This window comes from Mesorhizobium sp. M0678, from assembly GCF_040320505.1.
Taxonomy (GTDB): Bacteria; Pseudomonadota; Alphaproteobacteria; order Rhizobiales; family Rhizobiaceae; genus Mesorhizobium.
Genome location: NZ_JAMYPT010000005.1, coordinates 55,789 through 167,791 on the forward strand (window position 1 = coordinate 55,789; position 112,003 = coordinate 167,791).

Annotated in this window: 108 protein-coding genes, 1 tRNA gene and 1 pseudogene (1 of these 110 cut by a window edge); 44 read left to right on the forward strand and 66 right to left on the reverse strand. The window is 62.9% G+C overall.

Features of this window, described 5'->3' with window-relative positions:
• Window positions 1-84 precede the first annotated feature (84 nt).
• Window positions 85-318: a hypothetical protein gene (locus tag NKI29_RS11385; protein WP_352796289.1), complete on the forward strand. Its 234-nt coding sequence runs from the start codon at window positions 85-87 to the stop codon at window positions 316-318.
• Between the two features lie 147 nt (window positions 319-465).
• Complete coding sequence (locus NKI29_RS11390; RefSeq protein ID WP_023674517.1) at window positions 466-660, forward strand: hypothetical protein; 195 nt, start codon at window positions 466-468, stop codon at window positions 658-660.
• Window positions 661-698: 38 nt separating this feature from the next.
• On the opposite strand, the gene NKI29_RS11395 is transcribed toward NKI29_RS11390, so the two are convergent.
• The gene (locus NKI29_RS11395; RefSeq protein WP_352456594.1) at window positions 699-1,157 is read right to left on the reverse strand and encodes a YbaK/EbsC family protein; all 459 of its coding nucleotides are present in this window, start codon (window positions 1,155-1,157) and stop codon (window positions 699-701) included.
• 119 nt (window positions 1,158-1,276) lie between these two features.
• Window positions 1,277-1,555: a helix-turn-helix domain-containing protein gene (locus NKI29_RS11400; RefSeq protein ID WP_352456593.1), complete on the reverse strand. Its 279-nt coding sequence runs from the start codon at window positions 1,553-1,555 to the stop codon at window positions 1,277-1,279.
• A gap of 317 nt (window positions 1,556-1,872) precedes the next feature.
• Between NKI29_RS11400 and NKI29_RS11405 the strand changes: the two genes are divergently transcribed.
• Complete coding sequence (locus NKI29_RS11405) at window positions 1,873-2,064, forward strand: hypothetical protein (RefSeq protein ID WP_352700272.1); 192 nt, start codon at window positions 1,873-1,875, stop codon at window positions 2,062-2,064.
• Between the two features lie 126 nt (window positions 2,065-2,190).
• Here the strand turns inward: NKI29_RS11405 and NKI29_RS11410 are convergent, their stop codons facing one another.
• From NKI29_RS11410 to NKI29_RS11440, 7 genes are all read right to left on the reverse strand, one after another.
• Window positions 2,191-2,532, reverse strand: a complete 342-nt coding sequence (locus NKI29_RS11410; RefSeq protein WP_023674512.1) for a hypothetical protein — start codon at window positions 2,530-2,532, stop codon at window positions 2,191-2,193.
• 74 nt (window positions 2,533-2,606) lie between these two features.
• Entirely contained in the window at window positions 2,607-3,149 is a 543-nt protein-coding gene (locus NKI29_RS11415) for a MerR family transcriptional regulator (RefSeq protein ID WP_023674511.1), read from the reverse strand.
• A gap of 245 nt (window positions 3,150-3,394) precedes the next feature.
• On the reverse strand, window positions 3,395-3,718 hold the full coding sequence (locus NKI29_RS11420; RefSeq protein WP_023674510.1) for an integration host factor subunit alpha: 324 nt from the start codon (window positions 3,716-3,718) through the stop codon (window positions 3,395-3,397).
• Between the two features lie 103 nt (window positions 3,719-3,821).
• Window positions 3,822-4,793, reverse strand: a complete 972-nt coding sequence (locus NKI29_RS11425) for a beta-ketoacyl-ACP synthase III (RefSeq protein WP_023674509.1) — start codon at window positions 4,791-4,793, stop codon at window positions 3,822-3,824.
• A gap of 9 nt (window positions 4,794-4,802) precedes the next feature.
• Window positions 4,803-5,873 carry a phosphate acyltransferase PlsX gene (gene plsX / locus NKI29_RS11430; RefSeq protein ID WP_352449317.1) on the reverse strand — a complete coding sequence of 357 codons (1,071 nt, stop codon included), beginning with the start codon at window positions 5,871-5,873 and terminating at the stop codon, window positions 4,803-4,805.
• A 123-nt stretch (window positions 5,874-5,996) separates the two neighbouring features.
• Entirely contained in the window at window positions 5,997-6,545 is a 549-nt protein-coding gene (locus tag NKI29_RS11435; protein WP_352571459.1) for a YceD family protein, read from the reverse strand.
• Between the two features lie 40 nt (window positions 6,546-6,585).
• Window positions 6,586-7,125: a ubiquinol-cytochrome C chaperone family protein gene (locus NKI29_RS11440; RefSeq protein ID WP_352456591.1), complete on the reverse strand. Its 540-nt coding sequence runs from the start codon at window positions 7,123-7,125 to the stop codon at window positions 6,586-6,588.
• A 114-nt stretch (window positions 7,126-7,239) separates the two neighbouring features.
• Here NKI29_RS11440 and NKI29_RS11445 point away from each other — a divergent pair, with 114 nt between their 5' ends.
• The gene (locus NKI29_RS11445; RefSeq protein WP_352449315.1) at window positions 7,240-7,773 is read left to right on the forward strand and encodes an outer membrane protein assembly factor BamE; all 534 of its coding nucleotides are present in this window, start codon (window positions 7,240-7,242) and stop codon (window positions 7,771-7,773) included.
• A gap of 124 nt (window positions 7,774-7,897) precedes the next feature.
• Here the strand turns inward: NKI29_RS11445 and NKI29_RS11450 are convergent, their stop codons facing one another.
• On the reverse strand, window positions 7,898-10,039 hold the full coding sequence (locus tag NKI29_RS11450; protein WP_352456590.1) for a sodium-translocating pyrophosphatase: 2,142 nt from the start codon (window positions 10,037-10,039) through the stop codon (window positions 7,898-7,900).
• Between the two features lie 255 nt (window positions 10,040-10,294).
• The gene (locus NKI29_RS11455; RefSeq protein WP_352571460.1) at window positions 10,295-10,795 is read right to left on the reverse strand and encodes a DUF2165 family protein; all 501 of its coding nucleotides are present in this window, start codon (window positions 10,793-10,795) and stop codon (window positions 10,295-10,297) included.
• 79 nt (window positions 10,796-10,874) lie between these two features.
• Here NKI29_RS11455 and NKI29_RS11460 point away from each other — a divergent pair, with 79 nt between their 5' ends.
• A complete protein-coding gene (locus tag NKI29_RS11460; RefSeq protein ID WP_023674502.1) occupies window positions 10,875-11,108 on the forward strand; it encodes a hypothetical protein in 234 nt (77 codons plus the stop codon).
• Between the two features lie 27 nt (window positions 11,109-11,135).
• On the opposite strand, the gene NKI29_RS11465 is transcribed toward NKI29_RS11460, so the two are convergent.
• The 13 genes from NKI29_RS11465 to NKI29_RS11525 form a co-directional block, all read right to left on the reverse strand.
• Window positions 11,136-11,885 carry an ABC transporter permease gene (locus tag NKI29_RS11465; protein ID WP_352456588.1) on the reverse strand — a complete coding sequence of 250 codons (750 nt, stop codon included), beginning with the start codon at window positions 11,883-11,885 and terminating at the stop codon, window positions 11,136-11,138.
• Window positions 11,882-12,820 (reverse strand): ABC transporter ATP-binding protein, encoded by a 939-nt coding sequence (locus NKI29_RS11470; protein WP_352571461.1) that lies wholly within the window; start codon window positions 12,818-12,820, stop codon window positions 11,882-11,884. The genes NKI29_RS11465 and NKI29_RS11470 overlap by 4 nt, the downstream gene beginning before the upstream one ends.
• Window positions 12,817-13,992: an ABC transporter permease gene (locus tag NKI29_RS11475; protein ID WP_352571462.1), complete on the reverse strand. Its 1,176-nt coding sequence runs from the start codon at window positions 13,990-13,992 to the stop codon at window positions 12,817-12,819. The genes NKI29_RS11470 and NKI29_RS11475 overlap by 4 nt, the downstream gene beginning before the upstream one ends.
• Before the next feature lie 43 nt (window positions 13,993-14,035).
• Window positions 14,036-14,947 carry a glycine betaine ABC transporter substrate-binding protein OsmF gene (gene osmF, locus NKI29_RS11480; RefSeq protein WP_352571463.1) on the reverse strand — a complete coding sequence of 304 codons (912 nt, stop codon included), beginning with the start codon at window positions 14,945-14,947 and terminating at the stop codon, window positions 14,036-14,038.
• Between the two features lie 159 nt (window positions 14,948-15,106).
• On the reverse strand, window positions 15,107-16,324 hold the full coding sequence (locus NKI29_RS11485) for an MFS transporter (protein ID WP_352525292.1): 1,218 nt from the start codon (window positions 16,322-16,324) through the stop codon (window positions 15,107-15,109).
• On the reverse strand, window positions 16,321-16,821 hold the full coding sequence (nusB, locus tag NKI29_RS11490) for a transcription antitermination factor NusB (protein WP_352796291.1): 501 nt from the start codon (window positions 16,819-16,821) through the stop codon (window positions 16,321-16,323). Before nusB ends, NKI29_RS11485 begins: the two co-directional genes overlap by 4 nt.
• Window positions 16,818-17,312, reverse strand: coding sequence for a 6,7-dimethyl-8-ribityllumazine synthase (gene ribH, locus NKI29_RS11495; RefSeq protein WP_352449305.1), 495 nt, complete (start codon window positions 17,310-17,312; stop codon window positions 16,818-16,820). Before ribH ends, nusB begins: the two co-directional genes overlap by 4 nt.
• Window positions 17,313-17,442: 130 nt before the next feature.
• Window positions 17,443-18,060, reverse strand: a complete 618-nt coding sequence (locus NKI29_RS11500; protein ID WP_352449304.1) for a riboflavin synthase — start codon at window positions 18,058-18,060, stop codon at window positions 17,443-17,445.
• Between the two features lie 30 nt (window positions 18,061-18,090).
• Window positions 18,091-19,221, reverse strand: a complete 1,131-nt coding sequence (gene ribD / locus NKI29_RS11505) for a bifunctional diaminohydroxyphosphoribosylaminopyrimidine deaminase/5-amino-6-(5-phosphoribosylamino)uracil reductase RibD (RefSeq protein WP_352571466.1) — start codon at window positions 19,219-19,221, stop codon at window positions 18,091-18,093.
• A 2-nt stretch (window positions 19,222-19,223) separates the two neighbouring features.
• Window positions 19,224-19,733, reverse strand: coding sequence for a transcriptional regulator NrdR (gene nrdR / locus NKI29_RS11510; RefSeq protein ID WP_352571467.1), 510 nt, complete (start codon window positions 19,731-19,733; stop codon window positions 19,224-19,226).
• A 153-nt stretch (window positions 19,734-19,886) separates the two neighbouring features.
• On the reverse strand, window positions 19,887-20,465 hold the full coding sequence (locus tag NKI29_RS11515; RefSeq protein ID WP_502896681.1) for an invasion associated locus B family protein: 579 nt from the start codon (window positions 20,463-20,465) through the stop codon (window positions 19,887-19,889).
• Window positions 20,466-20,541: 76 nt separating this feature from the next.
• Entirely contained in the window at window positions 20,542-21,855 is a 1,314-nt protein-coding gene (gene glyA, locus NKI29_RS11520; RefSeq protein ID WP_352571468.1) for a serine hydroxymethyltransferase, read from the reverse strand.
• Between the two features lie 116 nt (window positions 21,856-21,971).
• Window positions 21,972-23,618 (reverse strand): Na+/H+ antiporter, encoded by a 1,647-nt coding sequence (locus tag NKI29_RS11525; RefSeq protein ID WP_352571469.1) that lies wholly within the window; start codon window positions 23,616-23,618, stop codon window positions 21,972-21,974.
• On the opposite strand from NKI29_RS11525, the gene NKI29_RS11530 reads away from it, so the two are divergent.
• Window positions 23,613-23,750: a hypothetical protein gene (locus NKI29_RS11530; RefSeq protein ID WP_156937265.1), complete on the forward strand. Its 138-nt coding sequence runs from the start codon at window positions 23,613-23,615 to the stop codon at window positions 23,748-23,750. The genes NKI29_RS11525 and NKI29_RS11530 overlap by 6 nt on opposite strands.
• Here NKI29_RS11530 and NKI29_RS11535 read toward each other — a convergent pair.
• The 4 genes from NKI29_RS11535 to NKI29_RS11550 form a co-directional block, all read right to left on the reverse strand.
• Window positions 23,747-25,000 (reverse strand): L,D-transpeptidase family protein, encoded by a 1,254-nt coding sequence (locus NKI29_RS11535; protein ID WP_023674488.1) that lies wholly within the window; start codon window positions 24,998-25,000, stop codon window positions 23,747-23,749. The genes NKI29_RS11530 and NKI29_RS11535 overlap by 4 nt on opposite strands.
• 338 nt (window positions 25,001-25,338) lie before the next feature.
• Window positions 25,339-25,854: a transcriptional regulator LdtR gene (gene ldtR, locus NKI29_RS11540; RefSeq protein ID WP_023674486.1), complete on the reverse strand. Its 516-nt coding sequence runs from the start codon at window positions 25,852-25,854 to the stop codon at window positions 25,339-25,341.
• A gap of 202 nt (window positions 25,855-26,056) precedes the next feature.
• The gene (locus NKI29_RS11545) at window positions 26,057-26,479 is read right to left on the reverse strand and encodes a DUF6163 family protein (protein WP_023674485.1); all 423 of its coding nucleotides are present in this window, start codon (window positions 26,477-26,479) and stop codon (window positions 26,057-26,059) included.
• Window positions 26,476-27,519 carry an enoyl-CoA hydratase/isomerase family protein gene (locus NKI29_RS11550; RefSeq protein WP_023674484.1) on the reverse strand — a complete coding sequence of 348 codons (1,044 nt, stop codon included), beginning with the start codon at window positions 27,517-27,519 and terminating at the stop codon, window positions 26,476-26,478. The genes NKI29_RS11545 and NKI29_RS11550 overlap by 4 nt, the downstream gene beginning before the upstream one ends.
• Before the next feature lie 145 nt (window positions 27,520-27,664).
• On the opposite strand from NKI29_RS11550, the gene NKI29_RS11555 reads away from it, so the two are divergent.
• The 3 genes from NKI29_RS11555 (at window position 27,665) to NKI29_RS11565 (ending at window position 30,656) form a co-directional block, all read left to right on the forward strand.
• On the forward strand, window positions 27,665-28,489 hold the full coding sequence (locus NKI29_RS11555) for a DUF8605 domain-containing protein (RefSeq protein ID WP_352571470.1): 825 nt from the start codon (window positions 27,665-27,667) through the stop codon (window positions 28,487-28,489).
• An 87-nt stretch (window positions 28,490-28,576) separates the two neighbouring features.
• On the forward strand, window positions 28,577-29,608 hold the full coding sequence (hemB, locus tag NKI29_RS11560) for a porphobilinogen synthase (RefSeq protein WP_352571471.1): 1,032 nt from the start codon (window positions 28,577-28,579) through the stop codon (window positions 29,606-29,608).
• Window positions 29,609-30,008: 400 nt separating this feature from the next.
• Entirely contained in the window at window positions 30,009-30,656 is a 648-nt protein-coding gene (locus tag NKI29_RS11565; protein WP_352571472.1) for a dihydrofolate reductase family protein, read from the forward strand.
• A 49-nt stretch (window positions 30,657-30,705) separates the two neighbouring features.
• Here NKI29_RS11565 and ppk2 read toward each other — a convergent pair whose 3' ends face one another.
• Window positions 30,706-31,626, reverse strand: a complete 921-nt coding sequence (ppk2, locus tag NKI29_RS11570) for a polyphosphate kinase 2 (RefSeq protein WP_352571473.1) — start codon at window positions 31,624-31,626, stop codon at window positions 30,706-30,708.
• A 280-nt stretch (window positions 31,627-31,906) separates the two neighbouring features.
• On the opposite strand from ppk2, the gene NKI29_RS11575 reads away from it, so the two are divergent.
• Together NKI29_RS11575 and NKI29_RS11580 are read left to right on the forward strand one after the other, a co-directional pair.
• Window positions 31,907-32,950, forward strand: coding sequence for an aldo/keto reductase (locus tag NKI29_RS11575; protein WP_352796294.1), 1,044 nt, complete (start codon window positions 31,907-31,909; stop codon window positions 32,948-32,950).
• A gap of 113 nt (window positions 32,951-33,063) precedes the next feature.
• Entirely contained in the window at window positions 33,064-33,222 is a 159-nt protein-coding gene (locus NKI29_RS11580; RefSeq protein ID WP_352449291.1) for a hypothetical protein, read from the forward strand.
• A 51-nt stretch (window positions 33,223-33,273) separates the two neighbouring features.
• Here the strand turns inward: NKI29_RS11580 and NKI29_RS11585 are convergent, their stop codons facing one another.
• Window positions 33,274-33,531 (reverse strand): DUF982 domain-containing protein, encoded by a 258-nt coding sequence (locus NKI29_RS11585; protein WP_352755191.1) that lies wholly within the window; start codon window positions 33,529-33,531, stop codon window positions 33,274-33,276.
• A 96-nt stretch (window positions 33,532-33,627) separates the two neighbouring features.
• On the reverse strand, window positions 33,628-34,290 hold the full coding sequence (locus NKI29_RS11590; protein WP_352571474.1) for a GntR family transcriptional regulator: 663 nt from the start codon (window positions 34,288-34,290) through the stop codon (window positions 33,628-33,630).
• Window positions 34,291-34,487: 197 nt separating this feature from the next.
• On the opposite strand from NKI29_RS11590, the gene NKI29_RS11595 reads away from it, so the two are divergent.
• Both NKI29_RS11595 and NKI29_RS11600 read left to right on the forward strand, forming a co-directional pair.
• A complete protein-coding gene (locus NKI29_RS11595; protein ID WP_023674475.1) occupies window positions 34,488-35,747 on the forward strand; it encodes a multidrug efflux MFS transporter in 1,260 nt (419 codons plus the stop codon).
• A 53-nt stretch (window positions 35,748-35,800) separates the two neighbouring features.
• Window positions 35,801-36,172: a DUF423 domain-containing protein gene (locus NKI29_RS11600; RefSeq protein WP_023674474.1), complete on the forward strand. Its 372-nt coding sequence runs from the start codon at window positions 35,801-35,803 to the stop codon at window positions 36,170-36,172.
• A 69-nt stretch (window positions 36,173-36,241) separates the two neighbouring features.
• On the opposite strand, the gene NKI29_RS11605 is transcribed toward NKI29_RS11600, so the two are convergent.
• A complete protein-coding gene (locus NKI29_RS11605) occupies window positions 36,242-36,385 on the reverse strand; it encodes a hypothetical protein (RefSeq protein WP_023674473.1) in 144 nt (47 codons plus the stop codon).
• A gap of 371 nt (window positions 36,386-36,756) precedes the next feature.
• On the opposite strand from NKI29_RS11605, the gene NKI29_RS11610 reads away from it, so the two are divergent.
• Window positions 36,757-37,836, forward strand: a complete 1,080-nt coding sequence (locus NKI29_RS11610) for a LacI family DNA-binding transcriptional regulator (protein WP_352786393.1) — start codon at window positions 36,757-36,759, stop codon at window positions 37,834-37,836.
• A 22-nt stretch (window positions 37,837-37,858) separates the two neighbouring features.
• On the opposite strand, the gene NKI29_RS11615 is transcribed toward NKI29_RS11610, so the two are convergent.
• Complete coding sequence (locus tag NKI29_RS11615; protein ID WP_352590513.1) at window positions 37,859-39,034, reverse strand: OpgC family protein; 1,176 nt, start codon at window positions 39,032-39,034, stop codon at window positions 37,859-37,861.
• 215 nt (window positions 39,035-39,249) lie between these two features.
• Between NKI29_RS11615 and NKI29_RS11620 the strand changes: the two genes are divergently transcribed.
• Entirely contained in the window at window positions 39,250-39,906 is a 657-nt protein-coding gene (locus NKI29_RS11620) for an alpha/beta hydrolase (RefSeq protein WP_352783435.1), read from the forward strand.
• 46 nt (window positions 39,907-39,952) lie between these two features.
• On the opposite strand, the gene NKI29_RS11625 is transcribed toward NKI29_RS11620, so the two are convergent.
• From NKI29_RS11625 to sthA, 3 genes are all read right to left on the reverse strand, one after another.
• A complete protein-coding gene (locus NKI29_RS11625) occupies window positions 39,953-40,330 on the reverse strand; it encodes a VOC family protein (protein ID WP_352621051.1) in 378 nt (125 codons plus the stop codon).
• Between the two features lie 72 nt (window positions 40,331-40,402).
• Window positions 40,403-41,611, reverse strand: coding sequence for an MFS transporter (locus NKI29_RS11630; RefSeq protein ID WP_352796296.1), 1,209 nt, complete (start codon window positions 41,609-41,611; stop codon window positions 40,403-40,405).
• Between the two features lie 148 nt (window positions 41,612-41,759).
• The gene (gene sthA, locus NKI29_RS11635) at window positions 41,760-43,148 is read right to left on the reverse strand and encodes a Si-specific NAD(P)(+) transhydrogenase (protein WP_352796298.1); all 1,389 of its coding nucleotides are present in this window, start codon (window positions 43,146-43,148) and stop codon (window positions 41,760-41,762) included.
• A gap of 211 nt (window positions 43,149-43,359) precedes the next feature.
• Here sthA and NKI29_RS11640 point away from each other — a divergent pair, with 211 nt between their 5' ends.
• The 3 genes and pseudogenes from NKI29_RS11640 to NKI29_RS11650 all read left to right on the forward strand — a co-directional run bounded on the left by NKI29_RS11640 (window position 43,360) and on the right by NKI29_RS11650 (window position 45,749).
• Window positions 43,360-43,830 (forward strand): RDD family protein, encoded by a 471-nt coding sequence (locus tag NKI29_RS11640; RefSeq protein WP_352786384.1) that lies wholly within the window; start codon window positions 43,360-43,362, stop codon window positions 43,828-43,830.
• A gap of 138 nt (window positions 43,831-43,968) precedes the next feature.
• Window positions 43,969-44,733, forward strand: coding sequence for an arginyltransferase (locus NKI29_RS11645; RefSeq protein ID WP_352456566.1), 765 nt, complete (start codon window positions 43,969-43,971; stop codon window positions 44,731-44,733).
• Between the two features lie 121 nt (window positions 44,734-44,854).
• A pseudogene (locus NKI29_RS11650) lies at window positions 44,855-45,749 on the forward strand (DMT family transporter).
• On the opposite strand, the gene NKI29_RS11655 reads toward NKI29_RS11650, so the two are convergent.
• Both NKI29_RS11655 and parC read right to left on the reverse strand, forming a co-directional pair.
• Window positions 45,737-46,957: an AI-2E family transporter gene (locus NKI29_RS11655; RefSeq protein ID WP_352621043.1), complete on the reverse strand. Its 1,221-nt coding sequence runs from the start codon at window positions 46,955-46,957 to the stop codon at window positions 45,737-45,739. The pseudogene NKI29_RS11650 and the gene NKI29_RS11655 overlap by 13 nt on opposite strands.
• Before the next feature lie 249 nt (window positions 46,958-47,206).
• Complete coding sequence (gene parC, locus NKI29_RS11660) at window positions 47,207-49,459, reverse strand: DNA topoisomerase IV subunit A (protein WP_352700278.1); 2,253 nt, start codon at window positions 49,457-49,459, stop codon at window positions 47,207-47,209.
• Between the two features lie 371 nt (window positions 49,460-49,830).
• Here parC and NKI29_RS11665 point away from each other — a divergent pair, with 371 nt between their 5' ends.
• A complete protein-coding gene (locus NKI29_RS11665) occupies window positions 49,831-51,024 on the forward strand; it encodes an aq_1923 C-terminal domain (protein ID WP_352571484.1) in 1,194 nt (397 codons plus the stop codon).
• Between the two features lie 80 nt (window positions 51,025-51,104).
• Here NKI29_RS11665 and aspS read toward each other — a convergent pair whose 3' ends face one another.
• The 4 genes from aspS to NKI29_RS11685 all read right to left on the reverse strand — a co-directional run bounded on the left by aspS (window position 51,105) and on the right by NKI29_RS11685 (window position 56,163).
• Entirely contained in the window at window positions 51,105-52,895 is a 1,791-nt protein-coding gene (aspS, locus tag NKI29_RS11670) for an aspartate--tRNA ligase (RefSeq protein ID WP_352571505.1), read from the reverse strand.
• A gap of 214 nt (window positions 52,896-53,109) precedes the next feature.
• The gene (locus NKI29_RS11675; RefSeq protein ID WP_352571485.1) at window positions 53,110-53,934 is read right to left on the reverse strand and encodes a carbohydrate ABC transporter permease; all 825 of its coding nucleotides are present in this window, start codon (window positions 53,932-53,934) and stop codon (window positions 53,110-53,112) included.
• Window positions 53,935-53,953: 19 nt separating this feature from the next.
• Complete coding sequence (locus NKI29_RS11680; RefSeq protein WP_352571506.1) at window positions 53,954-54,826, reverse strand: carbohydrate ABC transporter permease; 873 nt, start codon at window positions 54,824-54,826, stop codon at window positions 53,954-53,956.
• 68 nt (window positions 54,827-54,894) lie between these two features.
• Window positions 54,895-56,163: an ABC transporter substrate-binding protein gene (locus tag NKI29_RS11685; protein ID WP_352796301.1), complete on the reverse strand. Its 1,269-nt coding sequence runs from the start codon at window positions 56,161-56,163 to the stop codon at window positions 54,895-54,897.
• A 256-nt stretch (window positions 56,164-56,419) separates the two neighbouring features.
• Between NKI29_RS11685 and NKI29_RS11690 the strand changes: the two genes are divergently transcribed.
• Both NKI29_RS11690 and rnd read left to right on the forward strand, forming a co-directional pair.
• Entirely contained in the window at window positions 56,420-57,667 is a 1,248-nt protein-coding gene (locus tag NKI29_RS11690) for an MFS transporter (protein WP_023674455.1), read from the forward strand.
• A 73-nt stretch (window positions 57,668-57,740) separates the two neighbouring features.
• Window positions 57,741-58,892, forward strand: a complete 1,152-nt coding sequence (gene rnd, locus NKI29_RS11695) for a ribonuclease D (RefSeq protein ID WP_023674454.1) — start codon at window positions 57,741-57,743, stop codon at window positions 58,890-58,892.
• 12 nt (window positions 58,893-58,904) lie between these two features.
• On the opposite strand, the gene NKI29_RS11700 is transcribed toward rnd, so the two are convergent.
• From NKI29_RS11700 to guaB, 3 genes are read right to left on the reverse strand one after another with little or no spacing between them, the layout of a single operon-like run.
• Window positions 58,905-59,324 carry an MAPEG family protein gene (locus NKI29_RS11700; protein WP_352571486.1) on the reverse strand — a complete coding sequence of 140 codons (420 nt, stop codon included), beginning with the start codon at window positions 59,322-59,324 and terminating at the stop codon, window positions 58,905-58,907.
• 28 nt (window positions 59,325-59,352) lie between these two features.
• Window positions 59,353-59,892 carry a hypothetical protein gene (locus NKI29_RS11705; protein ID WP_352571507.1) on the reverse strand — a complete coding sequence of 180 codons (540 nt, stop codon included), beginning with the start codon at window positions 59,890-59,892 and terminating at the stop codon, window positions 59,353-59,355.
• 31 nt (window positions 59,893-59,923) lie between these two features.
• The gene (gene guaB, locus NKI29_RS11710; RefSeq protein ID WP_352458563.1) at window positions 59,924-61,426 is read right to left on the reverse strand and encodes an IMP dehydrogenase; all 1,503 of its coding nucleotides are present in this window, start codon (window positions 61,424-61,426) and stop codon (window positions 59,924-59,926) included.
• Between the two features lie 292 nt (window positions 61,427-61,718).
• Here guaB and NKI29_RS11715 point away from each other — a divergent pair, with 292 nt between their 5' ends.
• Complete coding sequence (locus tag NKI29_RS11715; protein WP_352796302.1) at window positions 61,719-63,140, forward strand: MFS transporter; 1,422 nt, start codon at window positions 61,719-61,721, stop codon at window positions 63,138-63,140.
• A 181-nt stretch (window positions 63,141-63,321) separates the two neighbouring features.
• On the opposite strand, the gene NKI29_RS11720 is transcribed toward NKI29_RS11715, so the two are convergent.
• Both NKI29_RS11720 and NKI29_RS11725 read right to left on the reverse strand, forming a co-directional pair.
• Entirely contained in the window at window positions 63,322-64,017 is a 696-nt protein-coding gene (locus NKI29_RS11720; protein ID WP_023674449.1) for an RlmE family RNA methyltransferase, read from the reverse strand.
• The gene (locus NKI29_RS11725) at window positions 64,014-65,426 is read right to left on the reverse strand and encodes a Ppx/GppA phosphatase family protein (RefSeq protein ID WP_352571487.1); all 1,413 of its coding nucleotides are present in this window, start codon (window positions 65,424-65,426) and stop codon (window positions 64,014-64,016) included. Before NKI29_RS11725 ends, NKI29_RS11720 begins: the two co-directional genes overlap by 4 nt.
• A gap of 485 nt (window positions 65,427-65,911) precedes the next feature.
• On the opposite strand from NKI29_RS11725, the gene NKI29_RS11730 reads away from it, so the two are divergent.
• The 3 genes from NKI29_RS11730 (at window position 65,912) to NKI29_RS11740 (ending at window position 67,369) form a co-directional block, all read left to right on the forward strand.
• Window positions 65,912-66,844: a putative bifunctional lysylphosphatidylglycerol flippase/synthetase gene (locus tag NKI29_RS11730; protein ID WP_352571488.1), complete on the forward strand. Its 933-nt coding sequence runs from the start codon at window positions 65,912-65,914 to the stop codon at window positions 66,842-66,844.
• Between the two features lie 119 nt (window positions 66,845-66,963).
• Window positions 66,964-67,037, forward strand: a tRNA-Gln gene (locus tag NKI29_RS11735).
• A gap of 116 nt (window positions 67,038-67,153) precedes the next feature.
• Window positions 67,154-67,369: a hypothetical protein gene (locus NKI29_RS11740; RefSeq protein ID WP_352571489.1), complete on the forward strand. Its 216-nt coding sequence runs from the start codon at window positions 67,154-67,156 to the stop codon at window positions 67,367-67,369.
• 211 nt (window positions 67,370-67,580) lie between these two features.
• Here NKI29_RS11740 and NKI29_RS11745 read toward each other — a convergent pair whose 3' ends face one another.
• Entirely contained in the window at window positions 67,581-67,880 is a 300-nt protein-coding gene (locus tag NKI29_RS11745) for a hypothetical protein (RefSeq protein WP_352571491.1), read from the reverse strand.
• A 252-nt stretch (window positions 67,881-68,132) separates the two neighbouring features.
• Here NKI29_RS11745 and NKI29_RS11750 point away from each other — a divergent pair, with 252 nt between their 5' ends.
• Window positions 68,133-68,555, forward strand: a complete 423-nt coding sequence (locus NKI29_RS11750) for a CBS domain-containing protein (RefSeq protein WP_023674444.1) — start codon at window positions 68,133-68,135, stop codon at window positions 68,553-68,555.
• A gap of 155 nt (window positions 68,556-68,710) precedes the next feature.
• Here NKI29_RS11750 and NKI29_RS11755 read toward each other — a convergent pair whose 3' ends face one another.
• A complete protein-coding gene (locus NKI29_RS11755; protein ID WP_352571492.1) occupies window positions 68,711-69,136 on the reverse strand; it encodes a hypothetical protein in 426 nt (141 codons plus the stop codon).
• Between the two features lie 548 nt (window positions 69,137-69,684).
• Between NKI29_RS11755 and NKI29_RS11760 the strand changes: the two genes are divergently transcribed.
• On the forward strand, window positions 69,685-69,837 hold the full coding sequence (locus tag NKI29_RS11760) for a hypothetical protein (RefSeq protein ID WP_352571493.1): 153 nt from the start codon (window positions 69,685-69,687) through the stop codon (window positions 69,835-69,837).
• A 25-nt stretch (window positions 69,838-69,862) separates the two neighbouring features.
• Here the strand turns inward: NKI29_RS11760 and NKI29_RS11765 are convergent, their stop codons facing one another.
• The 3 genes from NKI29_RS11765 to NKI29_RS11775 form a co-directional block, all read right to left on the reverse strand.
• Window positions 69,863-70,294 (reverse strand): YybH family protein, encoded by a 432-nt coding sequence (locus tag NKI29_RS11765; protein WP_023674442.1) that lies wholly within the window; start codon window positions 70,292-70,294, stop codon window positions 69,863-69,865.
• Window positions 70,295-71,031: 737 nt separating this feature from the next.
• Window positions 71,032-71,694 carry an acyl-homoserine-lactone synthase gene (locus NKI29_RS11770; RefSeq protein WP_352571494.1) on the reverse strand — a complete coding sequence of 221 codons (663 nt, stop codon included), beginning with the start codon at window positions 71,692-71,694 and terminating at the stop codon, window positions 71,032-71,034.
• A gap of 83 nt (window positions 71,695-71,777) precedes the next feature.
• A complete protein-coding gene (locus NKI29_RS11775; protein WP_352571495.1) occupies window positions 71,778-72,500 on the reverse strand; it encodes a LuxR family transcriptional regulator in 723 nt (240 codons plus the stop codon).
• A 150-nt stretch (window positions 72,501-72,650) separates the two neighbouring features.
• On the opposite strand from NKI29_RS11775, the gene NKI29_RS11780 reads away from it, so the two are divergent.
• Genes NKI29_RS11780 through NKI29_RS11790 form a run of 3 tightly spaced genes read left to right on the forward strand, consistent with a single transcriptional unit; the run spans window position 72,651 to window position 75,384 of the window.
• Window positions 72,651-73,298, forward strand: a complete 648-nt coding sequence (locus NKI29_RS11780; RefSeq protein WP_352571496.1) for a cysteine hydrolase family protein — start codon at window positions 72,651-72,653, stop codon at window positions 73,296-73,298.
• A complete protein-coding gene (locus NKI29_RS11785; RefSeq protein ID WP_352796303.1) occupies window positions 73,295-74,608 on the forward strand; it encodes a type I glutamate--ammonia ligase in 1,314 nt (437 codons plus the stop codon). Before NKI29_RS11780 ends, NKI29_RS11785 begins: the two co-directional genes overlap by 4 nt.
• On the forward strand, window positions 74,608-75,384 hold the full coding sequence (locus NKI29_RS11790; RefSeq protein WP_031211164.1) for an N-formylglutamate amidohydrolase: 777 nt from the start codon (window positions 74,608-74,610) through the stop codon (window positions 75,382-75,384). Before NKI29_RS11785 ends, NKI29_RS11790 begins: the two co-directional genes overlap by 1 nt.
• A gap of 65 nt (window positions 75,385-75,449) precedes the next feature.
• Here NKI29_RS11790 and NKI29_RS11795 read toward each other — a convergent pair whose 3' ends face one another.
• Together NKI29_RS11795 and NKI29_RS11800 are read right to left on the reverse strand one after the other, a co-directional pair.
• Window positions 75,450-76,079: a hypothetical protein gene (locus tag NKI29_RS11795; RefSeq protein ID WP_156937262.1), complete on the reverse strand. Its 630-nt coding sequence runs from the start codon at window positions 76,077-76,079 to the stop codon at window positions 75,450-75,452.
• A gap of 195 nt (window positions 76,080-76,274) precedes the next feature.
• Window positions 76,275-76,931: a hypothetical protein gene (locus NKI29_RS11800; RefSeq protein WP_245274617.1), complete on the reverse strand. Its 657-nt coding sequence runs from the start codon at window positions 76,929-76,931 to the stop codon at window positions 76,275-76,277.
• 257 nt (window positions 76,932-77,188) lie between these two features.
• Between NKI29_RS11800 and NKI29_RS11805 the strand changes: the two genes are divergently transcribed.
• The 6 genes from NKI29_RS11805 (at window position 77,189) to NKI29_RS11830 (ending at window position 83,136) form a co-directional block, all read left to right on the forward strand.
• Window positions 77,189-77,815 carry a DUF4129 domain-containing protein gene (locus NKI29_RS11805; protein WP_352590445.1) on the forward strand — a complete coding sequence of 209 codons (627 nt, stop codon included), beginning with the start codon at window positions 77,189-77,191 and terminating at the stop codon, window positions 77,813-77,815.
• Entirely contained in the window at window positions 77,812-79,011 is a 1,200-nt protein-coding gene (locus NKI29_RS11810; RefSeq protein ID WP_023674433.1) for a DUF4350 domain-containing protein, read from the forward strand. The genes NKI29_RS11805 and NKI29_RS11810 overlap by 4 nt, the downstream gene beginning before the upstream one ends.
• Window positions 78,998-79,954 (forward strand): AAA family ATPase, encoded by a 957-nt coding sequence (locus NKI29_RS11815; protein ID WP_352755170.1) that lies wholly within the window; start codon window positions 78,998-79,000, stop codon window positions 79,952-79,954. Before NKI29_RS11810 ends, NKI29_RS11815 begins: the two co-directional genes overlap by 14 nt.
• Entirely contained in the window at window positions 79,951-81,255 is a 1,305-nt protein-coding gene (locus NKI29_RS11820) for a DUF58 domain-containing protein (protein WP_352755168.1), read from the forward strand. The genes NKI29_RS11815 and NKI29_RS11820 overlap by 4 nt, the downstream gene beginning before the upstream one ends.
• Entirely contained in the window at window positions 81,252-82,283 is a 1,032-nt protein-coding gene (locus tag NKI29_RS11825; RefSeq protein ID WP_352724518.1) for a stage II sporulation protein M, read from the forward strand. The genes NKI29_RS11820 and NKI29_RS11825 overlap by 4 nt, the downstream gene beginning before the upstream one ends.
• A 64-nt stretch (window positions 82,284-82,347) precedes the next feature.
• Window positions 82,348-83,136 carry an RDD family protein gene (locus NKI29_RS11830; protein WP_352724516.1) on the forward strand — a complete coding sequence of 263 codons (789 nt, stop codon included), beginning with the start codon at window positions 82,348-82,350 and terminating at the stop codon, window positions 83,134-83,136.
• Window positions 83,137-83,405: 269 nt separating this feature from the next.
• On the opposite strand, the gene NKI29_RS11835 is transcribed toward NKI29_RS11830, so the two are convergent.
• Window positions 83,406-84,092, reverse strand: a complete 687-nt coding sequence (locus NKI29_RS11835; protein ID WP_352457149.1) for a D-lyxose/D-mannose family sugar isomerase — start codon at window positions 84,090-84,092, stop codon at window positions 83,406-83,408.
• A gap of 145 nt (window positions 84,093-84,237) precedes the next feature.
• Between NKI29_RS11835 and NKI29_RS11840 the strand changes: the two genes are divergently transcribed.
• Window positions 84,238-85,296 carry a D-TA family PLP-dependent enzyme gene (locus NKI29_RS11840; RefSeq protein WP_352724515.1) on the forward strand — a complete coding sequence of 353 codons (1,059 nt, stop codon included), beginning with the start codon at window positions 84,238-84,240 and terminating at the stop codon, window positions 85,294-85,296.
• Between the two features lie 235 nt (window positions 85,297-85,531).
• Here NKI29_RS11840 and NKI29_RS11845 read toward each other — a convergent pair whose 3' ends face one another.
• From NKI29_RS11845 to hutI, 8 genes are all read right to left on the reverse strand, one after another.
• A complete protein-coding gene (locus NKI29_RS11845) occupies window positions 85,532-86,284 on the reverse strand; it encodes a heme ABC transporter permease (protein ID WP_352571512.1) in 753 nt (250 codons plus the stop codon).
• Between the two features lie 259 nt (window positions 86,285-86,543).
• Complete coding sequence (locus NKI29_RS11850) at window positions 86,544-88,313, reverse strand: glucan ABC transporter ATP-binding protein/ permease (RefSeq protein ID WP_352571513.1); 1,770 nt, start codon at window positions 88,311-88,313, stop codon at window positions 86,544-86,546.
• 364 nt (window positions 88,314-88,677) lie between these two features.
• Window positions 88,678-97,248: a glycoside hydrolase family 94 protein gene (locus NKI29_RS11855; RefSeq protein ID WP_352796304.1), complete on the reverse strand. Its 8,571-nt coding sequence runs from the start codon at window positions 97,246-97,248 to the stop codon at window positions 88,678-88,680.
• Window positions 97,249-97,516: 268 nt separating this feature from the next.
• Window positions 97,517-98,104: a HutD/Ves family protein gene (locus tag NKI29_RS11860; protein ID WP_352682115.1), complete on the reverse strand. Its 588-nt coding sequence runs from the start codon at window positions 98,102-98,104 to the stop codon at window positions 97,517-97,519.
• Window positions 98,105-98,112: 8 nt separating this feature from the next.
• A complete protein-coding gene (hutU, locus tag NKI29_RS11865) occupies window positions 98,113-99,783 on the reverse strand; it encodes a urocanate hydratase (RefSeq protein WP_352457143.1) in 1,671 nt (556 codons plus the stop codon).
• Between the two features lie 32 nt (window positions 99,784-99,815).
• The gene (hutG, locus tag NKI29_RS11870; RefSeq protein ID WP_023674420.1) at window positions 99,816-100,634 is read right to left on the reverse strand and encodes an N-formylglutamate deformylase; all 819 of its coding nucleotides are present in this window, start codon (window positions 100,632-100,634) and stop codon (window positions 99,816-99,818) included.
• A gap of 499 nt (window positions 100,635-101,133) precedes the next feature.
• Entirely contained in the window at window positions 101,134-102,669 is a 1,536-nt protein-coding gene (gene hutH / locus NKI29_RS11875) for a histidine ammonia-lyase (RefSeq protein WP_352796306.1), read from the reverse strand.
• Complete coding sequence (hutI, locus tag NKI29_RS11880; protein ID WP_023674418.1) at window positions 102,666-103,901, reverse strand: imidazolonepropionase; 1,236 nt, start codon at window positions 103,899-103,901, stop codon at window positions 102,666-102,668. Before hutI ends, hutH begins: the two co-directional genes overlap by 4 nt.
• Window positions 103,902-103,999: 98 nt before the next feature.
• Here hutI and NKI29_RS11885 point away from each other — a divergent pair, with 98 nt between their 5' ends.
• Together NKI29_RS11885 and hutC are read left to right on the forward strand one after the other, a co-directional pair.
• Window positions 104,000-105,352, forward strand: coding sequence for a formimidoylglutamate deiminase (locus tag NKI29_RS11885; protein ID WP_352699050.1), 1,353 nt, complete (start codon window positions 104,000-104,002; stop codon window positions 105,350-105,352).
• Entirely contained in the window at window positions 105,349-106,110 is a 762-nt protein-coding gene (hutC, locus tag NKI29_RS11890; protein WP_352699052.1) for a histidine utilization transcriptional repressor HutC, read from the forward strand. Before NKI29_RS11885 ends, hutC begins: the two co-directional genes overlap by 4 nt.
• Before the next feature lie 162 nt (window positions 106,111-106,272).
• Here hutC and NKI29_RS11895 read toward each other — a convergent pair whose 3' ends face one another.
• On the reverse strand, window positions 106,273-106,617 hold the full coding sequence (locus tag NKI29_RS11895) for a RidA family protein (RefSeq protein ID WP_023674415.1): 345 nt from the start codon (window positions 106,615-106,617) through the stop codon (window positions 106,273-106,275).
• Window positions 106,618-106,829: 212 nt separating this feature from the next.
• On the opposite strand from NKI29_RS11895, the gene aztA reads away from it, so the two are divergent.
• The 4 genes from aztA (at window position 106,830) to NKI29_RS11915 (ending at window position 109,943) form a co-directional block, all read left to right on the forward strand.
• Window positions 106,830-107,642 carry a zinc ABC transporter ATP-binding protein AztA gene (gene aztA / locus NKI29_RS11900; protein ID WP_352699054.1) on the forward strand — a complete coding sequence of 271 codons (813 nt, stop codon included), beginning with the start codon at window positions 106,830-106,832 and terminating at the stop codon, window positions 107,640-107,642.
• On the forward strand, window positions 107,642-108,517 hold the full coding sequence (gene aztB, locus NKI29_RS11905; protein ID WP_352699205.1) for a zinc ABC transporter permease AztB: 876 nt from the start codon (window positions 107,642-107,644) through the stop codon (window positions 108,515-108,517). The genes aztA and aztB overlap by 1 nt, the downstream gene beginning before the upstream one ends.
• 22 nt (window positions 108,518-108,539) lie before the next feature.
• On the forward strand, window positions 108,540-109,481 hold the full coding sequence (gene aztC / locus NKI29_RS11910) for a zinc ABC transporter substrate-binding protein AztC (protein WP_352699056.1): 942 nt from the start codon (window positions 108,540-108,542) through the stop codon (window positions 109,479-109,481).
• 123 nt (window positions 109,482-109,604) lie between these two features.
• Entirely contained in the window at window positions 109,605-109,943 is a 339-nt protein-coding gene (locus NKI29_RS11915) for a protein tyrosine phosphatase family protein (protein WP_352699058.1), read from the forward strand.
• A 15-nt stretch (window positions 109,944-109,958) separates the two neighbouring features.
• Here NKI29_RS11915 and NKI29_RS11920 read toward each other — a convergent pair whose 3' ends face one another.
• Together NKI29_RS11920 and NKI29_RS11925 are read right to left on the reverse strand one after the other, a co-directional pair.
• Window positions 109,959-110,285: a hypothetical protein gene (locus NKI29_RS11920; RefSeq protein ID WP_352699060.1), complete on the reverse strand. Its 327-nt coding sequence runs from the start codon at window positions 110,283-110,285 to the stop codon at window positions 109,959-109,961.
• A gap of 9 nt (window positions 110,286-110,294) precedes the next feature.
• Window positions 110,295-110,762 carry an Lrp/AsnC family transcriptional regulator gene (locus NKI29_RS11925; RefSeq protein ID WP_023674409.1) on the reverse strand — a complete coding sequence of 156 codons (468 nt, stop codon included), beginning with the start codon at window positions 110,760-110,762 and terminating at the stop codon, window positions 110,295-110,297.
• Between the two features lie 139 nt (window positions 110,763-110,901).
• Between NKI29_RS11925 and hppD the strand changes: the two genes are divergently transcribed.
• Window positions 110,902-112,003: the 5' portion of a 4-hydroxyphenylpyruvate dioxygenase gene (gene hppD / locus NKI29_RS11930; protein WP_352699062.1), read on the forward strand. Its footprint extends 14 nt past the window's final position; the window shows 1,102 of its 1,116 coding nt (coding positions 1-1,102); its start codon is at window positions 110,902-110,904; its stop codon lies beyond the right edge, outside the window.

The following is a 112,003-nucleotide window of genomic DNA, read 5'->3' on the forward strand; positions in this document are numbered from 1 at the left end:
TTGAATTGCCGTCGTCCGCAGTTGCAAGGGCGAGCGGACGCTTCGAAGATGCCACGCGCTTTCGCCCTTTCCGGGAGAGATGCAATGTCGCTTCAAGGGGTTGCCTGTCGTGCCGAGCTGACCATGTTGACCAAGGCACTTGATGCCCGATGCCGTGAACTAGGCCTCGCTGATGGAGATCCAGGCAGAGAACTGCTCGGCCGCAGGGTGATGGATTTATTTGAAAGTGGTCAGCTCAGCGCCGAAGATTTGAGACTGGCTCTGAGCGGCGAGATCTTTAACGCCAAAAATCCTCCGGCCGGAGCCAGTGGGCTTTGATACGGCAAGCGGCTATCCGCGTGACCATTTGAATTACTGGCCCAGCGTCGGCTTCCGTGTGCGCAGGAGCGCGTGTGAACAAATGTGATTTTGCGGTCGGTGCCGGACGGGCTAACTTTACCCATCGAACGAAAGAGGAGAATGATCATGAAGACATTCCTCGCAATAGCCGCGGCACTGACCATGTCCATATCAGCTGCCTCTGCGGATTGCCCCGCGCATTCCAAGGTCCAGGCATCGGTCGACACGCAGACGAAGACAGCAAGCGTCGAGAAGGCCGATATGTCGACTGTCACGGACGCTCAGACGATCAAAAAAGAAGAGCCACAGAAGACCGAGTAGCGGTAACACTCAGCGGATCCCACGACCCGGATAAATGGCTACTGGCACACATCCACCCACTCGGCGTCGACGAGTTCGGCTAGGCGTTGCGGGCTGAGCCGTACGGCGGCATTCGTCGCGCCTGCCGCCGGGACGACCTCGTCAAAGGCGCGCAGCGAGATGTCGCAGTAGACCGGGAGCGGCGCCGGTAGGCCGAACGGGCACACCCCACCGACGGGATGATCGGTCGCGGCGAGCACCTGCTCGGCGTCCAGCATTCGCGCCTTGCCACCAAACCGGTCCTTGAATTTGCGATTGTCCAGCCTGGAGATCCCGCTGGCCACGATCAGCATCGTCTGGTCGCCGGCGCGCAAGCAGATCGTCTTGGCAATCTGCGCCGGCGCTACGCCATGCGCTTCGGCGGCCAAAGGCACCGTCGCCGAGCTTGCCTCCGTGACGATGACATCAATTTCGGGCGCGTGTGCGGCGAAGAAGGCGCGAACGGATTCGAGGCTCATCTCCGGCAATTTCCGTCTGGCGTCGCCGTGGCGGCCGGCAAGTCCACTACGTGGCCGAAAAAACGAAGCCCGCCAGGGCGACCCATGGCGAGCTCGTGGAATAAAAGCATGACACGCCGCTACGACACGGATCGCCTTTTGGCAGGCAACACGACTTCGTCAAACAGAGCGCTTTCCGGAAGTTGAAGCGCGGAGGCAATACGCCGACGTTTCGAGGGATCGGCATCCTTGCCGCTTTCAATGTCGGCAATCTCATAGGCTGCCAGCCCGCACGCCAGGGACAGCTCTTCGATGCTGTATCCACGGGCTTCCCGGGCGGTTCGGACGGCACTGCGTTCAGGCGTAACCGCGCTCGCCGCCAGTTCGGAGTAAGGTTCGCGTTTTGCTATTTGGGGCATTGGCAACTCCGTGGGATGAAAGAGTTAGATCAAATCATGTTGTTGCCTGAGACGATCGGGAGAATGCCCGCTCGCCGGTGATTTGCCAAGCATCAAAGATAGCGTCACGGCATCGTGAACCGACGCCGGAATGGATGGCGGATGCCGGCGCGCCGACATCTGGCCGGATCGTCAGCAGACACAGTTCGGAAACGAAATTCTACAGGCCGGAAAAACTGCCGAAAAACTCCAAGGCGATAGTCCCAACCGCAGCGCTCGAGTCACCGACCTGAATCAGTGACGCTCAAATTCCGCCTGCGCAAAAAGGAAACGATGTCATGAACAAGCCTCTTCTCTCCGCCCTTGGACTTGCAATCGCACTTGCCCTCTCGATGCCGATCATCGGCGCAAGCAGCGCGAATGCAACGACGATGCACACCACCGTCAAGAAGCATCACCGCCATCACTACCATCACCGCGTCCACCACTACCGCCACCATCACAAGAAGGTTGTCGCGAAGAAGTACTGAAAACACCCTCGGGCGAACAACCCGCAATCAGGCGTTCTGGTGCTTGATCAAGGGCGGCGCGCTTGCCGGGCTTTCCGTGTCGGCGAAAAATGGCGGCGGTCCGCTGACCACCGCCATTTGCTTATCTCAACGTGCCGATCTTGAACGCGCTCGCGGTGCTTGTTGCTGCCGGCCGCCGAGGAACAGACTGGCGACGAGCCCGACCAGAACCAGCCCGACAGCGGCCGCCGTCGCCGGGTGATCTCGGGCGGTCTTCTCGATCGCCCGGCCTTGCCTTCTGATTGCCGGCAAGGCGTCGCCGAGGCGCTCAGTGATATCCGAATAATAATCCGACGCGGTATCGCGCCCGTCTTCGTAAAAGGCGCCGCCCCGCTTTAACACGGCTTTCTTCAAGGTGGCCAGTTCCCTGGTCAGGGCCGCGACCTGTTTGTCCAGATCGGTGTCGGAGATGCTCGAAAGCGATGCCATGACGTGCTTCCTTCATCTGTAGAAGGAAGCCTAACGCATGACCCTGAAGACCGTTCCGGTCAGCCCGGCGGGCTCTAGCGAACCTGATCGAGCAGGCGCTTGCATTCCAGGAGGTCGAACAGCGCCTCCTGCAGCAATGCGCGATTGTCACGGGAAAGTTTTGACGTGTCCGGCGGAACCGGACCTTCCTCGTCGGTCTTGCCTATACCGAAAAAACGACGGCTGGGTTTCACCCTCGGCTGGCCAACCAGCATTTCGTCGTCCGGGCCGCGCGGCTGCGCCGCTTGCGTCAGCGGTACCGTGTCGGCCTGTCGGCGCTGCGAGATCGCCTCGACCGCCGCCATGTCGCCACTGCCGACGGCGATCAGAAACTGGTTGCCGTTCTCGCGCAACAGCTTCTGCACGCCCTTGATCGTATAGCCCTGGTCGTAGAGCATATGACGAATACCCTTGATCAGTTCTACGTCCTGCGGACGGTAGTAACGGCGGCCGCCGCCGCGCTTCATCGGCTTGATCTGGTTGAAACGCGTCTCCCAGAAGCGCAGCACGTGCTGCGGCAAATCCAGATCCTCCGCGACCTCGCTGATGGTGCGGAAAGCATCAGGGCTCTTGTCCATGGGCGAATCCTCACGCTAGAGCATGATCGCGAAAGGCGGGAACCGGGTTCGGGCGACATCACGCTTAACAAGGAGAGCAGCTTTCCGTCCCGCCGGAACGGATCACACCCAAATACCGATCCGGCGTACCGAATCGCATCTTATTTCAGCGGTTTATGAAACAATATTCAAGCCCGGCGCAAAAGCAGGGTTCGCTTTTCAACCGAAGCCTGGGGCATGATTCTTGGCAAAGGGGGATTGGGCGGCTACTTGCTGCCCTTGACTTTGCTGTTTTGATGGGAGCGCAGGATACGGTTCTTCAGCACGTTCGACGACTTGAAGGTCATCACCCGGCGCGGCAGGATCGGCACTTCCTCGCCGGTCTTGGGATTGCGCCCGATGCGCTCGTTTTTGGAGCGCACGTGGAAGGTCGCGAAGGACGACAGCTTCACCGTCTCGCCGCGAACGATCGCCTCGCAGATCTCATTCAGCACCGCCTCGACAAGCTCAGCCGATTCAGTACGCGACAGCCCAACCTTGCGGTAAACGGCTTCAGCGAGGTCGGCGCGCGTAAGTGTCTTTCCCCCCATACGAACCGTCCCATCAGCTCAAAAACATAAATCATACAAGCAACGGCAGAACCTAAGTAATTGATCCGTCAAGGTCAAGGACCCGAACCCGATACTTCGGCACTTACCAGCGGAGCAGGACGGCACCCCAGGTGAAGCCGCCGCCCATCGCCTCGAGCAGTACCAGGTCACCCTTTTTGATGCGACCGTCGGCGACGGCTGCGGACAGTGCCAGCGGCACGGAAGCCGCCGAGGTATTACCGTGCAAATCGACGGTCACCACCACCTTCCGCTCCTCTATCCCGAGCTTTTTGGCCGAAGCGTCAATAATTCGTTTATTGGCTTGATGCGGCACGAACCAGTCGAGATCGGCGGCGCCGATGCCGGCCTGTGCGAACGTCGCCTCGATGACGTCGGTGATCATGCCGACCGCATGCTTGAACACTTCGCGGCCTTCCATCCTGAGGTGCCCGACGGTTCCGGTGGTCGACGGCCCACCGTCGACAAAAAGCTTGTCCTTATGGATGCCGTCGGAGCGCAGGCTGGCCGCCAGAACGCCTCGGTCGGCGATGCCGCCTGCCCCCGTGCCTGCTTCCAGCACCATCGCGCCGGCGCCGTCGCCGAACAAAACGCAGGTCGAGCGGTCGTTCCAGTCGAGAATACGCGAAAATGTTTCCGAGCCGATCACCAGTACCCGTCTGGCCAAGCCGCCGCGGATATAGAGGTCGGCGGTCGTCACTGCATAGACGAAGCCGGAGCAGACCGCCTGCAGGTCGAAGGCAAAACCGTGGTGCATGCCGAGCCGGTTCTGGATCTCGACCGCGGTCGCGGGAAAGGTGTTGTTGGGCGTCGAGGTCGCCAGCACGATCAGGTCGATGTCGTCAGCCGTCAGGCCGGCGCTGTCGAGGGCTGCGCGCGCTGCCGCCTCGCCCAGCGAGGCCGTCGTCTCGTCGTCGGCCGCAATGTGGCGCTGCCGAATGCCGGTGCGCTGGACGATCCACTCGTCCGACGTCTCGACCATGCCTTCGAAATCGGCATTCTTCATAATGCGGCGGGGCAGCGCGGCGCCCGTGCCGCGCACGACTGATCTGATCAATGCTCTTTCCTATTCCTTTGCGTCGATGACGACGTCGGATTTCCGGATTGTCTGGGCATTCGGATTGCGGGCATGGAACAGGTCGAGATCGGCTTCGATGCGGTCAAGCAGATTGTTGCGCACCATGTCGTAGCCAAGCTCGATCGCCGCCGCAAAGCCATCCGAATCAGCCCCGCCATGGCTTTTCACCACGATGCCGTTCAATCCGAGGAAGACGCCGCCATTGGAGCGGCCGACATCCATCTTCTCGCGCAGGCGATCGAAGGCGGTCTTGGCGAAGATATAGCCGATCCTGGCCATCAGCGTCCGGTTCATCGCCGCGCGCAGATAGCCGGCGATCTGCCTGACGGTGCCTTCCGCCGTCTTCAGCGCGATGTTGCCGGCAAATCCTTCGGTAACGACGACGTCGACACTGCCCTTGCCGATGTCGTCACCCTCGACAAAGCCATGGTAGTTCATCGAGGCCATGTTGGCCTCGCGCAACATACGACCCGCCTCCTTGACCTCTTCCTGGCCCTTGATCTCCTCGACGCCGACATTGAGCAGGCCGACGCTCGGCCGTTCGATGCCGAAAACCGAGCGCGCCATGCCGGTGCCCAAAATGGCAAAATCAACCAGTTGATGCGCATCCGCGCCAATGGTGGCGCCGACGTCCAGCACCACGCTCTCGCCGCGCAATGTCGGCCAGAGCGCCGCGATTGCCGGGCGATCGATGGTCGCCATGGTGCGAAGGCAGAATCTGGACATTGCCATCAGCGCGCCGGTATTGCCGGCCGAGATGCAGGCGTCGGCAGTGCCTGCCTTGACCGCCTCGACGGCCTTCCACATCGATGACTTCCAGCGGCCATGGCGCAGCGCCTGGCTCGGCTTGTCGTCCATCCGCACTGCGATCTCGCAGTGGATGAACTCGCTCACTTCCGCCAGCTTGGGGAATTTGGCGAGTTCGGGCCGTACCACTTCTTCGCGCCCATAAATGACGAAGCGTATATCCGGACGGCGGGTGGCGACAGTCATGAGCGCCGGGATGACCACGCTTGGCCCGTGATCGCCGCCCATGGCATCGATGGAAATCCTGATCACGCGGTGTTCATCTCACGGTTGCTTGGCCAGCGGGCTTGCCAAGGTGCGGGGCTCGCGAAGGTTCGGCGAAAATAACGGTTTTGGGCTGCCGCACAACCAACTTTTCTCAAATTGGGTCAGCTATCAGGATTTTCCCAACAGTGATCTGAGCTTTTGCTGGAATTCATTCTCCACAGGCTCGGCATCGCCGGCGGCCTCCAGCGATACACCCGGCTTGCGCGGATATGGATCGATCGCCAAGCCAAAGAACTGCTCGGCAAGCGCCCCGACGTCGATCGCATCGCCGGAAAAGGTTTCCGGGCTGTCCGGGCCTTCGGCGTCGAGCAGGATCTCACCGCCGCCGTCGAAACCTTGCCGCCCGAGCTTGGATTGCTCCGGCAGGAACAGCGCTTCGACCGGCTCATCGATATGCGCCTTGACCGGGTCGAGGGTGACGATGCAGGCCTGCGTTATATCGGCCTCGACATGGCCGCTGACTTTCACCCCGTTGCGCTTCCAGGGCTCGACCAGGAGTTCGGCGCGATAGTTCTCGACCGAAAGCAGCTCGTGCTCGACGGCCAGCAGGGCGCGCTGCCCAGCGTCGGCATCGATGACCACCGGCAGCCCCTTTTGCGGCAGCCGGGCGACATTTGCCAGGAATGACACTGGGCTGTGGGTATCAGGGTGTTTCATCTTCGCCTCCACTTCGCCACCTTCATCGGCCTGCCGTCGCTCAAGCGTTGGCCACGGGAAATGCCACCGTTCCGGAAACGATCGATTCGGTCGGCTGTTCCGCGAGTTGCCTTGATGCATCGGCGGCATAGAGTGCCAGTTGCGACGCTTGCGGCCAGGCGCCGGCATCCGGCCTGACATTGCGGGCAAGGGCGGCGGCGAGTGCATCATGGTCATTTCGTTGCAGCGCATCATCATAGGCGGCGGTACGGCCATAGAACATCTTCGCCAGTTTCCGCATTCGCTTCGGCACGCCGACGTCGCCAATGCCCAATTCACGCAACGAATGTTCGACATCCATGAAGAACTCGTCGATCAGCACCTGCGCAACCTCTGCCGCAGCACCGCCCTCGCCGCGCAACCGGTGCTGGAACAGGAACATGTGCAACGACAGCATCTCGAAGCGGCCGAGCGGCGTGTCCGGCACGTTCCAGGCGGAATAAAACACCGTTTGCCGCGCCGCCGCCACGATTTGTGCGTAAAGCGCCTCGGTGATGGCGCGGTTGGCATGTCGTTCGTGGCCAAAGAGGCGCTGGAACATTTGAGGGTGGTCTCCCGGGACCGTTTGTTGAAGTGGCCTTGTTGCATCGGCAAGCAAGCTGGTTTACCGGTTTTGCGGCCCAGCGCAAGTTGCGGCCAGCTTATGGAGTTGTAGTTGCGCGCGCTGAAATTCAAGTCGACTTTCCTGCCCAGGCCCGGCGGTGCGGTTTCGCTGCTGGTGATCGCTGCGGCGCTTTCCGCCTGCAATTCGTCCAAGATGATCGGCGATCTCAATCCGAGCGAGACGCTGACGCAAGGCTACGTCATCGACCAGCAGGCGATCGACCTGGTGCCGGTCGGCTCAAGCCGCGAACAGGTGCTGCTGGCGCTCGGCACTCCCTCGACCAAGGCGACCTTCGATAACGAGGCCTTTTATTACATTTCTCAGACGCGCAAGCGCTATGTCGCCTTCGACAAGCCGCGGCTGGTCGACCAGCATGTGCTGGCGGTCTATTTTGGCGATGACGGGCGCGTCACCCAGATCGCCAATTACGGCTTGAAGGACGGCAAGGTGTTCGACTTCATCTCGCGCACCACGCCGACCGGCGGCAAGGACCAGAACTTCCTCAGCCAGATCATCAGTGGCGCCAGCAAGCTGGCGCCTGGTGTTCCCGGCGCCAGCGGCGGCAGCACGCTCGGCGGCTCCTGATCCGCCCGAGGGTGTCGGCTTCCTTCCGTTCCTTTCGCTTCCCTGTAAGCGGCATATCTCATGCAATGAAAAACCCGCGGGAGCGATCCCGCGGGTTTTTGTCTTAAGGCCATAGCGACCGAGCTTAGCCGTGCGCGAGAACGGCCAGCAACAGCAGCGCGACGATGTTGGTGATCTTGATCGCCGGATTGACCGCTGGGCCGGCAGTATCCTTGTAGGGATCGCCGACCGTGTCGCCGGTCACCGAAGCCTTGTGCGCTTCGGAGCCCTTGATGTGCTTGAGGCCGTCCTTGTCGACGAAACCATCTTCGAACGACTTCTTGGCGTTGTCCCAGGCGCCGCCGCCGGAGGTCATCGAGATGGCAACGAACAGGCCGTTGACAATGACGCCGAGCAGCGAGGCGCCGAGCGCGGCAAAGGCGGATGCCTTCGAACCGGAGATCAGGAGGACGCCGAAATAGACCACCAGCGGTGCCAGCACCGGCAGCAATGACGGAACGATCATCTCCCGGATCGCTGCCTTGGTCAGAAGGTCGACGGCGCGCGCATAGTTCGGCTTCGAGGTGCCGGCCATGATGCCCGGATCCTCGCGGAACTGCTTGCGCACCTCCTGGACGATAGCACCCGCGGCGCGGCCGACGGCGGTCATGGCGATGCCGCCGAACAGATACGGGATCAGGCCGCCGAAGATCAGGCCGGCGACGACGTAAGGGTTGGAGAGGTCGAAGGAGACGTCGCCCATGCCCTGGAAGTACGGGTATTTGTCGCCATTGGCGGCAAAGAACTTCAGGTCGTTAGAGTAGGCCGCGAACAGCACCAGCGCGCCGAGGCCGGCCGAGCCGATGGCGTAGCCCTTGGTTACCGCTTTGGTGGTGTTGCCGACAGCGTCAAGCGCGTCGGTTGACTGGCGCACTTCCTTGGGAAGGCCGGCCATTTCGGCAATGCCGCCGGCATTGTCGGTGACCGGGCCGAAGGCATCGAGCGCGACGATCATGCCGGCGAGGCCAAGCATCGTCGTCACCGCGATCGCCGTGCCATAGAGGCCGGCAAGCTGGTATGTCGAGATGATGCCGCCGACGATGACGATCGCCGGCAACGCCGTCGCTTCCAGCGAGACCGCGAGGCCCTGGATGACGTTGGTGCCGTGACCGGTGACCGAGGCCTGGGCGATGGAGTTCACCGGACGCTTGCTGGTGCCGGTATAGTATTCGGTGATCACCACGATGAGGCCGGTCACCACAAGGCCGACCAGGCCGCAGATGAACAGGTTGGTGCCGGTGATGGCCATGCCGGCGACGGTGCCGATCTCACCCCAGCCGATGCATGCCGAGGTGGCCACGGCAAGGCCGACAATTGACAGCAGGCCGGTGACGATCAGGCCCTTGTAGAGCGCGCCCATGATCGAGCCGCTGGAACCGAGCTTGACGAAGAAAGTGCCGACGATCGAGGTGAGAATGCAGGCGCCGCAGATGGCCAGCGGATAGAGCATGGCCGCGCCGAGAACGGCGGTGCCACCGAAGAAGATGGCGGCGAGGACCATGGTGGCGACCACCGTCACCGCATAGGTCTCGAACAGGTCGGCGGCCATGCCGGCGCAATCGCCGACATTGTCGCCGACATTGTCGGCAATGGTGGCCGGATTGCGTGGATCGTCCTCGGGAATGCCGGCTTCAACCTTGCCGACGAGATCGCCGCCGACGTCGGCGCCTTTTGTGAAGATGCCGCCGCCGAGACGGGCGAAGATCGAGATCAGCGAGGCGCCGAAGCCGAGCGAAACAAGCGAGTCGATGACGACGCGATCGTCGGGCTGCAGACCCATGAACTGGGTCAGGATCAGGTAGTAGATCGAGACGCCGAGCAGGGCCAGGCCAGCAACCAGCATGCCAGTGATGGCGCCCGACTTGAAGGCGATCTCGAGGCCGGCAGCGAGGCTGTTGGAAGCCGCCTGCGCGGTGCGCACATTGGCGCGCACCGAGACGTGCATACCGATGAAGCCAGCGGCGCCCGATAGAACGGCGCCGATCAGGAAGCCGATGGCGGCGGTGATCGAAAGCAGCCACCAGGCGAGCAGCAGGACCACGACGCCGACGATGGCGATAGTGGTGTACTGGCGCGCCAAATAGGCCTGCGCGCCTTCGCGGATGGCCGCGGAAATTTCCTGCATGCGTGCATTGCCCTGATCGGCCGCGAGGACCGAACGTGTCGCCCAGATGGCGTAAAGGACTGAAAGCAGACCGCAGGCGATGACAGCTGAAAGTATGGTCATTGCCGAATTTTCCTCGATTGGTGGCCCAAAAGAACCCCTCCCCGGGCCGTTGAGACAGGGGACGAATTTTCCGCAACCGGAATCCGTCCCTTCGCAGCGGCTTATGCGAAACAGGGCTCGGAACGTCAAGATATTGTTCCGTTCCTGTCCGGCTTTCGCCCAAAAGATCCCGGGTTTCGTCCAAAAGGCTGGACGGCAGTGTGCGCCTGTCGACACTGCCATCCGGTTAGATCGGTTGAAATCGGCGAACGGCGGTCAGGCTTTACGTGGGTCGCCGTCCGGCTGGACGACGAAGACCAGCACCACCAGCATGGTCATGTAGAATTTGAACGCTGCCTCCTGACCATTCCAAATCGAAGACTGCCACATGGCGAACCACTCGCCGCCAACGACCATGAAGCCGAAATACCAAATGAGGAAGCCCATTGTGGCGGCAATGATGGCGAACTTCTTGGCATCGTTGAAAGCCTGTCCGCTCGCGTTGCGCGCCTGCCAGAGTTGCCAGGCGGCGATTAGGTAAAGCAGGCAGGTCAGCGCCTCGCCAATGATGATCAGCCAGTAGCCAGCCGTCCACAAGGCCGGGTTGGTGATCGAGCGGTACATCAGTGCATTGCCGGGAAAGGTCGTGTCCATGCTCAGCACATGCTGGACAAAGGCGAAGTTTGAACCGTAATCGGTGATGTTGCCGAAGGCGACGAGGAAGGCGAAAGCCGCCAGACACAAACACATGACGATCTTGGAGAAACGCGCGGTCATGGCAAGAACTCCTGCTGAAAGATCGGGGCATCGCACTCATCAATCGCCGAGTCCCGAAGATCGCGCAACGGGTGGGCCAGTGATCATCGTGCTCACAGCCATTGCGAGACATTATGCCGGCAAGCAAGACATTGCCGAGACTGTCGAAGCCCTCGATCTCGACAGTGATTGCGCGGTGGGCGACTTGGTCTCTGTGGTTAGAGCCGACACACAGCACGATTTCGCCATCATCCGCCGCCGCTGGATCACCGGCGAGACGGGCACAACGCTGGAACTGACGCTCGATCATCCGACGCGGTCGACCGGCCACTGAAAAAAGACCGAACTTCGCCCCGAGACGCTACTCGGGCTCGCGTCCCATGCGCCGGGCGGTATAGCGCTCGACCGCCGACAGCCCGTCATAGATCAGCACGGCAAGGGCGGCGACGATCAGGCCACCCTGCAGGATGAAGGCGAGGTTGTTCGACAGCAGGCCTGCGATGATCACCTCGCCCAGTGTCCTCGCCGCTACCGTCGAGCCGATGGTCGCGGTGGCGAGGCTGATCACCACCGACAGCCGGATACCACCGAGAATGATCGGCGCGCTGAGCGGCAGCTCGACCTTGACCAGTCTTTGCCAGCCGGTCATGCCGGCGCCACGCGCCGCCTCGACTACGTTGGCCGGCAGCGTCGTCAGGCCGGTCAGCGCATTCTCGAAGATCGGCAGCAGTCCGTAGAGAAACAGCGCAATCAGCGTCGGCTTTTCGCCGAAGCCGACGGCCGGCACGGCAAGCGCCAGCACCGCCACCGGCGGAAAGGTTTGGCCGATATTGACCAGGCTGCGCGACAGCGGCAGGAATTCGGCGCCGGCTGGCCTGGTGACCAGAATGGCGAGCGCGACCGCAACGATCGTCGCGGCAACCGTCGCGATCAGCACGGTCCGCAGATGCAGCAGCGTCAACGTCAACAGGCTGCCCTGATTATAGATTACCGGCGCGTTGTTCTCTGTCAGCGGCCTCAGCAGCGGTTCGAACCAGCCGGGATTGGCGACGAAGGCAATAAGCACCACCACCAAAGCAAGCCTGAGCAGCGACGGAAGCCAGGCTTTCATGCCGGCCTCGCCGCGCGCTTAACCAGCCCGTCCACAGTGACGCGGCCAAGCGATTTGCCGTCAGTATCTTTCACCGGAAGTGCCGGGCGGCCCGACCACAGGAGTTCGGCCAACGCGTCGCGTTGGCTGGCATCACCGGGGATCGCCTCGCCTTCGGCCGTGCCTTTTTCCACCGCGTCGCGCACCCGGCCAAGCGACAACAGCCGGAACGGTTTTTCGCTGGCGCCAACCAGGGTCTCGACAAACGCGCTGGCCGGTTTCGCCAGTATCTCGGCCGGCGCGGCATATTGCACTACTTTGCCGCCATCCATCACCGCGATCTTGTCGCCCATGTGAACGGCCTCTTCCATGTCATGGGTGACGAGGATGATGGTGGTGCCGAAGCGTTTCTGGATCGCCAGCAGATCCTCCTGCGCCTTGTTGCGGATGATCGGGTCGAGCGCGCCGAACGGCTCATCCATCAACAGCACGTTGGGTTCCGCGGCAAGCGCCCGGGCGACGCCGACGCGTTGCTGCTGGCCGCCGGAAAGCTCATGCGGATAGCGTGGCCCGTAGGCTTGCGGGTCGAGCTGGTATAGCGTCATCAGCTCGTCGACGCGGGCCTTGATGCGGTTGGCGCCCCAGCCGAGCAATACCGGCACAGTGGCGATGTTCTGCGCCACCGTGCGATGCGGAAACAGGCCGTGGCCCTGGATGGCATAGCCGATGCTGCGACGCAGCTCATAATCCGGGACCGAGCGGTTATCGACGCCGTCGAGCTTGATCACGCCCGATGTCGGCTCGACCAGCCGGTTGATCATGCGAAGCAGCGTCGTCTTGCCGGAGCCGGAGGTGCCGACGATGACGGCGATGCTGCGCGGCTCGATTACCATCGACACGTCGTCGACGACTGTCGTCTCGCCGTAGCGCTTGGTGATGCCTTCGATCTCGATCATGCCGTTTCAACCCTGCGCTTGCTGGCGCTCATTTCGATCACTGCATCGAGGATGATGGCAGCGGCGAAGGCCAGCACCACCGTGGGAACAGCACCGAGCAGCACCAGGTCCATCGCCGTCTGGCCGACCCCCTGGAATACGAACACGCCAAAGCCGCCGCCGCCGATCAACGCGGCAATTGTGGCGAGGCCGATATTCTGCACCAGCACGATGCGGATGCCGGTGAGGATCACCGGGAAAGCCAGCGGAAACTCGACGCCGAACAGCCGCTGGCGGTCGGTCATGCCCATGCCGCGCGCTGCGTCGTTGGCGGCACGCGGCACACCGGCGAGGCCGACCACGGTGTTGGCCACTACCGGCAGCAGTGAATAGAGGAACAAAGCGACGAAAGCCGGCGCCGTGCCGATGCCGCGAATGCCGAGCGCGGCAGCTCCCGGCACATGCGAAGCGACCCAGCCGAGCGGTGCAATCAAGAGGCCGAACAGCGCAATCGAAGGAATGGTCTGGATGATGTTCAGCACGTTGAGCACACCGGCCCGCAATTTCTCGACGCGGTGGCAGAGGATGCCGAGCGGCAGGCCGATAATCACCGCTGCCGCCAGCGAACCCAGCGCCAGCGTCACGTGCTTGGAGCCTTCCGCCCAAAAACTATCGGCGCGATTGAAATATTCCTTGAGGATCGACAGGCTATTCCAGCTTCCCGAGACGAGCAGCAGCCCGATCGCCGCGGCGGCGACAACAAGCACGCCGATCCGTGCCTGCGGCGACAGGTTCAGCCGCGTAAGCACGTCGGCGAGCAGAAGGGTGAAGGCGAAGATAAGCAGCCAAAAGCCCGAAGCCGGCGAGATACGGGCGAAGGTGTTGCCGGCAGGTGTCAGGAAACTGCCGGCGACGCCGATCAGCAGCGCCAGCGCTGCAAGCGCAACCACACTGGCGGCGAGGCGCAGAGCAAGCGGCGTTTTCAGCAGCGCAATGAGCGCCGCTGCGACAACAATCGCCATCAACAGCGGACCGACCGTCGCAGACAAAGATTCGAGGATCGAGCGCGCCTCGCCGGGTACGATGCGATTGGCGCGGAACGTGGCGAATGGTGCCGCAAAAGCCGCATAGGCTGATATCGCCGCGATGACCACGCCGAGCTTGTCGAACCGGATGCGCACGCCCTCCCCCATCGGCCGATCCGGCGCACCTCGAAAGCGGAGCGCCGGAATCGCCTTACTTCAGGAAGCCGTTCTTTTTCAAAAAGTCCTCGGCGACGCCCTTGACCGGCTCGCCGCCGACCTGCACGCGGCCATTCAACTCCTGCAGCGTGACAAGGTCGAGCTTGGCGAACACCGGCTTCAGCAGTGTCTCGATCTCGGGATGCTCCTTCAGCACCGCCTCGCGGATGATCGGCGCCGGCTGGTAGACCGGCTGCACACCCTTGTCGTCTTCAAGCACGACGAGGCCGGAGGGCGCGATGCCGCCGTCGGTGCCATAGACCATGGCGGCGTTGGCGCCGTTGGTCTGGTTGGCTGCGGCGGCAATGGTGGCCGCCGTGTCGCCGCCGGACAGCGTGATCAACTGGTCCGGCTTCAGCGTGAAGCCATACGTCTTCTGGAAAGCGGGCAGCGCGGCCGCCGAATTGACGAACTCGGCGGAGGCCGCCAGCACCACCTTGCCGCCGCCCGAGACATATTTGCCGAAGTCGGAAAGGGTGACGAGCTTATTGGTATCGGCGACCTCCTTGCGCAGGGCGATCGCCCAGGTGTTGTTGGCCGGTGACGGTGACAGCCAGACGATCTTGTTGGCGTCGTAGTCGAGCTTCTTGGCAGTCTCGTAGGCCTTGGCGGCGTCTTTCCACACCGGATCGTCGGCCTTCTCGAAGAAGAAGGCGGCGTTGCCGGTGTATTCCGGATAGATGTCGATCTCGCCGGCTGTAATCGCCTTGCGCACCACAGGTGTGCCGCCGAGCTGGATACGGTCGGTAGTCTGGATATTATTGGCGTTCAGCACCAGCTGGATGATATTGCCGAGCACACCGCCCTCGGTGTCGATCTTCGACGACACCACCACCTGGGCACTCGCCGAGGCCAACGCAATTCCGAGCGCCAGTACAGCGCCGGCCAGAATCTTGATTGAAAACATCTCACAAATCCCTTGCTGTGAACCGGAATACGGCTGCCGCATATGAGCATGGCTTCGATGCCCCGTCGGGGTACACGGTTTCATAAGAGGGGGGATGGGCGCAATAATTTTGTTCGGATGTGAGTGAATCCGCTGCCGCGACGTCCCGACAGGGTGACGTCAGTTGGCCGCGCGCAAGCCCGTCATCTTCAACACGCCCAGTGCCACGAAGCACAGCACGACGACCGGGAAAATCATCCAGTTCAACATCTCCCAGCCCCAGGCATTGTAGACCGCCCCCGACATCAGCGAGGCGAAGGCGACGGAGCCGAACAGGACGAAATCGTGAAAACCCTGGACCTTGCCTTTTTCGGATGACTGGTAGCTGTCGGCCACCATGGCGGTGGCACCGATGAAGCTGAAGTTCCAGCCAAGGCCGAGCAGGATCAGCGCCGTCCAGAACTGCCACAGTGCCAACCCTGACAGCGCCACTATGGCGCAGCCAATCAGCAGCACCAGGCCGATGGCCACGATCCGCTCAGCGCCGAAGCGATAGATCAGCGACCCCGTGAAGAAGCTCGGCGCGAACATCGCCATCACATGCCAGGAAATGCCGAGCGTGGCGTCGTCGGTCGAAAGGCCGCAGCCGACCATGGCCAGCGGCGCGCCCGTCATGACGAAGCTCATCAGCGCGTAGCTGCCGACGGCGCAAAACAGCGCTGCGACGAAGCGCGGCCTGGTGACGATTTCCGAGAGCGGCCGGGCGTCGCTGTCGGCGATTTCCACCTTGTCGGTTGCCTTGGCCGGGATGCGCAACAAAGAGAGAATGGCGGCGCCGACCGCCGCCAGCACCAGGATGGACGCAAACGAGCCGGCAAACTTCACCGGCGAGAACAGGTCGCCGGTGAAGATGACGATCTGCGGCCCGAGTATGGCGGTGACGATGCCGCCGGCCAGCACGAAGGAGATGGCGCGCGCCTTGAATTCAGGCGGCGCATTGTCGGCGGCGGCAAAGCGGAACTGCTGGACGAAGGCGCCTCCGATGCCGATCACGGCCAAGCCGAAAGCGAATAGCCAGAAGCTGGCATGAAACAGCGCCAGCGTGGCGACCAGCCCGCCAAGCGCCGTGACCGCTGTGCCGGTCATGAAGCCGTCGCGCTGGCCGAGCCGGCGGATGATCGCCGCGGCCGGCAGGGAACCGAGCGCCACGCCGACATTGAAGCCGGTGATCGGCGCGGTTGCCAGCGACTTGTCAGCGTCGAGCAGGTACTGCCCGGCCAATCCGCCCATGGAAATGGCGATGGGTGCGGCCGAGCCGATGATCGCCTGCGAGGCTGCGAGGATGAAGGCGGTGCGACGCGCTTCCTTGCCCGCCTCAACGGCGACGACAGCAGTCATGAGGGGTCCTTGCCCCGGCCCTCGCCACGCACCCGGCGCGACACGCGATCAAGCACCGCATTGACCAGTTTCGGCTCGTCTTCTTCGTAAAATGCCTTGGCGATGTCGACATATTCGGAGACGATGACCGCCACCGGCACGTCCTCGCGCTGCATCAGCTCGTAGACGCCGGCGCGCAATATGGCGCGCAACGTCGAATCGAGCCTCGACAGAGGCCAGTCCTCGGTCAGCGCCTGTCGGATGACTGGATCGATGGTCTTCTGGTGCTCGACAACGCCGGCAAGAATGGCGCGAAACCACTGCGCATCGGCTTCGCGATAGAGCGCGCCATCGACTTCCTTGCCGAGCCTGAACGCCTCGTATTCGGCGGTGATCTCAAACACACCGCTGCCGGCGACGTCCATCTGGTAGAGCGCCTGCACGGCGGCCAGACGGGCAGCACCGCGCTTGTTGGCATGGCGAACCGCAGGCTGGCCGGGCGAAGTGGGTTCGCTCACGTTCGCTCTCCCAGCTGTTCCTTTAGAGCGATCATGGTCAGCGCCGCACGCGCCGCAAAGCCGCCCTTGTCGCCTTCCGAACGTCTTGCTCGCGTCCATGCCTGTTCGTCGTTTTCGGTGGTCAGGATGCCGTTGCCGATGCAGACCGCATCCTGCACGGACAGGTCCATCAGGGCACGGCTGGATTCATTGGCGACGATATCGAAATGATAGGTGTCGCCGCGGACCACCGTGCCGAGGGCGACGAAGCCGTCATAGTTCGTCCCGCCTTCGGAGGCACCGTCGAGCGCGAAGGAAATCACCGCCGGGATTTCGAGCGAGCCCGGAACAGTGACGACATCGTATGTCGCGCCCGCTTCCTCGAGGGCCTTTGTCGCGCCTTCGAGCAACGCGTCGGCAAGGTCGTCGTGAAAGCGCGCCTCGATGACAAGAAGGTGGGCCTTCTTCTTCGGACGGATGAACGCTTTGCCGTGTTGGGATGTGCCTGCCATAGATGTCTCCGGGGATCGCCGGTGACTTAGGCCGAAGCCGGTTTGATCGCAAGCGGAAGATTGCCGAAGGAACTTTCAAGGCCAACTCGGCGGCGGTCGCATCAGGGAATGGGCTTTATGGACGAGCGCCTCAAAGTCCCTCCTTCGCCGCCTCCACCAGTCGCGCCGCGTAGCGGGCCATGGTGTCGATCTCGAGGTTGACGCGGTCGCCGACCTGTCGCTCGCCCCAGGTGGTGACGGTCAGCGAATGGTGGATCAACAGCACGTCGAAGCGGGTGCCCTCGACCTTGTTGACGGTGAGCGAAGTGCCGTCGAGCGCGACGGAACCCTTGGGGGCGATGAATTTGGCAAGCTCGCGCGGTGCTTCCAGGGTGAAGCGAACGGCGTCGCCCTCTTCCTTACGCGCCACGATCTCGGCCATGCCGTCGACATGGCCGGACACTATATGGCCGCCAAGCTCGTCGCCGATCTTCAGAGCCCGCTCCAGGTTGATGCGCGTGCCGGATTTCCAGCCCATCGCGGTCGTCAGCCTGAGTGCTTCTTCCCAGGCCTCGACCTCGAACCAGCGTGCGTTGGCGCCGTCTTCCGGCAATCCCGTCACCGTCAGGCAGACGCCGCCGCAGGAAATCGAGGCGCCGATGGCAATGGTCTGCGGATCGTAAGCGGTGTCGATACGCAAACCGACGCCTTCCCTGAGCGGCTTCACGGCGGCAACGGTGCCGACGTCGGTGACAATTCCTGTAAACATTACTTTGGCCCAGTGAACATCAGTTCGGTCCTAGATGTCTCTTGTCCATTCGGCATACGTGTCTTCGCCGAAACGCATGTCGCGCAATTTACGAAACCCCGGCGAGATATGGTTGGCATCGACCGGCGATGCAATGCCGTCCCCGCCGATCGCATCCGGCCCCTGAAACAGCACGATGCGGTCGACTAGGCCTTCCTCAAGGAACGCCTTGGCCACCTCGGCGCCGCCCTCGACCAGCACGCTGGCCATGCCGAGCGCCGCCAGATCCTCGAGCAGTTCCGGCAACGCAATATCGCCTTCATACGTCTCAGTGCCGATGAAGCGCACGCCGGTGCGTTCGAGCGCGGCCCGCCGACGTGGATCGGCCTCGGCACAAGCGGCGACATAGAGCGGGACCCGGTCGACGCCGGAAACCAGTTTCGAGGTCTCCGGCAGCCTGATCTGGCGGTCGAGCACGATGCGCGCCGGCGAACGGTTCTCAAGTCCCGGCAGCCGCACCGTCAGTGCCGGATCGTCCTCCAGCGCGGTGCCGATGCCGATCAATATGCCGTCCGCTTCGGCGCGCATCAGATAGACTTCGCGTCGGGCGATATCGCCGGTGATGGAGACCTGTCCCTCGCCTTTCACGCCGATCTTGTTGTCGCTCGAAAGCGCAAGTTTCAGGATCACTTCCGGGCGTTTTTTCAGAGATCGAATTAAATAGCCGGCCATCTGCTCCGCGGCCTCGGCCGCCAACACTTTTTCCACCACTTCGACGCCGGCGGCACGCAAGATTGCATAGCCCTTGCCGGAAACACGCGGGTCCGGATCGCTGGCAGCGCCGACCACACGCGCCACGCCGGCACTGACCAGCGCATTGGCGCAAGGCGGCGTGCGGCCGTGATGAGCGCAGGGCTCCAGCGTCACATAGGCGGTGGCGCCGCGCGCCAGTTCGCCGGCCTCTGCCAAAGCCCCGGTTTCGGCATGCGGCCGGCCACCGACGGCAGTGACACCGCTGCCGACGATCATCGGCCCGTCGCCGTCATCGCGCACGATCAGCGTGCCGACGGAAGGGTTGGTCGAGGTCCGCCCGGCATTCTTGCGCGACAGCCTGAGGGCTGCCGCCATATAGCGGCGATCGAGGACCTCTTGCTCAGCCGTGCTGCGTTCGGACCCTGCCATGCTCAGCTGGCGTCCTCTTCGCTCTTCAGCTCTTCGCCCTTGGGCTCGTCGGTTTTGAGCTCGTCGCCTTTGAGTTCGCCCAACACGTCGTGGAAATCCTTGGCCTCGCGGAAATTGCGGTAGACGGAGGCAAAGCGCACATAGGCGACATCATCGAGCGACTTAAGCGCCTCCATGACCAGCCGGCCGACTTCCCCCGAGGCCACCTCGGTCTCGCCCGAGCTTTCGAGCTGGCGCACGATGCCGGTCACCGCCCGGTCGATACGTTCCGGGTCGACATTGCGCTTGCGTACCGCGATCTCGACAGAGCGCAGCAACTTGTCGCGGTCGAACGGCACCTTGCGTCCAGACTTCTTCACCACGACGAGATCGCGCAATTGGACGCGCTCGAAAGTGGTGAAGCGGCCGCCGCAATCCGGGCAGACGCGCCGCCTGCGGATCGCTGCACCGTCTTCGGCAGGGCGCGAATCCTTCACCTGCGTATCTTCGGACTGACAGTAGGGACAGCGCATGGAGAGCCTTCGGTTCGCGATTCTCGTAGTGCGAACGGCTTAGAGGTTTTTGCCACGATGGCAAAGTATGGCCGATGACCGATCGCGCCTCAGAGATAGCGAGGCACGAGGAAAATTGCGAGAGCGGCAATCAGTTGGACGGCAATACGCCAATCAGGGAGCGACGTCGCCGGTCGGGAAGCCGCAGGACGTGCCGAGATAGCGATAGGCCTTGGTGAAGCCGTCCATCGATATGGTCGCGACCGGCTTGTCGGCGAAGCTGACATCGAGGGCGCTGGTACGGCGCATGGCACGCAGTATGGCAAGCGTGGTCTCGGGTTTGTTGTCCATCATCCACTGTCCGTCGGCGATAATATGAAAACCAGCCTTGATCTTGTCGTTGACGTCGCGGAACACCGCCGGGATGTTATCCCCCTTGGGCAAGTCACTGTTTCTCACGGCGATGATGAGGCTCGGATAGCCCTCGGGTGGCAGTACGTCGCCATTCGAGATGGCCAGCGTGAGGGTGCCACTGGTGCCGTTAGCGTCGAAAAAGACCGTCGAGGCGGCGCAGGTCTTGCGCACATCCTCACCGGTGTTGACCTCGTCCACCGTGGTGGACCACCTGCCGAAGGTCTCTGTCTTGGGTGCTGCCGGCGTCGGCTCGGTCTGCGCCAACGCCGCGCCGAGTAGCTGAGAGGTCGCTAAGGTGAGCAAGGCAGCGCCAACACTGGTGAAACGGAAAATTCGCATCATCATCAAGCGTCTCCGAGATGCAACCGTGGCCAGTTGATCGGCGCCGTCACAGTTGGGGGAACGACGCCCTGCGTCAACCAAGATACGGGTAAAGCGGAAAACGATCCGTCAATGCCGCCACCTTGGCCTTCGCGGTTGCCTCGACGGCCGCATTGCCTTCGTCGGAATTGGCGACCTTCAGTCCATCCAGCACTTCGGCGATCAGCTTGCCGATCTCGCGGAACTCGGCCTGACCGAAGCCGCGCGTGGTGCCGGCCGGCGTGCCGAGCCGAACGCCCGATGTCACGAAAGGCTTTTCCGGATCGAAGGGGATGCCGTTCTTGTTGCAGGTGATGTTGGCGCGGCCAAGGGCAGCCTCGGCGCGCTTGCCGGTGGCGTTCTTGGGACGCAGGTCGACCAACATCAGATGGTTGTCGGTGCCGCCGGAGACGATGTCGAGACCGGTTTCCTGCAGACTGGAGGCCAGCGCCTTGGCATTGGCGACGACGCTCTCCGCATAGATCTTGAAGCTCGGCTTCAGCGCCTCGCCCAGAGCCACCGCCTTGGCGGCGATCACATGCATCAGCGGTCCGCCCTGCAGGCCGGGGAAGACGGCCGAATTCATCTTCTTGGCAATATCCTCGTCATTGCAAAGGATCATGCCGCCGCGCGGCCCGCGCAGCGATTTGTGCGTCGTGGTGGTGACCACATGGGCATGCGGCAGCGGCGACGGATGCATGCCGCCGGCGACCAGGCCGGCGATGTGGGCCATGTCGACCATCAGATAGGCACCGATCGAATCGGCGATCTCGCGAAAACGCTTCCAGTCCCAGACACGTGAATAGGCTGTGCCGCCGGCCAGGATCAATTTCGGCCTGGTCTCATGGGCGGTCTTCTCGATCGCATCCATGTCGAGCAGATGATCGTCCCGGCGCACGCCATAGGAGACGACCTTGAACCATTTGCCGCTCATATTGACCGGCGAGCCATGTGTCAGGTGTCCGCCGGAATTGAGGTCGAGGCCCATGAAGGTGTCGCCGGGCTGCAGCAACGCCAGGAACACCGCCTGGTTCATCTGGCTACCGGAATTCGGCTGGACGTTGGCGAAGTTGCAGCCGAACAGCTTTTTCGCGCGTTCGATGGCCAGTTCCTCGGCGACATCGACGAATTGGCAGCCGCCATAGTAGCGCTTGCCCGGATAGCCCTCGGCATATTTGTTGGTCATGATCGACCCCTGTGCCTCGAGCACGGCACGCGAGACGATATTTTCCGAGGCAATCAGCTCGATCTCGTGGCGCTGGCGGCCGAGTTCGTTGCGGATTGCGCCGAAAATCTCGGGGTCGGCATCGGCAAGCGTGGTTTCGAAAAAGGATTCGAATTTGTTCGACACTGCCGCTGCTGTTGCCATGGGCTGAAATCCTCAAGGTTCGGAGTCTGTCGCGCCATTAACACAGTTGCTTTCGGCCCGCCACGTTTGCAGCGCGAAATTTGCTGGCCGGATTGCGCCAGAGAGACTGGCAGCCTCTATTTCCTTGCCTGCCGGCCCTTCAGCAGGGCCTCGGTGAGCGTGATCTCGGTGAACAGCGCCTGCATCGTATGGTCGTTAATCTGGCCGCTGCGAAACATTGCGCGAACCGCTGCGCGTTCGGCCTCAATGCCCGCCAGCCTCAATTCGAGCTCCAGCCGTCCGGCCTCGCGGGCCTCGGCGCGCGCCTCGTCGGCCTCGTCGGAGGCAGCGATGCGGCGACGGTAGCCAGCGACGATGCTGTCGGCGGCGGCAAGCCGGGCGCCGGGTATATCCCCTTCATCGCCGTCGGTCGCGCCGGCCATGCTCTCGATGCGGGCGATGGCGGCCTTGGCCGCGCCCACGCGCGCAAGACGCTCCTCGGCAGCGCCAGGATCCTCGCCCGGCTCGACCAGCCCCCGTGCCACCTTGGGCAAGGCAAGGCTGGCAATGAGCAATGAGCAGATGATGACGCCTGCGGCGAGGAAGATCACCACGTCGCGCGCCGGAAAGGGCGAACCATTCGGCATGGTGAGCGGCAGCGACAGGATGCCGGCCAGCGTGATGGCGCCGCGCACGCCTGCAACAGAGCCGGCGATCCGAACGCGCAGCCCGAACGGCTCGGCCTTCTGCTCGCGTAATCGCGCTGAGACGCGCGTCGCAATGTCGCCGACCCAGATCCACAGGAAGCGCAGCCCGATCAGGCATAGTGTCAGCGCGACCACCGTGGCGATTGGCTGGATGACCGGATAGCGGCTGCCGAGCTCAGGCGGCACGTTGCCGATGATTTCGGGAAGCTGCAACCCGAGCAGGATGAACAGCGCGCCGTTGAAGACGAAGGATAGCGTCGTCCACAGCGATACGGTCTGTATGCGTGCCGAGACGCCGAGAAAGCGGAAAATCCCGGAGCCGCCGGTGAGCACTCCGGCCGTGACCGCCGCCAGAATGCCCGAGGCGCCGACATTCTCGGCGCCGAGATAGGCGATGAACGGCAGCAGGACCATGACCAGCACCTGCACCTCGGCCGGCACGCCGCCGATACGGTTCAGCAATTGCAGCGCCTTGGCGGCGACGAACAAGGCAGCCATGCCGGCCAGGATGCCGGCAGCGACGGCATAGAGGAAAGTCACGGACGCCGCGACGAAGGAGAAGCTGCCGGTCAAGGCAGCTGCCACCGCAAAGCGGAACATCACGAGGCCCGACGCATCGTTGAGCAGCGCCTCGCCCTCCAGGATGTGCATCAGCCGAGCCGGGACCAGGCTCTTGTCGACGATCGAGGAGACGGCCACCGCATCCGTCGGGGACAGCACCGCAGCAAGTGCGAAAGCGACGACGAGCGGGATGCTCGGGACAAGCCAGTGCAAAGCGTAGCCGAAGCCGACAATGGTGAAGAAGACCAGCCCGATGGCGAGGTCGAGGATCGGCCCGCGCAGCGCGATCAGTTCGCGCTTGGGCGCACCATAGGCGTCGCTGAACAGCAGCGGTGGGATGAACACCAGCAGAAACAGCTCGGGATCGATCTCGACATGCATTCCGCGCACCGGCCAAGCCAGTGCCGCGCCGATGGCGATCTGCAGCACAGGTAGCGGAACCCGCACCGGCCGGACCAGCGCGCCCGAAACGGCGACGAAGATAAGCACGACCAGAATGAACATTGCGACATGCATGATGCGATTTCCGAATACGGCGCCGCGCGTTCTTTTGCCGGCGATCAGTCCAGCAAAGCTTGCCGCGAAAGACTCGGCAACGAAAAAGGCCGCCCTTCCGGCGGCCTTTTGCAAATGAACTCAGCTGCTTAGAGCGCGGATGTGATCTGCAGCTCGTTGGCTCCGTCGAGGCCGTAAATGTCGTCACGGAACTGGACCACGCCCGGCCCTGTCGACCAGGCCGAGACGTAGAGAAAATAAACCGGCACCGGATTGGTGACCTGCACCGGCGTGTTCTCCCCGGTCTTGATCGCCGCCTCGAAATGCTGGCGATCCCAGCCCGGTGTGTCGCGCAGAATCCAGGTGACGAGGTCGCGCACGTTCTGGACCCGCACGCAGCCAGAGGAATCGAAGCGCATCAGCTTGCCGAACAGGCTCTGCTGCGGCGTGTCGTGCATGTAGACGCCGTCCGGGCTGGGGAAATTGATCTTGACCGAGGCCATCGCGTTGCCGGAACCGGGATCCTGGCGGAAGCGGTATTTGGCGGCATCGTCGGTCGACCAGTCGACCGTCATTGGGTCGACCTCGCTGCCGTCCGGCGCAAACAGGCGGATATGGCTATCCTTGAGATAGTTGGGGTCCTTCCGCATCAGCGGAATGATGTCCTTGCGCACGATCGAGACCGGCGCGTTCCAGTACGGATTGACGATGATTTCGTTGATCTTGGAATTGACGATCGGCGTCTGGCGATCGATCTTGCCGACGATTGCGGTGTGGCGCAGCACAACGCGGTCGTTCTCGACTGCCTCGATCTGCGCCGCCGGGATGTCGACCAGAACATAGCGGTTGCCAAGCGTGCCGGCCCGCTCACGCAGCCGTTGCAGATTGGTCTGCAGCTGACCAAGCCGAACCGGCGCCGACACGTTCATTGCCGCGAAAGTATATTTGCCCGTGGTTCCGTCGGCCGGCAAGCCGTGACGCAACTGGAAGCGCTTGAGCGCCGAGTCGACGTAAGAATCGAACGCTTCCGAGAGCCCGGCGCTCTGCGCCAGATCGCCCGATATCATCAAGCGCCTGCGCAGCGGCACCACATCGGGATCCTCGACGCCAAGCTGCAGCTTCTTGGTGTCTGGAACCTGCTCCCAGCCGCCTTGCGCGACGATATTCTGATACTGCATGATCGCCTGCTCGGTGAAGGACACCGTCTGCAGGCTGAAGATCGGCAGCGTCGAGGCAACCTTGCCGCCTTCGCTGGCACGCGCATCGAATTGGTCGTCCCAATTGCCGCGCGCCGAGGATTTCAGGATATCCCCGATCACATCCTGCGCACTGGCGCGGCCGGCGACCATTGCGGCTGCGAGCGCGGAGGCTCCTGAAAGGAAGAAACGGCGGCTGGTTCTCATGGACGTTCCAGACATTCTTGCTACAATTCAACCCACCGGGCGGTCTCGCCCGCACTCTAGAGTTGGCTTCTTAACAATTAGCCAACCATTGCCCGCATCACTTCGGTGTAAAACCACATGGGAAGTGACTTGAGCACAGGACAAATGCACGGCTTTGGCCCCAGCATCACCCGCATCTTCGGTTCCATTGGAATATGGCGGCAACGTGGCTGTTGCTCGAATTTGGATCGGCCGGCCTGACGAAACGGCAAGACCGGTGCTTTTCGGCACCGGCCTTTGGTCCACTCCGCGGCAGCATTTCCGTAGTCCAGCTTCAGATCTTGATGCGGCGGATGCGATTACATCCGGTAGGCGATGGTATCGTTCCAGAACCGATCCAGGCGCTGCAGGGCGCGGTTCATCTGCTTGAACTCTTCCGTGTTGATGCCGCCAACCTGCTCGATCGAACCGACATGGCGCTCGTAGAGGCCGGCGACGACTTCCGCCACCTCATTGCCCTTCGGCGTCAGCGAAACCCGCACCGAACGGCGGTCGATGCGCGAGCGCTGGTGGTTGATGAAGCCGAGATCGACCAGCTTCTTCAGATTGTAGGAGACATTCGAGCCGAGATAATAGCCGCGCGAGCGCAGTTCGCCGGCGGTCAGCTCCGAATTGCCGATGTTGAACAGGAGCAGCGCCTGGATGGCGTTGATGTCGGAGCGACCGTTGCGGTCGAATTCGTCCTTGATCACGTCAAGCAGACGGCGATGCAGCCGCTCGACCAGCTGCAGCGATTCCATGTACAGCGAACGGATCGCCTCGCGGCGGTCATCGGATACGTTGGCGGTCTTCGCCGCCGGACGCGAATTGATCATTGTCTTTGCCTCTCGTTTGTCGCCCGGTGATTTTTTGTTCTTCACCTTGATCGCGACACTATCGAATACTCATAAAATTCGACTTAAACGCCAAGGCTAACAAGAGCTTACCGGTAAGGGGTTTCGAAAGAGGCTTAACGGACGGTCACCCGAGCAAGGATAATTAACCTAAAGATTTAGCCAACGATCCTGGCCGGAATTGCTATCGCCGGGGTTGCCGCTTCTGGATCCAGATCACCACGCGGAACACTATGTAGAGCAGCGCCACCGCAAGGTGCGAGGCGACGATCAGCGGCCGGTGGCCGAACAGCTCGGGGAAGCCGGCATACATGACGCACTCGGTCACCGCGCAGATGAACCAGATCACCGGCCCCCAGGACGCCAGCATCCAGAGGCCGGCGGCAGCGAACGGAAAAAACACCGCCAGCACCACCGCCGCCACCTGCCAGTGCACCGGCATCAGGTCGAAGCGCCACAACGGGCCGGGGTAAAAGCCGATCAGCCGGATCCAGTACAAGATGCCGAACAGCAGACAGTAGCCGGCGATGACGCGCTGGAACCAGGCGAAGATGACCTCGATCGTCGAGGGCTGCAGCACCACGCGTCTCGAGGCGACCTCGCTCACAGCTTCAGTTCCCGTTCGCCGAGCGGTGCGAAATAGGCGTCGACGTTGGCGGCGCTGACGTCATCGATGCCTGCCGGCCGCCATTGCGGCGTCGAGCCTTTATCGATGATGGCGGCGCGGATACCTTCATAGAAGTCGTGCCCGGCAAGCATGCGGTTGAGGATACGGAACTCCATTTTCATGCACTCGTCCATCGACAACGTCTGCCCGGCGCTGATCTGGCGCCATGCAACATGCAAGCTGGTCGGTGAACGTGTGCGGATGGTGGCCAGCGTCTTTGCCGCGAACTCGTCGGCAGCGGCTGCCCGCTCCAGGCTAGCGACGATATCGGCCAGCGACGGCTGCGCGAAATGCCGGGCGATGGCTTCCAGCGTCGGCCTGTCGGTCTCGCGCCTGGCCGGGACGAAGCAGCCGCGCAGCACCGATTCCGGGTCGCCGCTTTCCGCCAGACGGTCGAGGAAGCCGGCCTGGCCCTCCGCCTTGATCGTATGGGTGGCGAGGCCCGACCACAAAGCATCGCCATAGCGGATGCGGTTGCCGGTCAGCGCCAGATACATGCCGAAGCTGCCGCCGAGATCCGGCAACAGATGGCTGGCGCCGACATCCGGGAAAAAGCCGATGCCGACCTCGGGCATGGCAAACTGGGCGTTCTCGGTCAGCACTCGCTGCGAGCCATGGAAGGAGATACCTACGCCGCCGCCCATGACGATGCCGTCGATCACCGCGACATAGGGTTTCTTGAAGCGGGCGATGCGGGCATTCAGCCGGTATTCATCGGCGAAGAAATCGACCGGAGGCCTTCCTGCGCGGCCGGCTTCGTAGATGTGGAGGATGTCGCCGCCCGCCGAAAATGCCCTGCCCTCGGCCTTGACGACGACAACGTCGACGCCGTCGTCGCGCTCCCAACTGCGCAGCGCCTTGTCCAGCGCCTTGACCATGCGGTGGGTTACGGCATTGAGCGCCTGCGGCCGCGTCAGCGTGACGACGCCGGCCCTGCCCAATCTTTCGAAGCGAATCTCGTCGCCTCCGCCAAAATCCATCGCCAGAGAATCCCTCCCCGCGCCCGCCGGGAGTGAAGTGCTAAAGCGTGGCGCATGGCCGCGTCAATGGCGGCGCCCAATCCGCTGCATGGTCGTCGGCGTCACCCAGTGCTAATGCTGGCGCTTTGAACCGGAAGGTTGAACCATGCCTTGGTTGCCGCGCCTTGCTGTTGTGGTGGTCGGCCTGATCGCTGCGAACGCTCCTCCCGTATCGGCCGGAACCGTCGACGAGCTCTATCAATCGCAGACCATCGTCACCGGCCAGGGCGAGGTCAACAGGCAGATCGGTTTCAAGGCCTGCCTCGATGCGGTGCTGGTTCGTGTGTCCGGCGATCAGCGGCTGCCGAAGAGAACTGAGATGGCGGCGCTGCGCGACAAGGCCGGCAGCTTCGTTGCCGAATTCCGCTATCGCGACCGTCTCGAAGGCATTCCGGTCCATGACGAACAGGGCACCCATGACCGGCCGCACGATCTCACTTGTCTGTACAGGCCTGACGTTATCGATCCGGTGCTTGCCACGCTCGGCAGCAAACCATGGCTTGGCGAGCGGCCACGCCTGGTAATTTTCCTGGCGGCGGAGCAAGGCACAAGGCAGTTCGTGCTGACCGCCGACGATGAGCGCGGGGCGGCGATGCGCGAATCGTTCGTCAACACCACCGGTCCGCTGGTCATGCGGATTGTGTTTCCCGAAGCGTCGCTGCTATCGGCCTCAAAGCTTAACGACCAGGCCCTGCGCCATGCCGATATCACGACGCTGGACCAGCTTGCCAGGAAGGCCGGAGCCGACCAGGCGCTCGCCGGCAGTATCGTCTGGAGCGACAAGGAACTGGGCTGGATAGCCGACTGGCGGCTTGCCTTGAATGGCAAGAGCTACAATTGGCAAGTGCGCGGCGTCAGCTTCGACGAGGCATTCCGCGTCGCCATGCGGGGTGCTGCGCAGATCCTATCGGGCAATGGGCAACCAGAATAGCGCCCGACAGGACCGCTGGCACAATCGTGTCGCATTGGTCAGCAGCGAAAGCTCGTGGTAAAAGCCGCCCGATCCGGAGTTTTTGCGATGAACAAATTCACCCCTGCAAAGCCTGCCGGCGCGCGCAGCGTCGACGAGATCACCGGCAGCCGGCGGCTGCGGCGCATGCGCAAGGCCGATTGGTCGCGCCGCCTTGTCCAGGAGAACCGGCTGTCGGTCGACGATCTGATCTGGCCGATCTTCGTCGTCGACGGCAGACAAGTGCGCGAACCGATTGCCGCCATGCCCGGCGTGTTCCGCCTGTCGCTCGACCTCGCCGTCAAGGAGGCTGAGCGAGCGGCCAAACTTGGCATTCCGGCGATCGCCACTTTCCCCAATGTCGAGCTCGGCCTGCGCGATCAGACCGGTTCGCATATCCTCGATCCGGAAAACATCATCAACCGTGCCACCCGCGCCATCAAGCACGCGGTGCCGGAGATCGGCATCATCACCGACGCCGCGCTTGACCCTTTCACCTCGCATGGCCATGACGGCATCTTGCGCGAGGGCATTATCGTCAATGATGAAACGGTGGAGCAGGTGACGGCGGCGGCAGTCATCCAGGCGGCGGCGGGGGCCGACATCATTGCCCCCTCGGACATGATGGACGGCCGGATCGGTGCCATCCGCGATGCGCTCGACGCCAATGGATTTCAGGATGTGGCGATCATGTCCTATGCGACCAAGTTCGCATCCGCCTTTTACGGCCCCTATCGTGAGGCGGTCGGCACCGCCGGCCTGCTCAAGGGCGACAAGAAGACCTATTACATCGACCACGCCAATTCCGACGAAGCGGTGCGCGAGGCCGAGCAGGATCTCGCCGAGGGCGCCGACATGCTGATGGTCAAGCCCGGCCTGCCCTATCTCGACATCATCCGGCGGCTCAAGGACGAGTTGCAGATGCCGACCTTCGCCTATCAGGTCTCGGGCGAATATTCGATGATCAAGGCCGCCGCCGCCAATGGCTGGATCGATGGCGAAAAGGCGATGCTGGAATCGCTGCTCGCCTTCAAGCGCGCCGGCTGCGACGGGATTCTCACCTACTTTGCGCCCGAAGTGGCGGCGATGCTCAAGGGGTGATGCGCCTTTGTAGCGTCTACATCGAGTAGTGTTCGTTCGTCCAAAGCGCGACATGGAACGCCGCAGGACATCGCTTCAAGTTTACGCTGCCCCTCGTTGCCCTGCCGGGCATTTCTCGCCGTAAAGTGGCAGGGAGAAAGACGCGTTCGTAAAAGATTTCACCAATCTCCAGCGTTGCAAAAATATCGACGTTGCGGCCAGCCCCTTCTCCCCGTCACTATACAGGGAGAAGCTGCCGGCAGGCGGATGACGGGCGGCGCCGACATTGAGATTAGTTATTCCAACATGATTTGGAAGCGATTGCCCCGCCGGCGATTCAAAATACCGCTTGCAAAATGCAATCAGTTAAGCTACCCCGATAACTGCTTGCATCTCACAATTGGTTATCGAGGAGGCTCTCATGTCCAAACTTCGCGTCAGCGCTTTCACCTTGTCGATCGACGGCTTCGGCGCCGGTCCCGACCAAGACCTGAAGAACCCGCTGGGTGTTGGCGGGGAAGCCCTGCACGAATGGATGTTCGGCACCCGCACCTTCCGCAAGATGGTCCTCGGCAAGGATGGCGGGACCACGGACACTGACGAGGCGTTCGCCGCGCGCAGCTTCAAAAATATCGGCGCGTGGATCCTGGGCCGCAACATGTTTGGGCCGATCCGCGGCGAATGGCCGGATGACAGCTGGAAAGGCTGGTGGGGTGACAACCCGCCCTACCATGTGCCGGTCTTCGTGCTCACGCACCATCCACGTGATCCCATTGTCATGGAGGGCGGCACGACCTTCTATTTCGTGACCGACGGCATCCACTCAGCGCTGGAGAAGGCGAAAGCAGTGGTTGACGGCAAGGATGTACGGCTGGGCGGTGGCGTTTCTACGATCCGGCAATATCTCAAGGAAAAGCTCATCGACGAAATGCATCTGGCGATCTCACCGGTCCTGCTAGGCGCCGGCGAGAGCCTTTTTGCCGGCATCGACATGCCCAAGCTCGGCTATCGCTGCAGCGAGCAGGTCGCGACGCCGAAGGCCACGCATGTCATCATCGAGCGCACCTAGCTTGTTGCAGGGCGCCGCCATGGAGGCGCCGCCTTCCTCGCCGCTTTAGTCAGTACTTCTCCGGCACATACAGTTCGCGCGGCAGTACCTGGCGCTCGTATTCGGGATTGAAGACGCGCTCCGGCAGTGTGATCTCTTCGTGCGGCACCTCCTCATAGGGCATCTGCTTGAGCAGATGGTCGATGCAGTTCAGCCGTGCCCGCTTCTTGTCGTTGCCCTCGACGATGAACCACGGGGCTTCCGGAATATTGGTGCGGGCGAACGTTTCTTCCTTGGCCTTGGTGTACTGCTCCCAGCGCACGCGCGACTGGAGATCCATCGGCGACAGTTTCCATTGCTTCATCGGGTCATGGATGCGCATCAAAAAGCGCATCTGCTGCTCCTCGTCGGTGATCGAAAACCAGTATTTGACAAGCGTAATGCCTGAGCGGACCAGCATGCGTTCGAATTCCGGAACGTCGCGGAAGAACTCCTCGACCTGATCCGGCTGGGCAAAGCCCATTACCCGCTCGACGCCGGAGCGGTTGTACCAGGAGCGGTCGAACAGCACGATCTCGCCGCCGGCCGGCAGATGCGGAACGTAGCGCTGGAAATACCATTGCGACTTCTCGCGCTCGGTCGGCGCCGGAAGTGCTGCGACGCGGCAGATGCGCGGATTAAGCCTCTGGGTGATGCGCTTGATAACACCACCCTTGCCCGCCGAGTCGCGGCCCTCGAAGACCACGACGAGCTTCTTCTTGTGATAGGCGACCCAGGATTGTAGCTTGATCAATTCGGATTGCAGCGTGATGAGATTGCGAAAATACTGCAGGCGGTCGATCGATGGCGGATGCGCATTCTTGTAGATCTTGGCGATCTCCATCGACAGCGCCGGCTCCGAGATTTCCAGCTCATAATCTTCGTCGAGCGTGTCGGCGAGTTCCGCTTCCAGCCAGTCCCTGGCCGGGGAATTCTGTTTTATCTCGGTCATTTGCGCTGCTCCGCTTACAGGCCTTGTCGGCCGCTGTCAGGCGCTCTGCCGCCCGGCCCGGCGGCCGGAAATCGAAGCGCTGGACCGATGTTAGTATAGGTCGGCAATGACGGTTTTATTGCAGCCACTACTGCGCTGGCTGTGCGTTCAATCCGCAAGATGTGATCGAGCTTGCCCTGCGGGGCGGGCGACAAGCGGAACGAATTATCCTACAAATGCCCGGTTCACTGAGGGGCTGTCGTTTGCAACGCCCTTTCCCGATAAATCGTGAGGATACGACATGGAATACCGCACTCTCGGCCGTTCCGGGCTGAAGGTTTCGACCCTGACCATGGGCACCATGACATTCGGCGGCGGCGGCGCGTTTTCGGCGGTTGGCAAGACCGACCTCGACGAGGCGCGTCGGATGATCGACCTTTGCATCGATGCCGGCGTCAATGTCATCGACACCGCCAACGTCTATTCGAACGGGGTGTCGGAAGAGATCATCGGCGAGGCGCTCGGCGGCAAGCGCAAGGGCGACGTGTTGATCGCCTCCAAGGCGCGCATGCGGATCGGCAAAGGCCCCAATGATGAAGGCCTGTCGCGCTACCATCTGATCCGCGAATGCGAGAGGAGCCTGAAGCGCCTCAGGACCGATGTCATCGACATCTATTTCCTGCACGAGTGGGATGGCCTGACACCGCTTGAGGAAACCATCGCCGCGCTCGACACGCTGGTCGCGCAGGGCAAGGTCCGTTATGTCGGCTGCTCCAATTATTCCGGCTGGCAAGTTATGAAGGGGCTTGGCATCAGCGACCGTCAGCACCAGCCGCGCTTCGTCACCCAGCAGATCCATTACACGCTGGAAGCGCGCGAGGCCGAGTATGAATTGTTGCCGATCTCGGTCGACCAGGGGCTCGGCGTGCTGGTCTGGAGCCCGCTTGCCGGCGGGTTGCTGTCCGGCAAATACCACCGTGACCAGCCGACCGCCCGCCAGCTCAGCGGCTGGTCGGAACCGCCGATCCGCGACGAGGACCGGCTGTGGCGGATCGTCGACACGCTGATCGATATCGGCAATAACCACGGCGTGTCGCCGGCGCAGGTGGCGCTTGCCTGGCTGCTCGGCCGGCCCGCCGTCAGCTCGCTGGTGATCGGCGGACGAACCGAAGCGCATTTCAAAGACAATATCGCCGCTGCAAGCCTGGTGCTTGGCGATGAGGAGCGCACACGCCTCGACGTGGTCAGCAGGCCGCCCGTGCTCTATCCCTACTGGCACCAGCAATTCACGGCAAAGGACCGGTTCGGGCCGGCCGATCTCGTCCTCGACCGCGACGGCGCCTGAAAAGCCGGGCTCTCCGGACTGCGCCGAGATATGGAGCCCGATCGTGCCTTGCGGTGTTGTGTTTGCGGTCCAATGCTCCTAGGCAAAGGCCAAGCACAATGAAAGGAAACGATATGGCACGAGCACCGAACTACGGTCAGGAACGCAAGGAACGCGACCGGCAGAAGGCTGCCAAGAAGGCGGAAAAGCAGGCTGCCAAGGTCGCAGCCAAGGAGCGATCGAAGCCCGAGGGCGAGAGCGAGTCCCAAACCAAAACCGAAACGACCGAGTGATGACGCCCGGCCTGTCAGGCGGTCCGGGCCTCGGTCAAATCCCGCTATGCCTCAGGCGGGCGCCTTGTCGCTGACGAAGACGTTCACTTCACGCGCGGCGGCAATAAAGGCCCGTCTTGCGTTCATGGCCGGCTTGTCGCCGGCCAGCGCATCATGACAGGCTTGCAACGCTTCGCGGTGCTTGGGGCTGCGCTTGCCGGGCCAATTGTTGAGGAGGTAGTCGGAAGCCTCGCGGGCCGTACGCAAGAACTGATTGCTTCCCGCCGCGCCCTTGACGGTCACGGGTGTGTCAAATCGGTTGTTTTCCATCGCTGCTCTTACGCCATCGGCATTTGCGAAGCGAGACCGAAAGTAGCATTCTTCGCTCATCTGCTCTTTTCGTGATCAATGGCAGCCGATCCTCACTCAAGCGACGACGGCAAATCCCCGGGCGCGCAGGCCGCGCCGGTCGTTGCGCAGCGAGGTCACCAGCCGGTCGCGGCTGCCGATGATATGGGCCGAAAGCAGGCGGGCGGCGCTATCGGCATCGCCGGCCCGCACCGCCGACAGAATGGCATGGTGTTCGGCCCAGGCACGGCCGAGCGCTGCCTCGTCGCGAACCTCGAGCCAGCGGGCGCGCGACAGGCGTGTCATCACGTCGCGAACCGCTCTGAACAGGAACTCGTTGCCGGATAGACGCGCCAACTCGATATGAAAATCCCTGCCGACGCGATGCCATTCCTCGCGCGGCGTCTTGTCGTCGCAAGAATCGAGCATCGCCTCGATGATTTCGACGGCACTTCTGTCCTGCAAGGTGCAAGTTAGTCTGAGTGCCGCGACCTCGACCGCCTCGCGATAGACGGCGATCTGCTCGAGTTCAGCAAGATTGATGGGCGAGACCGTCCAGCCGCGGCCGTCGCGGCAGATCAGGCCTTCAGTCTCGAGCCGCAGCAATGCCGCCCTGACCGGCGTGCGCGATGCACCGAAGCGGCTTTCGACCCAGCGCTCCGTCAGCCGCTCGCCGGGACCGATCTCGAGCCCGAGGATCATCTCGCGAAGCTGCTTTTCGACGTTCTGCATCTGCGACATTGGCGTTCCGTTCAGGTCATTTGTTCCGGCAATCGGGTCACTGGCCGGCGTTGGCCGATCACGCCGGCCTTTGTCGATCATATTTGAGAGGCCCGCATTGACAGCGACGGGGCTTGCGTTCATGACAGATACCAGTTTGGTATCCCAAATTGGTATCCGTAGCAAGTTTCATGCAAGCTGGCCGGACAGGACATGACATGCCGCAAGACGCCGCCCTCGCCATGCAAGGCACGCACAACGTCCACTGGCGCCGCAATCTCGCCGTGTGTTTTGCCGGCTCGTTCAGCACGCTTGTAGCGATGACGCTGCTGTTGCCCTTCCTGCCGCTTTACGTCGAGCAGCTGGGCGCCGAGGGCCATGCGGCGATCGTGCAGTGGTCGGGCATCGCCTACGGCGCCACCTTCCTTGCTGCCGCGCTGGTCGCGCCCCTGTGGGGGCGGCTAGGCGACCGCTACGGCCGCAAACTGATGCTGGTGCGAGCCAGTTTCGGCATGGCGCTGTGTATGTCGCTGACCGGCATGGTGCAGACCGTCTGGCAATTGGTGCTCTTGCGCCTGCTGATCGGCTTTGCCGGCGGCTATTCTTCGGGCTCGACCATCCTGGTTGCCATGCAGACGCCGAAGGATCGCTCCGGCTGGGCGCTGGGCGTGCTGTCGGCCGGAATCACGGCCGGTGCCCTGGTCGGTCCGCTGCTTGGCGGCGCGCTGCCGCCGCTGATTGGCATCCGCGCCACATTCCTGCTCGCCGGCGGCGTCATTTTCCTGGCTTTTCTGGCAACCACCTTGCTGATCAAGGAGGCCCCTCGCCCGGTTGCCGCCAAGGCCGCGTCAGAAGAAAAAGTGAAAGACGGCTGGTCGCAGATTCCCGACAAGCGCCCCGTCGTCGCCATGCTGGCGACCGGCATGCTGTTGAGTTTCGCCACCATGTCGATCGAGCCGATCATCACCGTCTATGTCCAGCAGCTCATCGAAGATCAGAGCCAGGTCACGCTGGTCTCCGGCATCGTCATGTCCGCGGCAGCGCTAGGCGCCATCCTGTCGGCGTCGCGGCTCGGCAAGCTCGCCGACCGTATCGGCCACTGGAACGTCATCGTTGCCGCACTCGCCGTCTCGGCGCTGCTGCTGATCCCGCAGGCCTTCGTTACCCAGGGCTGGCAGCTCGTCGGCCTGCGTTTCCTGATGGGCCTGGCGCTTGGCGGTCTTTTGCCCTGCATCACCAGCGTCATCCGCCACAATGTGCCCGACGGGGTCGGCGGCAACGTGCTGGGCTTGTCGATCTCGGCGCAATATGTCGGGCAGGTCGCCGGACCGTTGCTCGGCGGCTTCGCCGGCGGCCATTTCGGTATGCGCTCGGTGTTTCTCGGCACATCCATTCTGATGGCGGGCGGAGCGGCCTATAACTGGCTGGTCCAGTCGCGCCGCGAACGCGACATGCTGGCGGAAGCCGGCAAATCCTGACACGGTTCGCGGCACTATCTCAGGCGGTCGCCAGGAATCACGGAGGCGTGGAAATGAGCACGGATGAACACGCGGCAGGCGGCCGCATTCTGGTTCTTGCCGGCGGCCTATGCGGCGCAACCGGCGTGGCGCTTTCGGCGGCGGCGGCACATCTCGGCGGCGCTTTCGTCGGTACGGCCGCATCCTTCCTGCTCTTGCATGCGCCGGTCTTCCTTACCGTCGGGCTGCTCGGTGGCAATAGCATCCTGCGAACCGGAAGCCTCATCCTTCTCGTCGGGCTTCTGCTATTCTCGGGAGATCTTTTGGCCCGCGACTTCCTTGGCTCGCGGCTGTTCCCGATGTCGGCGCCGATCGGCGGCACGTTGCTCATCGGCGGCTGGCTGATGATGGCCGCCTCGGCGCTGGTGCGCCCGCGCCGCCATTGATGCGGCAACCAATGGCCGCCGCTGCTCCTTCGCCAGCCGCCCTCGATCCACGAGCTCTGTTTTGCCAGCTCAGTCTCGCGGACGTTCGGGCCGGACTTGGCCATCGCTGTTGGTCGTCTTGACTACACGCCGCCGCTCCGGCCGTTCGGTGGCCGGCGAGATGCCCCAATAATTGCGATAGATGTCTTCGAACAGATGCTTGATCGGGTGCATGGTTTAATCTCCTCTAGTTTTTTGAATCGATCCAATCAGCGGGCACAAAAATAGGCCACCGATCAGCTCCGCTTGCGTCCTACGAGGAAACCCAGGTCGCGAATCCACGGACCGGTCCTATCTCGCCGCTTCCGGGCCTCCGCGCTCGAACGGATGCTCCAGTCGTTCCGGTAAATGTCCTCGAACAGATAATTGACGGGGTGCATGGCGCTCTCCTCTTGTATCGATCCAATCTGGGGACGAAAAACGCTCTTGGATCGATTCAAAGAATACGCATCGCACCACAAATGTCAAGCAAAAATTTGAATCGATCCAACGAAGGTGTTAGGTAGTCGGCGATACTGTTGGACCGGAGTCCCGGAGACAAACAAATGGCATCACTCACCGAAGGCAGGAGGCCCATCCGGCTGGCGGACATCGCCAAAGCCGCGGGCGTATCACACGGCACTGCCTCCAATGTCTTCAGCCGTCCCGAAATCGTACGCGAGGAAGTCCGCGAGCGGGTCAAGGCGGCGGCCGACGCGCTGGGCTACGCCGGCCCCGATCCAAAGGGCCGCCTGCTGCGCGCCGGCAAGGTCAATGCGATCGGCGTCGCCACAACCGAGCCGCTGTCCTATTTCTTCGACGACCCCTTTGCGCGCGTGATGATGGCCGGCATCTCGGAGGCATGCGACGCCACCGGCGCGGGAATAGCCCTCGTGTCGGCCGGCAACGAGGAAAAACTTGCCTGGAATATCCAGAGCGCCCTGGTCGACGGCTTCATCCTGTTCTGCATCGAGGGCGGTCCGCGCCTCGTCGAGCTGACGCGCGAACGCAAGCTCCCCTTCGTCGCGCTCGAGCTCGGCTCGCAGGACGCCACGGTCTCCGCGATCGGCGTCGACAATGTTGCCGGCGGCCGGCTCGCGGCGCGCCATCTGGCGGAACTTGGACATCGCCGCTTCGCCGTGCTGTCGCTGGCCTTCGCCGACGACAGCACCGGACTTGTCTCGCCCGAGCAGGTCCGGACCGCAGTCTATACAGGAACCCGTGACCGCCTCCTCGGCTATCTCGAAGAGCTTTCCCGGTTCGGCGTCGATACCGCCAAGGTGCCGGTCTACGAGACTGAAAACGATGAGGCCAGCACAAAGGCCGGCCTCGAAACCCTCTTCGCCTCGGCAGAACCGCCGACCGCCATCCTGGCGATGTCGGACCGGGTCGCGATGGAAGCATTGGAATGGCTCAGCGCGCGGGGCATCGCGGTTCCTCGCGATGTTTCCGTCGTCGGCTTCGACGGCGTGCCTGAAGCCGCAATTTGCGAGCCTCCGCTCACCACCATCGCCCAGCCGATCGCCGAGATCGGCCGCCGGGCAGCGCGAAGAATCCTCGACTTCGACGGCACGGTGCGGCGAGAAACGCTCGATGTCGAACTTGTCGTCAGGGCGTCGTCCGGGCCGCCGCCAGGCACAGGTTGACTGGGCAGATCGGCTCCAAATCTTATCGATTGGCCGCCATCGGACCGATGCCAAAGGATGGACGGACCGGTGACGCCTCGTTGCGGACCGGCTTGCCCTTGCCGGACCAGCCGATAGCGGACAGCCATTCCAGATAGAAGGCGAGCGCGAACTGCATGGCGATGCCGGCGGCGAGCAGCAGACTGTCATAGGCAAAGCCGCCCGGGTTGACCAGCTTCATCACCTGCGCCGCCATGGCAATCACCGTGCCGGCAATGAAAACCGGCAGCGAGCGTTTGCCCAATATGGCGAGCGGATTGTCGCGGCCGGTGCGGAACAGGTTCGAGACGAAAGGCAAGGCGACAACCAGATAGCTCATCGCCAGGATGTGCAGCAGCCGCGGCAACGACAGGAACGTCTTGTCGAAACCGGTCAGCACCACCGGCAGGTCGAGCCACGACACATGCCCCCACAGCGGGCTGTGCACCCAGACGAGTGCCGTCAGCACATAGGCGGCGGCCGCGCCGACCAGCCAGCGATTGACAGGGATGGTGCCGCCGCGCCGCACATGCAACACGCTGGCCATGCCGATATTGAACAGCAATTGCCATGACAGCGGATTGAGGAACCAGAAGCCGGGCTCCGGGTAGTTCGGCGGCGCGATCTGGTAGATTCCGGCAATCAGCCAAAGGGCTGCGGATACTGCGAGCGCCGCCAGTGGCCGGTAGCTGATGAACAGCAGGAAGACCGGCGCCATCAACAGCAGCGCCGCATAGACCGGCAGTATGTTGTTGTAACCGAGCTGATGGCCGAGCGTGACGATGCCGACCAGGACTTGTGGCGGGTTCCTGACGAGCGGCTCGATGTTGATCAGCGTCAGAAGATCCGGCCGTTTCGCAAACACCGCCGCCGCGCAGAAGATAGCCATCACCACCATCGTCGTGACGATGTGGGTGACATAGAGCACACCGGCGCGGCGCCACATTTTCAGCGTTGCAATCAGCCGGTTTCCCGGCTGGAACTTAGTGCCGTAGGCGAGAGCGACGGACATGCCGGAGATCAGCACGAAGGCCTCGGCCGCATCTGAAAACCCGAAATTCTTGTAGGTCAGGGTTTCGAACACGGTGCCCGGCACGTGGTCGACGAATATGGTCAGGAGGGCGAGAGCCCGGAACACATCAATACGCGTATCGCGTTCCGGCGAAACTGGCATGGTCATCGATAAAAGGCCTTAAAGCTGGTTGTTCATGCCCGGCATGCGATCCCTCGGGCGACCACCCGGCGCACACTGCTTCGATCCCCCCGCGGGGATTATATCGGCAAAGAAACGGACTGAAATGCGCCCGGTTCAATCAACTTTCGCGGAGCTTGAAAATATTCCGTTTTGAAGCCGGCAAATTAACGAAAGTAACGCGGAATCAAAAGGATGTGACTATGGCCGAGCAAAGCCTCGAAGACGGTATTTTGCAGGAGAATTCAGGCTTTTTCTACCGGCTCCATCGATCCGCCAATTTACCCGGTGACTGGCTGTTCCTGTTGCATGGATCGGGTGTCGACGAGACGACCTTGCTGCCGCTTGGTCGGCAAATCGCGCCGCATGCGGCGCTGGTTACGGTCCGTGGCCGCATCCCTCAGGAGGACGGTTTCCGCTGGTTCACGCGAATCACCCCGACGCGATTCGAGCAGGCAAGTATCCGCGCGGAGGCAGATGCGTTTGCAGGCTTCGTCGCCGGCGTCGCGAAGCGCCACAGCCCCGATCTCCGCCGCGCGACCTTTCTCGGGTATTCGAACGGCGCCAATCTGGTTTCAAGCGTCATGCTGCTGCATCCGGGCCTCATCGAGCGCGCTGCATTGCTGCGTCCGATGCCGGTGCTCGACGAGGTGCCGCCGGCCGACATGTCGAAGGCGCGGGCTCTGATCGTCGCCGGCGCCGCCGACCTGACCTACGCGCCATTCGCGCCGGTGTTGGCCGCTCTACTGAGCTCGCATGGCGCCAAGGTCGAGACCCACACCATTGCCTCCGGCCATGAAATCGGCGACGCGGATGCTGAAATCGTCAGGCAGTGGCTGGCGGGGTCAGGCAACCGCTGAACGAGCGGATTGAGCGCACGCACAACGCGGGCCCGACCATCGAATGTCAGTGTGCGGCGGGCTGGAATAGCTCGATCACATTGCCGGACGGGTCTTCGAGCAGGGTCTGCGAGCCGCCGACGCCGTTGATGATATCGTTGCGGAAGGCGAGCCCGGCGCCCTTCAGGCGCGCAACCTCTTGCTTCAGATCCGGCACCACCAGCAGGATGCGGTTCCACCCTCCCGGCACCGGCCGGCGGCCATCCGGCATCGCCCGTGCGCCCGAGCTCTCCGGCCCGCTCAGCAGAAGCCGCAGATCGCCGCGCGTGACCGAGCAGAAAGCCGGCCGCGCATCCCGTTCAATGGCAAAGCCCAGATGCTTCACGTAGAAATCGATGGAAGCGGCGACATCGTCGACAATATAGCGAACACTGACGGGCGTCATGACCGGGGACCTTTCAGTTTGAGTAGAACGTTTTATTAAAGGCTGCTCATCATCGGCAACGCCCCGGCAGCACTACGACGCCGCCGACACACTATGACCGTCGGTTCGCCAGGGGATCAGGGCAAGCAGACCAGCACTGCCGACCACGGCGAAGACAGCGCCGTAGATGAACACCGCCTCATGGCTTACACGATCCCAGAGCTGTCCGGCGACAACGCTTGCCGCGAGTTCCAGCAGGCCGACCGTGGTGCTGTACCAGCCGATGCCGCTGGCACGCAGCTCTTGCGGCACGAAGTCCGAGGCGAATGCCTTGCCGACTGAGCGGAAGATGCCTTGATAGAACCCGTAGAAGGCAAAAAGCAGCCCGATCAGATAGATGTTCCGGGTCAAGACGAAGCCGAGATAGGCGATCAGGAAGATGACGAAGGACGACAGTAACACGCCCTTGCGGCCGAAGCGGTCCGATAGAAAGCCGGCCGGGTAGGAAATCAGCGCCGCAACGAGATTGAAGCCTGCGTAGATAAGAATGGTTGCCTCCAAAGAGGCACCGATATCCTGTGTTTGCAGAATCAGAAATGCATTGCTCGAATTGCCGATGCCGAAGAGAGCTGTCACCAAGAGATAGATCCAATAGGCTTTGGGAAACTGCCGCAGATTGACGTCGATCTTGGCCTTTGCGGCTACGGCCAGTGGCTGCTCGTGCACCAACACCACCATGAGGAAGGCGAGGAGACCGGGAATGAGCGCGAGATAGAAGATCCAGCGGATATCGACTTTGAGCGCGATGAGAAGCAGCACCGCGAGCAGTGGCCCCAGAAACGCTCCCAGATTGTCGCCAATGCCTTCTAGGCCGAATGCTTTGCCTCGGTGCTCGTCGGCCACCGACGAAGCAAGGAGCGCGTCGCGCGGAGCGGACCGGAAACCTGCAGCGAGCCGATCCACAAACCGCGCGCCCAGGACCATCGGCCACACTGTGGCCACGCCGATCAGCGGTTTGGCGATAGAGGCCAGAAAATAGCCAATGAGGGCTATCGGTTTCCGCTTCTGAAGCCTGTCCGAGAGCCAGCCCGAAAAACCTTGCACGATGTTCTGCGTCGCCTGGGCGATTCCGTCGACCAGACCGACGACGCTCCCGCTTGCGTGCAGGGTCTGGGTTAGGAAGATCGGCAGGATCGGATAAAGCATCTCGGTCGAAATGTCGGCAAACAGGCTCGCCAGCGCCAGAAGCACCGTGTTTCGGGAAATCCAGGCGAAGGTTTTCCTTGGCGCTGGCCCAGTCATTGCTTTGCCCTGTTCGGCAATCCGTTTGGCTGAAACGCAACGGCTACCATGTCGGTTGCAATGCGCCACTGCTGAGTGTCCTGCCCCATCCCGAAGGTCCGCGCAGCAAAACCGGTGCCCACGCGGTCCTTCGATTCGGGATCATGGTCTACGCCCGCCCCATGCGGTTCCAGGCGTCCAGCCCGGCGATCTTGTAGGCTTCGGCCAGCGTCGGATAGTTGAAGGTGTTGTTGACGAAGAAGTCGACGGTGCCGCCGAGATTGATGACCGCCTGGCCAATGTGGATGAGTTCGGTCGCGCCCTCGCCGACAATATGGGCGCCGAGCAGACGGCGTGTTTCGATCGAGAACAGAAGCTTCAGGAAGCCGGTGTTGACGCCCATGATGTGGCCGCGCGATGTCTCGCGGAACCGCGCCACGCCGACCTCGTAGGCGGCACCACTCTCACGCACCTGCTCCTCGGATTGCCCGACCGTGGAGATTTCCGGCACGGCGTAGATGCCGTAGGGAAAGGTTTCGGGCGGCGGCGGCAAGGGCACGCCGAAGGCATGGCAGGCGGCCACCCTGCCCTGCTCCATCGAGGTCGATGCCAAGCTCGGAAAGCCGATGACATCGCCGGCGGCATAGATGTTGGGCGCGCTGGTCTGGAACGTCTGCGGATCGACCCTGATGCGGCCTCTGGAATCGGCCTCGATGCCGACCGCTTCCAACCCTAGGCTGCCGACATTGCCGGTACGCCCTGCGGCATAGAGCACGATCTCGGAACGTATGGTGCGGCCGTCGGCCAGCGTCACCTCGGCGTAATCGGGTTTCGAGGCGATCTCCTTGAAGGCACTGCCCAAGCGGATGGTCATGCCGCGGTCGCGCATCTGATGGATGAAGTCGTCGACGATCTCGCGGTCGACGAAATCCAACATCGTATTGCGCGGCTCGACCAGCGTCACCGGCACGTCGAGCGCCGAAAAGATCGTCGCATACTCGACACCGATAACACCGGCGCCGATCACCGTCAGCGTGCGCGGCAGGCGATCGAGCTCCAGCATCTCATCACTGTCGAAAATCCGTGTTTTGTCGAACGGCACGTCGTGCGGCCGGTGCGGCCGGGTGCCGACCGCGATCAGCGCATGGGAGAAGCCAGCCTCGCTGTAGTCGCCGGTGTCGGTGGTCAGGCTGACCTTGTTGGGGCCAAGGAATTTTACCGCGGCGCGCGCACTCTTGACCGTGTTGCGCATGAACTGGTGCTGCAGCACCTCGACCTCATGGTCGAGCGTCTTGTGCAAGCGCTCGACCAGATCGCCGACCGAAATGTCCTGCTTGACGCGGTAGCCGCGTCCATAAAAGCCGCGCTCACGCCAGCCTGAGAGGTTGAGCACCGTCTCGCGCAACGTCTTCGACGGTATGGTCCCGGTATGCACCGAAACGCCGCCGAGACGCCGGCCTCTGTCGACCACCAGCACCGACTTGCCGAGCTTGGCCGACTGCACCGCGGCGCGGCGCCCGGATGGGCCGCTGCCGATGACCAGCATGTCGTAGTCCATGTCGCCCCGTCCCCTCGGCTCGGCGCGCTTTGTTGCGCCGCAGCAAACTAACGCTATCCGCGCCATGAATTCAACAAGTCAGACGGCCCCAGGCACTCCGTCACCATCTACACGGCGGCCAAAGGCTCGATCTTGATTCCGCCGCGAACCTTCACCATTTCATCAACATGCGGCCCGTGCATTAACCCGGGTTCGATTACGAGGAAATGACATGAACGCTCGCGTTCTCGACGGCGATATCATCACCAGCAGGCTCGAAGACGTCCGCGCCTATGAAGGCGTGCGCACGCGGCGCATTCTCGCCTTCGTCATTGATTATTTCATCGTCGCGCTGCTCACCATTCCATTCGCGATCCTGGTGTTCCTGTTCGGGCTGTTGACGCTCGGCCTCGGCTGGATGCTGTTTTCCATACTCGTGCCGGCCGTCGCCATCCTCTACATCTGGAACACGCTCGGCAGTAAAGACCAGGCCACCACCGGCATGAAGATGATGGGCATCCGGCTCGACCGGCTCGACGGCAGCCGCATCGACGGGCTGACCGCCGTCGTGCATTCGGTGCTGTTTTGGGCCGGCAATGTCATCCTTTCGCCGCTGGTCCTGCTGGTGAGCCTGTTTTCCGACCGCAAGCGCACGCTGCACGACCTGCTGCTCGGCACCGTCGTCAGCCGCAGCGGCCGCTGAGCAGACTTTTGAAGCGCGGCCGCAGCCTTTGCGCACAAATGTGAAGACGTCCAATCAACCAGGCTTTCACAATCCTGTTGAATTTTTCGGCGTCCGCGCCAAAGGTAGAGCGATTCGCAGGAGTGTTTCCAAGGCTCGATGACGCAGCACCCGACCCAGTCGCCGCAGTTCTTTCTGACCGCGCCCTCGCCATGTCCCTATCTCGAGGGCCAGTTCGAGCGCAAGGTGTTCACACACCTGGTCGGCGACAAGGCCCCCGAGATGAACGATCTCTTGACGCAGGGCGGTTTCAGGCGGTCGCAGAACATCGCCTACAGGCCGGCCTGCGAGACCTGCCGCGCCTGTGTGTCGGTGCGCATCCTGGCGCAGGAATTCACCGCCAGCCGCAACTTGAAACGGGTCATACAGCATAATTCGGATCTGGTCGGCGCCATGCACGACGCCGAACCCTCCACCGAACAGTATTCGCTGTTCCGCAGCTATCTCGACGCCCGCCACCGCCGTGGCGGCATGTCAGACATGACCGTGCTCGACTACGCCATGATGGTCGAGGATACCCATGTCGACACCAAGGTCATCGAATACCGTCGCCGCGGACCTGACAGCTTCATCACCGGCAAGGGCCAGGGCGAGCTTATCGCCGTGGCGCTCACAGACAAGATGGCCGATGGCCTGTCGATGGTCTATTCCTACTTCAACCCGGACTTCGAGGACCGTTCGCTCGGCACCTTCATGATCCTCGACCACATTGCCCGCGCCAGGGCGATGGGCCTGCCCCATGTCTACCTGGGTTACTGGGTCAACGGCTCGCGCAAGATGAATTATAAGATGCGCTTCCAGCCGCAGGAGCATCTCGGCCCGAAAGGCTGGGAACGCTACAATCACGAAGCGGTTTCGCGCTGATCTTCGCTTTCGGTATTCACTCTTAAATTGTTTCGAGGAGGATGCCGCTGGGCTTCCGGCCGATCGGCTGGAAAACCGGGCGGTCAATTTTGCGCCTCCAAGCCTACGCGAGAATTGCCGCATGTCTTCCCACAACGACCACCAGAGAGGCCTTCTGATCACCGCCATCGGCGGGCTGACGCTGACCGTCGACATTCCGCTGATCCGGCTCGCCGACGGCGAGGCGTGGACGATCCTGCTGTTGCGCACCGGCACGACCTTCGTCGCCACGCTTATCATCTGGGCCGCCTGGCGCTCGCTGAGCGCAAAGGCACCGCAGCTTGTGCCGGGCTGGTCAGGGCTCATCGTTGCCGGCCTCTACGGGCTCGGCTCGATCGCCTTCATCACCGGTGTCTACAATACCTCGACAGCCAATCTCGTTTTCATCCTGGCGTTCACAACCATGTTCGCGGGCCTTTTGTCATGGCTGTTCCTGAAGGAGGCCACGGCCCCTGACGCTTGCAGCGCTGGCACTGATGATCGTCGGCGTGACGATCATTGTCGGCGATTCCGTTGGAACCGGACATCTCTTCGGCGACCTGATGGCGCTATGCTCGGCTTTCATGATCGCCGCGGCCATCACCATCTCGCGCGCCAGCGGCAAGGATATGGGCTTCACCGCGCTGATCGGAGTGGTCCTGCCGCTGGCCGTCGCCACCCTGATGGTTTCCAAGGTGGGTTTTCACGTCAACGCGCCATGGTGGATCGTCTTCAACGGTGCCGTCATCATGCCGATCTCGTTCTTCTGCCTCGCCAACGGCCCGAAATACATCTCCGGGCCGGAGGTGGCGATGTTCTACCTGCTTGAAACCGTACTGGCGCCGGTCTGGGTGTGGATGATCTTCGCCGAAACACCGTCGGGCAACAGCCTGATCGGCGGCGCGATCCTCATCATGACCTTGATCGGCCATTCGCTCTGGCAGTTGCACGAGGGGCGCAAGCGCCGCGCCACGTTCGCCGTCAGTCACCCGGCCTGATTCTTTTTCGCGGCGGCGCGTCCGGCGACAATTTCGATCTGCGGCGGTGCGTCATCGTGCTCCGCCGGTTCGGCGGCAGCGAGCTCATCGGTCAGTTCCACTTCGCGCAGCCATTCGCGCCAGATTGCGACCAGCAGGGCCATCAGCACCGGGCCGATGAACAGGCCGAGAAAGCCCATTGTCTTGACGCCGCCAATCAGGCCGAAAAAGGTTGGCAGGAAGGGCAGCTTTATCGGCCCGCCGACCAGCTTCGGGCGCAATGTCTTGTCGACGATGAAGAGTTCGACCGCGCCCCAGATGAACAGCGCCAGCCCCGCCATCGGCGAGCCGCTGGCGGCGAGATAGATCGACACCAGCGTGAAGGACAGCGGTGCGCCGCCGGGAATCAGCGCCATGATGCCGGTCAGCGCGCCGAGCGTCACCGGCGACGGCACGCCGGCCAACCAGTAAGCGATACCCAGCACCAGCCCTTCGCCGATGGCGATAACGGTCATGCCGGTCACCGTCGAGGAGATTGTCGCAGGCACCACGCGTGAGATCCGTTCCCATCTGGCCGGCAGGATGCGTTCGCCGAGGCGATCGACCTGTCCGGCGAAATGCTCGCCGTCGCGATAGGCGAAGAACAGCGCGATCATCATGAATAGCAGCGTCAGCAAAAGGCCGAAGGCGCTGCCGCCGGCGGCAAGCACGCCGCGATAGATGCTGCCGATATTGGCGCCACTGATCAGCTGGATCAGTTCGCCGATACCGCCGGGGTGGCCAACGTTGACCGTCCATTGTTCATTGAGCCATTCGCCCACCACGGGCATGGTGGCGATCCAGTGCGGCGTCGGCGCACCGTAGCGGTTGGTCTCTATCGCCCAGTTGACCCACTCGCGCACCTCATTGATGGCGTAGGTGCCGGCAAGCGCGATCGGCACCACCAGGAAGGTCAGGATGAACAAGATCGCAAGCGTCGCAGCGATGGTGCGGTTGCCGCCGACGCCGGCGAGCAGCCGCCGATAGAGCGGCCAGCTGGCGAAGGCGATAACCAGGGCGGCAAGAACCGGGAACAGGAAGCCGTGGAAGAAATAAACGCCGGCGGCAACGATCAGCACCAGGAGCCAGCGCGCCGCCGACAGCGGCGGAATGACAGCGGCCCTGAGCGGCGTCGACAGGCCAAACAGACGCTGCTGCCGCTCCGGCTTCTGGATCCTGACTTCCTTCAAGCGGCTACCTCTCCCTGGCCCATCGTATCGCTTATGCCCTGATATAGTGCAGCAATCGTGACGACATTCCAAATGTTTGGGTGGAGCTGCTAATCTCCCCCCTTGAGGGGGAGATGTCGCCGAAGGCGACAGAGGGGGTCGGGACGTCCTGACGCGACCTTACCACGAACAAAGGAGGCTGGCGCTTCATGCGCGGGGACCCCCTCTGGCCTGCCGGCCATCTCCCCCTCAGGGGGGGAGATTACCGCTTCACCCGAACTTGCCCGTGCGCGGAAAGCCCTTCGGCACCATGCGGCCGGCCGAGGCGCGGGCGCCGATCCATTCGGCAAGCTCGTCACGCGATTTGGTGAAGGTGCGGTCTGCCGAATCCTGCCAGGACAGGCCGCTTGCGAGCGTGAAGGTCTTGAGGTCGAGGACGCCACCATCTTTGTATTTCTGCAGGCGCACGCCCTTGCCGCGCCCCATCTCCGGGATCTCGGCCAGCGGGAATACCAGCATCTTGCGGTTCTCGCCGACAATGGCGAGATGGTCGCCGGCGACGCTCACGCAGCGCTGGGCTTCGTCGGGCGCCTTGACGTTCATCACCTGCTTGCCCTTGCGGGTGTTGGCGACGACTTCTTCTTCCGGCACGATGAAACCGTTGCCGTCATGCGACACCAGCAGCAGCTTGCGCTTGGGATCATGGACGAAGGCGGTGACGATATCCTGGTCGTTGTCCATGTCGACGATGATGCGGATCGGCTCGCCGTGGCCACGCCCACCAGGCAGCCGGTCGACGCCGATCGTGTAGAACTTGCCGCCGGTGGTGAAGACCAGCACCTTGTCGGTCGTCTGGGCGTGGAAGGCGAGCTTGAGGCTGTCGCCTTCCTTGAAGGTCAGGGCCGAATGGTCGGTCAGATGACCTTTCATGGCCCTCAGCCAGCCCTTTTCCGAAACGACGACAGTGACCGGCTCGCGCTCGATCATGGCATGGGCGATATCGGTCAGGTCATGTTCGGGCGCATCGGCGAACTCGGTCCGGCGCTTGCCGATCTCGGTCTCCGGTCCGAATTTCTCACGGATGCTGGCGACTTCCCACTTGATCGTCGCCCACTGTTTGGCGTCGGATGCGAGCAATGCCTCGATCTGCTTCTTCTCGCCGCTCAGGCCGTTGAATTCCTCACGGATCTCGAATTCCTCGAGCTTGCGCAGCGCCCTCAGCCGCATGTTGAGGATGGCTTCGGCCTGGGTGTCGGTGAGTGACCAGCGGGCCATCATCACCTGCTTGGGCTCGTCCTCCTCGCGGATGATCCTGATCACCTCGTCGATGTTGAGGTAGGCGATCAGATAGCCGGCGAGGATCTCCAGCCGCCTCTCGATCTCGCCGAGGCGGTGCTTGGAGCGGCGGATCAAGACGTCGCGGCGGTGCTCAAGCCACTCCTTGAGCACGCCTTTCAGTGACAGCACGTTCGGCACCTTGCCGCGCGACAACACGTTCATGTTGAGCGGAAAGCGGCTTTCGAGCTCGGTCAGCTTGAACAGCGATTCCATCATGATGCCGGGATCGACCGAGCGGCTCTTCGGCACCAGCACGACGCGGATGTCCTCGGCGCTCTCGTCGCGGATATCCTCGAGCAACGGAAGCTTGCGCGCCATCAAGAGCTCGGCGATCTTTTCGATCAGCCGGGCCTTCTGGACGCCGTAGGGGATTTCGGTGACGACTATGTTCCAGGTGCCCCTCCCCTGGTCCTCCTGGCTCCATTTCGCCCTGACGCGGAAACCACCGCGACCCGTTTCGTAGGCTTCGAGGATCGAGGCTCGGCTGTCGACGATGATGCCGCCGGTCGGGAAATCCGGACCTTGCACGAAATCCATCAGCTTGGTGACGGGCGCATCCGGATGATCAATCAGGTGAAGCGCGGCGTCGCAGAGCTCGGCCGCATTGTGCGGCGGGATCGAGGTCGCCATGCCGACGGCGATGCCGGACGAGCCGTTGGCGAGCAGGTTCGGGAAGGCGCCGGGCAGCACGGCCGGCTCCTCGTCTTCCTCGTTGTAGGTCGGGCGGAAATCGACGGCGTCCTCGGTGATGCCTTCCAGCAGCAGCGTCGACACTTCGGTCATGCGCGCTTCGGTGTAGCGCATGGCGGCGGCGTTATCGCCGTCGATATTGCCGAAATTGCCCTGCCCGTCGACCAGCGGGTAGCGCATCGAAAAATCCTGCGCCAACCGCACCAACGCGTCGTAGATCGACTGGTCGCCATGCGGATGGAATTTGCCCATCACCTCGCCGACGATGCGGGCGCATTTGGCAAAGCCCTGGTCGGGGTTGAGCCGCAACAGACGCATGGCATGCATGATGCGACGATGCACCGGCTTCAGCCCGTCGCGCACGTCTGGCAGTGCCCGGTGCATGATGGTCGACAGCGCGTAGGCGAGATAGCGCTCTTCCAGCGCCTTCTTCAGATCGACCGGCTCGATATTGTCGCCGCCGCCACTCTCGGGCGGCAAAAGCCTTTTTCCCATGGGCTGGCACTAGCCGAGCGGGTGATTCGCGGCAAGAGGCACCGGTATGCATCCTCCTAAAGCGAGTCGCATTCGACCGGCCCCATGCGACGCTTTAGGTCCTTGTTTTGATACATGCCGTTATCGCAAAACCCGCTGCACACTTTTGCGCGACATCCATTATGCAACAGGAATTGGAAGCGTCACGACGCCGGCCAACATCAACCCGTTACATCCTGCTTCTATCGCAAGGCTGATGGATCGGGTTTGCCTTTGGCCGCGATTTTCGACCATTGTGCCGAGGCCCGCCTTTTTCCGGTCCAGTTCGTCACCGAATGGTGACGACGCGACGATTTGAAAAGAATTTCAGGACACTCTCAGGGGAGCTCTCGATGACGATCAGACACTCGACACTTATTAAAAGACTGGCTTTTTCGACCTTTTTGCTGACGCTGCCGCTGAATGCGGCGTTCGCGCAGGATACCGCGGTCGCCGACCGGCTGAAGGTTGCCCTCGCCGCGCAGGGTGTCGACCTCTCCTGGACCGGAGTAACCGGCGACACCTCCAGCATGGTTCTGCAAGGCGTAGCGGTCAAACCGGCGGCCGAAAAGGAGGCGCTCAAGATCGGCGACGTCAAGCTCGAAGGTGTGACCGAAGCCAATGGCGGCTATCAAATCGCGACCGTATCGACGTCGCCGTTCGAACACAGCGAAGATGGCGTCACGCTCAATCTCAGCCCCTTCGTCATCCACGACATGACGGTTCCGGCCGAAGGCGCAAGCGGTCCGCTGGGCTCGCTGATGATGTACAAATCGGCCGAGCTCGACAACATGACAGTCAAAGTGGCTGACAAAACTGCTTTCTCGATGGACGGGCTTGCCATCGCAATCACGCCGCCGGCCGACGGCAAGGCCATGGCGTTTTCCGGCACTACGGAAAAATTCGCTGCCGACCTGACCCTGGTCGAAGATCCGAAGTCCAAGGAAGTCATCAACGCGCTCGGCTACCAGAACATATCAGGCAATCTTGAGATGGAAGGAACCTGGCAGCCTACCGACGGCAGGATGGACTTGTCGAAATACGAAATATCGGTCGACAATGCCGGCACGCTCGGCATGACCTTCGATCTCGGCGGCTACACGCTGGACGTCATCAAATCACTGCAGGAGATGCAGAAGAAGATGGCAGCGCAGCCCGAAGGCGCCGACAATTCGGCGCAAGGCATGGCCATGCTCGGGCTGCTGCAGCAGCTTTCGTTCAACAGCGCCTCGATCCGCTTCGACGACGATTCGCTGACCAAAAAGCTGCTCGATTATGCCGGCAAGCAGCAAGGCATGTCCGGCAAGGACATCGCCAACCAGGCCAAGGCGATCGTGCCCTTCGGCATGGCGCAGCTCAACAATCCGGAACTGACCGCGCAGGTTTCGGCCGCGGTCAACAAATTCCTCGACGACCCGCAAAGCATCGAGGTCTCGGCCGAGCCGCCGGCAGCGGTGCCGTTCGCACTGATCATGGCGGGCGCCATGTCCAACCCGCTCGACCTGCCGAAAACGCTTGGCGTGACGGTTACAGCAAACGAAGACTGATCGAGACAGGCTTCAAGCAAAAAGCCCGGCAGCGATGCCGGGCTTTTTTATGAATCAACAGCACCGGTTCGGAGCGTTTTCTAAACCTCTTTCTTCGTCGCCACCACGCGCAGCGACAATTCGCGAAGCTGCTGCGGGCTGGCTTCCGACGGCGCGTTCATCAACAGGTCGTAGGCCTGCTGGTTCATCGGAAACATGGTCACTTCGCGCAGGTTCCTCGCGCCGACCAGAAGCATGACGACGCGGTCGATGCCGGCTGCCATGCCGCCATGCGGCGGCGCGCCATACTGGAAGGCGCGATAAAGGCCGCCGAAGCGCTCTTCGATGGTCGCGCGGTCCAGCCCGACGGTTTCGAAGGCCTTGACCATGGTTTCGGGCAGATGGTTGCGGATGCCGCCGGAGGCGATCTCGAAACCGTTACAGACCATGTCGTACTGGAACGCCTTGATGCCGAGCAGATCCTCGCCGTTAAGCGCATCGATGCCGCCTTGCGGCATCGAGAAAGGATTGTGCGCGAAATCGATCTTCTTCTCCTCCTCGTTCCATTCGAAGAACGGGAAGTCGACGATCCAGCACAATTCGAAGCGGTCGCGGTCGACAAGATTGAGCTCCTCGCCGGCGCGGGTGCGCGCCGCTCCCGCGAAGGAGACGAACTTCTTCGGATCGCCGGCGACGAAGAAGGCGGCATCGCCATCCGCAAGGCCGAGTTGTTGTCGGATCGCCTCGGTGCGCTCCTCGCCGATGTTCTTGGCCAGCGGCCCGGCGCCTTCAAGCTTCTCGCCCTCCTTGCGCCAGAAGATGTAGCCGAGGCCGGGCTGGCCCTCGCCTTGCGCCCATGAGTTCATGCGGTCGCAGAAGGCGCGCGACCCGCCGGTCTTGGCCGGAATGGCCCAGACCTCGGCCTTCGGATCGTTGGCAAGGATGTTGGCAAATACCTTGAAGCCGGAATCGCGAAAATGGTCGGAGACGGCCTGCATTTCGATCGGGTTGCGCAGGTCCGGCTTGTCGGTGCCGTATTTGCGCATGGCGACATCATAGGCGATGCGCGGAAACTTCTGCGTCACCGGCTTGCCGGCGGCAAAGGTCTCGAAAACGCCTCGCATTACCGGCTCCATGGTGCTGAACACGTCCTCCTGCTCGACGAAGCTCATCTCCACGTCGAGCTGGTAGAATTCACCCGGCAGACGGTCGGCGCGCGGATCCTCGTCGCGGAAGCACGGCGCAATCTGGAAGTAGCGGTCGAAGCCGGACACCATGATCAGCTGCTTGTACTGCTGCGGTGCCTGCGGCAGCGCGTAGAAAGTGCCGGGGTGGATGCGCGACGGCACCAGGAAGTCGCGCGCCCCTTCTGGCGACGAGGCGGTGAGGATCGGCGTCGAGAATTCGGTGAAGCCCACCTCGCCCATCAGCTTGCGCATCTCGGCGATGATTTTCGTGCGCGCGACGATGTTCTTGTGCAGCGTGTCGCGGCGCAGGTCGAGAAAACGGTATTTGAGGCGGATGTCCTCCGGATAATCCGGCTCGCCGAAGACCGGCAGCGGCAATTCCTTGGCCGCCGACAGCAACTCGATCTCGCGGGCGAAGATTTCGATCTCGCCGGTCGGCAAATTGGGATTCACGGTGTCGGCGAGGCGCGCCTTGACCTCGCCGTCGACGCGGACGACCCATTCGCCGCGCAGGGTCTCGGCGATCTTGAAGGCCGGCGAATCCGGGTCGGCAACGATCTGGGTCAGGCCGTAATGGTCGCGCAAATCGATGAACAGCAGGCCGCCATGGTCGCGCACGCGATGCACCCAACCCGACAGGCGAACGGCGGAGCCGACGTCGCTTTTCCTCAACTGGGCACAGGTGTGGCTGCGGTAACGATGCATTGTCATTCTTAAAGTCCGGATGTTGGGTTGCGGCCGAGGCATGATGGCCCAGCCTGAAAATTTGCGCGAAAAGCACATGAGAGGGTGCATTTGTCAAGGCGAGCGGCAGCCGGGTCGAGTTCGCGTTCTTCCCGCCCCTATCTCACCGGCATCAATTTGTGCTCGAGGCGTCAATCTGAGTTCGCTGCTCTGTGCCGGCAGTTCAACTATGCACTCATCCCTTGACCCCGCCCGCGGTGAGGCCGGAGATGATCTTGCGCTGGAAGATCAGGACAAGGACGACGAGCGGCACGGTGACGATCACCGATGCGGCCATGATGTTGCCCCACGGGATCTCGAATTGAGAGCTGCCGGAGAGCAGGGCGATGGCGACCGGCACGGTTCGCTGCTCATTGCTGGAGGTAAACGTCAGGGCGAAGAGGAACTCGTTCCACGCACCGATGAAGGCGAGGAGCCCGGTGGTCGCCAGCGCCGGCCACATGAGCGGCAGGAAGACGCGGCTGATGATGATCCAGGGCGTGGCGCCATCGAGGATCGCAGCTTCCTCCAGTTCGATCGGCAGGTCGCGAACGAAGGCGGTGAGCACCCAGACGGTGAACGGCAAGGTGAAGATCATGTAGGACAAGATCAGCGCGAACGGCGAATTGTAGAGGCCGAAGGTGCGGATCAGCTCGAAAAGACCGGCAAGCACCGCCAATTGCGGGAACATCGAAACGGACAGGATAGTGAGGAGCAGAGCCGAGCGGCCGCGGAAGCGGATGCGCGCCAGCGCATAGGCGGCGGTGACGCCCAGGAACAGCGAAATGACGACAACGGCGCTCGAGATGAACAGCGAGTTCACGAGGTTGCGCAGGAAGGTCCCCTCGGTGAATACGGTCCTGTAGTTGCTGAAGGTAATCGTCGTCGGCCAATAGTCGATCTGGAAGAGCGCCGTCCCCGATTTCAGGCTGGTGATGATGGCGTAGTAGAACGGGAACACCGCGACGACGACGATAACGGCGACGAGGAGGTAGAAAGCCGTGCGCTTGACGATCCACATGGTCAGTAGTCCCCCATGATCAATAGTCCTTGTCCAGTCTTATCCGGCCGAGCCAAAGAACGAGCATGGTCAGCAGAGCGAGGATGAGGAAGAGCAGCGTCGAGGCGGCGGAGCCGTAGGCAAACTTATCGAACTCAAACAGGCTCTCGCGGGCAAACACCGACATCGACTTGGTATGTATGTTGTTTGGCGTAAGCACGTAGATCAGATCGAAGATGCGCAGGGCGTCGAGACCGCGAAAGATCATGGCCACCATCAACGCCGGTCGGATGAGCGGCAAGGTGATCTTCCAGAAAATTCTCCACGCGCCGACGCCGTCGAGCTTGGCGACCTCGTAGATTTCTTGCGGAAGCATCTGGAGGCCGGCGAGAATGAGAAGCGCCATGAAGGGGGTCGCCTTCCAGATGTCGACAACAAGGACGGCGACCATCGCCGTGTCGGCGCTGGCCGTCCAGGCGATCTTGGTGCTGATCAGGCCGAGCTTGAGCAGGACGTCGTTGATGATGCCGAACTGGTCGTTGAGCATCCACTGCCACATTTTCGCCGAGACGATCGTCGGGATCGCCCAAGGGATGAGGATCGCGGCGCGCACGATGCCGCGGCCGCGAAACTTGGCGTTGAGCACCAGCGCGACGATCATGCCGAGCACCGTCTCGCAGGTCACCGAAATCACCGCGAAGCGCACCGTGTTCCAGACGGCGCGCCACCAGACCGGATCGGCGAGCAGCCCGTCATAAATGACGCGGCCGCTCGGCATTTGCAGGACGGAGAAATAGTTGGCGAAGCCAACCCAGCGGCGGGCTTCGAGGTCGGCGAGCGAGGCATCGGTGAAGCCGAAATAGATCGTGCGCGTCAATGGCCAAGCGGCGACGGCGGCGAGCACGATGAGCATCGGAGCAAGCAGCAGCCATGCCGAGCGCACACGCTGACGCGCCAGCAGCGAGCCTGAGCGCGGCGAGGTCACCAGGCGGTGCCCTTGAGCCTGGTCAAGGAGAACTCCAGATCGGCAAGGTTGTCGGCGGCCGTGCCCTCGCCGGACATGGTGTTGTGGACGGCGGTCCAGAACTCGCTCGATGCCTCATTGTACCTGGTCTTGGCCTGGGCCGAGGGACGCGGCACCGCGTTGAGGACGACTTCCTTCCAGCGCGGAATGACCGGCTGCGCGCCGGCGATGTCGGCATCGTCATAGAGTGCCTGGATGGTCGGCAGATATGCCCCCTTCAAGGCGCGGTACTTCTGCATCTGAGGCGAGGCGATCCATTTGACCAGCTCGATCGCTGCATCCGGGTTCTTCGAATATTTGGAAACCGCGAGATTCCAGCCGCCAAGCGTTGCTGCCGGGCGCGCGCCCTCACCCGACCCCGGCGGCAGCGTGGTCACCTTGAACTTGCCTTTGATGGGGGAGCTTTCGCTGTTGCCAAGCGCGTAGGCGTAGGGCCAGTTGCGCATGAAGACGGCGTTGCCGGTCTGCCAGACGCCGCGCGACTCTTCTTCCTGGTAGGCCAGAACGCCGGGCGGCGAGATGGTTCCCACCCAGCTCCTCGCCATTTCCAGCGCCGCGGCTGCTTGCGGATTGTTGATGGAGATCGTGCCGTCCGGCTCGATAATCTGGCCGCCGCCGTTCGACTTCACCCATTCGAGTGCATCGCAGGTCAGCCCCTCATAGGCGTTGCCTTGGAAAACGAAACCCCACATGTCCTTGTTGCCGGCCGCGCGCTCCTTGTCCATGACAAGCTTGGCGGTATCGGCAAGTTCAGCCCAGCTGGCCGGGACCCTGGCGCCGTATTTGTCGAGGAGATCCTTGCGGTAGTAGAGCGCCGGAGCGTCGGTGAATATCGGCAAGGCGACGAGCTTGCCGTCCACGGTCTGCGATTTGATGATCGATGGGAAATGGGCGCCAACGACATCCTTGGTCGCTTCGGTCAGGTCGATGAACTGCCTTGCAAGCTGGGGGGCCCAGATGATGTCCGTTTGATAGACGTCGACGTCGCTGCTTCCGGCGGCAAGCCAGAGCCGGTATTGGTCAAACTGGTCCGTCGCCGAGGGAGGCAGCGGAACGACGCTAACCTTGTTGCCGGTCTTTTTCTCGTATTGATCGAGGATCTCGCGAAGGATTCTCTGGCCGTTGCCGGTATCTCCGGACACCATGGCGAGGTCGACTGCCCGCGCCGGCCCGGCCGCCAGAACTGCGGCCACGGCAAATGCCGCAAATGCGGAATGAAATTTCATGATGGCGGACCTCCCTTTGGAGCTTCAGGCCGGGCAGCAGAAACGACGTCGATGCCTGACACCGTCTCCGCACACCGGCAGCTCACAAGACGCGTATTCGCCCACCAGCACTGAACTACAAAGATACGCCTTGGTTCCCAACACGGAGGGTCCGGCGCCACGCGGTAGCCCCCGGCTGGCCCCAACGCCACCTGGAATTGCCGCTGGCATTGGCGAAGGCGATGGTTCAAGAAGGATCAACGACAGGCTTTCCTTCATGTCCTCCATCCGCCCGCTGATCCCCCTCCTGATCGCCGCCGGCATCCTGCTCGGCGGCAACGGCCTGCAGAGCACGTTGATTGCGCTGCGTGGTGCGCAGGAAGGTTTTCCCGCTTCCTCGATCGGCCTGATGGGCACGTTCTATTTCGCCGGCTTCCTGCTCGGCTGCCTTGCCGTGACCCGCATCATGAAATCCGTCGGCCATGTGCGCGCCTTTTCGGCACTCGCGGCGATCGCCTCGGCGGGAACGCTGCTTTTGGTGCTGGTCATCGATCCGGTGATGTGGTGCGCCGTGCGCTTTGCCGGCGGGTTCTGCTTTGCCGGCCTGTTCACCATCATGGAAGCCTGGCTGAATTCCGGCGTCACCAACACCGACCGGGCGCGGGTGCTTGCCATCTACCGGATGGTCGACATCGGCTCGGTGACGGGCGCCCAGTTCCTGATCCCGATCTTTGGCGCCGGCGGCTTTGCCATCTTCGCCATCATGTCGATGATGATCACCGTTTCGCTGGTGCCGGTTTCGCTCGGCGACCGCTCCAATCCGACGCCGCCGGAAGACGTCAAGCTCGATTTGGCGCGCGTCTGGCGGATCTCGCCGCTCGGCTGCTTCGGCTGTATCGCCGTCGGCGTCACAAACAGCGCCTTCCGCACCCTGTCGCCGGTCTATGCCGAGCAAATCGGCATGTCGGTCGCCGACGTCGTCACCTTCGTCAGCGTCGGCATTTTCGGCGGCGCCATCATCCAATACCCGCTTGGCTATCTCTCCGACCGCTGGGACCGGCGCTCGGTGCTGCTGATGACCACGTGCTGTGCGATGGTGGCGGCACTGGCGCTGGCATTCGTGGCAGGCGGCAGCCCGTTTCTCAACTTCCTGCTCGTCTTCATCTTCGGCTGCTTCGCCATGCCGCTTTATTCGTTGTCAGCGGCGCATTCCAACGACCGCGCCGACAAGGGCGAGTTCGTGCTGATCAACGCTGCCTTGATGCTGTTTTATTCCTTCGGCGCCATCGGCGGGCCGTTCGCAGCCTCGACGGTGATGCAATTTTTCGGGCCGAGCGCGCTGTTCGTGTTCAGCGCCACCGTCTATGCGATCTTCGTGGCCGTCATCCTTTACCGGATGCAGGCGCGCTCCGCCGTGCCGGCCACCCATCGCAGCCGTTTTACGGCGCTGTTGCGCACTTCGACGGTTTTTGCCCGGTTGGCGAAGCGGAATGCCGATCCCGATGAACCCGCAAAGCCTGGATAGAGGTGCTTGCGCTTGACGAAAGCGCGCGCGGCTGAAATTGAAAGAGACCCTATCCCTTGCCAAAAGCGATTTGATGCACGTCATCACCACCCAGAAAGAACTCGAGACCGCTATTGCCGCTTTCGAAAAGGCGGAATTCGTCACCGTCGATACCGAATTCATTCGCGAAACGACCTTCTGGCCGATCCTGTGCCTGATCCAGATGGCAGCGCCCGGGGTGACCGCGCTGATCGATCCGCTGTCGCCCGACATCGACCTGAAACCGTTCTTCAGGCTGATGGCCAACGAGGCGATCGTCAAAGTCTTCCATGCGGCGCGCCAGGACATCGAAATCATCGTGCATCTCGGCGATCTGGTGCCGCATCCGGTGTTCGACACCCAGGTCGCGGCAATGGTCTGCGGCTTCGGCGACAGCGTCTCCTACGACCAGCTGGTGCAGCGCATCACCGGAGCGCGGCTCGACAAGTCCTCGCGCTTCACCGATTGGCGCCACCGTCCGCTGTCCGAAAAGCAGCTCGACTACGCGCTCGCCGACGTCACCCACCTGATCGAGGTCTACAAGCATCTCAGCGCCGAGCTGGTGCGGGAAAACCGCGCCCACTGGCTGAACGAGGAGATGGACGTGCTGACCTCGCGCGAGACCTACGATCCGCATCCCGAGGATGCCTGGAAGCGGCTCAAGATGCGGCTGCGCAAGCCGCAGGAACTGGCGATCGTGCAGGCGGTGGCCGCCTGGCGCGAACGCGAAGCGCGCGAGCGCGACGTGCCGCGCGGCCGGGTGCTCAAGGACGATGCGATCTACGAAGTGGCGCAGCAGGCGCCGCGCGACGCTGCGGCGCTGAGCAAGCTGCGTACCACGCCGAAGGGCTGGGAGCGCTCGTCGACGGCGACGGCACTGCTTGGCGCGGTAAACGCTGCCCTTGCCCTGCCCAGGGAAGAGATGCCGAAGCTGCCGAAGAGCTTCCAGCCGCCGGAGGGGTCAAGCGCCGCGGCGGAGTTGCTGAAGGTGCTGCTGCGGATCGTTGCCGAAAAGGAGGGCGTCGCATCCAAGGTACTCGCCTCCAGTGACGACATCGACCGCATCGCTGCCGAGGGCGAGGAAGCCGACGTGCCGGCATTGCAAGGCTGGCGGCGCGCCGTCTTCGGCGAGGCCGCGCTCAAGCTGGTGCGCGGTGAACTCGCCATCAGGTTCGACAAGCGCAAGATCGCTGTATTCGATTTGTAGCCTTGAGCTTGCTCAGATCAAGCCGAGCAGATGCAGCGCTAGCCATATCCAGCCAAGTGCAAGAACTACCGCGCCCAGGTAGAATGCCCTGCTGCGCAGGATTAGCCGATTCCTGGTCAAGTGGACCGACGCGTGAAGATAGCGGGAGACGACAAAGATCCACATCAGAGCCAAGGTCAGATAATTGACGCCATTGGTCACGTGCAGCGTCAAGCATAAGACGTAGAAAAGCACCTGCAGTTCGAACTGGTTGCTCAGATTGTCGGCGACGGTGATACTGGACCCAGGCTCCGTCGAGCGCGTCTTGAACTGGCCGGTCTTGGCTTCGCCCGACCTGACCGCACCATAGCGGCGCCGGCCCATTACGATATAGACGATATAGACCAACAGCACCTGCGCCAGGATCGGCCAGAAGATCGCGGTCTGGTTCAAGACGCCCCCTATCGTTGTCACCCAACCTTCAAGGCCGTTTCTGAGCCATCAGAGTGAAAGCCGCAATGACAGTCACTGGTATCGCCAGTAGGGCGAATTTGGTGACGATCAGCGCCGAGGCGAAAGATAGTGAATCCGGATTGGCCGACAGAAAATCGGACAAAAGACGAGCCACGGCGATATTCTGGGCATAGTCGGTAAGCAGGTAGGGCAGCACCAGCACAACCGCGAATATCGACTGGGTTTGCGCAGGCAGTGCACGGAAATTCTTCAGCCGCCGGCCCGTGGCCAGGATCAGGCTGACCATCGTCAGCGATAGCAGCGCCGGAAAAAGCAGGTCGAAGGTCAGGTAATGCCAGACGAGAATAATTTCGCTGCCGCGCCGGCCGAGGGCTGTTAGCCAGGCCATGCCCTCATCCGGGGTGAAACCGGTATAGCGCATGTCGAGCGACGGCAGACCGCCGCTCAATCGGCGAAAATAGAGGAACTCCATCGCCGTCATGATGATGAAAACCGCCACGGTGGCGGTACAGAGTGCGGCCGCGTGGCGCGACAGCCGCAGGATCATTGCCGCCAGATTGCGCCAAAGCGCATGGCGATCAGGCTCCGCCAGGATAATTCGGGCTTTCGCGGGTAATCGTGACGTCATGGGCGTGGCTTTCACGAAGTCCGGCATTGGATATCCGCACAAAAGTGGCGCGCTCGCGGAAATCGGCAAGGTCGCGGCCACCGACATAACCCATAGCGGCTTTCAGGCCGCCTGCAAGCTGGTGCAGCACGCCAGACACAGGTCCTTTGTACGGCACCTGCCCTTCGATGCCTTCCGGGACCAGTTTCAGCGTGTCGCGCACCTCGGCCTGGAAATAACGATCGGCGGAGCCGCGCGCCATCGCGCCGACCGAGCCCATGCCGCGATAGGCTTTGAAGGAGCGGCCCTGGTGCAGATAGACCTCGCCCGGGCTCTCGTCCGTGCCGGCCAGCAGCGAGCCGATCATCGCCGCGCTGGCGCCGGCGGCCAGTGCCTTGGCGAGATCGCCCGAATATTTGATGCCGCCATCGGCAATGACCGAAACGCCGGATTTCTGCGCCGTCTCGACCGCCGACATGATCGCCGAGAGCTGCGGCACGCCGACGCCGGCGACGATGCGGGTGGTGCAGATGGAGCCTGGTCCGATGCCGACCTTGACCGCGTCGGCGCCGGCATCGATCAGCGCCAAGGTGCCTTCCGCGGTGGCGACGTTGCCGGCCAAGATGCGAACCGAGTTGGACAGCTTCTTGGCCCGCGTCACCGCATCCAGAACGCGCTGCGAATGACCGTGCGCGGTGTCGATCACCAGAAGGTCGACGCCGGCGTCGATGAGGCGCTCGGCCCGTTCGAAACCGTCATCGCCGACGCTGGTGGCGGCGGCGGCGCGCAAGCGCCCCTGCGCATCCTTGGTGGCGTGCGGGTTGAGCTGCGACTTCTCGATGTCCTTGACCGTGATCAGCCCGACGCAATTGCCGTCCCGATCGACCACAACAAGCTTCTCGATGCGGTGCTGATGGAGCAGCCGCTTGGCCTCGTCCTGATCGACGTTCTCCTTGACCGTGATCAGGTTCTCGCGGGTCATCAGCTCATAGACCTTTTGCGCCGGATCGGACGCGAAGCGGACGTCGCGGTTGGTCAGGATGCCGACGAGCCGGCCGACCGTGTGGCCGCCGGTGCCGCCGTTCTCGACCACCGGAATGCCCGAAATGCTGTAGGTGCGCATCAGACCCAGCGCATCGGCAAGCGTCGCCTCGGGACCGATGGTGACAGGGTTGACCACCATGCCGGACTCGAACTTCTTCACCTGCCGCACCTGCTCGGCCTGTTCGGCCGGCGAGAAATTGCGGTGGATGACGCCAATGCCGCCGGCCTGGGCCATGGCGATGGCGAGCCGCGCCTCTGTGACCGTGTCCATGGCGGCCGACAGGATCGGCACGTTGAGGTCGATGTCACCTGCGATGCGGGTGCGGATGTCGGTCTCGCCGGGCATGACCTCGGAATGACCCGGCTGCAGCAGCACGTCGTCAAAGGTCAGCGCCAATGCGCCGGTGGACGTCTCGATGATTTTTGCCATGGCCAGCCCTCGGAATGCAGGAAAGGCGCTCGCCCTGATGGACAGCGCCGACTCGTCTTCTTCCCTTTCAGGATTGGCGCTGGCTCGTAACACGTCCCGTGGCCGTTGAAAAGCCGATGGTTGTGTAGTGGCAAAGCTGCATTTGCCGCAGGTGATGCAAGACTTGCGGTCGCACAAACGTGACAGCAAATTAATGCGACATTCGGGCCCAGCCATGATAACCGCCCTACCTGTCGGTTTGGCCCCCAAGGCCGGCAAGAATCGCGACGCGCATTTCAAGACCGGATCCATCGTGAACCGCACCATTCCGCTTATCCTGGCGGTCGCTCTTTTCATGGAAAACATGGATTCGACCGTCATCGCGACATCGTTGCCGGCGATCGCCATCGACATCCACACCAGCCCGATCGCGCTCAAGCTGGCGCTGACCGCCTATCTGGTATCGCTGGCGATCTTCATTCCGATAAGCGGCTGGATGGCCGACCGCTTCGGCGCCAAGAATGTCTTCCGCGCCGCGATCGCCGTGTTCATCGTCGGTTCGGTCGCGCGCGCCATTTCCAATTCGTTGCCGGCTTTCGTGGTGTCACGCTTCCTGCAAGGCATTGGCGGCGCCATGATGACGCCGGTCGGGCGTCTGGTGCTGGTACGCGCGACGCCGAAAAGCGAGCTCGTTGCCGCCATGTCGTGGCTGACTGTCCCGGCTCTGGTCGGCCCCCTGGTCGGCCCGCCGGTCGGCGGCTTCATCACGACCTATTTTTCCTGGCACTGGATTTTTCTGATCAATGTGCCGATCGGTTTGATCGGCATCTGGCTGGCCACGCGTTTCCTGCCGAAGACCGACGCCGCGCAGACGCCGCCGCTCGATCTCATCGGTTTCGTGCTGAGCGGGCTGGCGGCATCGGGCATTGTGTTCGGCCTGTCGGTGGTCAGCCTGCCGGCTCTGCCGCCAGTTGCCGGCTTTATCACCGTTGCCGTCGGGCTGGCATCGGCGGTGCTTTACCTGCTGCACGCGCGCCGCGCCAAGAATCCGCTGCTGGCGCTCGAGCTGTTTCGCAATCGGGTGTTCCGCTCGTCGGTGCTCGGCGGCGGACTGTTCCGCATCGGCATTGGTGCCGTACCTTTCCTGTTGCCGCTGATGTTCCAGATCGGTTTCGGGCTGACGCCGTTCCAGTCCGGCATGATCACCTTCGTCTCGGCGATCGGCGCCATAGGCATGAAATTCGTCACTGCCCTGATCTTCAGGGTCGCCGGCTTCCGCCGGGTGCTGATTTCAGGCTCGCTCATCGCTGCCGCGTCCATCGCCATCAACGGCCTGTTCACACCCGACACGCCCTATGGGCTGATCCTCGCCATGCTGCTCGCCGGGGGCTTCATCCGGTCGATGTTCTTCACCGGCATCAATGCGCTTGCCTACGCCGAGATTTCGGCCGCCGACACCAACAAGGCCACGCCGATCACGGCGGTGTTCCAGCAGTTGGCGATCGCACTCGGCGTGGCGCTGGCCGGCGGCATCCTGGAAGTGTCGACCAATATCCATGGCGGCCCGCTGACGCTGAGCGACTTCCACACCGCCTTCTTCATCGTAGCGGCGGTGTCGGCGGCAGCCTCGCTGTCGTTCATGCGGCTGGCGCCGGACGCCGGCAATGCCGTGTCGGGACATGGCAGGTTGACGCCGCCGAAGACGCTGGAGCCGGTGAGCCCGCCGGGGAGTTGAGGACCCCTTCCCTTCTCCCCTTGTGGGAGAAGGTGGATCGGCGCGCAGCGCCGAGACGGTTGAGGGGTGTTGGAAGAAATGAGGCGATGATAACTGCAAGCGTGTTGCCAAGCTGGAACACCCCTCATCCGACCTCGCTTCGCGAGGCCACCTTCTCCCACAAGGGGAGAAGGAAAGGGCGCTACCCCTTAAAATCCTTCGCCAATAAATAAAGCTCCACCGACTCGTCGCGCGAGGCCGGCGGCTTGACGTGGTGGACCGAGCGGAAATTCCGCTTCAGCCTGGCCAGCAATTCGTTTTCGGCGCCGCCCTGAAACGTCTTGGCGAGGAAATGTCCGCCAGGCTTCAATACCGACAGCGCGAAATCGGCCGCCACCTCGCAAAGATGCATGGTGCGGATGTGGTCGGTCCGCTTGTGGCCGGTGGTGGGTGCAGCCATGTCGGAGAGCACGATGTCGGGCTGGCCGCCCAGCGTCTCGGCCAGCTTTTCGGGTGCCTGCGGATCGAGGAAATCCATCAGCAGCACCGGCGCGCCCGGCACGGCGTCCATCTCGAGATAGTCGATGCCGACGACGTTCGGGTGTTCCGCGGTCGACTTGGTACGCGCGGCGGCGACCTGGCACCAGCCGCCGGGTGCCGCACCAAGGTCTATCACCTTCATGCCGGGCTTGAGCAAATGGTGCTTGTCGTCGATCTCGATCAGCTTGTAGGCGGCGCGCGAGCGATAGCCGTCGGCCTTCGAGCGCTGGACATAGGGATCGTTGATGTGGCGCTGCAACCAGCGGCGCGACGATTCCTTCAAGCCGCTTTTCTTCTTGATCTTCGTCTTCAGCACGCGAATGCCGGCGGAGCTCGGTCTTTCCGGTTTTTTGGTCATTGCCGGCCCCGCCCGCTGTTGCGCCAGACGCCGTCATCGGCCATCAATTCGCTCAGTATGCCCTCGCGCAGGCCACGGTCGGCGACACGCAGCCGCTCCGACGGCCAGACGGCACGGATCGCCTCCAGTATGGCGCAGCCGGCCAGAACCAGGTCGGCGCGGTCGGCGCCGATGCAAGGGTTGGCGACGCGCTGCTGGAAATCCCAGCCGACCAGTTTTTCGACCATGCGGTCGACGCTGTCGCGATCCATCCACAGCCCGTCGACGCGGCGGCGGTCATAGCGTTCGAGGTCGAGATGAACGCCGGCCAGCGTCGTCACAGTGCCCGATGTGCCGAGCAAATGGAATTTCGGGCTGGACAGGAGGTGGCTCAGCCGATCGCGCCCGTCGAAGGCGCGCAGCCGCATTGCGACATCCTCGACCATGGCGCCAAAGATCGCGCGCGTCACCGTGCGGCCGCCAAAACGCTCGGCCAGCGAGACGACGCCGACCGGCAGCGACGTCCACGAGACGATGTGGTTGGCAAGCCTTGGCGAGCGCTGACCGGTGAGGTCGATCAGCGCAATTTCGGACGAGCCGCCGCCGATGTCGAACAGCACGACGCCTTGCGTGTCGCGCTCGACCAGCGAGCCGCAGCCCGACACCGCCAGCCGCGCCTCGGTCTGGCGGTCGATGATCTCGAGCTTCAGGCCGGCCTCGCGCTCGACGCGCTCGAGGAACTCGACGCCGTTGGCGGCGGTGCGGCAGGCCTCGGTGGCGATCAGCCTGGCCTTCCTGACCTTGCGGTTGCGCAACTTGTCACCGCAGATCTTCAGCGCCTCGACCGCGCGGTCCATTGCGGCGCCGCCAAGCCGACCATTGGCGGTAAGGCCCTCGCCCAGCCTGACAATGCGCGAGAAGGCATCGATGACGCGGAACTGGCCATGGCGCGTCGGCACCGCGACCAGCAGGCGGCAATTGTTGGTGCCGAGATCGAGCGCCGCAAATACCGGCAATTCCTGCAGCGGTGGCGGCGTGCGGGCACCTTGCTCCGGCCTTGGCGAGGCTGGAGGCAATTGCGCGATCGAGGACTGGGGCGCGATCGAAGCCGCTGGCTGGGGCGGGCGAGCGGCCGGGGCCTCGCCGGCGGCGGACACCGAAGTGCCTGATATCACCGGACGAGCCTCGTCGCGTGCGAAAACCTTGCGCCCGCGCCGCCGCTTGCGCCGTTTCTTGGGTTTGCCGTTCTGATGCGGGCCGTTCTGGCCCTTGTGGTCGTGGGACGTGTCGCCAGCCTGTCCATTGCCGGACCGGGGCTGCACCTGACGGCCGTAGCGTCCGGTGGATGGGCTTGCCTGGCCGGACGGCGTCGGCGAATCCCTGGACACGCCCACTTCCGGCGCGCCAGCGCCGGCTTCGTGGTCTTCCACTGTCGTTCCTTCCGGCGCCGCGCGAACCGAGATCGGACGCAGCAGGCGCTTTTACATGTTCAAGTTGTCGCCAGACTATCAGCGCCGGGCCGGATCACCAAGAGCGCTCGCGGCGAATTTTGCCGGCGGCGTGAAGGCGGCGACGTCGGTGATCCCTTGTCCCCTGGGGAGAAGGTGGCCGAGCGAAGCTCGGTCGGATGAGGAGTGCCGGAAGGATCGCGGCATTGAAGATGTAACCCCTTCAAATCATTTTATTTTTTCGAGCCGAGTTCCTTCCGGCACCCCTCATCCGGCTCGGCGCTGCGCGCCGATCCACCTTCTCCCACAAGGGGAGAAGGGAAGGCGCGAGCGCCACAACGCGCCTTCCCGGTTGAATAGCCGGCTTCAATGAGGCATTTCTGAAATGAACCATTCGGGACTGCGGGCGGTTTGCCTGCTGCGAACCGGAAAACGGGGTACGGGCTGCAACGCATGATCGTCAGGCCATGAACTGGAGGCGTTATTTCTGGCCCGTGATCGGCATCGCCGCGGTGGTGTTCTCGCTGTGGCTGCTGCTGCACGAATTGCGCGGCATCTCGCTCGACGATGTCTGGGCCGGCATAATCGCCATCCCGGCGCGCGGCTGGGTGCTGGCGGCGCTGAGTTCGGTCATCGCCTATGCCTCGCTCGCCGGTTACGACCACATCGCGCTGCTGCACATCGGCAAAAAAGTCTCGTGGCTGTTCGTCACCTTCTGCTCGTTCACCACTTACGCGCTGTCGCACAATATCGGCGGCTCGGTATTTTCTGGTGCGGTGATCCGCTACCGCGCCTACGGCACCAAGGGCCTGACCGGGCAGGATGTCGGCGTTCTGGTGGCGATTTGCTGGATCACCTTCGTGCTGTCGACACTGTTCGTCTCAAGCATCGTCCTGCTGCTCGAGCCCGAGGTGATCGACCGGTTTTCCGGCACGCCGCATCACAAGCTGTCGCAAGCCGCAGGGCTCGCCATGCTGCTCGTGGTGGCGGCCTATGTCTTCGGCAGCTGGCTGCATCTGAGGCCGCTGAGGATCGGCAGCTTTCAGTTGCACTATCCGGCGCTGCCGATCGTGGCGCGGCAATTGCTGGTCGGCCCGATCGAGCTGCTGGCGGCGGCGGCGATCATCTTCTTCGCCCTGCCCGTCGCCGGCAATCCCGGCTATTTCGTCGTGCTCGGCGTCTTCCTGGTGTCGTTCTCGATCGCGCAGATCTCGCATGCGCCGGGCGGGCTCGGCGTGTTCGAGGTGGTGTTCCTCGCGGGCTTGTCACATATGGATCAGGTCGGCGTGCTGGCAGCGCTGCTGGTGTTCCGGCTGTTCTACCTGATCGTCCCGCTGCTGATCGCGCTCGGCGTGGTGCTGTTCTTCGAGCACTCGCAATACAGTCGCAGCGAGAGTTGAAGTGCCGGAAGACGATGATTGAGCCCCAACACAGGGTTGACTATTTTCCGGCGGCGGCTACAAGGCACGCGCGGCGACGTCGCCGCCCTGCCCGTGTGGTTTTCAACAGCCGCGCCTGCTGGGGAATAGGTTAACGGTAGACCCACGGACTCTGACTCCGTTAGTCCTGGTTCGAATCCAGGTTCCCCAGCCAGCTTCTTTTTTTCAATAGAAACAATTACTTAGATCATTCCCGAAAATGGCATGTGTTACAACCATGCGGATGATCCGCATGGTATTCTATCCGCATCATTCGGACCGGGAGGTGGCATGAATCTTCGATGGTCAATAAACCTGCTTGAGGACGGCGCTGTCGTCACTCAGGAAGGCGAATATCTCGGAACTTGGGGAATCGATGAGTCGGACGCGATATATGAATTCACGCCAGACGGTGCAGCTGAGCCGTTGCTGTGCAGTGGATTTGTGAAGTTCCTATGCGATAGCATTGAACAATGGCACAGCCTGCAACAGAGCGGCGGCGCGTGAGCCACTCGCGATCGAAGCTGTCAAGTGCCTGCGTCCGCGCACGACGTTGATCCTTATACTTGCTGGACGGCTGAGCACACTACATCTAGGAATTACGGTGACAGTGCACTTTTTACCATGTCGCCCCGTGTCTAGATTGACCGCATGGTGCACCTTGCCCGCGTTCCCGCCCTGCCGCATCCCCGGACCGTACGGGCGAGCCAAAGTGTTTTCACGTCCGAAGACTATGTGTTCCGCAAGAACTGCTCATCGAGTATTGCCGCGTCGCCGATGTCGCGGTTTTTCGATGCACCCGGGGGCCGAGAGTATCGCCGGGCAAATCGGCAAAGCCGAGAAACCCGGAAACGAGCCAGGCGGCGAAAAGAAAATAGTGCACCGGAATTACGGTGACGGTGCACTTTTTACCATGTTCGCCCCGCCGCATCGTGTAACCTTGCCCGCGTTCCCGGTCTGCCGCAGCACCGTACAGGCGAGCCAAAGTGTTTTCACGTCCGAAGACTATGCGTTCCACAAGGACCGCTCATCGAATATTGCCGCGTCGCCGATGTTGCGGTTATCGATGCTGGGGGATGCGGCAGACCGGGAACGCGGGCAAGGTGCACCATGCGGCGGGAGCGACATGGTAAAAAGTGCACTGTCACCGTAATTCCGCATGACAACCACCGCAAAATGCGGGTCTGGATGATGACCTCTGGCAGCCAAACCCCGTCCGCGTTAGAATGGGACAGGGGGACATTCACCAACCCAGCAAGGGAGGTCCGCCATGAAAGTCAAAGACGCAATGCATAAGGGTGTCGACTGGGTCAGCCCCGAAACCGCTGTCACCGAACTGGCGAAAATGATGCGAGCCCAGGATATCGGGTCGATTCCCATTGGAGAGAACGACCGACTGATCGGAATGGTGACCGACCGCGATATTGTCTGCAACGGACTGGCAGAAGATGGTTTCGACGGCCGCATCGCAACGGCGCGCGATGTTATGACGGCCGGCATTCACTGCTGCCGCGAAGACGACGATCTGGCCAAGGCCGTACGGCACATGGAAGAACTGAAAATCCGCAGGTTGCCGGTGATCAACAAGAATATGCGGATGGTCGGCATCCTTAGCGTCGGCGACGTCAGTCAGTCGGCACCGAGGGAACTGGTGTCCGAATACGTCAAGAGCGTTTCCGCCCACCACCACTGAAGGGCGGCTCGCCCGTGCGCTAAGGCCTCAGTCTGCCGCCGCGCTGGCCACAGCGCGCCGGCAGAAATGTCCGGTCATCGAGGCCGTGGCGCACCGGAAAAGCCCGCCGGCCGAAGCCGGCTGGAGCGTCTGCAGTCGCCAGAGTGTGGGTAACTTTATGCAGCCTTCAGGTTAATCACCCGCATCACTGCGACCGCTGTTCCGTTGTTCGTAGCAGCCTCCTTCGTGCTACCCTTGCCGCAGCTCCATACGTCACCCTCCTTGGCCGTGAACTGCATGTCTCCGGCCGTGACCTGCAGCTCGCCTTCAGTGACCGTGCAGACCATATCGTCGGCCATGACATCCCCGAGCGGGCTAGTTGCCTTTGGCTGGTAGACGACGTCTTCCATGGCAATTTTCTTGTACCCCTTGATATGGGAGTCTCGTGTTCCCAGTTCGACGAGCCGAACGCCGGGAAAAATCTCTTTGCCATCAGTCGGACCGTAGGTCTTGGCCGCTACCGGAATGGGCTTTGCGACCAATAGCGGGGCCGCCAACGAGGTGGCACCAAGGGCGAGAGCATTACGTCGAGTCATCTTCATAACATCCTCCCTGAGTTAGTTCGCCCGACCGGGCGAACCTGATATTTTACGCGCCCGTTCAGCCAAATAGTCAAAACACAATTGGGCAAGCCAACGCCTGGCCTGCGCGCGTTCTGGCGTGCCGCTGTCCTACACCGCCGAAGTGCTTCGCGCGTCTTGGCGGCTCGCTGCGGCTGGCTGCGCATGGCCTGCCTGCCACACCTCTTGACTGTCCGAGCGGGTTAGATACTTTTTGCTGCGTGCCTTGAGAAAAGCGGTGCCGGGCACCTTGGTCAGCCGCGTGATAACCGACGAATGGGTGAGCCCTCACGTCGAAGAGAAAGAAGAAACAGCACCAGCTCTTGCTGGCCGCGCTGCCTAAAGCGAAACCGAAAATGACCTAGATTGTTGATGCGACGCGGGAAATTGGCCGCTAAGGATGAATTACGGTGACAGTGCACTTTTACCATGTCGCCTCCGCCGCATGGTGCACCTAGCCCGCGTTCCCGGTCTGCCGCATCCCCAGCACCGTACGGGCGAGCCAAAGTGTTTTCACGTCCGAAGACTATATGTTCCTGCTGATCGAGTATTGCCGCGTCGCCGATGTCGCGGTTTTCAATGCGCCCGTGGGCCGAGAGTATCGGCGAGCAAATCGGCAAAGCCGTGAGAACCCGGAAAACGAGGCAGGCGGCGAAAAGAAAAATGGTGCACTGTCACCGTAATTCCTAAAACCTCTCCGGCAAGCTTCTACTCCCCGACAATGGACGTCGGCGGGCGTGCCGAGGTTATCGGATCGGCATGACGAAGGACGATCCTCCACGCGCCTTCCTCGCGCCGGAATATGGTGGTGACCCGAAGCGCAATCGGCACCAGTTTGTTGCCACCACCGACCTTGGATTGGAACCGCTCGACCTCGATGATGTATCCCAAGTCGGCTGTCGCATACTCCGAGATGCGCTCAAAACCGATGGCCTTGCCGTGCCGGTAATTGGTGGCGGCCCGTTCCATGGTCTCAGCGGCCTTTCTCCATCCCTTCGCCGGCGGGCCAAAGGGATTGGCAATAATGACGTCGTCCTGTCGCGAATAGAGGTTTTTCAGGGGCTCAGGATCGCCCTTTACGAAGGCATCCAGAGCCAGATGATCCTGCTCGATAAATTTCGTCAGGTCGGAGGCTAACATCTTGACACCGCCCCATGACTAAAAAGAGAACTCTATCAAGCGCTTCATACGCCCTTCGCCTTGCCGTAGGCATTCGAGCTGGTGTCCCGAGTATAGATCAGAATTACGGTGACAGTGCACTTTTTACCATGTCGCCCTCGCCGCACGTGCACCTTGCCGGTGTTCCCGGTCTGCCGCATCCCCAGCACCGTACGGGTGAGCCAAAGTGTTTTCACGTCCGAAGACTATGTGTTCCACAAGAACTGCTCATCGAGTATCGCCGCGTCGCCGATGTCGCGGTTTTCGATGCCCCGTGGGCCGAGAGCATCGCCGAGGAAATCGGCAAGGCCGTGAGCCCGGGAAAACGAGGCAGGCGGCGAAAAGAAAATAGTGCACCGTCACCGTAATCCGCTCACAGGCCTCTAGCTGTGGCGGCGCCTTCACTAGACGGTGGAAACTATGACTGCCGTGAAATCGGTAGGCGGAAATACCCTTCCACTTGTGTCCTGAGCTGACTGCATCACGACGATGTATTCCGATCCAACCTGCTTGATCCAATAGCTACTCGTTACATGAGGAACGTTATGACAGTGAGATACTATTGGCACAAAATGCCCTTTGTACTTTTCTGCAATTTCAAATGATAACACATTGTTTTCCCATTTCACATTTGCCGAATGTTCCGCGAGCTGACCTTCCTTTATTCTGGCTGACGCAAGAATGACAGACATAATTACCCTCCCAGTTAACCATTAGACTTAGACCCGATTACAGACCAATGACACGCTGGTTTCTAGGAGGAACGGTATTTGCGTTCCACACCGAACCAACAACGAATGCTCAACCCCTAGTATCTTCCGCACGCTCGACAGCGCCGCCTCATTCACCTCGATATAGGCGACGATGTACCACTCGCCGTTTTCTTCCCTGGCCATGCCCATCGGCTCGGCCCGCCATTTGAGCGCACCGTGGTGCGGCATGAAGTAGGTTTCCTGGATGCCGCCGACTGCGCTGAGGCCCTCGTCGAGAGCGTATTCCATCACCGCGCAGCACAGCTGCGTCAGCGTGCCCCTCAGTCCAGCAGTTCGTTTATCGGGAACGACGAATGTGCGCGTCCATTCGGCCCAATCGGGACGCCTCGGGACGCCCGATCTTTCGCACATGTGAGAAAAGACCTCCGAGACCATATGCGGCTCGCTCGTTGGGATCAATCGAGCCGAAGTCACCACACGACCATCTTCGATACCGAGCAGGTAAGTCGCCGCGTCTGTATCGAATTGGTCCAGCTCGCGACCGTCCGGGCTTGGAGGGCGCCAATGTTTCTGGTGCACGAAAAAGTCGTGCCGGCGGCGCAGAAACTCGTCGAATTCGTTTTCATAGAGATGCTTGTTATGCGCATTGACTACGTGGGCCGTTATCATGGCGCGATCCCCCGATCGTTCTCAACGGGATACTCGCAGTCGCGCTAATATACGTCACCTGTCCGATGGGACAGTTGACGCGTTTAGGGGTGGATCAGACGCCGGCGCACCGCCTCGACGACCGCCTGCGTGGTCGTTGCGACGCCAAAAGCCTCGCGAGCCCGTGTCGAGTGCCATTTGACCGTGCGCTCGGTCAGGCCAAGGATCTGCGAGGTTTCCGATGAGGTCTTGCCAGCCGCGGCCCACAAGAGCACTTCTTTTTCGCGGTCGGTCAGCACGCCCTCGTGGTCATCGTCGTCATTCGCCAAGGCCTGGATCGACATGCCCGCGTATACCGCCATGGTCACCAGTTGCACCTGATGGCGCGGCGACAGGGTGCAGGACTTCGTGGAAGACGCAAACGACAGCACGGATTGCCAATGATGAACGCTGAGCATCGGTACGGCGAAGCCGCTACAGATGCCGAACTCTGTCGCCTCGCCGGCAACGCGTCGCGAGCCCTGCGTATCCGACCACTTTGCCGGGACTTCGGACCAGAGGAACGGCTTCAAGGTCTTTGCCGAGTAAACGCAAACGCCGTCGACGGCGGCATGATCGGCCTCGACATAGCGCTCGAACCAGCCGGCCGGCCAGCCATTCAGTTCGACCATCGGTGCAAGCTTCTGGCCACCAAGCGGCACGCCGCTCAGGATAAGGTGCTCGAAGCCGAGATTCCTCACGGTTTCAAGCAGGTCGCTCAGCAGCGGCCCGGTAGCTGTGTGTTTCCTGCAGCGTTCGACAAAGTCGAACACATCTGAATCGATCATGACAGAGACCCCCGTCTCCACGCCGAAAACAAAGTTTAACTCAAATTAGCAACTTCGAATACTCCCAATAAGTGTGTCCGCGACGCAGGACGCGTGGACCAAAATCAGCTAAATCAGCCAGACGTGATCAGCGAAGCAGGACCACCAAGCATGACGCCAGCATTGCCGAAACGAAACGAGCCGTTCCGGGCTGGCGAAACTGCGCTGCTGCTGGTCGACATGCAACGGGTCTGGCTGGAGCCGGGTGCCGATCCGGCGCATCCGGAGCGCGGTTCCGACCACTATTTCTACCGGCAGACGGCGTCGCAAACGATCCCCAACCAGGAGCGCCTGCTGGCGGCGGCGCGGGCCAACGGCGTCGAGGTGATCCATACCATCATCCAGAGCCTGACCGAGGACGGCCGCGACCGCTCGCTCGACCACAAGCTGACGCCGATCCATATCGCGCCGAGCCGGCCGGAGGGGCTGCCGGTGCCGTCGCTGGCGCCGGTCGGCGACGAGATCATGCTGCCGAAGACATCGTCGGGTGTCTTCAACTCGACCAACATCGATTATGTCCTGAAAAACCTCGGCGTGCGTTACCTGGTCGTCGCCGGCATCATGACCGACCAGTGCGTCGACATGGCGGTGCGCGATGCCGCCGATCGCGGCTATCTCGTCACCTGCGTATCGGATGCCTGCGCCGCCGCCACGCGGGAGCGCCATGATGGCGCGCTCGAGGCTTTCGGCGGCTATTGCTGGGTCGCAGATACCGCCATCGTTACTGCCCGTTTCGAAGCCTTGGGAAAAGCTGCATGACCGTCGAACCGCTGGTTGCCGTCGTCACCACCGATCTTTCGGCGATCACGCGCGGCCGCTCCGTCGTCGAAAGCAGGCTGCAGAAGATCGCCGCGACCGGCGTCGGCTGGCTGCAGGCCAATCTGTCGCTGACGCCGTTCAACTCGATCGTCGATCCCAATCCCTGGGGTTCGTCCGGCGATGTGCGGCTCGTTCCCGATCTCAACGCGCGGTTCCGCACGGCGCTGACCGGATCGGCGACGCCCTTCGACACGGTCGCCGCCAACATCGTCGAACTCGACGGCAGCCCGTGGGTCGGCTGTACGCGGACCATGCTCAAGGATGCGCTTACTGAGTTGAAGGCAGCGGCCGGGCTTTCCGTCATCGCCGCCTTCGAGCATGAATTCCATATCGAGGGCGACTTCGGCCCGGCTCATTCGATGTCGTTGGCAGCACTGCGCCGCGCCGACCCGTTCGCCGCCAATCTGATGGCGGCGCTGGCGGAAGCCGGCGTCGCGCCCGAAGTGGTGATCGCCGAATTCGGCACCGACCAGTTCGAGGTGACATGCGAGCCGGCCGATGCGCTCGCCGCGGCCGATCGCGCCGTCGCCATCCGCGAGATCACGCGCGAAGTCGCGCGATGTGCCGGCTGGCGGGCGAGCTTCGCGCCCAAAACCGCGCCCGATGCCGTCGGCAACGGCGTCCACATCCATTTCAGTTTCGTCGACGAGGCCGGCAAGCCGGCGACCTACGATCCGGCCCAGCCTGGCGGCCTTTCCAGCCGTGCCGCTTCGTTCTGTGCCGGCGTGCTGCGCCACCTGCCCGCGATCACCGCCATGACGGCGGCGAGTGTGTCGTCCTACTACCGGCTGAAGCCGCATAGCTGGAGCTCGTCCTACACCTGGCTTGCCGATCGCGACCGCGAGGCGAGCCTGCGCATCTGCCCGACGGTGACGATCGGCGGGCGCGATCCGGCGCGGCAGTACAACATCGAATACCGGGCAGCCGACGCCACGGGCAATCCATATCTATCGCTGGCGGCGATCGTGCGCGCCGGGCTGGAGGGGCTGAAGGCCAAGCTGCCGGCGCCGCCGCTTGTCTCGGGCGACCCGACGCAGATGAGCGGTTCCGAGCGCAAGAAGCTTGGCCTCGTGCGGCTGCCGGAAACGCTGCCTGCGGCACTCGACGCGCTCGTTGCCGACAAGACCGTCACCGGATGGTTCGCGCCGGTGTTCGTCGAGACCTTTGTCGGCCTCAAGCGGCATGAGACCGAGCGCCTCGCTGGTCTCGACCCAGTGGCGGTCTGCGATCTCTACCGGACGCTGTATTGATGGCTGAGCCGCTTGCTAACGCCATCCTACCGGAAGGTTGGCTTCCAGCGGTCGAAGCAATCAACGAAACGGGGCGTTCCGATATCGTTTTGATATGCGAGCACGCTTCCAATCATATTCCGGCAGAGTATGCGCGGCTCGGTCTCGACAGCAGCCATTTGCAGCGCCATATCGCCTGGGACATCGGCGCCGCCGAAGTGACTCGTGTTCTGTCAAGACTGCTCGACGCTCCGGCTTTCCTCAGCTCCTATTCGCGGCTTTTGATCGATCTCAACCGGCCGCTTGGTTCCAGCGGCAGCATTCCGGTGCTATCGGAAGGCACTGACATCCCCGGCAATGTCGGCCTCGATCCGGAGGAACGAAGCCGGCGTGCCGAAGTCATGTTCGCGCCGTTCCATGACCGCGTGGCCGCCCACCTCGATGGCCGGGCGAAGCAGGGCAGACCGACGCGGATCGCGACGATCCACTCCTTCACGCCGGTCTTCCTCGGCATTGCACGGCCCTGGCACGCCGGCGTGCTTTACGATCGGGCAGTCGATTTCGGCCAGGCAGTGCTTGCCGGCCTGCGCGCCGACAGTGCACTCAACGCCGCGGCAAACGAGCCCTACGTGATCAGCCGCGACGGCGACTACGCCATACCGGTCCATGGCGACGATCGCGGCATTCCCGCGGTCCTTATCGAGATCAGGCAGGACCTGCTGGCGAGCCGCTCCGGCATCGAGCAATGGGCGAAGCGGCTGGCGGCGGCGTTGCCGGCGCAGACACAGGCTTTGTGAACAAGCTCGGCTCAGTAGCGCAACGCGAGAGCCCCGAGCCGTCGGTGAAAAGCCTCCACGCGTCCTCAGGAGAAGATTTCCGCCAAGTCTTCGACGCTGGTGCCTTCCTTGACTTGCCGCAATTCGACATAGCTGACCGCTGCGGCGATCGACAATACGACTTGCTCGGCTGCGCCCCGCAAGGCGTCCAGGAAGAACCCGAGCGTAATGCCTAAGGAAGATAGGACGCGGTCCGACGCAAAATTGATTGCGACCGAAGCCACGAATAGGGGAAACCAGAGACCGAGCAGACGCCAGCGGCTCCCCTTGGAAAGGTCGCGGCTGCGGCCCAAACTCGCGAATACTCCCAAACGTTCCTGTATCAGAACCGGTATCGCTACAACCCAGAGAACCAACCACAACAATCCCGGAACGATGAGCAGCACGAGGCCGACTGTGAAGCCGATGTTGACAATCAGCGAAATGCCGATTGCCGGCAGCAGGAGCGCCAAGGCTGTCCCCATACAATCTCGCATCGACGGCCGCTTGCCGCTCAAATCCTCGATCGCAGCGCGCGTCAGCACCGCCTCCAGGAAAGCCATAAGGACCACATAGCCGATCGCGCCAACGACCGTGAGCACGAGCCGTTGAACCGAGAATTCCGCAACGCCATGCTCGATATTCGTAACGGATTTCCAGAACCAGAGCGCAAACACGAATCTGGGCAAGGTGTAGAAAATCAGGGCAAGCCCGAGGCAGAGCGCGAGATTGCGGCCGATGACCGCAAAGCTGGCGCCGAAAACCCTGCCGATACGAAATGTGTTGGGCTGGTCCAGCGTTATTGACGCCACGATATTACCTATCCAGTCCAGACCGATCCTGACGCGATGAAGGCAGCAAATCCCTTGCCGCTACGAGAAGATTTCCGCCAAGTCTTCGACGCTGGTGCCTTCCTTGACTTGCCGCAGCTCGACATAGCTGACTGCCGGGGCGATCGACGTCACAATGGATACGATCGCTGTCACCAGGGCGCCAAGAAATATGCCGGTGGTTAGGCCAAAGACCATGATCGCACGGCTGAGCACGGCCTGGATCAGCACCACAGCTATGAACAGGACAATCCAGAATCCGAACAGAGCCCAGCGGCTTCCTTTGGTAAGTTCCCGGCTGCGCTTCATGCTGCCGAAGACCCCCAGTCTTTCCTGAACCAAAACAGGCACAGCGACAGACCAACGAAGCCACAATATGATGCCGGGAACGAGCAGAAGCATCGCGCCGGCGGCGGCGCCGAGGCTCACCAGCACCGCGATGCCTATCACCGGCAGCAGGAGAGAGATTGCCGTCTTGAGGCAATCGCCAATCAATGGTCGCTTGCCGTTCAGATCCTCGATCGCGGCACGCACCAGCGCCGCCTGCAGGATTGCCGACAGTGTCATGGAAACCAACACGCCAACGATCGTGGCAGTGATTCGTTGGACTGAGAACTCCGGAACGCCAGCCTCGACGTTGGTCGCCCATTTCCAAATCCAAAGCTGGTAAAGAAGCGTAGGCAAGCCTGAGAACAGCATGGCCAATCCAAGGCAAAGCACTGGATTGCGGCTGATGACAGCGAAGCTGTCGTTGAAAACCCTGCCGATGCGAAATTTGTTCGGCCGTTCCAGTGTCACTGATGTCATGATGCTTCCCCCTGCCTCACCGCCGCATGGCTGGCGGCCCCGGTGGTAAATCTGCCAAGATTGGTGGTCGCCGTCCAGCCCACTTGCAATTGTTCCGCTGCATTGTCAGTGTCGGCTGGGAACCACAGGTTGCAGGGGAGCGGGTGGCGGTGGCACAGCCAGGCACAGCGGAAGCCGAACGGCTGACCAATCTGCACAAGCAGCTGATCGCCGACGAATCGATCCAGTTCGACCTGCCGGCCTATGTGCCGCCGAAGCCGCCCGAGTGGCTGAAACCGCTGCAGGATTTTTTGTCGTGGCTCGGTCCCTACATGATCTATCTGTTCTGGGGGGCGGTGATATCGGGCGTCGCAATCATCCTGCTTCTGGTCTTCCTTGAGGTGAAAGGCATCGCCTGGCGGCTGCCGTGGCAGCGCGCGCGGCCGGAAGTCGAAGACGAAGAAACCTGGCGCCCAGACGCCGGCGCCGCGCAGATCCTGTTGTCGCAAGCGGATGCGCTGGCCGCACGCGGCGACTATGACGAGGCGGTTCACCTTTTGCTTCGGCGCAGCGTCGCCGATATCGCCGGCCGGCTGCCGGACTTCCTGCGCCCGTCGCTCACCGCGCGCGACATCGCCAATGCCCCTTCCCTGCCGGGAAGGGCACGCCATGCGTTTACCGAGATCGCCCGCATTGTCGAGGCGGCGCTGTTCGCGCGCCGGCCGGTCGGCGCGGAAGGCTGGCGGCAGGCGCGCGGCGCCTATGAACGTTTCGCCTTCCGGGATGCCTGGACGTGAGTGCACCGACGGTCGAGGCACAGGAGCCGTTCAATCGAAAGACACTGTTTTGGGGGATTTTCGCCAGCCTCCTTGCGGCGGCCGGTTTTTTCCTGCTGTCCACCTATGCTCCCGATTTCCGGCAACCCGGCAATGGCGGCGCCACGCCGCTATCGAAAAGCGGCGTCGGCTACGCCGGCCTGGCGGAATGGCTGCGGCTCACCGGCGAAGCGCCCTTGATGGCGCGGACCGAAGACGATCTTGCCAGAGATATACTGCTGATCGTCACCATCTCGCCCGATAGCGATCCGGAGGCGCTCGACCACATCCTCAATCTTCGCCAGGATCAGAACACGCTTTTCGTGCTGCCCAAATGGCAGATCCTGCCGCTGCAGGGGCATGAAGGCTGGAACATGAAATTCGGGCGATTGCCCGGTTCGGTGGTGAACGAATGGCTTGGCCGCATCGCCGATGCGAAGATCGGTGCCGGCCAGAGCACGGCAAAGCAACTCGACATCGAAGGCAACATGGTTGCCGCACCCGAAGAATTGCAGTGGGTGGCCGACAAGTACCCTCTCATCGCAGCCGGCAATGACAAGGCTGTGCTTACCGAACTGAACGACAAGCCGTTCTATATCCTGACTGACCCCGACCTGATCAACAACGCCGCCCTCAAGGATCCCGAAAAGGCGGCAGCCGCGCTCGGGCTGATTGCCTTGCTCCAGCCCGACGACGGCCTGGTGATGTTCGATCTGACGCTGCACGGCGCGGGGCGGAAGTATGATCTGGCCAAGCTTCTGGTCGAGCCGCCGTTCCTGGCGCTGACACTGACGATCCTGATCGCTGCGGCGCTGGCGTTCCTACATGGCCTTGGCCGGTTCGGCCCGCCGCGTATCGACCAGCGCGCGATCGCCTTCGGCAAGCGTGCGCTGGTCGATACGACGGCGATGCTCATGCGGCGTGCCGGCCGGCTGGACGAGCTGGGAGGCCGCTATGCGGCCTTGATGCGGGTGCGCGCCGGCGCGCTGCTCGGCGCACCGCAAGGGTTGCAAGGCAAAGCGCTCGACCACTGGCTCGACTCTCGCGATAAGGAGCAAGCTGGCGGCTTCACGACGCGCTCGCAAGCGGCCGGCGAGGCGAAGAATCTGACGCAGATGCAACAGGCAGCAGAACGGCTGCATGACTGGACGGCAAGGAGGCTCGGTGAACGTCGATGATGTGAAGGCCCTGGCGACACGGATCAGGGAAGAAGTGGCCAAGGCGATCACCGGGCAGCACGATACGGTCGACCTGATGCTGACCGCCTTGTTTGCGGGCGGGCATATCCTGCTGGAAGGTCCTCCGGGCACGGCCAAGACAATGACGGCGCGCTGCTTCGCCCAGGCGCTTGGGATCGCCTACGGGCGGATCCAGTTCACGCCGGACCTGATGCCCGGCGATATCGTCGGGTCGAACATCTACAACTTCCAGACCGGGCAGTTCACGCTGACGCGCGGCCCGATCTTCTGCGATCTCCTGCTCGCCGACGAAATCAACCGCACGCCGCCCAAGACGCAGGCCGCACTGCTCGAGGCGATGCAGGAACATGCGGTCACCTTCGACGGCACCACGCATTCGCTCGGCCGCAATTTCATGGTCGTCGCGACCCAGAATCCGATCGAGCACCAGGGCGTCTATCCGCTGCCGGAGGCGCAGCTCGACCGCTTCCTGTTCAAGCACCACGTCAGCTATCCCGGCCCGGAGGAAGAACGAGCCATTATCGTCCATCACGGCGGCGGCTCCGCCTCGCACGACATCGCGCAATATGGCATCGAGGCGCAGACGGATCGCGAAACGCTGCAGGAGGCCCTTGAAGTCGTCGGCTCCGTCACCCTTGTCGACAATGTCGTCGGCTACATAGCGGCGCTGGTTCGGGCTACGCGCGAAAATGCCGATCTGGAGGTCGGGGCCAGTCCGCGCGCCGGCGCCATGCTGGCGCGGGCGGCGCGTGCCCGGGCGGCGCTGGACGGACGCGCTTATGTGATCCCCGACGACGTCAAGGCGCTGGCGGTGCCGGCGCTGCGTCATCGCGTCATCCTTTCGCCCGCCGCACAGATCGATGGCCGGCTGGTCGAGCAGATCGTCTCCGACCTGGTCGACCAGACGGAAGCACCACGTTGATCTATCCCAGCGGCCGAGCGGTATGGGCAGCTGCGGCCGGCGCGGTGCCGGCCTTCCTGGTCGCGCTGGCACTGCCGTCGTTCTGGTATCTGGGGTTGCTGTGGAGTTGTCTGCTGCTTGCCTTCCTGGCGGTGGATGCAGCGGCCGGACGCGGGCGGGCATCGCTGAATGCCAGCATCGATGCGCCGCAGCAGGTCGGTGTCGGCGGCGAGTTCGGCGTGCAAATTGCCGCCCGTCACTCGCGGCCGCGCGCCGCGGAGGCCCGCGTCGGCCACGATGTGCGGCTGGCGCCGGTGGACGGCAGCGGCGGGGCCTTGCCAACCGGCGGAGGCGGCTCGCTCGACCTTCGCTTCCAGGCGCTGCGGCGCGGCGTCGCCAGCTTCGACCGTCTCTGGGTGCGCTGGCGCGGGCCGTTCGGGCTGGTCTGGAACCAGGTCGTCCTGCCGGTGGAAAGCAAGGTTGCGGTGCTGCCCGACGTCAGCAGCGCTCGCGGCGAGGCAATCACGCTGCTGCAACATGCGGCGCTTGCCGAAGGCCATGCGCAGCGCCGCGCCGGTCAAGGCCGCGAGTTCGACGCGCTCAAGGATTACCAGCCGGGCATGGGCCGGCGGATGATCGACTGGAAGCGCAGCGCCCGCCACGGCAAGCTGTTGGCGCGCGAGTTCCGCATCGAGGAGAACAACAACATCGTGCTGGCCATCGACAGCGGACGCCTGATGTGCGAACCGGTTGACGGTGTGCCGAAGGTGGACCGGGCGGTGACGGCCGCCCTGCTGTCGGCATTCATCGCGCTGAAGGGCGGTGACATGGTCAGCTTGTTCGGCTTCGATGCAAGGCCGCGCGTTTCGAGCGGCGCGGTGCGCGGCCCCGCCAGCTTTGCGATGATCCAGAAACGGGCCGCCGAGATCGACTACTCCAGCGAGGAGACCAATTTCACACTGGCATTGACGACGCTGGCGGCGCGGCTCGACCGCCGCTCGCTGGTCATCATCTTCACCGATTTCGTCGATTCGATCAGTGCGGAATTGATGCTGCGCACCGTGGGCCGGCTCACCGAACGACATCTCGTGCTGTTCATGATGATGAAGGACACCGAACTGGAGGGCCTGGCCGACCTGCCGCCACGCTCCGGCGAGGATGTTGCCCGCGCGGTCGTTGCCGGAGGGCTCTTGCGCGAAAGGCAGGTCGTCATCGGCCGGCTGCGCCTGCTCGGGGCGCATGTGATCGAAGCCGACCACAACCGGCTCGGTCCGGCGCTGGTCGAGCGCTATCTGCAGTTCAAGCAGGAGGATTTGCTGTGACGGCGCCGGTACGCGGCAATGCGATGCGCGGCGACGCGGTACGCCAGTCGCTGGCCAGCTTCCGCCGCGAGCGCGAGGCCGACTGGAAGGCATTCGAGGCGCTGCTGGCGCGTGTCGAGAAGCGTGCGCCGCGGACGCTTTCCGAAGAGGAGCTGCTGTCGCTGCCGCTGCTCTATCGATCGGCGCTGTCTTCCCTTTCCGTGGCACGGGCGACCTCGCTCGACAACGCGCTGGTCGCCTATCTCGAAGCACTGTCGCTGCGCGGTTATTTCTATCTCTATGGCGCACGCCGCGGGCTGCGGCAGCGCCTCGCCGATTTCTTCCTGCATGACTGGCCCGAAGCCATTCGCGACCTGTGGCGCGAGACATTGGCGTCGGTCGCGCTGATGGTGATCGGCATTGGTGCAGGCGCCTGGCTGGTGGCATCCGACAAGAGCTGGTTCGACGCGATCATCCCGCCCGGCCTGGCAGGAGGCCGCGGCCCCGACACCTCGGCCGAGCTGCTGCGAGGCATGCTTTATGATGGCGACAATGGCTTTCTCTCAGGCTTTGCCGCCTATCTGTTCACGCACAACGTCCAGGTCGCAATCCTGGCCTTCGCCCTTGGCTTCGCCTTCGCGGTGCCGACGGTGCTGCTGATGCTGTACAACGGCTGCATGATCGGGGCGTTGTTCCAAGTCTACTGGTCCAAGGGGCTTGGCATGGAGCTCGGCGGCTGGCTGGCCATCCACGGCACCACCGAATTGTTCGCGATCTCTTTGGCCGGCGCGGCGGGCATGCGCATCGGCACCAGCATCGCCTCTCCCGGCGAATTGACACGCATGGCGGCAGCGGCTCGCGCCGGACGCATCGCCGCGAACGCCATGGTCGGGGTCTCGGTCATGCTGCTGTTTGCCGGGCTGCTCGAGGGTATTGGCAGGCAGACCATCACCAGCGACGTCACGCGCTACGGCATTGGCGGTGGCATGCTGGTGCTGTGGATCGGTTATTTCTACCTGTTCCGGGCGGTGCGGCATGGCGATCGCTAAACGCGCCGCATTCGCGGCTATACGGCCGCTGATCACGCCCGAAGGCGTCGATCTCCGGATAAAGTTGGCCGACGCCGGCACGCGGGCCTCCGCCTTCCTGCTCGACATCGTGTTCATCGCCGTGGCTGCAATCGTGATCACGATCGTCGCGCTGTTCGGGGTGGGAGGCCTTGGCAGCGAGGGATTTCAGCCGCTCTTCGTCGTCTGGATCATCCTGATCTTCTTTCTGCGCAACGCCTACTTCATCGTTTTCGAAGCGGGCCGGCGCGCGGCTACGCCCGGCAAGCGGATCGTCGGCATCCGGGTCGCGTCGCGCAGCGGAGACGGCCTGTCGATCGACCAGGTCATCGCCCGCAACCTGATGCGCGAGATCGAGGTGTTCCTGCCGCTGTCGATCATCGTTGGACGCAGCGGGACCGACCTCGCCGACACGCTGACGACGGTGTTCGGACTGGTGTGGGCGCTGCTGTTTGCCTTGTTCCCGCTGTTCAATCGAGACCGCATGCGGATCGGCGACCTGTTGGCGGGGACCTGGGTGGTCGAGGCGCCGAAGCGCGCCTTGCTTGAAGACCTGTCGGCACGGCAGGATCCGGCGGCCGGCGCCTTCCGGTTCAGCCACGCCCAGCTCGATGCCTACGGGATTGCCGAACTCCACAAGCTGGAGGAGGTGCTGCGCCGCGACGACTATTTCGCCCTGCGGACGGTTGCCGAAACGATCGCACGCAAGATCGGCGCAGCACCCCAAGCCCATGACCCGCGCCCGTTCCTGACGGCTTACTACGGCGAGCTACGGGCGCATCTCGAACGCAAGCTGCTGCTGGGCAACCGCAGAGCCGACAAGCATGCGCGGTAGCAGTTGCCGAACAGGTGCAGCTAGCGACAAGCATCGGTGCTGCCCCTCATCCGCCTGCCGGCACCTTCTCCCCGTATAGTGACGGGGAGAAGGGAGATAGACGCAATGTCGACCACTATTCCGCAACGCTGCCAGTTTGCGAAACCATCTGCGATAGCGTCTTTCTCCCCGTCACTATACGGGGAGAAATGCCCGGCAGGGCAATGAGGGGCGGCGCCGACGAACCTGATGAGCCCCTCTCATGAGGCCGGTTCAAATGCCACCCTGCCCTACCCCACCCACTTCTCATAATCGGACACCAGCAGGTGCAGCGGTGCTGTGTCCTCGTCGATGTCCGCGAAGCGGCCGATTGGTTCGCGAAAGACATTGTCGGTGAGATCGTCGTTGACGGTCGAAACCTCGCCGATCAGCACGTCCTTGCCCTCGGCCCAGAAGGCATGCCAGACACCCGGCAGCAAAGTGACGCTCTGGCCTGGGTCGAGCTTCAGGAGCCCACCCGCAGGTAGTCTGTGGATGGTTCCGTCGACAGGCACCGATACTTCGGCCTTCGGATCGATGCCGCCATCGCGATCATGCATGAACAGCTCCAGCACCAGTTTGCCGCCGCCGCGGTTGATGATGTCCTCGGCCTTGATGTTGTGGCGATGCATCGGCGACAACTGGTCCTTGCGCGAGATCATGATCTTTTCGGCATAGAGCATGCCCATGCCCTTCTTCATGTCCTCGTAGCGGCCGTTGCGGACGGTGAACAGGAACAGGCCGAGCTCGTCGAATTTCTCCTGGCCGTAGTCGGTGATGTCCCAGCCGAGCCGGGAGGAGAAGATTGCCGACGAATCCTGCCGACGCGCCTTCATCTCTTCGGGGGTCCAGTAGGCGAAGGGCGGCATGATGTAGCCGAAAGAGCGGATGAAGGCGTCGGCGTCGCGGATGATGTCGTTGATGGCGGAGCGTTTCATGGTCGTGGTTCCTTCCCGTCGCGTTCCAAGCGCTAACCGCATAGCCGAACGCCCATCCGGTGTCGATGCAAACTGCTGTCGCTGGCCCCATGACATGCGGTCCGATCAGGGCCATAAGGTCAACCAATTTTCCGATGGTGAGACCATGCGCAGCATAGACGACCTCGATACGCCGGCGATCCTGATCGATGCCGGCCGCGCCGAAGCCAATATCGCGCGGGCGCAGGCCCATGCCGACCGGCACGGGCTGAAGCTCAGGCCGCACATCAAGACCCACAAACTGCCCTACTGGGCAAAGAAGCAGATCGCGGCCGGCGCCGTCGGCATCACCTGCCAGAAGATCGGCGAGGCCGAGGTCATGGCCGACGCCGGACTGACCGACATCTTTCTGCCCTACAATATCCTCGGGCGGGCCAAGCTGGAGCGCCTCAAGGCGCTGCACGGCCGCGTAACCCTGTCGGTGACAACGGACAGCATGGACACGCTGATGGGACTTGCCGCCACCTTTACCGATCCCGGCCACCGCCTGCCGGTGCTGGTCGAATGCGACACCGGCATGGGCCGCTGCGGTGTGCAGTCGGCCGGCGAGGCAGTCGCGCTGGCGAGCGAGATCGACAAGGTCCGGGGGCTCGTCTTCGGCGGCTTGATGACCTACCCGGGGGCGGGCCGCGCCACCGAGACCGAGGCGTGGCTCGCCGATGCGCAGCAAGCACTTGCCGCAGCCGGCCTTGCTTGCGAGCGCATCTCCAGCGGCGGCACACCCGATATGTGGCGTTCCGGCGAGCACAGCGTCGTTACCGAATACCGGCCCGGCACCTACATCTATCTCGACCGCTACCAGGTCGCCAAAGGCGTCGGCAGCCTCGACGATTGCGCACTGACGGTGCTGTCGACGGTGGTCAGCCACCCAACGCCGATACGCGCCATCCTCGACGCCGGCAGCAAGGCGCTCTCCAGCGATACGCTGGGGCTCGCCGATTTCGGCGAGCTGCTGGGCATTTCAGGCGCAAGGGTGACCAGCCTCAGCGAAGAGCACGGCAACGTCACGCTGTCAGGCGGCGCCGAGCTTCGCATCGGCGAGCGCGTGCGCGTCGTGCCCGACCATTGCTGCGTCGTCACCAACCTGTTCGACGAGGTGCATCTGATCGAAGGCGACAAGGTGCTGGAAACGCTGCCGGTGGCAGCACGCGGGCGGATGGGGTGAGTCCAGCTGGAGCGCGTGCGCTTCAGGTACAAAATCCTTCAAACGCTTATGGGACAGCGCCCCCCTCTGGCCTGCCGGCCATCTCCCCCTCAAAGGGGGGAGATCGGTAGCTTCGCCGGTAGCGCCTCTCTTTCAACATTCGCGATTGGCGAAACGATACGTGACATTCAATCTCCCCCCTGGAGGGGGAGATGGCCGGCAGGCCAGAGGGGGGCGCGAAGGAACTCGACGAAGATCAGCTAGCCTGTCTCGCGGCAACCCGGCGCATCGAAATGACGCGGCGGCGCCAGATCTCGGTGCGCATCGCCATCAGATGCAGCGCAAAGAACAGCACGGTAAAACCAACCGCCATCACCAGCAGCGGCCACAAAAGACTTGGGTCGATGGTCGGGCCGCCAAGACGGAACACCGACGCCGGCTGGTGCAGCGTATTCCACCAGTCGACCGAGAATTTGATGATCGGAATGTTGATGAAGCCGACCAAAGTGATGATTGCGGCGGCCCAGGCGGCGCGCCCGGCATCGTCGAGCGCGCGGGTCAGCGCGATGATGCCGAGATACATCAGGAACAGGATGAAGACCGAGGTCAGCCGCGCGTCCCACACCCACCAGGTGCCCCACATCGGCTTGCCCCAGATCGAACCGGTGATCAGTGCAAGGGCGGTGAAGACGGCGCCGATGGGTCCCGCCGATTTTAGCGCCACGTCAGCCAGCGGATGGCGCCAGACCAGCGTGCCCAGTGCCGAGACCGCCATCAGCGTGTAGCACATCATGGCGAGCCAGGCGAAAGGCACGTGGATATACATGATGCGAACGGTGATGCCTTGCTGGAAGTCCTCAGGCGCCGTGAAGCTCATATAGAGACCCACGCCGAGGACGATGGCGGCCACGCTCGCCAACCACGGCACCACCTTGTCGACCAGCGCGACGAACCGCGTCGGGTTGGCAAGGTCCATCCAGCCGGAGAGGCGTGAAGTCGTATCGCTCATGCGGCTTTACATAGACCGCCGGCGGAGTTGCGGCAACCGCAGCGGCGGTACGTCTTCCCTTCTCCCCTTGCGGGAGAAGGTGGATCGGCGCGTAGCGTCGAGCCGGATGAGGGGTGCTGGACGGAGTGAGGCGCCAATGATCGCCGTGCGCCGAAGTCTGGATTTGGATGAAGATTTGCGCCAAGCTGGAGCACCCCTCATCCGACCTCGCTTCGCGAGGCCACCTTCTCCCGCAAGGGGAGAAGGCAAGCCGCGCTGCTCAGGCGGCTTCGTTCACCGGACGGCTGAGGCGGCGGACCTCCTCGTCGTTGAGCAGGCCGCCGGCGCGCAGCAGGCTGGCGAAGCGACCGTTGCGCAGCGACAGTTCGGTGAACCCGCCCATCTCGACCACCCGGCCCTTGTCCATGAACACGACCAGATCGGCGTCGCGAACGGTGGTCAGGCGGTGGGCGATGATGAAGGTGGTGCGGCCGCGCCGCAATTCGTCGATGGCGTCCTTGACGCGGTCTTCCGTCTCGACGTCGAGCGCGCTGGTCGCCTCGTCGAGAACCAGGATGGGCGCGTCCTTCAGCACGGCGCGGGCGATCGCGATGCGCTGGCGCTCGCCACCGGACAGCTGTCCGCCGCGTTCGCCGACGACCGTGTCGTAGCCCTCGCACTTTGACAGGATGAAATCCTGCGCGGCGGCGGCATTGGCCGCGGCATGGACCTCGTCATAGCTCGCCTCCGCGCGGCCGACGCGGATGTTGTCCTCGATCGAGCGGTTGAGCAGGCCGGCATCCTGGAAGACGGTGGCGATCGAATGGCGCAGCGACTTGCGGGTCACCGTGCGGGTATCGATGCCGTCGATCAGGATGCGTCCGCCGGACGGCGTGAAGACGCGCTGCAGAAGGTTGATGAGCGTCGTCTTGCCGGCGCCCGTCGGGCCGACGATGGCGACGGTCTGGCCGGCCTGGACCTCGAACGACGCGTCGTCGACGCCCTGCCCGGAATTGCCGAACTCGAAGCAGACATTCTCGAAACGCACATGACCGGTGACGTTGACGAGCTCGCGCAGCCCATCGGGCTCGGCGGCGTCGGATGCAGAGTCCTCGAGATGATAGAATTCCTCGAGCTTGGCGCGCGCCTCGGAAATCTGGTTGGCGAAGGCCGACATCTGGTCGAGCCGGGCAATCAGCAGCGTGGCAAAGCCGGTAAAGGCGATGACGTCGCCGATGCGCAACTGGCCGTGCGTCACCAGATAGGCGCCAATCAAGAGCACCACCATCATCGAAATCGTCGACGACAGGCGGTGCAGCGCGTTGGCCATCGCCCACCAGTCGAGCACCGGATTCTGTGCGTCGAGCAGGTTCTTGACGTAGCGCTTCAGCGCCTCGGTCTCATGGCCGATGCGGTTGTAGCTTTGCAGGACGGCGACGTTGCTGACCGAGTCGGTCACATGCGCAAATACCTTGTGGTAGTGCCGCTCCACGGCCGCCTGGCCTTCCTTGGTGCGCCGCATCACCAGCCGTCCGATGCCGACATAGAGCGCGCCAAGCGCCAGCAGCACCATCGACATGCGGATATCCATGCTGAGCGCGGTGGGCACCAACAGGACCAACGCAACCGCGGTCGACAGATGCTGCCGCATGAATTCCAGCCAGAGGCTGAACAAGGTCTCGACCGCGCGCAGGAGCGTGTGCAGGGAATTGGAGGTGCCGCGCTGATGATGCCAGGCAAGCGGCATGGTGATCACGCGCTCGAACGACTGGCAAAGAACCTCGCTGCGCCGCTGGTGGGCAAAGCGGTCGGCGCCGCGCGCCACCAGCACGAAGGCGATGATGTTGAACGCGCCGAGGCCGGCCCACATTGCGAGTGTCGCGAATACCGAGCCGCGGTCCGAAATGGCATCGATCACCCGGCCGAACATGATCGGCTCGAGAATGGCGATAATGGCAAGCGCGACATTCGCCCCGCAGATAAACGCAACGCGTTTCCTGTCGGCAGCGAGATAACCAAGGGCTCGCCAGTAGATTTGCAGAAGTGACACTTCAGCTACTCCGCCAATTATTTATGGTGCAGTGCGTCATTTTTTGACTCGTATCGGTTGACGCGTCGCAAAACAATGCTCGTCTAGCTCTTCCGTTCCCATTCCGCGAACAAAAGATGACGACGCTTCGAAATTTGCCGTGATCGTCTAACAGTTTGAGATAAAAGGTGAAATGTCAGCGTTGCGGCAAAATCATGGCAGATGGAAAGCACTGCCACAATTTTAATCAGCAAGACCCTGGGCACGACGTCTAAAGTCGTGTGCAGGCATTCAGCAAGGTCAAACGCAAATATAACCGGTAGATGCACTTGGAGCGCCCGTGCGTGCCCCTGGGAACGCTAAGCGACGCTCCAAGCCCTTGAATCTAGGCCGGTATTCTGACGACCACCTCGGCACTATCTCCGGCTTTTGGCTCGAAGGACGAAGATTTGGTCTTCGTGCCATTCACTTCAAGTGAGATGGCCCGGGCCTTTTTGTCGCGGACGACGCGTACTTTGATCTCGGCGCCCAGCATCTTCAGGGTTGCCGAATAGCCGTCCCAATGGCTAGGAAGTCTCGGCGTGAACTGGAGGCGCTGTCCGCGGCGCTCTATGCCGAGAATGCTCTCGACCGCAGCTCGATAAAGCCAGCCCGCCGACCCGGTATACCAGGTCCAGCCGCCTCGGCCGCCCTTGTCTTGCCCGGAATAAACGTCGGCCGCGACGACATAAGGTTCCACCCGGTAGCGCTCTGCCGCGGCTTCGTCGAGCGCATGGTTGACCGGATTGAGCATTGAAAGGCAACGGTAGGAATCGTCGGTGCGACCCATCTCGGCTAGCGCAATGACGAACCATGTTGCCGCGTGCGTGTATTGGCCGCCGTTTTCACGGACCCCCGGCGGATAGCTCTTGATGTAGCCCGGGTCCTTTTCCGTCTTCGAGAAGGGCGGGGTGAACAGTTTGGCGATCTTGAGGTCGTCGTCGACGAGCGCTTTCATCGCCTGCGCCATTGCCGTGGTCGACCGCGCCGGGTCGCCCTCGCCCGAAAGCACGCTCCAGGACTGGGCGATCGAGTCGATCTTGCACTCGTCCGACTTGCGCGAGCCGAGCGGCGTGCCGTCGTCGAAGCTGCCGCGCCGATACCACTCGCCATCCCAGGCGGTGCTTTCCAGCGCCCGCTTCAGCACCTCGGCGTGCTTCGTCCAGGCCTGCACGCGCTTGGCATCGCGCTCCGCCTTGGCGACAGCGGCAAAGTCGCCCAGCGTCTTCAGCAGGAACCAGCCCAGCCACACGCTCTCGCCCTTGCCGTGCTCGCCGACGCGGTTCATGCCGTCGTTCCAGTCGCCGCCGAGGATCAGCGGCAGCCCGGCTGGGCTGCTGCGCTTGACGGCAAGATCGAGCGCCCGCGCGCAATGGTCGTAGAGCGAGGCTGTCTTCTTCGAGATTTCTGGGATGAAGAAAGCATCGTGCTCGCCTTCGCCTAGCGCCTGCCCTTCGATGAAGGGCAGTTGCTCCTTCAGGATCGCGGTGTCGCCGGTCACCAGCAGGTAGCGGGCCGTGGCGTGGGCCAGCCAGACGACGTCGTCCGAGATCATGGTGCGGACGCCGGCCTCGGTGCGCGGCAGCCACCAATGCTGCACGTCGCCTTCGGGGAATTGCCGCCGCGCCGCATTGAGTATCTGATCACGCGCCAGCTTGGGGTCATGCGCCAGCAAAGCCAAGGTATCCTGCAACTGATCGCGGAAGCCGAAGGCACCGCTCGCCTGATAGAACGCAGAGCGGGCACGGATGCGGCAGGCCAGGCTCTGATAGGGCAGCCAGTGATTGACCATAGCGTCGAGTGCCTTGTCCGGCGTCTCGACCTGGATTGTGTCGAGAAAGCCGCGCCATGTGCGCTCGTTGTCGGCCAGCCGCTGATCGAAATCCCTTGAGCGATGGGTCTGCACCAGCGCCCTGGCCGCCTCGGGCGAGGCCGCGTCGCCGAGCAGCCAGAGCAGCGTGACGTCGCCGCCGGCAGCGATGTCGATGTCGCGTGCGATGGCCGCGCAGGGATCGTCGCCGGCCTCGACACGGCCGGACAGGCCGGCGCCGCTCAGCACGGCATGCGGAAACTCGCTCGTGCCTTGCCTGCCGATGAACTCGCCGCGATCGGCGGTGACCGAATGCACAGCACCGTCGGCGGCCAGAAAGGCGATCCGCTCGCCGAAATCGAGCCCATAGGGATTTTGCGCCAGCAATGCGCCGGTTGCGGCATCCCTCGACGGAACGATGCTTGCAGCGGTGCGCGAGCGATGGCCGCCAAGAACCCATTCCGCATAGGCGTAGACGCGCAGCCGCATCGGCACCGAACCCGAATTCTGGATGCGCAGCCGCGATATCTTCACCGGATCGACGGGATCGACAACATGGGTCAGGTCCATCGACAGCGGCCCGCGTTTTGAGCGGAACGTCGAAAAACCCTGCCCGTGCCAGGTTTCGTAGGTCATTGTCGGATCACGCACCACGGCAGCCATTGGCGAGAACGCCCTGCCACTGGCATGATCGTAGATATAGATGCCCTCGCCCGGCCGGTTGGTGACCGGATCGTTCGACCATGGCGTCAACTGATAGTCGCGGCTGTTGCGGCTCCAGGTGAAGGCAGCGCCTTCAGCCGATATGTGGAACCCGAACGATGGGTTGGAGATGACGTTGATCCACGGCTGCGGCGTCGTGCGCCGGCCGGCAAGACGCACGACGTAGTGGCGTCCGTCGCCGTCGAAGCCGCCGAAACCGTTCCATTGGTCGAGCCCGCTGCCGTCGACGCGGCCCTCGATCAGTGCCTGGGCCGCAGATGCTTGCGACGTCGGCACCGGCAAGGACGGCTCGCGAAGCGCTGCAAGGTCTGCCGGCTGGAGGGCGGCGTCCCGCGCCTGCAGTGCCGCGGCCTCGGCGCGCTCGATCTGGTCGAAGATGGTGCCGTTGCGCGTATGCAGCACCACCCGAGCGACGGCGAGCAAGGTCCTGTAGGTCGTTTCCTCCATCAGATCGCGGCGCACTGCGAAGATGTGCTGGCGGGGTCCGAGTTCCTTGCCGCGCAACCGGCTGTTTTCGCACAGCGTCTCCACCGCGCGCTGCAGGTCCTGCACGTAGGATGACGCCTGCTCGTTGACGACGACAAAATCGATCATCATGCCGCGGGCGCGCATGTATTCCTGGAAGCGAAGCGCCTGGGCGACGATCTCCAGATCGGCGACATCGGCGATCCTGACCAGGAAAATCGGAAAATCGCCGGATATGCTGGTCGGCCACAGGCTGGACTGCCTGCCGAGCCCGGAGACGATGGATTCGCCCGGAAGGCGCAGGAACGGATCGGGATAGATCAGATAGCGCGCCAGCTTCTGCACATTGGCGGCGTCGGACAGGCTGAGGCCAAGGTGCCGGGTCTGCACCTGCGAGCGCGTCCAGGCGAGCATCGCCTGGCGGGCGAAGCTTTCGGGATGGTCGAGCCGTGCGATGGCGGCATCCAATTCGGCGCGATGGGTACCGACGACGGTCCAGAACGTCAGCGAAATCTTCTTGTTGGCCGGCACGCGCACCTGCCGGCGAAGCGATGCGATCGGATCCAGGGTGAAGCCGGAATGGCCCCCAAGCGTGGCGCCGGGATCAAAGGCAGCCGCTTCGGTGATGGTGCGGCCGCGGCCGATGAAGGCGCGCCTGTCGGTTTCCGCCTCGGCGTCTCGCGCCGATCCAGACGGGTCGGTGACGAAATGCACCATGGTGACGTCGGGTTCGTCCTTTTCGCGCTTGCCCCTGGTGGCGAAGATCGCGCCGTTGTTCGGCGCGATCTCGGTTTCCACGAACATCTTCGAAAAAGCCGGATGGGCATTATCCGAGGGCTCGGAGCCCAGCACCAGTTCGGCAAACGAGGTTACTTCGATATGCCGGTCGGCGGGGCCATCATTGTGGAGCGTCACCCGTCGGCCCTCACCATTGCCTTCCGAGATGACGATGCACTCGACTTCCGAACGCAGCGATCCAATCGATTTGACGAAGCTCGCCTTGTCGTCGGAGAACAGCGTTTGCGCACGCTCGCCGACGGCGCGCTTCGGCTCGGCGGTGGTCGACCACCAGTCTCCGTTGCTGGCGTCGCGCAGGAAAATATAGGAACCAAGGCGATCCTCGGTCGGATCCGGCTGCCAGCGCGTGACGGCAAGTTCGCCCCAGCGGCTGTACCCGGAGCCGGTGGCGGTCACCATGACCGAATAGCGGCCATTGGACATGACACTGGTCGAGCGGAGCGCCCTGAGCGGATCGAGCACGATGCGGGTATCCGGGCTTTCCAGCTCGGTCTCGTCCTTCGAGCGCTCGTCGGCCTCGGTCCTGACGGTCGCAGTCGGGATGTCGCGCGGCGCCCTTTCCTGCAGCAGCAATTCGGCCGACTCGATCACCGGATCGCTGTGGAAGCGGTCGCGCAGGCGCCCTTCGAAGATCGCATCGGCAACTGCGGCAATCGACATGCCGGAGTGGTGGGCCATGTAGTTGAGCACGACGGCGTGGTCGGTGCCCTCGGGAACGCGTTGCGGCGTGAAATCCACCGCGTCGTAAAAACCGTGCCGGCCCAGTGCGCCCAGCCGCCTGAGCTTGGCCAGGTTCTGGACGGATTCATGCGGCGTGAACTGCGCTGCCAGCACGGTCGCGTAAGGCGCGATCACCGTGTTTTGGCCAAGGCCGCGCTTCAGGCCGAGCCCGGGCACGCCGAAATTGGTGTACTGATAGGTCAGCTCGCGGTCGCGGGCGTTGTAGGCCGCTTCCGAAATCCCCCAGGGAACGTTCTTCGAACGGCCATACTGGATCTGGCGCTTGATGATGAGCTTGCTGGTCTGGTTGAGAATGCTGCCTTGCGGCTCCTTCATCACCAGTGGCGGCATCAGATATTCGAACATCGAGCCGGACCAGGACATCAGTGCGCCCTGGAAGCCGATCTCGACGATCGGCCGGCCGAGCCGGAACCAGTGCTCGGTCGGCAAATCGCCCTTGGCGATGGCGAACAGGCTGGTCAGCCGCGCCTCGGAGGCCAAAAGATCGTAGCAGCTTTCGTCGAGCTGATGCTCCTCGACCCGGTAACCGATCGACAAGAGCTTGCGTTCGGGCCGCATCAGGAACGAGAAATCCATCTCGAAGGCGAAACGGCGCGTGCGCTCGCGCAACGTCAGAAGCTTGGCCCGCAATGCCGCGACGGCGTTTTCGTCGCTGTGCGCGTCGTGCACATGCGCCTCGCAGGTGGCTTCGAGCCTGGCCGCCCAATCGGCGATGGTGTCGCTCTGGGTCGACGCGGCCTCGGTGTGGATGGCTGTCGCGAGCTTGCGTATCTCGCCGGCCAGGACGGCCAGGTTGATGGTACGGATCGACGCCATCTCCGGCTGCGCCTTGATCAATTCGACCGCCCGCCGCATGCCGTCGAGACGGTCGGCGAGCCGCTGGCGCAATGGCCGCAATTGACGCCGGTCGTCGGGCAGTTCCTCAAGGCTTTCGTCGAGGATGGTGACGGTGTCGAGGATGCCTTCGAAGTCGCCCTGCACATGCACCGACGGCGCTTCGGCCCATTCGGCGCAGGCAGCGGCCACGGCCACCAGATGGCCGGCGAGATTGCCGCTGTCGACCGCCGAAATGTACAGCGGGTAGAGCGGCTTCAGGGTCGTCGTGTCATACCAGTTGAAGAGATGGCCGCGATCGCGCGGCATGCTCTCGATGGTCGACATGGTCGCGTCGATGCGGTTGACGGCGTCGGAGAGGCTGATCCAGCCGAAATCGCGTGCCGAAATCACCGACAGCAGGTAGACGCCGATATTGGTCGGCGAGGTGCGGGGCGCCACCACGGGGGCCGGGCTTTCCTGGAAATTATCCGGCGGCAGATGGTGATGCTCGGCCGTCACGAAGGTCTCGAAATAGTGCCATGTACGCCGCGCCACGGTGCGCAGCGCGTGGATGTCGGCGGCCGATATGCGCAGGCGGTCCTCGGTTTCGGCCGAACGGCTGATCCAGCAGGCGATGGCGGGCGAGCCGATCCAGAACAAGGCAAAGAAGAAGGCGACGAAGGCGCCGGTGGAATCGGCCAGCACCGGGACGGCGAGGCCGACAACGCCGATGATCACGGCGCCGTACATGATGCTGTAGTAGGAGCCGAGATCGTTGTCGCCGCCCTTGTGTGCCTGCGAGGCGGTGCGCCATTCGAGCAGGTTCTGGCGGCTGACGAACAGGCGGTAGAGCGTGCGGATGATCGCGTCGCCCATCATCCAGGCAAGGTGCGCCATCAGCACGATCTTCAGGGCCACCAGGGCGGTGCCGAAGGCAACGTCGCGCGCCAGTGCCGAGAAATGGCCGCGCGGCGTCTGGTCGCCGCTCTTCGGCAGGATGGCGTCGACGATGTCGAAAGTGGGCGCCATGAACAGCGTGAGGATCAGCAGCGCCTGCCATTGGGCGGCCTGCGTGAAGGGCAGCAGCGTCCAGCCGGCGATCGCGGCCATCACCCAGAAGATCGGCGTCACCGAGCGGCGCAGATTGTCCACCATCTTCCAGCGCGACAGCGCCGGCACGTTTGAGCGCGGGCCAAGAATGAAGCCCAGAAGCTGCCAGTCGCCGCGTGCCCAGCGATGGTGGCGCGACGCGTCGACCGAATAGCGGGTCGGATAGTCCTCGACCAGTTCGACGTCGGTGACCAAGGCCGAGCGCGCCAGGGCGCCTTCGAGCAGATCATGGCTGAGGATGGTGTTTTCCTCGATGCGGCCCTTCAACGCCGCCTCGAAGGCGTCGACATGGTAAAGACCCTTGCCGGTGAAGGAACCGTCGCCGAAGATGTCCTGGTAGAGGTCCGACACGGCAAAGACGTACGGATCGAGCCCGCGATTGGCGGAAAAGACACGCTGAAAGAACGATGCCTCGTCGCCACTGGTCAGCGACGCGGTGATACGCGGCTGCAGGATGGAATAACCTGCCGTAACCTCGCGCCGTGCGACATCGAAATGCGGACGGTTGAGCGGGTGGCAAAGCTTGCCGGCCAGCGCAGCGACGGCGTCGCGGGTGGTGCGGGTGTCGGCGTCCAGCGTCATCACGTGGACGACGCTCTCCGGCAATGGCACTTCCAACGGCAGGAAGGTGGTGTCGCTGTCCCCGCGCAGCAGAAGGTTCAATTCGTGCAGCTTGCCGCGCTTGCGCTCCCAGCCCATCCAGACGCCTTGCGATGCGTTGTAGAGCCGGCGCCGATGCAGCAGATAAAAGCGCGGCGCCCCTTCCGAGGGATAGCGGGCGTTCAGCCTGGCGATTTCGGCGCGGGCGAATTCGAGGATTTCGACATCCGCCGTATCGATCTCGGTCTTCGAGTCCGGCCAGTCGGAAAGCAGCGCGAAATAGACTTCGCCCGCCGTGTTGGCGAGGTGATGCACCTCGATGTTGCGGATGTTCTCCTCGACATCGTCGCGCGAGCCGATCAGCGACGGCACCACCACCAGCGTGCGCGCCTCGGGCGGCACACCGTGCCTGAAATCATAGCCGATGAGACGCGTCGGCTTCAAAAACAGCGAGACGACGGTGTTGAAGAATGCGAGCGCGCCTTCGCTGGCCGGCACCGCGAACAGGGCCAGCATCAGGACGATCGACGGCACCGACAGGCCGAGATTGGCAAGCGCATTGCCGGAAACGACCAGAAGCAGGACCGTCAGCGCAAACACCGGCACGACGATGCCCAGCCATCCGGTCTTGCGGAAGGTCCGGTTGAGCGTCTTGCCGATGGTCGGCCGGTAGCCGATCGACCGCTCGAGCTCCTGCCGGCGCGGGCCGACCAGAAAGAAGCCGACGTCGGTGTGAGCGATCGGACCGCTTTCGGAGCCCGGTGCATCGGCAGCATGGCCGGCGAGCTCGATCGCCCTTTCGGCAACGCGAAATTCGGAGAGATCGGAACGGCGCGCCAGCTCCTCGATCGCAGTCCGGTATTGGTCGCGCGAAAAGAAATCGAGCGCGGCGAAATCGGTGCGTTCGCGCAGCAAGGTGTCGATGCGGCTGACGCCCTCGAACCACACCGTCCAGTCGATGTCGTTGATCAGGCGCAGGCCGCGGATGATGTTGCCGGTGGTCACGTTGCCGCTGGACAGCGTGTGGTGCTCGCTGAGGATGATCTCCTCGGCGTCGGAGCCGGTCCTTTCCAGCTCGCCCTCCAGCCATTCCAGCGCCCTGCCGGCATTTTGCGAGCCGTCACGCAGCCGGTAGAGCAACTGGGTGGCGAAGGTGGTGTCCTGCGCATGGGCGCTGTAGTGGGAAAGTATCGCCTGCCGGTCGGCGCTGTCGTCCGTCGCCAGCACACGGTCGGCGACCTCGTTGGCGATCTGGCGCAGTTCCCGCGTGCGATTGACGCGGACCGCGATCCGGCGAAGGTTCTCGATCAGGACGAAGCGCAGCAGCGACGGCAGCGCCCATAATTCGCCAATCTTCAGCGGCTCGACGGACTGGAAGCCTTCGACAATCGCCTTGAACATGGCCGACGAGACGGAACTGTCGGAATGCGCGACATAGGTCCACGCGACCGCCAGTGCGCGCGGCACGCTGGATCCATCCGACAGTTTCAGCGTCGGCAACTGGCGGTAGAAGCGGCGCGGCAGGTCGCGCTTGACCTGAAAAATGGTCTCCTCGACCAGGTAGTTGTTGTCGAGCAGCCACTGCGCCGCGGGCGTGATCGTTTCGCCCCTCGCCTGGGCAGCGTTGGTGGAACGGTAGACATCGAGAATTTTCCTGGCGCTGTCGCGGATGCGCGCCTGAAAATCGAAAGGCGTCAGACCGAACAAGTCCTTGGCGTCGCCATTGGCAAGGGCTGCGCCCAAAGCGCGCAGCCGATCTTCCGGCAGGAAATTGGAGCGTATCGGCACGTCGGTGACAGCCGGGAAGCTGGCGCTCGTCTTTTCGATCTGTGCGAGATTGGTCTGGATATTCATCTAAGGTTCCGTGTTGGGGACGCAGTGCGGCGTCACCGCCACGGCAATGTCCCTAAAACCGGTCCAAATGCAATTGGTTGCATCGCAACACTTGGCCGAAAGTTTTGTTTCCGCACCACGACAAGATGCCGTCTTTCGACAACTTCCAGGCGGGCACTATGAGCATCGTTTCGGCTTCTGATCGGCGGAAGATTCAGGCTTTTTCGTGATGCAGCGACCAGCTTACGCGATATTTGGCCGGCGTCACGATCATGTTTGGCAACAGACGTTAATCGTTGCCGGCAATGCGGTCGATGCGGATCACGAACAGCATGGCCGGCCGGACCGGATCCAGGCGCAGTTCCGGCGCTTGCGCCCCGAGCAACAGCGCGTCGAGCGGCCCAAGTTGCATGGGCGCCGCGCCGGCCACGCTGAGTTCGCCGTCGACGCACAGGATGAGTGTTTCATCGGCTTCGGCCTGGATCTCCGTCGGAGCCGAAATCAGCAGGCGCTCGACCGTGTGGATCGCCCGGGCGCGGCGGGTCATGACGTTGAGGTCGGTGATCGGACCGGCGATCAGCGTGGCTTGCGTCGGCACGTCGGCCGGAAAGGCAAGCGGTGCGGAAGCCTTGGTGATTTCGACCGGTAGCCGGCCGGCGATGTCGAGGATCATGCCCTCGCCTTCCAGCAACGCCAAGGTCCGGTCGACGCCGGCAAATCCGGAAAATGGGCCGCCGCCCTCGACCAGCGCCATCGAGACGCGCCAGTCGAAATCGTCGAGCCCGGCACCTGGCGGCGAGACGGCAATCTCCGTCGTCACCCCGCCGCCGTTCTTCCACGGCATCGACCGGTATTCGGCTGCCCGAAGGATGCGCAAGGCGCGGCTCAGCCCAAAATGCCGGGCAGGTTGAGCTGGTTCTCCCGGGCGCACTCGATCGCGATGTCATAGCCGGCATCGGCGTGGCGCATGACGCCGGTCGCCGGATCGTTCCACAGAACCCGCTCCAGGCGCTTGGCCGCCTCGGGCGTGCCGTCGGCGACGATGACCATGCCGGCATGCTGCGAAAAGCCCATGCCGACGCCGCCGCCATGGTGCAGCGACACCCAGGTGGCGCCGGACGCCGTGTTGAGCAAGGCATTGAGCAACGGCCAGTCGGAGACGGCATCGGAGCCGTCCTTCATCGCCTCCGTCTCGCGGTTCGGCGAGGCGACCGAGCCGGAATCGAGGTGATCGCGGCCGATGACCACCGGCGCCTTCAGTTCGCCCCTGGCGACCATCTCGTTGAAGGCGAGGCCGAGCCGGTGGCGATCGCCAAGCCCAACCCAGCAGATGCGCGCCGGCAGGCCCTGGAAGGCGATGCGCTCACGCGCCATGTCGAGCCAGTTGTGCAGATGGGTGTTGCCGGGGGTCAGCTCGCGCACCTTGGCGTCGGTCTTGTAGATATCCTCGGGATCGCCGGAAAGCGCTGCCCAGCGGAACGGCCCGATGCCGCGGCAAAACAGCGGACGGATATAAGCCGGCACGAAACCCGGGAAGGCAAAAGCATTCTCGAACCCCTCCTCCTTCGCCACCTGGCGGATGTTGTTGCCGTAGTCGAGCGTCGGCACGCCGGCATTCCAGAACGCCACCATCGCCTCGACATGCTCGCGCATCGACGCGCGGGCAGCTCTTTCAACGGCCTTCGGGTCGCTGGTGCGCTTCTCGCGCCACTCGGCCAGCGACCAGCCCTTGGGCAGATAGCCATTGAGCGGGTCATGCGCCGAGGTCTGGTCGGTGACGATGTCAGGGCGCACGCCGCGCCGCACCAGTTCCGGCAAGATGTCGGCGGCGTTGCCGACCAGGCCAACCGATTTCGCCTCACCGGCTTTGGTCCAGCGCTCGATCTTTTCCAGAGCCTCGTCGAGCGTGTCGGCGCGCTCATCGACATAGCGGGTGCGCAGCCGGAAATCGATGCGGTCGGGATCGCATTCGACGGCCAGGCAGCAGGCGCCGGCCATGACCGCGGCGAGCGGCTGGGCACCGCCCATGCCGCCGAGACCGCCGGTCAGGATCCACTTCCCCCTGAGATTGCCGCCATAGTGCTGGCGGCCGGCCTCGACGAAGGTCTCGTAGGTGCCCTGCACGATGCCTTGCGTGCCGATGTAGATCCACGAGCCGGCCGTCATCTGGCCGTACATCATCAGGCCCTTTCTATCGAGCTCGTTGAATTTCTCCCATGTCGCCCAGTGCGGCACCAGGTTGGAATTGGCGATCAGCACGCGCGGGGCGTCAGGATGAGTGCGGAACACGCCGACCGGCTTGCCCGATTGCACCAACAGCGTCTCGTCGTCGCCAAGCGTCTTCAGCGAGGCAACGATGCGGTCGAAATCGTTCCAGGTGCGCGCCGCCCGGCCGATGCCGCCATAGACGACCAACTCGTTGGGGTTTTCGGCGACGTCTGGGTCGAGATTGTTCATCAGCATGCGCAACGGCGCTTCCGTCAGCCAGGTGCGGGCGTTGAGCTCGCTGCCGCGCGGGCTGCGCACTTCACGGATGTTGTGGCGAGGATCGGTCATGATTGTCCCTTTCGAGTGAGGTGCACCGCGCGTCAGCGTTCGGCCCAGGCGATCGCGGTTTCCAGGATCTTCTTCAGCGTGACGCGGATCGGCGCCGCGAATTCGGCCTCGTAAGGCACCGGCCAGTTAGCCGGTTCGCCCTTGCCTTCGGGCTCGCGCATATAGCCGCGGTTGGAGAGTTCCATCTGCAGCGCGTGGACGCCGGCTAGCGGCTGGCCGAAATGGCGCGTGATCCAGCCGCCCTTGAAGCGGCCGTTGACGACGTAGCTCTCGCCGGTTTCGGCGAGGATCCGGCCAACCGTCGCTTGCAGCGTCGGATCGGCGCTCTTGCCGTCATTGGTGCCGAGATTGAAGACCGGCAATTTGCCTTCGAAAAGGCGCGGCAGCACCGAGCGGATCGAATGGCAGTCATAGACGACGACCTTCCCATGCAAAGCGCGCAGCCTGTCGATCTCGGCCTGCAGAGCGGCATGATAGGGTACGAAGAACTTCTCGCGGCGTTCGTCGATCTCCGACGGTCCCGGCTCTTCACCCTTGCGGTAGAGCTGATCGCCGTCAAAGGTCTCTGTCGGGCAGAGCCCAGTCGTCGTCTGGCCGGGATAGAGCGAAACGCCGGACGGATCGCGGTTGACGTCGATAACGGTGCGCGAAATCGCCGTATGCACGACCGTCGCGCCGAGGCTCTCGGCGAAGTCATAAAGCTTGTCGATCCACCAGTCGGCGTCACGGCGGCCGAGCCAGGGCGAGACCAGCCGGCTGTCGAGGCCGGCGAGATCGATGCCGGTATGCGGGATCGAAACCAGCAGGGGTGCTGTGCCTTGGGTGACGGTGAGCCAGGAGGGTGAGGTCATAGAAGATTTTCCCGCGTTGGAGCTCTACGGCGCCCCCCTCTGTCCTGCCGGACATCTCCCCCTCTAGTGGGGAGATTGGCCGTCACACTGGCTTCCGCCAGTCTCCAACGTTGCAGGATTGAGCGAGGCGCCGCAGCTGCCAATCTCCCCACTAGAGGGGGAGATGCCCGGCAGGGCAGAGGGGGGCGCGAAGGAACTCGACCTAGCGTACCGACGTCGGGTTTGCCGATAAGGCGCGGCAGCGCAGGGAATTCGCATTTTTCTTCCCGCTGCGACGCATTTTGTTCTTGCTTTGTGCCGGCAGCTATGCTACTAATTTCGGTATGGTGCTGATTCGGCCCGACGACCCGCCTTTGAGGCGGGTTTTTTGTTTCTGGATTTGAAAGTTTCGGTGTTGCCGGGGTGAGGTCGGCGGGACAGCGCCCCCCTCTGTCCTGCCGGACAGTCCGGCAGGACAGAGGGGGGCGCGACAGAACGCGACCTGTCACGGCACACCGCCTCATGACGCAACGCCCGGCAGTTTCACCGCACCCGCGGCCTTCACCGCCGCGCCGCTGCGTATCATGGCGATGGCCTTCTCCATGTCGGGGTGGAAGTGCCGGTCGTTGTCGAGATGCGGCACCTCTGCCCTGACCAGCCGGCGCACCGCCTCCAGTGCCGCGCTCGAGGCCAGCGGTGCGTGGAAATCGCAGCCTTGCGCCGCGGCCAGCAATTCGATGCCGATGACGGCCGTCGCATTCTCGACCATGCCGATGAGGCGGCGCGCGCCATGCGCCGCCATCGAGACGTGGTCTTCCTGGTTGGCCGAGGTCGGGATCGAATCGACGCTGGCCGGATAGGCCTTTTGCTTGTTTTCAGAAACCAGTGCTGCCGCCGTGACCTGAGGGATCATGAAACCGGAATTCAGACCCGGCTTGGGCGTGAGAAAGGCCGGCATGCCCGACAGCGCCGGATCGACCAGCATGGCGATGCGCCGCTCCGACAGCGAGCCGATCTCGCAGACGGCGAGTGCGATCATGTCGGCGGCGAAGGCGACCGGCTCGGCATGGAAATTGCCGCCCGAAAGTGCGGAGTCGTCCTCGGCAAAGATCAGCGGATTGTCGGTGACGCCGTTGGCCTCGGTGCCGAGCGTCTCGGCGGCCTTGCGGAGCACGTCGAGTGCAGCGCCCATCACCTGCGGCTGGCAGCGCAGGCAATACGGATCCTGCACGCGCTCGTCGCCGACGCGGTGCGATTCACGGATGGCGCTGCCGGCCATCAAATTGCGCAACGCCTCGGCCGTCTCGATCTGGCCGCGATGTTTCCTGAGCAGATGGATGCGTGGATCGAACGGAGCGTCGGAGCCCTTGGCGGCATCGGTCGACAGCGCGCCGGCGACCAGTGCCGACTGGTAGAGCACTTCCGCCTCGAACAAAGCGGCAAGCGCATAGGCGGTCGAAAACTGGGTACCGTTGAGCAGCGCCAGGCCTTCCTTGGCGCCCAGTGTCACCGGCTCCAGGCCATGCGAAACGAAGGCGACCTTGGCGGGAAAGCGGCCATGCGGGGTAAAGCACTGGCCGACGCCGATCATCACGGCGGTCATGTGCGACAGCGGCGCAAGGTCGCCGGAAGCGCCGACCGAGCCTTGCGCCGGCACCACGGGGATAACGTCGTTGGCCAGCATCGCCTCGATCAGTTCGATCGTCCGCGGCCGCACGCCGGAGGCGCCCTGTGCCAGGCTGGCCAGCTTCAGCGCCATCATCAGCCGGCAGATTGCGACGGGCATCGGCTCGCCGACGCCGGCGGCATGAGACAGCACGATGTTTCGCTGCAACGTTTCCAGATCGGCGGCGGGGATGCGGACGCTGGCCAGCTTGCCGAAGCCGGTATTGATGCCATAGACCGGCTCGCCCTTGGCAACGATCCTGGCGACGGCCTCGGCGCTGGCCTTGATCTTCGGCCGGCAGGCATCGTCGAGCCTCAGTGCGGCGCCGCGATAGATGGCGCGCCAATCGGCCAGCGTGGCATTGCCCGGCCTTAGCTTGAGTTCGGTCATTGTCCCCTCCAGATGCGGGCATGCAGCGGGTTGAAGCCCATGCGGTAGACGAGTTCGGCCGGGCGCTCGACGTTCCAGATCGCCAGATCGGCCGATTTTCCGGCCTCCAGCGTGCCGGTCTGTCCAAGCAGCCCGAGCGCGCGGGCAGCCTCGCGGGTAACGCCGGCAATGCATTCATCGACGGTCAGGCCAAACAATGTCGCGGCCATGTTCATGGTCAGCAGCAGCGAGGTCAGCGGCGACGTGCCGGGATTGTTATCGGTGGCAACGGCCATCCTGACGCCATGCTGGCGAAACAAGGCGATCGGCGGCTTCTTGGTCTCGCGAATGAAGTAGTAGGCGCCGGGCAGGATGGTCGCCAAGGTTCCGGCCTTCGCCATCGCCGCCGCACCGGCCTCGTCGGTGTATTCGAGGTGGTCGGCCGATAGCGCACCATAGCGCGCCGCAAGTTCGGCGCCGTGCAGATTGGACAGCTGGTCCGCATGGAGCTTGACCGGCAGGCCCGCCGCCTTCGCGGCATCGAACACGCGGGCGATCTGCTCCGGCCAAAAGGCAATGCCTTCGCAAAAACCGTCGACGGCATCGGCCAGGCCCTCGGCAGCGACGGCCGGCAAAATCTGCTTTGCAACAAGATCGATAAAGGCGTCCTTGTCACCTTTTGCTTCGGGCGGCAGCGCATGAGCGCCGAGGAAAGTGGTCCTGACCGTCACCGGCCGCTCACCGCCCAGCCGTCGTGCGGCGCGCAGCGACTTCTTCTCGTTTTCGAGGTCGAGACCGTAGCCGGATTTAATCTCGACGGTGGTTACGCCTTCGGCAAGCAGCGCATCGAGGCGCGGCAGCGACTGGCCGACCAGTTCGTCCTCGCTCGCCGCGCGCAATGCCTTGACCGAGGAGACGATGCCGCCGCCGGCCTTGGCAACCTCCTCATAGCTGGCGCCGGCCAGCCGCATCTCGAATTCATTGGCACGGTTGCCGGCGTGGACCAGATGAGTGTGGCAGTCGATCAGGCCGGGCGTGATCCAGCGGCCTTCGCAGTCGATCGCCTCGGCGCCTTTGCTAAGTGCTGCCGGCATGTCGGCTTCCGGCCCAGCATAGACGATCCGGCCGTTGCGCACGGCGATTGCACCGTGCTCGACAACGCCTGACCCGGGGCTGCTTTCGGCCATGGTCGCGAGGCGCGCATTGCGCCAGAGGCGAACCTCCCCTGCCCGGCTTTTGCTCTCTGCAGCCATCATCTTTTCCGTTTCAATAGGTGACGATTATGTATATACATATGAAAAGGCACTGCAAGCGCTATCATCGCACGGCAGACCGGGATTTGGAGAAAAACGTGACAGCAATCTTTGCGGAACAGGCGCTTCTGCCCGACGGCTGGCACAGCAATGTGCGGATCGTCATCTCCGACGGCAGGATCGCCACGGTCAAGGCGAATACCTCGCTCCTGCCTGGAGACGAGCGCCGTGCCATCCTGCTATCAGGGATGCCGAACCTGCACAGCCATGCCTTCCAGCGCGGCATGGCCGGCCTTGCCGAATTGCGCGGCCCTTCCGCCGACAGTTTCTGGAGCTGGCGCGAGGTGATGTACCGATTTGCGCTGTCGATGACGCCGGACCAGGTCGAGGCGGTTGCAGCCCAGCTCTATGTCGAGATGCTGGAGGCCGGGTTCTCGCGCGTCGGCGAGTTTCACTATCTCCACCACGACCGCGACGGCCGGCCCTATGCCAATATCGCCGAGATGGCGCAGCGCATCGTTGCCGCAGCGTCCGAGACAGGCATCGGGCTGACTTTGCTGCCGGTGTTCTACGCGCATTCCTCTTTCGGCGGCGCTGCGCCAAATGAAGGCCAGCGCCGGTTCATCAACGATGTGAACCAGTTCTCGCGGCTTGTTGAGAAATGCCGCGAATCCATTCGCGCGCTGAATCAAGGCGTCGTCGGCGTCGCCCCGCACAGCCTGCGCGCCGTGACACCGGAGGAACTGGAAAACATCATGATGATCGCACCAGAGGGGCCGATCCACATCCACATCGCCGAGCAGATGAAGGAGGTCGAGGACTGCCTTGCCTGGTCCGGCGCGCGGCCGGTCGAATGGCTGCTTGCCAACGCCAAGGTCGACCAGCGCTGGTGCCTCATCCACGCCACCCACATGACCGACAGCGAGACGACCGATTTGGCGAAAAGCGGCGCCGTTGCCGGTCTCTGCCCGATCACCGAGGCCAATCTCGGCGACGGCACCTTTGCCGCGTCCTTGTTCATGCAGCATGGCGGCCGCTTCGGCATCGGCTCGGATTCAAACGTACTGATCGGCCTGCCGGACGAGTTGCGGCAGCTCGAATATTCGCAGCGCCTCGCCCGCCGCGCCCGCAACGTGCTGGCGGTGGCCGGCGGCTCGACCGGACGTGCGCTATTCGATGCAGCGCTCGATGGTGGCAGTGCCGCGCTGGGCGCCGGCCCCTCGCAGATCGCAGCAGGTGCCTCGGCCGATTTCGTTTCGCTCGACGGCAAGCATCCATCGCTGGCCGGCAAGACGGGCGATGCAATCCTTGACGCCTGGATTTTTGCCAACGGCACCAAGGTCGATTGCGTCTGGATGCATGGCAAGAAACTGGTCAGCGGCGGCATGCATGCCAAGCGCGATGCCATCGCCGAGCGGTTCCGCAAGGTGATGACAGCGCTTTCGGCATGAGCATGATCGGGACAATAAGCGCGGATTCTGGAAGCGCGGACGGCGGCGAGGTTCTTTCGCTGCACCAGCGCATCCTGTCGGACATCAGCGAACGGATCCTGTCGGGTGCCTGGGCGCCCGGCCACCGCATTCCGTTCGAGCATGAACTGACGGCCGAATACAATTGTTCGCGCATGACAGTGAACAAGGCGCTGTCGCAACTGGCCAAGGCCGGGCTGATCGAGCGCCGGCGTCGCTCCGGCAGTTTTGTCCGCCAGCCGCAGTCGCAGGCAGCCGTTCTCGAAATCCACGACATCCGGATCGAGGTCGAGGCACTTGGCCTGCCCTACCGCTACGAGCGCATGGCGCGAAACAGAAGGCGCAGCAGCGCCGACGACCGCGCCCTGCTGGAACTCGACGTCGCCGGGCCGGTGCTGGTGCTGGAATGCCGGCATTTCGCCGGCAAGCGGCCGTTCGCCCACGAGCAGCGGCTGATCAACCTGGCCGCCGTGCCCGAGGCTGCCGAAGAGGCGTTTTTCGACACGGCGCCCGGTCCGTGGCTGATCGGGCGCGTGCCGTGGAGTGCCGCCGAGCATCGGATTCGCGCCGTTGCCGCCGAAAAGCACATCGCGGCGGCGCTCGACATCGCGACCGGTGCGCCGTGCCTGGTGATCGAGCGGCGGACATGGAGCGCCGAGCACCCCGTCACCCATGTCCGCTTCACCTATGCGGCAGAGAACCACACGCTGGTGGCGCGGTTCACGCCGTCAAGGGGGTAACCCTCCCCCTCGAGGGGAGGGTCGCGGAGCAAATTGCCGCATGGCGGCATTTTGTGACGCGGGGTGGGGTCGGTGCAACCTCGCCGACCCCACCCCGTCTCGCAGTCTCCGCTTCGCTCCGACTACTCGCCGACCCTCCCCTCGAGGGGAGGGTAAAGACCCTCAAATCGCCGCGGTAACAATAATCTCGACCAGATATTCCGGTCCGGCAAGCTTGGCTTCGCCGGTGGCGCGGGCCGGCGTGTTGCCTTGCGGTACCCATTTGTCCCACTCCGCGTTCATCTCGGCAAAGGTGCTCATGTCGGCCAGCCAGATGATCGCCTGCAGGATCTTGGTTTTGTCGGTGCCGGCCTTGGCCAGCAATTCGTCGATCGCCGCCAGAATGTCCCTGGTCTGGGCACCGACGTTTCCGCCCGGCTTGCCGACCTGACCGGCCAGATAGACGGTGTTGCCGTGGATGACGATCTGGCTCATGCGCGGGCCTACATCGATACGACGAATGCTCATTGGATATTCCTTCTCCTCTTGTCGGTGCGCCTGTTTAGGGGCCGGGTTCGCCGGGGGCAAGGCCGCTCGAGCGGAACTTCTTGAGCCAAGCCAAAGCACACAACAAGACGGCCCGGCCGCAATTCCGCCCGATTGGCTTGTTGACTAATGTAATAACATCACATATCGAATCTGCCCCTGCAGCGCCGATTATCGCCCCAATGGATCGTCACATGAGCCAAACCTGCCTGACCTTCCGCGACCTGACGCTGGGCTACAATAGCCATCCTGCGGTCCACCACCTCAATGGTACGATCCGCAAGGGGTCGCTGACGGCGGTCGTCGGCGCCAACGGCTCCGGCAAGTCGACGCTGATGAAGGGCATTGTCGGCGTCTTGAAGCCGATGGCCGGCGCGGTGATCCGGGCGCCCGGCGTACGCGCCGCCTATCTGCCGCAGCAATCGGAACTCGACCGCTCCTTTCCGGCCCGGGTCGTCGACCTGGTTTCGCTTGGCCTGTGGCCGCGGCGCGGCATGCTCGGCCGTTATACGAGGGAAGATCGCGACTCGGTCAGCAAGGCGCTGATGGCCGTCGGCCTCGGCGGCTTCGAGAAGCGGCCGATCGACACACTGTCGGGCGGCCAGCTGCAGCGCACGCTGTTTGCCCGCGTGCTGTTGCAGGATGCCGAGCTCATCCTGCTCGACGAGCCGTTCAACGCCGTCGATGCCAAGACGGTCGGCGACCTGATCGCGCTGATCAAGCGCTGGCATGGCGAGGAACGCACGATCATGGTTGTGGTCCACGATCTCGATCTGGTGCGGCAGAATTTCCCCGAAACACTGCTCCTGGCGCGCCAGCCGATCGCCTGGGGCGAGACCAGGGAGACGCTGCAGCCGGAGAATCTGTTGCGCGCGCGCCGCTTCCACGAAGCCTGGGAAGACAACGCGCCGTGGTGTGAGCCCGGCGAGCATGATCACGAGCACGGTGGCCACGAGCACAGCCATGACCACGACCATCATCACGGCTCCGGGCCGAGGGTGGCATGATGGACGTGCTTTACGGTCTTTTCGTCGCTCCTTTCGCCGACTACGCCTTCATGCAGCGGGCGCTTGCCGGTTCGATGATGCTGTCGCTCGGCGCCTGCCCTGTCGGCGTGTTCCTGATGCTGCGGCGCATGAGCCTGTCCGGCGATGCCATGGCGCATGCCATCCTGCCGGGTGCTGCCGCCGGCTTCCTGTTCTATGGCCTGGAGATCCTGCCGATGACCATCGGCGGACTGATCGCCGGCATCATCGTGGCGCTCGGCGCCGGCGCCGTCTCGCGCTTCACCATTCAGCGCGAGGACGCCTCTATGGCGGCCTTCTATCTGATTTCGCTGGCCATCGGCGTGCTCATGGTGTCGATCCGCGGCTCCAGCGTCGATCTCATGCATGTGCTGTTCGGCACCGTATTGGCGCTCAACAACGAGGCGCTGACGCTGATCGGCGGCATCGTCGTGGTGACGCTGGTCAGCCTCGCCATCTTCTGGCGGGCGCTGGTCGCCGAATGCCTCGACCCTTTGTTCCTGCGCTCGGTCAGCCGGATGGGCAGCCCGGTGCATTTCATCTTTCTCGGCCTCGTCGTGCTCAACCTCGTCGGCGGCTTCCAGGCGCTCGGCACCTTGCTGTCGGTCGGGCTGATGATGCTGCCGGCAGCGGCGGCCCGCTTCTGGACCTCGCGCGTCGAGCCGATGTGCGTGCTGGCCACAGTAATCGGCTTTGTCTCCTGCATTGCCGGGCTGCTGTTGTCCTACCATGCGTCATTGCCATCCGGCCCGGCCATCATCCTGTCCGCCGGCGTCGTCTATTTCGCCTCGATCCTGTTCGGCACGCGCGGTATCCTGCGCGCCCGCATCGTCCATCACCGCCACAGAACTGCCTGATCCCAACAAGGAGAAACTGTCCATGCTGAAATCGATCCGCGCCGCCTTGGCCGTGAGCGTTATAACATTAACCGCCTTTGGCGCATCTTCGGCCTTTGCTGAGCCGTTGAAGGTGGTCGCCAGCTTCACGATCATCGCCGATTTCGCCAAGAATGTCGGCGGCGACCGCATCGATCTGACCACCATCGTCGGGCCGGACGGCGACGCCCACGTCTACGAGCCGAGCCCCGCCGATGCTGTGACGATGGCCAAGGCCGACATCGTGCTGGTCAACGGCCTGCATTTCGAAGGTTTTCTGCAGCGCCTGGTCGACGCCAGCGCCACCAAGGCTTCGATTGCCGTGCTGACCAAGGGGGTCACGCCGATCAATTTCAAACCCGAATTCGCCGAGGCCGATGCCGCCGAAGGCGCGGAAACCGATGGCGGCAAGACGGCCACCGATCCGCATGCCTTCCAGTCGATCGCCAATGCCAAGATCTATGTGAAGAACATCGCCGACGCCTTTTGCACGGCCGACGCTGCGGGTTGCGACAGCTACAAGGCCAATGCAGCCGCCTATACGCAAAAGCTCGAGGCGGTTGAGGGCGAAGTGCAGGCGGCGATCCAGTCGATCCCGCAGGAGAAGCGCGTCGTCATCACCTCGCATGACGCCTTCGGCTATTTCGAGCAGGCCTACGGCTTGACGTTCCTGGCCCCGGAAGGCGTGTCGACCGAGTCGGAGCCCTCCGCTGCCGACGTCGCCAAGCTGGTCAGCCAGGTGAAACAGGACAAGGCGGCGGCGATCTTCGTCGAGAACATCACCAACCCGCGGCTGATCGAGCAGATCGCCAGCGAGACCGGCATCAAGGTGGGCGGCACGCTCTATTCCGATGCGTTGTCGCAGCCCGACGGCCCGGCCGCGACCTACATCGATCTGATGCACAACAACATCGCCCAGATCAAAGGCGCGATCCTCGGCAGCTGAGCTGTCTAGTCACTCCATCCGGTCGGGCTGAAATTGCCCGGCCGGATTTCTGTCTAATGGCGGTTGCCGACCGGGTCAGGGAGTGGCAAGACTGCCGCTAGCCAGATTGTGAGGACCCCAGCCATGGAATACCGTCAGATCAGCGAGGACTATTCGGTCTCCGGCCAGATCCAGCCCGAGGATGTCGCGACCATTAAGGCCGCCGGCTTCAAAAGCGTGATCTGCAACCGGCCGGACGATGAGCAGCCCGGCCAGCCATCGGCCGACACCGTCAAGGCGGCGGTCGAGGGCGCCGGGCTCGCCTTCCGCTACATCCCTGTCATCAGCGGCCAGATCACGGCCGAGAATGTCGAGGACCAGGCCGAGGCACTGGATGAGCTTGATGGCCCGGTCTTCGCCTATTGCCGTTCCGGCGCCCGCTGCACCAATCTCTACGGGCTGATCAAGCAGTCGAAGGGGTGAGAGGCGTTCCGATGATTAGTGATGCCGCCGTCTGGCTATGACCCGCCGCAGCCAGAAGAAAGCGACAAGCAAAGCGACATATAGCGCAAGATCGACGAGCGGAATCGTAGCGACCAAAAGTACGATGAAGCCCGCAAGACATATCGGAAAGCCGACACCGCACCACCAGCGCGCCTTCGGGTGGGTGAGTTCGACCCAGCCATACGGCCACGAAGGCCAGGGATTGATGATGCGCAACTCCCAAGCCTTCGGTTCATGCGCGGCGTGGATCAGACTACCAATCGTGAACGGCACAATCCCCACTAGAAACAGCACGATGCCGGCGATCTGAAAGTTCGACATGATTTACACTCAAATCGGCAGCGCGCCGGTCTCCTTTAACGTCTCAAGCACGATCGCCGTCTTCACATGCTGCACCGATTCGTGCGGCAGCAGCACGCCGTTGACGAATTCCGACAGCGACTTCAGGTCGGGCGTCACGACTTTCAATATATAATCCATCTCGCCGGTCAGCGCGTGCGCTTCCTGCACTTGCGGCAGCCGCGCCACCAATTCGCCGAAACGCCGCGCATTGTCGCGGTTGTGGGTGGCGAGCGTCACCGAGATGACGTTGACCAGAGAAAAACCGAGCTTGTCGCGGTCGAGCACCGCCCGGTAACCCTTGATATAGCCGTCCTCCTCCAGCCGCTGGCGACGACGCGAGCACTGCGACGCGGAAAGGTTCACCCGTTCCGACAGATCGTTGTTGGTCAGCCGTGCATCGCCCTGCAACAGAGCCATTATCTTGCGGTCAAACTGGTCGATGCGCGCCTCATCCATGAATTTCGGGTCCGCAGTGCACAATTCGCGCATGATCTGACCATTTCAAGCGTTTGAATGCAAGCAATTTGCACTCGCTCCGCGCTATAATTGGGTTTAGATGGCCGACGCGGCCAGTTCCAGATTTCGGAGCAATGCCATGGGTCCCTTCCCGCACGACGCACCGCCCGCCAAGATCAGCAAAACCAATCCCGCCGGCACCGACGGCTTCGAGTTCGTCGAATTCGCGCATGCCGAGCCGGAAAAGCTCGCCGAACTGTTCACCCGCATGGGCTATGTGCCGGTGGCCAAGCACCGCAGCAAGGACATCACCGTCTGGCGGCAGGGCGACATCAACTATGTCGTCAATGCCGAACCCGGCTCGCATGCCATGAAATTCGTCGACAAGCACGGCCCTTGCGCCGCCTCGATGGCGTGGCGGGTGGTCGATGCAAGGCATGCCTTCGATCACGCGGTGGCCAAGGGCGCGACGCCCTATGAAGGCAACGACAAGACGCTCGATGTGCCGGCGATCGTCGGTATCGGCGGATCGCTGCTCTATTTCATCGAAACTTACGGCGAGAAGGGCTCGGCTTACGACGCCGAGTTCGACTGGCTGGGCGAGCGCGACCCCAGGCCGGAAGGCGTCGGCTTCTATTATCTCGACCACCTGACCCACAATGTCTATCGCGGCCAGATGGACAAATGGTGGGATTTCTACCGAGACCTGTTCGGCTTCAAGCAGATTCATTTCTTCGACATCGACGGCAAGATCACCGGCCTGGTCAGCCGCGCCATCACCTCGCCCTGCGGCAAGATCCGCATCCCGCTGAACGAGTCCAAGGACGAGACCAGCCAGATCGCCGAATATCTGAAGAAGTATAATGGCGAGGGCATCCAGCACATCGCCGTCGGCACCGACGACATCTACGGCGCCACCGACAGGTTGGCCGCCAACGGCCTGAAGTTCATGCCGGGACCGCCGGAGACCTATTACGACATGTCTTATGCCCGCGTGAACGGCCATGAAGAGCCGATCGAACGTATGAAAAAGCACGGCATCCTGATCGACGGCGAAGGCGTCGTCGACGGCGGCACGACCAAGATCCTGCTGCAGATCTTTTCGAAAACCGTGATCGGGCCGATCTTCTTCGAATTCATCCAGAGGAAGGGCGACGAAGGCTTTGGCGAGGGCAATTTCCGCGCTTTGTTCGAATCGATCGAGCAGGACCAGATCAAGCGCGGCGTGCTGAAGGTGGACG

Coding starts and splice junctions, on each gene's coding strand:
- NKI29_RS11385 (WP_352796289.1), top strand. CDS start 85: ATGTCGCTTCAAGGGGTTGCCTGTCGTGCCGAGCTGACCATGTTGACC.
- NKI29_RS11390 (WP_023674517.1), top strand. CDS start 466: ATGAAGACATTCCTCGCAATAGCCGCGGCACTGACCATGTCCATATCA.
- NKI29_RS11395 (WP_352456594.1), bottom strand. CDS start 1,157: ATGAGCCTCGAATCCGTTCGCGCCTTCTTCGCCGCACACGCGCCCGAA.
- NKI29_RS11400 (WP_352456593.1), bottom strand. CDS start 1,555: ATGCCCCAAATAGCAAAACGCGAACCTTACTCCGAACTGGCGGCGAGC.
- NKI29_RS11405 (WP_352700272.1), top strand. CDS start 1,873: ATGAACAAGCCTCTTCTCTCCGCCCTTGGACTTGCAATCGCACTTGCC.
- NKI29_RS11410 (WP_023674512.1), bottom strand. CDS start 2,532: ATGGCATCGCTTTCGAGCATCTCCGACACCGATCTGGACAAACAGGTC.
- NKI29_RS11415 (WP_023674511.1), bottom strand. CDS start 3,149: ATGGACAAGAGCCCTGATGCTTTCCGCACCATCAGCGAGGTCGCGGAG.
- NKI29_RS11420 (WP_023674510.1), bottom strand. CDS start 3,718: ATGGGGGGAAAGACACTTACGCGCGCCGACCTCGCTGAAGCCGTTTAC.
- NKI29_RS11435 (WP_352571459.1), bottom strand. CDS start 6,545: ATGAAACACCCTGATACCCACAGCCCAGTGTCATTCCTGGCAAATGTC.
- NKI29_RS11440 (WP_352456591.1), bottom strand. CDS start 7,125: ATGTTCCAGCGCCTCTTTGGCCACGAACGACATGCCAACCGCGCCATC.
- NKI29_RS11450 (WP_352456590.1), bottom strand. CDS start 10,039: ATGACCATACTTTCAGCTGTCATCGCCTGCGGTCTGCTTTCAGTCCTT.
- NKI29_RS11455 (WP_352571460.1), bottom strand. CDS start 10,795: ATGACCGCGCGTTTCTCCAAGATCGTCATGTGTTTGTGTCTGGCGGCT.
- NKI29_RS11465 (WP_352456588.1), bottom strand. CDS start 11,885: ATGAAAGCCTGGCTTCCGTCGCTGCTCAGGCTTGCTTTGGTGGTGGTG.
- NKI29_RS11470 (WP_352571461.1), bottom strand. CDS start 12,820: ATGATCGAGATCGAAGGCATCACCAAGCGCTACGGCGAGACGACAGTC.
- NKI29_RS11475 (WP_352571462.1), bottom strand. CDS start 13,992: ATGGGGGAGGGCGTGCGCATCCGGTTCGACAAGCTCGGCGTGGTCATC.
- osmF (WP_352571463.1), bottom strand. CDS start 14,947: ATGTTTTCAATCAAGATTCTGGCCGGCGCTGTACTGGCGCTCGGAATT.
- NKI29_RS11485 (WP_352525292.1), bottom strand. CDS start 16,324: ATGACTGCTGTCGTCGCCGTTGAGGCGGGCAAGGAAGCGCGTCGCACC.
- ribH (WP_352449305.1), bottom strand. CDS start 17,312: ATGGCAGGCACATCCCAACACGGCAAAGCGTTCATCCGTCCGAAGAAG.
- NKI29_RS11500 (WP_352449304.1), bottom strand. CDS start 18,060: ATGTTTACAGGAATTGTCACCGACGTCGGCACCGTTGCCGCCGTGAAG.
- ribD (WP_352571466.1), bottom strand. CDS start 19,221: ATGGCAGGGTCCGAACGCAGCACGGCTGAGCAAGAGGTCCTCGATCGC.
- nrdR (WP_352571467.1), bottom strand. CDS start 19,733: ATGCGCTGTCCCTACTGTCAGTCCGAAGATACGCAGGTGAAGGATTCG.
- NKI29_RS11515 (WP_502896681.1), bottom strand. CDS start 20,465: ATGCGAATTTTCCGTTTCACCAGTGTTGGCGCTGCCTTGCTCACCTTA.
- glyA (WP_352571468.1), bottom strand. CDS start 21,855: ATGGCAACAGCAGCGGCAGTGTCGAACAAATTCGAATCCTTTTTCGAA.
- NKI29_RS11530 (WP_156937265.1), top strand. CDS start 23,613: ATGCATGATGCGATTTCCGAATACGGCGCCGCGCGTTCTTTTGCCGGC.
- NKI29_RS11525 (WP_352571469.1), bottom strand. CDS start 23,618: ATGCATGTCGCAATGTTCATTCTGGTCGTGCTTATCTTCGTCGCCGTT.
- NKI29_RS11535 (WP_023674488.1), bottom strand. CDS start 25,000: ATGAGAACCAGCCGCCGTTTCTTCCTTTCAGGAGCCTCCGCGCTCGCA.
- ldtR (WP_023674486.1), bottom strand. CDS start 25,854: ATGATCAATTCGCGTCCGGCGGCGAAGACCGCCAACGTATCCGATGAC.
- NKI29_RS11550 (WP_023674484.1), bottom strand. CDS start 27,519: ATGGATTTTGGCGGAGGCGACGAGATTCGCTTCGAAAGATTGGGCAGG.
- NKI29_RS11555 (WP_352571470.1), top strand. CDS start 27,665: ATGCCTTGGTTGCCGCGCCTTGCTGTTGTGGTGGTCGGCCTGATCGCT.
- hemB (WP_352571471.1), top strand. CDS start 28,577: ATGAACAAATTCACCCCTGCAAAGCCTGCCGGCGCGCGCAGCGTCGAC.
- NKI29_RS11565 (WP_352571472.1), top strand. CDS start 30,009: ATGTCCAAACTTCGCGTCAGCGCTTTCACCTTGTCGATCGACGGCTTC.
- ppk2 (WP_352571473.1), bottom strand. CDS start 31,626: ATGACCGAGATAAAACAGAATTCCCCGGCCAGGGACTGGCTGGAAGCG.
- NKI29_RS11575 (WP_352796294.1), top strand. CDS start 31,907: ATGGAATACCGCACTCTCGGCCGTTCCGGGCTGAAGGTTTCGACCCTG.
- NKI29_RS11580 (WP_352449291.1), top strand. CDS start 33,064: ATGGCACGAGCACCGAACTACGGTCAGGAACGCAAGGAACGCGACCGG.
- NKI29_RS11585 (WP_352755191.1), bottom strand. CDS start 33,531: ATGGAAAACAACCGATTTGACACACCCGTGACCGTCAAGGGCGCGGCG.
- NKI29_RS11590 (WP_352571474.1), bottom strand. CDS start 34,290: ATGTCGCAGATGCAGAACGTCGAAAAGCAGCTTCGCGAGATGATCCTC.
- NKI29_RS11595 (WP_023674475.1), top strand. CDS start 34,488: ATGCCGCAAGACGCCGCCCTCGCCATGCAAGGCACGCACAACGTCCAC.
- NKI29_RS11600 (WP_023674474.1), top strand. CDS start 35,801: ATGAGCACGGATGAACACGCGGCAGGCGGCCGCATTCTGGTTCTTGCC.
- NKI29_RS11605 (WP_023674473.1), bottom strand. CDS start 36,385: ATGCACCCGATCAAGCATCTGTTCGAAGACATCTATCGCAATTATTGG.
- NKI29_RS11610 (WP_352786393.1), top strand. CDS start 36,757: ATGGCATCACTCACCGAAGGCAGGAGGCCCATCCGGCTGGCGGACATC.
- NKI29_RS11615 (WP_352590513.1), bottom strand. CDS start 39,034: ATGACCATGCCAGTTTCGCCGGAACGCGATACGCGTATTGATGTGTTC.
- NKI29_RS11620 (WP_352783435.1), top strand. CDS start 39,250: ATGGCCGAGCAAAGCCTCGAAGACGGTATTTTGCAGGAGAATTCAGGC.
- NKI29_RS11625 (WP_352621051.1), bottom strand. CDS start 40,330: ATGACGCCCGTCAGTGTTCGCTATATTGTCGACGATGTCGCCGCTTCC.
- NKI29_RS11630 (WP_352796296.1), bottom strand. CDS start 41,611: ATGACTGGGCCAGCGCCAAGGAAAACCTTCGCCTGGATTTCCCGAAAC.
- sthA (WP_352796298.1), bottom strand. CDS start 43,148: ATGGACTACGACATGCTGGTCATCGGCAGCGGCCCATCCGGGCGCCGC.
- NKI29_RS11640 (WP_352786384.1), top strand. CDS start 43,360: ATGAACGCTCGCGTTCTCGACGGCGATATCATCACCAGCAGGCTCGAA.
- NKI29_RS11645 (WP_352456566.1), top strand. CDS start 43,969: ATGACGCAGCACCCGACCCAGTCGCCGCAGTTCTTTCTGACCGCGCCC.
- parC (WP_352700278.1), bottom strand. CDS start 49,459: ATGGGAAAAAGGCTTTTGCCGCCCGAGAGTGGCGGCGGCGACAATATC.
- NKI29_RS11665 (WP_352571484.1), top strand. CDS start 49,831: ATGACGATCAGACACTCGACACTTATTAAAAGACTGGCTTTTTCGACC.
- aspS (WP_352571505.1), bottom strand. CDS start 52,895: ATGCATCGTTACCGCAGCCACACCTGTGCCCAGTTGAGGAAAAGCGAC.
- NKI29_RS11675 (WP_352571485.1), bottom strand. CDS start 53,934: ATGTGGATCGTCAAGCGCACGGCTTTCTACCTCCTCGTCGCCGTTATC.
- NKI29_RS11680 (WP_352571506.1), bottom strand. CDS start 54,826: ATGCTCATCGTGCTCGCCGCCGTCGCCGCTTGGCCATTGACGCGCACG.
- NKI29_RS11685 (WP_352796301.1), bottom strand. CDS start 56,163: ATGAAATTTCATTCCGCATTTGCGGCATTTGCCGTGGCCGCAGTTCTG.
- NKI29_RS11690 (WP_023674455.1), top strand. CDS start 56,420: ATGTCCTCCATCCGCCCGCTGATCCCCCTCCTGATCGCCGCCGGCATC.
- rnd (WP_023674454.1), top strand. CDS start 57,741: ATGCACGTCATCACCACCCAGAAAGAACTCGAGACCGCTATTGCCGCT.
- NKI29_RS11705 (WP_352571507.1), bottom strand. CDS start 59,892: ATGATCCTGCGGCTGTCGCGCCACGCGGCCGCACTCTGTACCGCCACC.
- guaB (WP_352458563.1), bottom strand. CDS start 61,426: ATGGCAAAAATCATCGAGACGTCCACCGGCGCATTGGCGCTGACCTTT.
- NKI29_RS11720 (WP_023674449.1), bottom strand. CDS start 64,017: ATGACCAAAAAACCGGAAAGACCGAGCTCCGCCGGCATTCGCGTGCTG.
- NKI29_RS11730 (WP_352571488.1), top strand. CDS start 65,912: ATGAACTGGAGGCGTTATTTCTGGCCCGTGATCGGCATCGCCGCGGTG.
- NKI29_RS11740 (WP_352571489.1), top strand. CDS start 67,154: ATGAATCTTCGATGGTCAATAAACCTGCTTGAGGACGGCGCTGTCGTC.
- NKI29_RS11750 (WP_023674444.1), top strand. CDS start 68,133: ATGAAAGTCAAAGACGCAATGCATAAGGGTGTCGACTGGGTCAGCCCC.
- NKI29_RS11755 (WP_352571492.1), bottom strand. CDS start 69,136: ATGAAGATGACTCGACGTAATGCTCTCGCCCTTGGTGCCACCTCGTTG.
- NKI29_RS11760 (WP_352571493.1), top strand. CDS start 69,685: ATGTTCCTGCTGATCGAGTATTGCCGCGTCGCCGATGTCGCGGTTTTC.
- NKI29_RS11765 (WP_023674442.1), bottom strand. CDS start 70,294: ATGTTAGCCTCCGACCTGACGAAATTTATCGAGCAGGATCATCTGGCT.
- NKI29_RS11770 (WP_352571494.1), bottom strand. CDS start 71,694: ATGATAACGGCCCACGTAGTCAATGCGCATAACAAGCATCTCTATGAA.
- NKI29_RS11775 (WP_352571495.1), bottom strand. CDS start 72,500: ATGATCGATTCAGATGTGTTCGACTTTGTCGAACGCTGCAGGAAACAC.
- NKI29_RS11780 (WP_352571496.1), top strand. CDS start 72,651: ATGACGCCAGCATTGCCGAAACGAAACGAGCCGTTCCGGGCTGGCGAA.
- NKI29_RS11785 (WP_352796303.1), top strand. CDS start 73,295: ATGACCGTCGAACCGCTGGTTGCCGTCGTCACCACCGATCTTTCGGCG.
- NKI29_RS11790 (WP_031211164.1), top strand. CDS start 74,608: ATGGCTGAGCCGCTTGCTAACGCCATCCTACCGGAAGGTTGGCTTCCA.
- NKI29_RS11800 (WP_245274617.1), bottom strand. CDS start 76,931: ATGCTGTTCTCAGGCTTGCCTACGCTTCTTTACCAGCTTTGGATTTGG.
- NKI29_RS11835 (WP_352457149.1), bottom strand. CDS start 84,092: ATGAAACGCTCCGCCATCAACGACATCATCCGCGACGCCGACGCCTTC.
- NKI29_RS11840 (WP_352724515.1), top strand. CDS start 84,238: ATGCGCAGCATAGACGACCTCGATACGCCGGCGATCCTGATCGATGCC.
- NKI29_RS11845 (WP_352571512.1), bottom strand. CDS start 86,284: ATGAGCGATACGACTTCACGCCTCTCCGGCTGGATGGACCTTGCCAAC.
- NKI29_RS11855 (WP_352796304.1), bottom strand. CDS start 97,248: ATGAATATCCAGACCAATCTCGCACAGATCGAAAAGACGAGCGCCAGC.
- hutU (WP_352457143.1), bottom strand. CDS start 99,783: ATGACCGATCCTCGCCACAACATCCGTGAAGTGCGCAGCCCGCGCGGC.
- hutG (WP_023674420.1), bottom strand. CDS start 100,634: ATGACCTCACCCTCCTGGCTCACCGTCACCCAAGGCACAGCACCCCTG.
- hutH (WP_352796306.1), bottom strand. CDS start 102,669: ATGACCGAACTCAAGCTAAGGCCGGGCAATGCCACGCTGGCCGATTGG.
- hutI (WP_023674418.1), bottom strand. CDS start 103,901: ATGGCTGCAGAGAGCAAAAGCCGGGCAGGGGAGGTTCGCCTCTGGCGC.
- hutC (WP_352699052.1), top strand. CDS start 105,349: ATGAGCATGATCGGGACAATAAGCGCGGATTCTGGAAGCGCGGACGGC.
- NKI29_RS11895 (WP_023674415.1), bottom strand. CDS start 106,617: ATGAGCATTCGTCGTATCGATGTAGGCCCGCGCATGAGCCAGATCGTC.
- aztA (WP_352699054.1), top strand. CDS start 106,830: ATGAGCCAAACCTGCCTGACCTTCCGCGACCTGACGCTGGGCTACAAT.
- aztB (WP_352699205.1), top strand. CDS start 107,642: ATGGACGTGCTTTACGGTCTTTTCGTCGCTCCTTTCGCCGACTACGCC.
- aztC (WP_352699056.1), top strand. CDS start 108,540: ATGCTGAAATCGATCCGCGCCGCCTTGGCCGTGAGCGTTATAACATTA.
- NKI29_RS11915 (WP_352699058.1), top strand. CDS start 109,605: ATGGAATACCGTCAGATCAGCGAGGACTATTCGGTCTCCGGCCAGATC.
- NKI29_RS11920 (WP_352699060.1), bottom strand. CDS start 110,285: ATGTCGAACTTTCAGATCGCCGGCATCGTGCTGTTTCTAGTGGGGATT.
- NKI29_RS11925 (WP_023674409.1), bottom strand. CDS start 110,762: ATGGATGAGGCGCGCATCGACCAGTTTGACCGCAAGATAATGGCTCTG.